The sequence below is a fragment of the Streptomyces sp. NPDC008317 genome (genome assembly GCF_042955955.1).
Taxonomy (GTDB): domain Bacteria; phylum Actinomycetota; class Actinomycetes; order Streptomycetales; family Streptomycetaceae; genus Actinacidiphila.
The window spans coordinates 171,155-282,338 of the sequence record NZ_JBIBFQ010000010.1 but is presented as its reverse complement, the minus strand read 5'-3'; the positions used below and the strand labels follow the sequence as shown (position 1 = coordinate 282,338).

103 protein-coding genes, 2 tRNA genes and 3 pseudogenes (1 of these 108 only partly in view) are annotated in these 111,184 nt (G+C 73.6%); 48 read left to right on the top strand and 60 right to left on the bottom strand.

Translation table 11 applies throughout. The features are described 5' to 3' along the window. Positions 1 to 23, bottom strand: partial view of a zinc-binding dehydrogenase gene (locus ACFY9V_RS29905; protein ID WP_391163739.1) — the 5' portion only. The gene continues 934 nt to the left of window position 1, outside the view; the window shows 23 of its 957 coding nt (coding positions 1-23); it begins with the start codon at positions 21 to 23; its stop codon lies off the left edge, out of view. Between the two features lie 58 nt (positions 24 to 81). Here ACFY9V_RS29905 and ACFY9V_RS29900 point away from each other — a divergent pair, with 58 nt between their 5' ends. Next, positions 82 to 711: a TetR family transcriptional regulator gene (locus ACFY9V_RS29900; protein ID WP_391163738.1), complete on the top strand. Its 630-nt coding sequence runs from the start codon at positions 82 to 84 to the stop codon at positions 709 to 711. Between the two features lie 131 nt (positions 712 to 842). Here ACFY9V_RS29900 and ACFY9V_RS29895 read toward each other — a convergent pair whose 3' ends face one another. Together ACFY9V_RS29895 and ACFY9V_RS29890 are read right to left on the bottom strand one after the other, a co-directional pair. Beyond that, entirely contained in the window at positions 843 to 1,235 is a 393-nt protein-coding gene (locus tag ACFY9V_RS29895; protein ID WP_391051392.1) for a hypothetical protein, read from the bottom strand. A gap of 365 nt (positions 1,236 to 1,600) precedes the next feature. Next, entirely contained in the window at positions 1,601 to 3,241 is a 1,641-nt protein-coding gene (locus ACFY9V_RS29890; RefSeq protein WP_355339413.1) for an ABC-F family ATP-binding cassette domain-containing protein, read from the bottom strand. 416 nt (positions 3,242 to 3,657) lie between these two features. Between ACFY9V_RS29890 and ACFY9V_RS29885 the strand changes: the two genes are divergently transcribed. From ACFY9V_RS29885 to ACFY9V_RS29860, 6 genes are all read left to right on the top strand, one after another. Next, entirely contained in the window at positions 3,658 to 4,623 is a 966-nt protein-coding gene (locus ACFY9V_RS29885) for an acyl-ACP desaturase (protein WP_355339410.1), read from the top strand. Positions 4,624 to 5,080: 457 nt separating this feature from the next. Next, a complete protein-coding gene (locus ACFY9V_RS29880; protein WP_391163736.1) occupies positions 5,081 to 5,896 on the top strand; it encodes a TIGR03084 family metal-binding protein in 816 nt (271 codons plus the stop codon). Further along, positions 5,893 to 7,482, top strand: coding sequence for a carboxyl transferase domain-containing protein (locus tag ACFY9V_RS29875; protein ID WP_391163735.1), 1,590 nt, complete (start codon positions 5,893 to 5,895; stop codon positions 7,480 to 7,482). Before ACFY9V_RS29880 ends, ACFY9V_RS29875 begins: the two co-directional genes overlap by 4 nt. Before the next feature lie 77 nt (positions 7,483 to 7,559). After that, the gene (locus tag ACFY9V_RS29870) at positions 7,560 to 9,581 is read left to right on the top strand and encodes a biotin carboxylase N-terminal domain-containing protein (protein ID WP_391163775.1); all 2,022 of its coding nucleotides are present in this window, start codon (positions 7,560 to 7,562) and stop codon (positions 9,579 to 9,581) included. Beyond that, complete coding sequence (locus ACFY9V_RS29865) at positions 9,578 to 10,768, top strand: acyl-CoA dehydrogenase family protein (protein ID WP_355339398.1); 1,191 nt, start codon at positions 9,578 to 9,580, stop codon at positions 10,766 to 10,768. Before ACFY9V_RS29870 ends, ACFY9V_RS29865 begins: the two co-directional genes overlap by 4 nt. A 125-nt stretch (positions 10,769 to 10,893) precedes the next feature. Then, on the top strand, positions 10,894 to 11,508 hold the full coding sequence (locus ACFY9V_RS29860; RefSeq protein ID WP_391163734.1) for a TetR family transcriptional regulator: 615 nt from the start codon (positions 10,894 to 10,896) through the stop codon (positions 11,506 to 11,508). 42 nt (positions 11,509 to 11,550) lie between these two features. Here the strand turns inward: ACFY9V_RS29860 and ACFY9V_RS29855 are convergent, their stop codons facing one another. After that, positions 11,551 to 12,144 carry a DUF1349 domain-containing protein gene (locus ACFY9V_RS29855; protein WP_391051378.1) on the bottom strand — a complete coding sequence of 198 codons (594 nt, stop codon included), beginning with the start codon at positions 12,142 to 12,144 and terminating at the stop codon, positions 11,551 to 11,553. Next, positions 12,122 to 13,057, bottom strand: a complete 936-nt coding sequence (locus ACFY9V_RS29850) for a GNAT family N-acetyltransferase (protein ID WP_391163733.1) — start codon at positions 13,055 to 13,057, stop codon at positions 12,122 to 12,124. The genes ACFY9V_RS29855 and ACFY9V_RS29850 overlap by 23 nt, the downstream gene beginning before the upstream one ends. Before the next feature lie 116 nt (positions 13,058 to 13,173). On the opposite strand from ACFY9V_RS29850, the gene ACFY9V_RS29845 reads away from it, so the two are divergent. Beyond that, positions 13,174 to 13,449 carry a DUF6343 family protein gene (locus ACFY9V_RS29845; protein WP_391163732.1) on the top strand — a complete coding sequence of 92 codons (276 nt, stop codon included), beginning with the start codon at positions 13,174 to 13,176 and terminating at the stop codon, positions 13,447 to 13,449. 81 nt (positions 13,450 to 13,530) lie between these two features. On the opposite strand, the gene ACFY9V_RS29840 is transcribed toward ACFY9V_RS29845, so the two are convergent. After that, positions 13,531 to 13,604 (bottom strand) — tRNA-Met (locus tag ACFY9V_RS29840). Positions 13,605 to 13,719: 115 nt separating this feature from the next. On the opposite strand from ACFY9V_RS29840, the gene ACFY9V_RS29835 reads away from it, so the two are divergent. Both ACFY9V_RS29835 and ACFY9V_RS29830 read left to right on the top strand, forming a co-directional pair. Further along, complete coding sequence (locus tag ACFY9V_RS29835; RefSeq protein ID WP_391051373.1) at positions 13,720 to 14,676, top strand: pseudouridine-5'-phosphate glycosidase; 957 nt, start codon at positions 13,720 to 13,722, stop codon at positions 14,674 to 14,676. 137 nt (positions 14,677 to 14,813) lie between these two features. Then, positions 14,814 to 15,707 carry a PfkB family carbohydrate kinase gene (locus ACFY9V_RS29830; RefSeq protein WP_391163774.1) on the top strand — a complete coding sequence of 298 codons (894 nt, stop codon included), beginning with the start codon at positions 14,814 to 14,816 and terminating at the stop codon, positions 15,705 to 15,707. Between the two features lie 58 nt (positions 15,708 to 15,765). Here ACFY9V_RS29830 and ACFY9V_RS29825 read toward each other — a convergent pair whose 3' ends face one another. Together ACFY9V_RS29825 and ACFY9V_RS29820 are read right to left on the bottom strand one after the other, a co-directional pair. Then, complete coding sequence (locus tag ACFY9V_RS29825) at positions 15,766 to 16,557, bottom strand: aminotransferase class IV (RefSeq protein ID WP_391163730.1); 792 nt, start codon at positions 16,555 to 16,557, stop codon at positions 15,766 to 15,768. 43 nt (positions 16,558 to 16,600) lie between these two features. Next, on the bottom strand, positions 16,601 to 17,011 hold the full coding sequence (locus ACFY9V_RS29820; protein ID WP_391051369.1) for a Rid family hydrolase: 411 nt from the start codon (positions 17,009 to 17,011) through the stop codon (positions 16,601 to 16,603). Positions 17,012 to 17,259: 248 nt separating this feature from the next. Here ACFY9V_RS29820 and ACFY9V_RS29815 point away from each other — a divergent pair, with 248 nt between their 5' ends. The 3 genes and pseudogenes from ACFY9V_RS29815 to ACFY9V_RS29805 all read left to right on the top strand — a co-directional run. Then, complete coding sequence (locus ACFY9V_RS29815; protein ID WP_391051367.1) at positions 17,260 to 19,458, top strand: SNF2-related protein; 2,199 nt, start codon at positions 17,260 to 17,262, stop codon at positions 19,456 to 19,458. A 321-nt stretch (positions 19,459 to 19,779) separates the two neighbouring features. Continuing rightward, positions 19,780 to 20,529, top strand: a pseudogene (locus tag ACFY9V_RS29810) (ATP-binding cassette domain-containing protein); the annotation flags it as partial. Then, positions 20,506 to 21,394: pseudogene (locus ACFY9V_RS29805) on the top strand (ATP-binding cassette domain-containing protein); the annotation flags it as partial. The pseudogenes ACFY9V_RS29810 and ACFY9V_RS29805, both read left to right, overlap by 24 nt. A gap of 301 nt (positions 21,395 to 21,695) precedes the next feature. On the opposite strand, the gene ACFY9V_RS29800 reads toward ACFY9V_RS29805, so the two are convergent. Further along, positions 21,696 to 22,577 carry an NAD-dependent epimerase/dehydratase family protein gene (locus tag ACFY9V_RS29800; protein ID WP_391163729.1) on the bottom strand — a complete coding sequence of 294 codons (882 nt, stop codon included), beginning with the start codon at positions 22,575 to 22,577 and terminating at the stop codon, positions 21,696 to 21,698. Between the two features lie 86 nt (positions 22,578 to 22,663). Between ACFY9V_RS29800 and ACFY9V_RS29795 the strand changes: the two genes are divergently transcribed. Then, positions 22,664 to 23,242 carry a TetR family transcriptional regulator gene (locus ACFY9V_RS29795; RefSeq protein ID WP_391163728.1) on the top strand — a complete coding sequence of 193 codons (579 nt, stop codon included), beginning with the start codon at positions 22,664 to 22,666 and terminating at the stop codon, positions 23,240 to 23,242. An 18-nt stretch (positions 23,243 to 23,260) separates the two neighbouring features. On the opposite strand, the gene ACFY9V_RS29790 is transcribed toward ACFY9V_RS29795, so the two are convergent. The 5 genes from ACFY9V_RS29790 to ACFY9V_RS29770 form a co-directional block, all read right to left on the bottom strand. Next, positions 23,261 to 23,965 carry a DUF4232 domain-containing protein gene (locus tag ACFY9V_RS29790; protein ID WP_391163727.1) on the bottom strand — a complete coding sequence of 235 codons (705 nt, stop codon included), beginning with the start codon at positions 23,963 to 23,965 and terminating at the stop codon, positions 23,261 to 23,263. A 212-nt stretch (positions 23,966 to 24,177) separates the two neighbouring features. After that, a complete protein-coding gene (locus ACFY9V_RS29785) occupies positions 24,178 to 25,191 on the bottom strand; it encodes a DUF5954 family protein (RefSeq protein WP_355339361.1) in 1,014 nt (337 codons plus the stop codon). Between the two features lie 136 nt (positions 25,192 to 25,327). Further along, positions 25,328 to 25,412, bottom strand: a tRNA-Leu gene (locus ACFY9V_RS29780). Between the two features lie 150 nt (positions 25,413 to 25,562). After that, complete coding sequence (locus ACFY9V_RS29775; RefSeq protein WP_355339358.1) at positions 25,563 to 26,228, bottom strand: NAD(P)H-binding protein; 666 nt, start codon at positions 26,226 to 26,228, stop codon at positions 25,563 to 25,565. A 122-nt stretch (positions 26,229 to 26,350) separates the two neighbouring features. Continuing rightward, complete coding sequence (locus ACFY9V_RS29770; protein WP_391119403.1) at positions 26,351 to 26,704, bottom strand: chorismate mutase; 354 nt, start codon at positions 26,702 to 26,704, stop codon at positions 26,351 to 26,353. Positions 26,705 to 26,781: 77 nt separating this feature from the next. Here ACFY9V_RS29770 and fdhD point away from each other — a divergent pair, with 77 nt between their 5' ends. Continuing rightward, positions 26,782 to 27,627, top strand: coding sequence for a formate dehydrogenase accessory sulfurtransferase FdhD (gene fdhD / locus ACFY9V_RS29765; RefSeq protein ID WP_391163725.1), 846 nt, complete (start codon positions 26,782 to 26,784; stop codon positions 27,625 to 27,627). A gap of 73 nt (positions 27,628 to 27,700) precedes the next feature. On the opposite strand, the gene ACFY9V_RS29760 is transcribed toward fdhD, so the two are convergent. Further along, positions 27,701 to 28,234, bottom strand: coding sequence for a DUF664 domain-containing protein (locus ACFY9V_RS29760; protein ID WP_391051352.1), 534 nt, complete (start codon positions 28,232 to 28,234; stop codon positions 27,701 to 27,703). A gap of 9 nt (positions 28,235 to 28,243) precedes the next feature. After that, a complete protein-coding gene (locus ACFY9V_RS29755) occupies positions 28,244 to 29,236 on the bottom strand; it encodes a bile acid:sodium symporter (RefSeq protein ID WP_391163772.1) in 993 nt (330 codons plus the stop codon). Between the two features lie 238 nt (positions 29,237 to 29,474). Here ACFY9V_RS29755 and ACFY9V_RS29750 point away from each other — a divergent pair, with 238 nt between their 5' ends. After that, positions 29,475 to 30,344: a LysR substrate-binding domain-containing protein gene (locus tag ACFY9V_RS29750; protein ID WP_391163724.1), complete on the top strand. Its 870-nt coding sequence runs from the start codon at positions 29,475 to 29,477 to the stop codon at positions 30,342 to 30,344. Positions 30,345 to 30,652: 308 nt separating this feature from the next. Beyond that, entirely contained in the window at positions 30,653 to 32,479 is a 1,827-nt protein-coding gene (locus ACFY9V_RS29745; protein ID WP_391163722.1) for an AMP-binding protein, read from the top strand. Between the two features lie 55 nt (positions 32,480 to 32,534). Here the strand turns inward: ACFY9V_RS29745 and ACFY9V_RS29740 are convergent, their stop codons facing one another. After that, positions 32,535 to 33,278, bottom strand: a complete 744-nt coding sequence (locus ACFY9V_RS29740; RefSeq protein WP_391163721.1) for an SLATT domain-containing protein — start codon at positions 33,276 to 33,278, stop codon at positions 32,535 to 32,537. 464 nt (positions 33,279 to 33,742) lie between these two features. Between ACFY9V_RS29740 and ACFY9V_RS29735 the strand changes: the two genes are divergently transcribed. Next, a complete protein-coding gene (locus tag ACFY9V_RS29735) occupies positions 33,743 to 34,474 on the top strand; it encodes a methyltransferase domain-containing protein (protein ID WP_391163720.1) in 732 nt (243 codons plus the stop codon). Between the two features lie 56 nt (positions 34,475 to 34,530). Here the strand turns inward: ACFY9V_RS29735 and ACFY9V_RS29730 are convergent, their stop codons facing one another. Further along, on the bottom strand, positions 34,531 to 35,253 hold the full coding sequence (locus ACFY9V_RS29730; protein WP_355339337.1) for a Clp protease N-terminal domain-containing protein: 723 nt from the start codon (positions 35,251 to 35,253) through the stop codon (positions 34,531 to 34,533). Between the two features lie 98 nt (positions 35,254 to 35,351). Here ACFY9V_RS29730 and ACFY9V_RS29725 point away from each other — a divergent pair, with 98 nt between their 5' ends. Next, entirely contained in the window at positions 35,352 to 35,933 is a 582-nt protein-coding gene (locus ACFY9V_RS29725) for a TetR family transcriptional regulator (protein ID WP_391163718.1), read from the top strand. 77 nt (positions 35,934 to 36,010) lie between these two features. Continuing rightward, entirely contained in the window at positions 36,011 to 36,775 is a 765-nt protein-coding gene (locus tag ACFY9V_RS29720) for an SDR family oxidoreductase (protein ID WP_355339331.1), read from the top strand. A gap of 22 nt (positions 36,776 to 36,797) precedes the next feature. Here ACFY9V_RS29720 and ACFY9V_RS29715 read toward each other — a convergent pair whose 3' ends face one another. Further along, positions 36,798 to 38,897 carry an alkaline phosphatase family protein gene (locus ACFY9V_RS29715; RefSeq protein ID WP_391163771.1) on the bottom strand — a complete coding sequence of 700 codons (2,100 nt, stop codon included), beginning with the start codon at positions 38,895 to 38,897 and terminating at the stop codon, positions 36,798 to 36,800. A 275-nt stretch (positions 38,898 to 39,172) separates the two neighbouring features. Here ACFY9V_RS29715 and ACFY9V_RS29710 point away from each other — a divergent pair, with 275 nt between their 5' ends. Beyond that, positions 39,173 to 39,979, top strand: coding sequence for an MBL fold metallo-hydrolase (locus ACFY9V_RS29710; RefSeq protein WP_391163716.1), 807 nt, complete (start codon positions 39,173 to 39,175; stop codon positions 39,977 to 39,979). Beyond that, positions 39,976 to 40,602 (top strand): VTT domain-containing protein, encoded by a 627-nt coding sequence (locus tag ACFY9V_RS29705; protein ID WP_391163714.1) that lies wholly within the window; start codon positions 39,976 to 39,978, stop codon positions 40,600 to 40,602. Before ACFY9V_RS29710 ends, ACFY9V_RS29705 begins: the two co-directional genes overlap by 4 nt. Positions 40,603 to 40,691: 89 nt before the next feature. Here ACFY9V_RS29705 and ACFY9V_RS29700 read toward each other — a convergent pair whose 3' ends face one another. From ACFY9V_RS29700 to ACFY9V_RS29690, 3 genes are all read right to left on the bottom strand, one after another. Further along, positions 40,692 to 41,708 carry an MBL fold metallo-hydrolase gene (locus tag ACFY9V_RS29700; RefSeq protein ID WP_355339322.1) on the bottom strand — a complete coding sequence of 339 codons (1,017 nt, stop codon included), beginning with the start codon at positions 41,706 to 41,708 and terminating at the stop codon, positions 40,692 to 40,694. 272 nt (positions 41,709 to 41,980) lie between these two features. Continuing rightward, the gene (locus tag ACFY9V_RS29695) at positions 41,981 to 43,276 is read right to left on the bottom strand and encodes an aminotransferase class I/II-fold pyridoxal phosphate-dependent enzyme (RefSeq protein WP_391163713.1); all 1,296 of its coding nucleotides are present in this window, start codon (positions 43,274 to 43,276) and stop codon (positions 41,981 to 41,983) included. A gap of 163 nt (positions 43,277 to 43,439) precedes the next feature. After that, entirely contained in the window at positions 43,440 to 44,066 is a 627-nt protein-coding gene (locus ACFY9V_RS29690) for an HAD-IA family hydrolase (RefSeq protein WP_391163770.1), read from the bottom strand. A 200-nt stretch (positions 44,067 to 44,266) separates the two neighbouring features. Between ACFY9V_RS29690 and ACFY9V_RS29685 the strand changes: the two genes are divergently transcribed. Continuing rightward, the gene (locus ACFY9V_RS29685) at positions 44,267 to 45,733 is read left to right on the top strand and encodes a phosphatase PAP2 family protein (protein WP_355339316.1); all 1,467 of its coding nucleotides are present in this window, start codon (positions 44,267 to 44,269) and stop codon (positions 45,731 to 45,733) included. 78 nt (positions 45,734 to 45,811) lie between these two features. On the opposite strand, the gene ACFY9V_RS29680 is transcribed toward ACFY9V_RS29685, so the two are convergent. Further along, positions 45,812 to 46,243 carry an SseB family protein gene (locus ACFY9V_RS29680; RefSeq protein WP_355339313.1) on the bottom strand — a complete coding sequence of 144 codons (432 nt, stop codon included), beginning with the start codon at positions 46,241 to 46,243 and terminating at the stop codon, positions 45,812 to 45,814. Positions 46,244 to 46,381: 138 nt separating this feature from the next. Here ACFY9V_RS29680 and ACFY9V_RS29675 point away from each other — a divergent pair, with 138 nt between their 5' ends. Beyond that, entirely contained in the window at positions 46,382 to 47,020 is a 639-nt protein-coding gene (locus tag ACFY9V_RS29675) for a GNAT family N-acetyltransferase (RefSeq protein ID WP_391051339.1), read from the top strand. Positions 47,021 to 47,125: 105 nt separating this feature from the next. Here the strand turns inward: ACFY9V_RS29675 and ACFY9V_RS29670 are convergent, their stop codons facing one another. Continuing rightward, positions 47,126 to 48,196, bottom strand: coding sequence for an RNA ligase (ATP) (locus ACFY9V_RS29670; protein ID WP_391163711.1), 1,071 nt, complete (start codon positions 48,194 to 48,196; stop codon positions 47,126 to 47,128). Positions 48,197 to 48,343: 147 nt separating this feature from the next. Between ACFY9V_RS29670 and ACFY9V_RS29665 the strand changes: the two genes are divergently transcribed. Continuing rightward, positions 48,344 to 49,339, top strand: coding sequence for a 2-dehydropantoate 2-reductase N-terminal domain-containing protein (locus ACFY9V_RS29665; protein WP_391163710.1), 996 nt, complete (start codon positions 48,344 to 48,346; stop codon positions 49,337 to 49,339). Between the two features lie 60 nt (positions 49,340 to 49,399). On the opposite strand, the gene ACFY9V_RS29660 is transcribed toward ACFY9V_RS29665, so the two are convergent. After that, positions 49,400 to 51,451 (bottom strand): DUF5107 domain-containing protein, encoded by a 2,052-nt coding sequence (locus ACFY9V_RS29660; RefSeq protein ID WP_391163709.1) that lies wholly within the window; start codon positions 51,449 to 51,451, stop codon positions 49,400 to 49,402. A 286-nt stretch (positions 51,452 to 51,737) separates the two neighbouring features. Here ACFY9V_RS29660 and ACFY9V_RS29655 point away from each other — a divergent pair, with 286 nt between their 5' ends. The 4 genes from ACFY9V_RS29655 to ACFY9V_RS29640 are packed head-to-tail and all read left to right on the top strand — an operon-like array spanning position 51,738 to position 54,847. Then, on the top strand, positions 51,738 to 52,538 hold the full coding sequence (locus ACFY9V_RS29655) for a maleylpyruvate isomerase family mycothiol-dependent enzyme (RefSeq protein WP_391051331.1): 801 nt from the start codon (positions 51,738 to 51,740) through the stop codon (positions 52,536 to 52,538). Between the two features lie 33 nt (positions 52,539 to 52,571). Beyond that, positions 52,572 to 53,291 (top strand): hypothetical protein, encoded by a 720-nt coding sequence (locus ACFY9V_RS29650; protein ID WP_391163708.1) that lies wholly within the window; start codon positions 52,572 to 52,574, stop codon positions 53,289 to 53,291. Between the two features lie 9 nt (positions 53,292 to 53,300). Then, positions 53,301 to 53,726, top strand: a complete 426-nt coding sequence (locus ACFY9V_RS29645) for an ankyrin repeat domain-containing protein (RefSeq protein ID WP_355339292.1) — start codon at positions 53,301 to 53,303, stop codon at positions 53,724 to 53,726. 5 nt (positions 53,727 to 53,731) lie between these two features. Further along, positions 53,732 to 54,847: an aminoglycoside phosphotransferase gene (locus tag ACFY9V_RS29640; protein WP_391163707.1), complete on the top strand. Its 1,116-nt coding sequence runs from the start codon at positions 53,732 to 53,734 to the stop codon at positions 54,845 to 54,847. A gap of 73 nt (positions 54,848 to 54,920) precedes the next feature. On the opposite strand, the gene alc is transcribed toward ACFY9V_RS29640, so the two are convergent. The 3 genes from alc to ACFY9V_RS29625 form a co-directional block, all read right to left on the bottom strand. Then, positions 54,921 to 56,150: an allantoicase gene (alc, locus tag ACFY9V_RS29635; protein WP_391163705.1), complete on the bottom strand. Its 1,230-nt coding sequence runs from the start codon at positions 56,148 to 56,150 to the stop codon at positions 54,921 to 54,923. A gap of 59 nt (positions 56,151 to 56,209) precedes the next feature. Beyond that, positions 56,210 to 57,133, bottom strand: coding sequence for a LysR substrate-binding domain-containing protein (locus ACFY9V_RS29630; protein ID WP_355339283.1), 924 nt, complete (start codon positions 57,131 to 57,133; stop codon positions 56,210 to 56,212). A gap of 125 nt (positions 57,134 to 57,258) precedes the next feature. Next, on the bottom strand, positions 57,259 to 58,311 hold the full coding sequence (locus ACFY9V_RS29625; protein ID WP_391163704.1) for a cupin domain-containing protein: 1,053 nt from the start codon (positions 58,309 to 58,311) through the stop codon (positions 57,259 to 57,261). Positions 58,312 to 58,695: 384 nt separating this feature from the next. Here ACFY9V_RS29625 and ACFY9V_RS29620 point away from each other — a divergent pair, with 384 nt between their 5' ends. Beyond that, the gene (locus ACFY9V_RS29620; RefSeq protein ID WP_391163703.1) at positions 58,696 to 59,190 is read left to right on the top strand and encodes an anthrone oxygenase family protein; all 495 of its coding nucleotides are present in this window, start codon (positions 58,696 to 58,698) and stop codon (positions 59,188 to 59,190) included. A gap of 251 nt (positions 59,191 to 59,441) precedes the next feature. On the opposite strand, the pseudogene ACFY9V_RS29615 reads toward ACFY9V_RS29620, so the two are convergent. Next, a pseudogene (locus tag ACFY9V_RS29615) lies at positions 59,442 to 59,945 on the bottom strand (ATP-binding protein); the annotation flags it as partial. A 92-nt stretch (positions 59,946 to 60,037) separates the two neighbouring features. Next, entirely contained in the window at positions 60,038 to 60,796 is a 759-nt protein-coding gene (locus tag ACFY9V_RS29610; protein WP_391163702.1) for a crotonase/enoyl-CoA hydratase family protein, read from the bottom strand. 148 nt (positions 60,797 to 60,944) lie between these two features. Here ACFY9V_RS29610 and ACFY9V_RS29605 point away from each other — a divergent pair, with 148 nt between their 5' ends. Continuing rightward, the gene (locus ACFY9V_RS29605) at positions 60,945 to 61,412 is read left to right on the top strand and encodes a hypothetical protein (protein ID WP_391163701.1); all 468 of its coding nucleotides are present in this window, start codon (positions 60,945 to 60,947) and stop codon (positions 61,410 to 61,412) included. 108 nt (positions 61,413 to 61,520) lie between these two features. Next, on the top strand, positions 61,521 to 62,471 hold the full coding sequence (locus ACFY9V_RS29600; RefSeq protein WP_391163700.1) for a hypothetical protein: 951 nt from the start codon (positions 61,521 to 61,523) through the stop codon (positions 62,469 to 62,471). Positions 62,472 to 62,518: 47 nt separating this feature from the next. On the opposite strand, the gene ACFY9V_RS29595 is transcribed toward ACFY9V_RS29600, so the two are convergent. After that, positions 62,519 to 63,154, bottom strand: a complete 636-nt coding sequence (locus tag ACFY9V_RS29595; protein ID WP_391163698.1) for a helix-turn-helix domain-containing protein — start codon at positions 63,152 to 63,154, stop codon at positions 62,519 to 62,521. Between the two features lie 79 nt (positions 63,155 to 63,233). Here ACFY9V_RS29595 and ACFY9V_RS29590 point away from each other — a divergent pair, with 79 nt between their 5' ends. The 3 genes from ACFY9V_RS29590 to ACFY9V_RS29580 all read left to right on the top strand — a co-directional run bounded on the left by ACFY9V_RS29590 (position 63,234) and on the right by ACFY9V_RS29580 (position 65,534). Further along, positions 63,234 to 63,947: an AzlC family ABC transporter permease gene (locus ACFY9V_RS29590; RefSeq protein ID WP_355339262.1), complete on the top strand. Its 714-nt coding sequence runs from the start codon at positions 63,234 to 63,236 to the stop codon at positions 63,945 to 63,947. Next, positions 63,944 to 64,267: an AzlD domain-containing protein gene (locus ACFY9V_RS29585; protein ID WP_355339259.1), complete on the top strand. Its 324-nt coding sequence runs from the start codon at positions 63,944 to 63,946 to the stop codon at positions 64,265 to 64,267. Before ACFY9V_RS29590 ends, ACFY9V_RS29585 begins: the two co-directional genes overlap by 4 nt. Positions 64,268 to 64,514: 247 nt before the next feature. After that, the gene (locus ACFY9V_RS29580) at positions 64,515 to 65,534 is read left to right on the top strand and encodes a Ca2+-dependent phosphoinositide-specific phospholipase C (protein WP_391163695.1); all 1,020 of its coding nucleotides are present in this window, start codon (positions 64,515 to 64,517) and stop codon (positions 65,532 to 65,534) included. Positions 65,535 to 65,637: 103 nt separating this feature from the next. Here ACFY9V_RS29580 and ACFY9V_RS29575 read toward each other — a convergent pair whose 3' ends face one another. Continuing rightward, a complete protein-coding gene (locus tag ACFY9V_RS29575; protein ID WP_391163693.1) occupies positions 65,638 to 66,621 on the bottom strand; it encodes an LLM class flavin-dependent oxidoreductase in 984 nt (327 codons plus the stop codon). 3 nt (positions 66,622 to 66,624) lie between these two features. Further along, positions 66,625 to 67,014, bottom strand: a complete 390-nt coding sequence (locus ACFY9V_RS29570; RefSeq protein WP_355339250.1) for a nuclear transport factor 2 family protein — start codon at positions 67,012 to 67,014, stop codon at positions 66,625 to 66,627. 284 nt (positions 67,015 to 67,298) lie between these two features. Here ACFY9V_RS29570 and ACFY9V_RS29565 point away from each other — a divergent pair, with 284 nt between their 5' ends. Next, on the top strand, positions 67,299 to 67,904 hold the full coding sequence (locus tag ACFY9V_RS29565) for a DUF4291 family protein (protein WP_391163691.1): 606 nt from the start codon (positions 67,299 to 67,301) through the stop codon (positions 67,902 to 67,904). Between the two features lie 171 nt (positions 67,905 to 68,075). On the opposite strand, the gene ACFY9V_RS29560 is transcribed toward ACFY9V_RS29565, so the two are convergent. From ACFY9V_RS29560 to ACFY9V_RS29515, 10 genes are all read right to left on the bottom strand, one after another. Then, complete coding sequence (locus ACFY9V_RS29560) at positions 68,076 to 68,876, bottom strand: L,D-transpeptidase family protein (protein ID WP_355339244.1); 801 nt, start codon at positions 68,874 to 68,876, stop codon at positions 68,076 to 68,078. A 216-nt stretch (positions 68,877 to 69,092) separates the two neighbouring features. Further along, entirely contained in the window at positions 69,093 to 69,680 is a 588-nt protein-coding gene (locus ACFY9V_RS29555) for a TetR family transcriptional regulator (RefSeq protein WP_391163689.1), read from the bottom strand. Positions 69,681 to 69,685: 5 nt separating this feature from the next. Beyond that, positions 69,686 to 70,048, bottom strand: a complete 363-nt coding sequence (locus ACFY9V_RS29550; RefSeq protein WP_391163687.1) for a DUF1304 family protein — start codon at positions 70,046 to 70,048, stop codon at positions 69,686 to 69,688. A 176-nt stretch (positions 70,049 to 70,224) separates the two neighbouring features. Beyond that, a complete protein-coding gene (locus ACFY9V_RS29545) occupies positions 70,225 to 70,911 on the bottom strand; it encodes an alpha/beta hydrolase (protein WP_355339237.1) in 687 nt (228 codons plus the stop codon). Positions 70,912 to 71,241: 330 nt separating this feature from the next. Beyond that, the gene (locus tag ACFY9V_RS29540; protein ID WP_391163684.1) at positions 71,242 to 72,276 is read right to left on the bottom strand and encodes a thaumatin family protein; all 1,035 of its coding nucleotides are present in this window, start codon (positions 72,274 to 72,276) and stop codon (positions 71,242 to 71,244) included. 169 nt (positions 72,277 to 72,445) lie between these two features. Further along, positions 72,446 to 73,174 (bottom strand): SRPBCC domain-containing protein, encoded by a 729-nt coding sequence (locus ACFY9V_RS29535; RefSeq protein WP_355339231.1) that lies wholly within the window; start codon positions 73,172 to 73,174, stop codon positions 72,446 to 72,448. A gap of 72 nt (positions 73,175 to 73,246) precedes the next feature. Continuing rightward, entirely contained in the window at positions 73,247 to 73,792 is a 546-nt protein-coding gene (locus tag ACFY9V_RS29530; RefSeq protein WP_391163682.1) for a dihydrofolate reductase family protein, read from the bottom strand. Then, on the bottom strand, positions 73,789 to 74,466 hold the full coding sequence (locus ACFY9V_RS29525) for a helix-turn-helix domain-containing protein (RefSeq protein WP_391163680.1): 678 nt from the start codon (positions 74,464 to 74,466) through the stop codon (positions 73,789 to 73,791). Before ACFY9V_RS29525 ends, ACFY9V_RS29530 begins: the two co-directional genes overlap by 4 nt. 245 nt (positions 74,467 to 74,711) lie before the next feature. Beyond that, positions 74,712 to 75,449 (bottom strand): Mut7-C RNAse domain-containing protein, encoded by a 738-nt coding sequence (locus ACFY9V_RS29520; protein WP_391163678.1) that lies wholly within the window; start codon positions 75,447 to 75,449, stop codon positions 74,712 to 74,714. Between the two features lie 112 nt (positions 75,450 to 75,561). After that, positions 75,562 to 76,374: an exodeoxyribonuclease III gene (locus ACFY9V_RS29515; RefSeq protein ID WP_391163676.1), complete on the bottom strand. Its 813-nt coding sequence runs from the start codon at positions 76,372 to 76,374 to the stop codon at positions 75,562 to 75,564. An 89-nt stretch (positions 76,375 to 76,463) separates the two neighbouring features. Between ACFY9V_RS29515 and ACFY9V_RS29510 the strand changes: the two genes are divergently transcribed. Continuing rightward, entirely contained in the window at positions 76,464 to 76,955 is a 492-nt protein-coding gene (locus ACFY9V_RS29510) for a GNAT family N-acetyltransferase (protein ID WP_391163674.1), read from the top strand. Between the two features lie 91 nt (positions 76,956 to 77,046). On the opposite strand, the gene ACFY9V_RS29505 is transcribed toward ACFY9V_RS29510, so the two are convergent. Both ACFY9V_RS29505 and ACFY9V_RS29500 read right to left on the bottom strand, forming a co-directional pair. Further along, entirely contained in the window at positions 77,047 to 77,304 is a 258-nt protein-coding gene (locus ACFY9V_RS29505; protein ID WP_391049575.1) for a lipopolysaccharide assembly protein LapA domain-containing protein, read from the bottom strand. Positions 77,305 to 77,372: 68 nt separating this feature from the next. After that, positions 77,373 to 78,314, bottom strand: coding sequence for a helix-turn-helix domain-containing protein (locus ACFY9V_RS29500; protein WP_391163672.1), 942 nt, complete (start codon positions 78,312 to 78,314; stop codon positions 77,373 to 77,375). A 373-nt stretch (positions 78,315 to 78,687) separates the two neighbouring features. On the opposite strand from ACFY9V_RS29500, the gene ACFY9V_RS29495 reads away from it, so the two are divergent. Together ACFY9V_RS29495 and ACFY9V_RS29490 are read left to right on the top strand one after the other, a co-directional pair. After that, entirely contained in the window at positions 78,688 to 80,091 is a 1,404-nt protein-coding gene (locus tag ACFY9V_RS29495; protein WP_391163670.1) for an MFS transporter, read from the top strand. Positions 80,092 to 80,274: 183 nt separating this feature from the next. Then, positions 80,275 to 80,850 carry a GNAT family protein gene (locus ACFY9V_RS29490; protein WP_355339208.1) on the top strand — a complete coding sequence of 192 codons (576 nt, stop codon included), beginning with the start codon at positions 80,275 to 80,277 and terminating at the stop codon, positions 80,848 to 80,850. Here the strand turns inward: ACFY9V_RS29490 and ACFY9V_RS29485 are convergent. After that, positions 80,819 to 82,069, bottom strand: coding sequence for a M14 family zinc carboxypeptidase (locus tag ACFY9V_RS29485; protein ID WP_391163668.1), 1,251 nt, complete (start codon positions 82,067 to 82,069; stop codon positions 80,819 to 80,821). The genes ACFY9V_RS29490 and ACFY9V_RS29485 overlap by 32 nt on opposite strands. A gap of 173 nt (positions 82,070 to 82,242) precedes the next feature. After that, on the bottom strand, positions 82,243 to 83,718 hold the full coding sequence (locus tag ACFY9V_RS29480) for a glycosyltransferase 87 family protein (RefSeq protein WP_391163665.1): 1,476 nt from the start codon (positions 83,716 to 83,718) through the stop codon (positions 82,243 to 82,245). A gap of 189 nt (positions 83,719 to 83,907) precedes the next feature. On the opposite strand from ACFY9V_RS29480, the gene ACFY9V_RS29475 reads away from it, so the two are divergent. The 3 genes from ACFY9V_RS29475 (at position 83,908) to ACFY9V_RS29465 (ending at position 86,090) form a co-directional block, all read left to right on the top strand. Further along, a complete protein-coding gene (locus tag ACFY9V_RS29475; RefSeq protein WP_391163663.1) occupies positions 83,908 to 85,065 on the top strand; it encodes a molybdopterin-dependent oxidoreductase in 1,158 nt (385 codons plus the stop codon). Further along, a complete protein-coding gene (locus tag ACFY9V_RS29470; protein ID WP_391163661.1) occupies positions 85,062 to 85,586 on the top strand; it encodes a hypothetical protein in 525 nt (174 codons plus the stop codon). Before ACFY9V_RS29475 ends, ACFY9V_RS29470 begins: the two co-directional genes overlap by 4 nt. Positions 85,587 to 85,652: 66 nt before the next feature. Next, positions 85,653 to 86,090: a hypothetical protein gene (locus tag ACFY9V_RS29465; protein WP_391163659.1), complete on the top strand. Its 438-nt coding sequence runs from the start codon at positions 85,653 to 85,655 to the stop codon at positions 86,088 to 86,090. A 47-nt stretch (positions 86,091 to 86,137) separates the two neighbouring features. On the opposite strand, the gene ACFY9V_RS29460 is transcribed toward ACFY9V_RS29465, so the two are convergent. The 3 genes from ACFY9V_RS29460 to ACFY9V_RS29450 are packed head-to-tail and all read right to left on the bottom strand — an operon-like array spanning position 86,138 to position 88,307. Continuing rightward, entirely contained in the window at positions 86,138 to 86,812 is a 675-nt protein-coding gene (locus ACFY9V_RS29460) for a class I SAM-dependent methyltransferase (protein ID WP_355339190.1), read from the bottom strand. Beyond that, entirely contained in the window at positions 86,809 to 87,504 is a 696-nt protein-coding gene (locus tag ACFY9V_RS29455) for a DUF2064 domain-containing protein (RefSeq protein ID WP_391163657.1), read from the bottom strand. Before ACFY9V_RS29455 ends, ACFY9V_RS29460 begins: the two co-directional genes overlap by 4 nt. Further along, positions 87,501 to 88,307 (bottom strand): glycosyltransferase, encoded by an 807-nt coding sequence (locus ACFY9V_RS29450; RefSeq protein ID WP_391163769.1) that lies wholly within the window; start codon positions 88,305 to 88,307, stop codon positions 87,501 to 87,503. The genes ACFY9V_RS29455 and ACFY9V_RS29450 overlap by 4 nt, the downstream gene beginning before the upstream one ends. Positions 88,308 to 88,602: 295 nt before the next feature. Here ACFY9V_RS29450 and ACFY9V_RS29445 point away from each other — a divergent pair, with 295 nt between their 5' ends. Together ACFY9V_RS29445 and ACFY9V_RS29440 are read left to right on the top strand one after the other, a co-directional pair. Further along, complete coding sequence (locus tag ACFY9V_RS29445; protein ID WP_391163655.1) at positions 88,603 to 89,415, top strand: response regulator; 813 nt, start codon at positions 88,603 to 88,605, stop codon at positions 89,413 to 89,415. Then, the gene (locus tag ACFY9V_RS29440) at positions 89,408 to 90,526 is read left to right on the top strand and encodes a HAMP domain-containing sensor histidine kinase (protein WP_355339181.1); all 1,119 of its coding nucleotides are present in this window, start codon (positions 89,408 to 89,410) and stop codon (positions 90,524 to 90,526) included. The genes ACFY9V_RS29445 and ACFY9V_RS29440 overlap by 8 nt, the downstream gene beginning before the upstream one ends. A gap of 136 nt (positions 90,527 to 90,662) precedes the next feature. Here the strand turns inward: ACFY9V_RS29440 and ACFY9V_RS29435 are convergent, their stop codons facing one another. The 7 genes from ACFY9V_RS29435 to ACFY9V_RS29405 form a co-directional block, all read right to left on the bottom strand. Continuing rightward, positions 90,663 to 91,718, bottom strand: coding sequence for an NAD-dependent epimerase/dehydratase family protein (locus tag ACFY9V_RS29435; protein WP_391163653.1), 1,056 nt, complete (start codon positions 91,716 to 91,718; stop codon positions 90,663 to 90,665). An 84-nt stretch (positions 91,719 to 91,802) separates the two neighbouring features. After that, positions 91,803 to 92,726 carry an LD-carboxypeptidase gene (locus ACFY9V_RS29430; protein WP_355339518.1) on the bottom strand — a complete coding sequence of 308 codons (924 nt, stop codon included), beginning with the start codon at positions 92,724 to 92,726 and terminating at the stop codon, positions 91,803 to 91,805. A gap of 107 nt (positions 92,727 to 92,833) precedes the next feature. Further along, the gene (locus ACFY9V_RS29425) at positions 92,834 to 94,828 is read right to left on the bottom strand and encodes an LpqB family beta-propeller domain-containing protein (protein WP_391163651.1); all 1,995 of its coding nucleotides are present in this window, start codon (positions 94,826 to 94,828) and stop codon (positions 92,834 to 92,836) included. Next, positions 94,825 to 96,195 carry a M20/M25/M40 family metallo-hydrolase gene (locus ACFY9V_RS29420; RefSeq protein ID WP_391163649.1) on the bottom strand — a complete coding sequence of 457 codons (1,371 nt, stop codon included), beginning with the start codon at positions 96,193 to 96,195 and terminating at the stop codon, positions 94,825 to 94,827. Before ACFY9V_RS29420 ends, ACFY9V_RS29425 begins: the two co-directional genes overlap by 4 nt. Next, on the bottom strand, positions 96,188 to 97,021 hold the full coding sequence (locus tag ACFY9V_RS29415; RefSeq protein WP_188281247.1) for a M55 family metallopeptidase: 834 nt from the start codon (positions 97,019 to 97,021) through the stop codon (positions 96,188 to 96,190). Before ACFY9V_RS29415 ends, ACFY9V_RS29420 begins: the two co-directional genes overlap by 8 nt. Before the next feature lie 97 nt (positions 97,022 to 97,118). Then, the gene (locus tag ACFY9V_RS29410; RefSeq protein ID WP_391163647.1) at positions 97,119 to 97,841 is read right to left on the bottom strand and encodes a methyltransferase domain-containing protein; all 723 of its coding nucleotides are present in this window, start codon (positions 97,839 to 97,841) and stop codon (positions 97,119 to 97,121) included. Positions 97,842 to 98,066: 225 nt separating this feature from the next. After that, positions 98,067 to 100,580, bottom strand: a complete 2,514-nt coding sequence (locus tag ACFY9V_RS29405; RefSeq protein ID WP_391163645.1) for a SpoIIE family protein phosphatase — start codon at positions 100,578 to 100,580, stop codon at positions 98,067 to 98,069. A 282-nt stretch (positions 100,581 to 100,862) separates the two neighbouring features. On the opposite strand from ACFY9V_RS29405, the gene ACFY9V_RS29400 reads away from it, so the two are divergent. Further along, entirely contained in the window at positions 100,863 to 102,569 is a 1,707-nt protein-coding gene (locus tag ACFY9V_RS29400; RefSeq protein ID WP_355339162.1) for an MFS transporter, read from the top strand. A gap of 218 nt (positions 102,570 to 102,787) precedes the next feature. On the opposite strand, the gene ACFY9V_RS29395 is transcribed toward ACFY9V_RS29400, so the two are convergent. After that, positions 102,788 to 105,277, bottom strand: coding sequence for a DHA2 family efflux MFS transporter permease subunit (locus tag ACFY9V_RS29395; RefSeq protein WP_391049549.1), 2,490 nt, complete (start codon positions 105,275 to 105,277; stop codon positions 102,788 to 102,790). Between the two features lie 274 nt (positions 105,278 to 105,551). Then, positions 105,552 to 105,998 (bottom strand): SRPBCC family protein, encoded by a 447-nt coding sequence (locus tag ACFY9V_RS29390; RefSeq protein ID WP_355339159.1) that lies wholly within the window; start codon positions 105,996 to 105,998, stop codon positions 105,552 to 105,554. A 144-nt stretch (positions 105,999 to 106,142) separates the two neighbouring features. On the opposite strand from ACFY9V_RS29390, the gene ACFY9V_RS29385 reads away from it, so the two are divergent. Next, the gene (locus ACFY9V_RS29385) at positions 106,143 to 107,210 is read left to right on the top strand and encodes an Rv2578c family radical SAM protein (protein ID WP_391163642.1); all 1,068 of its coding nucleotides are present in this window, start codon (positions 106,143 to 106,145) and stop codon (positions 107,208 to 107,210) included. A 30-nt stretch (positions 107,211 to 107,240) separates the two neighbouring features. Here the strand turns inward: ACFY9V_RS29385 and ACFY9V_RS29380 are convergent, their stop codons facing one another. Beyond that, positions 107,241 to 107,840, bottom strand: a complete 600-nt coding sequence (locus tag ACFY9V_RS29380; protein ID WP_391163767.1) for an adenylosuccinate lyase — start codon at positions 107,838 to 107,840, stop codon at positions 107,241 to 107,243. 273 nt (positions 107,841 to 108,113) lie between these two features. Here ACFY9V_RS29380 and ACFY9V_RS29375 point away from each other — a divergent pair, with 273 nt between their 5' ends. Together ACFY9V_RS29375 and ACFY9V_RS29370 are read left to right on the top strand one after the other, a co-directional pair. After that, complete coding sequence (locus ACFY9V_RS29375) at positions 108,114 to 109,952, top strand: 3-hydroxybutyryl-CoA dehydrogenase (protein WP_391163641.1); 1,839 nt, start codon at positions 108,114 to 108,116, stop codon at positions 109,950 to 109,952. Positions 109,953 to 110,118: 166 nt separating this feature from the next. Next, positions 110,119 to 110,910 carry a TetR family transcriptional regulator gene (locus ACFY9V_RS29370; RefSeq protein WP_355339147.1) on the top strand — a complete coding sequence of 264 codons (792 nt, stop codon included), beginning with the start codon at positions 110,119 to 110,121 and terminating at the stop codon, positions 110,908 to 110,910. The last annotated feature ends 274 nt before the right edge of the window (positions 110,911 to 111,184 follow it).

Sequence of the window (111,184 nt, the reverse complement as noted above, 5' to 3'; positions counted from 1 at the left end):
GGCTGATCGCTCTGTGCCTTCATGTGCGCCTGTCTCCTTGGGACCGAGGGAACACACCGAAACGGACTATGCTCCGTTTACATGAATGACCGTAACATAAACGGAGCGCGATCCGTTTTGGCGGACGCGGAGCCCCGCGCGCCACGGGCGGACGCGGCCCGCAACCGCGACCAGTTGCTCGCGGTGGCGACCCGCGTGTTCATGTCGGCCGACGCCGAGCCGTCGATGCGGGCGATCGCCCGCGAGGCCGGGGTCGGGATCGCCACGCTCTACCGGCACTTCCCGACCCGCGAGTCGCTGGTCGACGCGGTCTACCAGGACCAGGTCGTACGACTGACGACCGGTGCCCGCGAGCTGCTCGGTCAGCTGCCCCCGGCCGCGGCGATGCGGCGCTGGACGGACCTGTTCGGGGACTGGATCGCGACCAAGAACGGCATGCTCGACACGCTCCTCGCGATGATCGAGTCGGGCGAGATCACCCATGCGCGGACCCGGACCGAGCTGCTGACGGCCATCACGACGATGCTCGACGCGGGCAGTGCGGCGGGCGACCTCCGCTCCGATGTCACCGCCGAGGACATCGCCGCCGCCCTCATCGGCATCTTCACCGTGGCCCCCCGGCCCGGGCGCGAGGCCAAGGCCGGCCGCCTGCTGGACCTGCTGATGGACGGCCTGTCGCCCGCCGCCCGGCCGAGCCGCGCCGAAGACTGAGTCGGCGGCAGCCGTGTCGGCGTGCCGCGCCGAAGACCGACCGGGTCAACCGCGGCGGTGTGCCGCGCCGAAGGGATCGCGGGACCCGGGCCGGCCCCCACTGCCGACCCGGGGTCCCGCGATGGTGCCGATCACCGTACGTCGACGGTGATCTTCCACCCCGCGATGGCATGGCAGGACATGACACCGGGGGTGGCGCCGGGGCAGGCGCGCCGGAACCCGCTCAGTTCGGCGGTGCCCACCCGCGCGCCTCGGTAGACGCCGGGAGAGATCTCGGAGAGGGCGGCGCCCCGCTCGCCGGGCGGCCGGTCGCCGGGGGCGGTGGCGACCCGCAGGGTGCTGCCGACACTCAGGCAGACCTCGCGGCCTTCGGCCCCGCCGCCGGGCGTGACCGTGACGTCACCGCAGACCGGCCGGGTGCTGCTGTCGCTCGGATCGGGCGACCCGACACGTACGCCGCTCGCGCTTCCGCAACCGGCCACCAGCAGTACGGCGGCGGCAGCGGCGAATGTCCGAGCGCGCATCGTGTCCTCCTCCGGTGGCCGGTTCGGGGTCCGGTCATGGATGGGACGCAGCCGGACGCCACCGGGTTCCCTCCCGCCCGGAGGGTCCGGGGGCGCCGTCGGGAACGCGGCGCGGGCCGCCTCGGGAAATCGGGGCCCAGGGCGTGTCCGCAAAGTCTCGTCTGGCTGGCGGCGCCTGGCACGCACGCTCGCCGCGTTGTCGGGCTCATCCGAATAGGCCCACTATGAGGACGACCTCCCCCAGACTTCGTCCGGGGGTGCCCCCACCGCCATTGCCGATCGCACGCACCAGACACCGCCAGCCCCGCTCTCCGGGCGGACGACGCGACTTTACGGACACGCCCTGTGCGCGCTCGAAGGTTCGCTCAGCGCTCGGTGATGCGGCCGTCGGCGACCTCGACGCGGCGGGTCGTGTGCACGGCGTCCAGCATCCGCCGGTCGTGGGTGACCAGCAGCAGCGTGCCCTCGTACGCGGCCAGCGCCGCTTCGAGCTGTTCGATCGCGGGCAGGTCGAGATGGTTGGTCGGCTCGTCGAGGACCAGGAGATTGACGCCGCGGGCCTGGAGCAGCGCCAGCGCGGCGCGGGTGCGCTCGCCGGGCGAGAGGGTCGCGGCGGGGCGCAGCACATGGGCGGCCTTGAGGCCGAATTTGGCGAGAAGCGTACGGATCTCGGCCGGATCCATGTCGGGCGCCGGGGCGCGGAAGGCGTCGAGGAGCGGTTCCTGCCCGCGGAAGAGGCCGCGGGCCTGGTCGACCTCGCCGACCAGGACGCCGGGGCCGAGCGCGCTGTGGCCCTCGTCCAGCGGGAGGCGGCCGAGCAGCGCGGCGAGCAGGGTGGACTTGCCCGAGCCGTTGGCGCCGGTGATGGCCACCCGGTCGGCCCAGTCGATCTGGAGGTCGACCGGCCCGAAGGCGAAGTCGCCGCGGCGCACGCGGGCGCCGCGCAGGGTGGCCACCACGGCGCCCGAGCGGGGCGCGGCGGCGATCTCCATCCGCAGTTCCCACTCCTTGCGCGGCTCCTCGACCACGTCCAGGCGCTCGATCATCCGGTCGGTCTGCCGGGCCTTGGCGGCCTGCTTCTCACTGCCCTCGGCGCGCGCCTTGCGGGCGATCTTGTCGTGGTCGGGCGCCTTGCGCATGGCGTTCCTGACGCCCTTGTCCATCCAGCCGCGCTGCATGCGCGCCCGTGCTTCGAGTCCGGCCTTGGTGTCGGCGTACTCGTCGTACTCCTCGCGGGCGTGCCGCCGGGCCGTCTCGCGTTCCTCCAGATAGGCGGTGTAGCCGCCGCCGAAGGTGCTGACCTGCTGCTGGGCGAGGTCCAGCTCCACCACGCGGGTGACGGTGCGGGTGAGGAATTCGCGGTCGTGGCTGACCAGGACCGTACCGGCGCGCAGGCCGCCGACAAATTTCTCCAGCCGTTCCAGGCCGTCGAGGTCGAGGTCGTTGGTGGGCTCGTCCAGCAGGAAGACGTCGTAGCGGCTGAGCAGCAGCGAGGCGAGTCCCGCGCGGGCGGCCTGGCCGCCGGAGAGCGAGAACATTGGCTGGTCCAGGTCGACGCCGAGGCCGAGCGAGGCAGCGGCCTCCTCGGCGCGTTCGTCCAGGTCGGCGCCGCCGAGCGCCAGCCAGCGGTCGAGTCCGGTCGCGTACGCGTCGTCGGCGCCCGGAGCCTCGTCCACCAGCGCCTGGGTGGCGGCGTCCAGGGCCGCCTGGGCGGCGGTGACCCCGGTGCGGCGGCTCAGGAACTCCCGCACGCTCTCCCCGCCCGGCAGCCGCTCGGGCTCCTGCGGCAGATGCCCGACGGTGGCGGTGGCCGGGCTGAGCCGCAGCGTCCCGTCCTCGGGTGTGTCGAGCCCGGCGAGCAGCCGCAGCAGCGTGGACTTGCCCGCGCCGTTGGCGCCGACCAGACCGATGACGTCGCCGGGGGCGACGATCAGGTCCAGGCCGGAGAACAGGACACGGTCGCCGTGTCCGGCGGCGAGATTCTTGGCGACGAGAGTGGCACTCATAAGAGGGCGGAGTTTATCGGGTGCGACGGGAGGCGGGCGAAGGGCTTTCACGGCGGGCGGCGGAGGCTTGCCCTCCGGTCGGCGGAGGGCGTGCCTCCGGTCGGGCCAAGGGCTGTCGCCGGGTCTCGCCGCGCCGCCGGGTCCGGCTCGACGCGAGGTGGGTGGCCGGTGCAGCCATATTGGCTGGTTGCCTTCTTACGCCGCCTTAACCTACGGTTGCGTAACTTACGTAGGCGTAGGTGCGAATCTCCGCTGCACCCGCAGGCCGTGCGTAGGTGCCCGTGGATCCGTCCGCGGCGCCGTACGACCGACCGATCGCATGTCGCGTACGTACGTCCGTACGATCCGTACAGCCCGTGCGGGTCCCGTACACCCCCGTCCCATGTCCGTCCCCTCTCCCGTCCCCAGGAGCCCCCGTGACCTTGACCTCGCCCGACCGTGCCCAACCCGACGTCTGGAGCGACGCGACGCTGCTCTACGCGCTGGAGGAGGTCGTCGAGCGGGAGCTCAACCGGCACCTCGGCGTGGCCAAGGAGTGGATGCCCCACGAGTACGTGCCGTGGAGCGACGGCCGCAATTTCGACGGAATAATGGGGGGCGAAGCCTGGGCCCCCGAGCAGTCCAAGGTCACGGACGTCGGCCGGATCTCCCTCGTGGTCAATCTGCTCACCGAGGACAATCTGCCCAGCTACCACCACGAGATCGCGACACTCTTCGGCCGTGACGGCGCCTGGGGCACCTGGGTGCACCGCTGGACCGCCGAGGAGGGCCGGCACGCGATCGTCATGCGCGACTACCTGCTGACCAGCCGCGCCGTCGACCCGGTCGAGCTGGAACGGTTCCGCATGCAGCACATGTCGGAGGGCTTCGAGCACGACCACCGGCACAGCATGGTCCACTCCGTGGCGTACGTCGCCTTCCAGGAGCTGGCCACCCGCGTCTCGCACCGCAACACCGGACACCAGTCGGGTGACCCCGTGTGCGACCGGATGCTCGCCAGGATCGCCACCGACGAGAACCTGCACATGGTCTTCTACCGGAATCTCCTGGCCGCCGCCCTCGAGCTCGCCCCCGACCTCGCCATGCGGGCCATCCGTGACGTCGTCGTCGAATTCCGCATGCCGGGACACGGCATGCCCGGCTTCGAGCGGGCCGCCGCCCGCATGGCCATCGGCGGCATCTACAACCTCCGCATCCACCACGACGACGTCCTCCAGCCCGTCCTGCGCCACCTCAAGGTCCTCGAGATCTCCGGTCTCGGCCCCGAGGGCCTCCAGGCCCAGCAGGAGCTCGGCCTCTTCATGGGCGGCCTCAACGAGCAGGCCACCCGCTTCGACGAGCGCCGCGAAGCCCTTCTCGCCCGCCGCGCCGCCCGCGCCTAATCCCCTTCGGGCCGCGCCCCTACGACGTCCACCTCCCGAAGGTGGGCGCTCTGGGGGCGCGGCCCCGCGCGATTTTCTTACCGAGGTCGGCACGCCCGGTCTTTTCAGGGGCGCGGGGAACTGCGCGACCAGCCACGACGGTGGCACGGCCTGAAAACCGGCCCCAGCGGGGCAGTTGCTGTCAGTTTTCGGGCCCCAGGCCCGGCGGGGGCCGGTCGCGCAGTTCCTCGCGCCCCCTGACGGGACCCGGCTCCCGAGAGCCGTGCGGGCCCTAGGCGGCACGCCCGGTCTTTTCAGGGGCGCGGGGAACTGCGCGCTCAGCCACGACGGTGGCGCGGCCTGAAAACCGGCCCCAGCGGGGCACCGGCTGTCGCAGGGACACCGACCTGGTGGGGGCGGGAAACAATCATGCACGCATGCTTGATTGTTGCGGGCCCCGCCTGCCACCCTCATGGCCATGGCCGATCCGCAGTCCGTCCGTACCGTCCTGGCCGATCTGAGAGCGGAGAGCGACGCGCTCGACGACGTGGTGGCCGGGCTGGAGCCCGAGCAGTGGGCGACGCCGACACCGGCCGAAGGCTGGACCGTTGCGCACCAGATCGCGCATCTGGCCTGGACTGACGCCCAGGCGCTGCTGGCGGTCAAGGACGCGGAGGCGTTCGCCCGCGAGGTCGGCGACGCGGCGGCGCGGCTGGACGCGTACGTGGAGGACGGCGCCCGGGAGGGCGCGATGCTGCCGCCGCCGGAGCTGCTGGAGAAGTGGCGGTCGGGCAGAGCCCGGCTCTGGGCGACCCTGACCGGCGAACCGCCGGGCAGCCGCTTCCCCTGGTACGGACCGCCGATGAGCACGGCGTCGATGGCGACGGGCCGCCTGATGGAGACATGGGCCCACGGCGAGGACATCGCCGACGCGCTCGGCGTCGAGCGCCCACCGACTCACCGCCTGTGGCACGTCGCCCGAATCGCCTTCAGGGCACGGGACTTCGCCTTCGCGGTGCACGGCCGCACCCCGCCCGGCACGGAATTCCGACTCGAACTGACGGCGCCCGACGGCGCCTTGTGGACCTTCGGCCCGGACGACGCCGAGCAGCGCGTGACCGGCCCCGCACTGGACTTCTGCCTGCTGGCGGTGCGGCGCAGGCACCGCGACGACGTGGCGGTACGGGCCCAAGGCCCGGACGCGGACGCGTGGTTGTCGATCGTGCAGGCATTCGCGGGCCCGCCGGGCAAGGGACGGCCGCCGCGCGGCGGCGCGGAGGGGAGCACGTCATGACGCAGGTCGACATACGCGGAGCGGACTTCGCCGAGCGGCGGGCCGCGATGCTGGAACGGCTGGCCGAGGTCGAGGCGGGGCACGCCGCCGCGCTGGCCGGTGGCGGCGAGAAGTACCAGGAGCGGCACCGGAATCGCGGCAAGCTGCTGGCACGGGAGCGGATCGAGCTGCTGCTCGACCCGGACACACCGTTCCTCGAACTGTCCCCGCTGGCCGGCTGGGGCAGCGACTTCGCGGTGGGCGCCTCCCTCGTGACCGGCATCGGCGTGGTCGAGGGCGTGGAGTGCCTGATCACGGCCAACGACCCGACGGTGCGCGGCGGCGCCAGCAACCCGTGGACGCTGAAGAAGGCGCTGCGGGCGAACGAGATCGCCTTCGCCAACCGCCTGCCGGTGATCAGCCTGGTGGAGTCGGGCGGCGCAGACCTGCCCAGCCAGAAGGAGATCTTCATCCCCGGCGGCGCCCTCTTCCGGGACCTGACGCGGCTGTCGGCGGCCGGAATCCCCACGGTGGCCGTGGTGTTCGGCAATTCGACGGCGGGCGGCGCGTACATCCCGGGCATGTCCGACCACGTCATCATGGTCAAGGAGCGGTCCAAGGTCTTCCTCGGCGGGCCGCCCCTGGTGAAGATGGCGACCGGCGAGGAGAGCGACGACGAATCGCTCGGCGGCGCCGACATGCACGCCCGGCGCTCCGGCCTCGCCGACTACTTCGCACTGGACGAGCCGGACGCGCTGCGTACCGCCCGGCGCGTCGTCGCCCGCCTCAACTGGCGTAAATCCGGGCCCGATCCGCGTCCCGACCCGCTGCCCCCCGCGTACGACGAGGAGGAGCTGCTGGGCATCGTGCCCGGCGATCTGCGCACCCCCTTCGACCCCCGCGAGGTCATCGCGCGGATCACGGACGCCTCGGCCTTCGACGAGTTCAAGCCGCTCTACGGGCCGAGCCTGGCCACCGGCTGGGCGGAGGTGCACGGCTATCCGGTCGGAATCCTCGCCAACGCGCGGGGCGTGCTGTTCAGCGAGGAGTCGCAGAAGGCGGCGCAGTTCATCCAACTCGCCAACCAGCGCGACATTCCGCTGCTCTTCCTGCACAACACCACCGGCTACATGGTGGGCCGCGAGTACGAGCAGGGCGGCATCATCAAGCACGGCGCGATGATGATCAACGCGGTCGCCAACTCGCGCGTCCCGCACATATCGGTGCTGATCGGGGCGAGTTACGGCGCCGGGCACTACGGGATGTGCGGCCGGGCCTTCGATCCGAGGTTCCTCTTCGCGTGGCCGAGCGCCAAGTCCGCGGTGATGGGTCCCGCGCAGCTCGCCGGGGTGCTGTCCATCGTGGCCCGGCAGTCGGCGGCGGCGAAGGGCCGTCCCTACGACGAGGAGGGCGACGCCGCGCTGCGGGCGATGGTGGAGCAGCAGATCGAGGCCGAGTCGCTGCCGATGTTCCTGTCGGGACGGCTCTACGACGACGGCGTGATCGACCCGCGCGACACCCGTACGGTGCTCGGCCTGTGCCTGTCCGCCGTCCATGGCGCGCCGATCGAGGGCGCCAGGGGCGGCTTCGGCGTCTTCCGGATGTGAGGGGTCCCTTTCCGATGACCGATTCGAGCAGCGCTTCGCCGAGCGGGGACTTCACCGCTGACGGGCAGTCACCTCCGATGCGCCACAAGGACATCGGCTCCGTGCTGGTGGCCAACCGGGGCGAGATCGCGCGCCGTGTCTTCCGTACCTGCCGCACGCTCGGCATCGCCACGGTGGCGGTGTACGCGGACGCCGACGCGGACGCGGCACACGTCGCGGAGGCCGACGCGGCGGTACGGCTGCCGGGGAACGCGCCCGCCGACACGTATCTGCGGGCCGATCTGCTGATCGCGGCGGCGCTCGCGGCGGGCGCGGACGCCGTGCATCCCGGCTATGGATTCCTGTCGGAGAACGCGGAGTTCGCGCGTGCGGTGGAGGCGGCGGGGCTGGTGTGGATCGGTCCGCCACCGGACGCGGTCGAGGCGATGGGGTCCAAGACGCGGGCCAAGGAGTTGATGGCCGCGGCGGGCGTACCGCTGTTCTCCGCGCTCGATCCGGCGCGGGTCACGGCCGCGGACCTGCCGCTGCTGGTGAAGGCGTCCGCGGGCGGCGGCGGTCGCGGCATGCGGGTCGTACGCGAACTGGACGCGCTGGAGAGCGAGTTGGCCGCCGCGAGGTCGGAGGCCGCAGCCGCCTTCGGTGACGGCGAGGTGTTCGTCGAGCCGTACGCGGAGGGGGCCAGGCACGTCGAGGTGCAGGTGCTGGCCGACGCGCACGGCACGGTGTGGGTGCTGGGCGAGCGCGACTGTTCGCTCCAGCGGCGGCACCAGAAGGTGATCGAGGAGACCCCGGCCCCGGGTCTGGGCGACGAGGTGCGCCGTACGCTGCACGAGTCCGCCGCCCGCGCGGCGCGCTCGATCGGCTACACGGGCGCGGGCACCGTGGAGTTCCTGGTCGCGCGGGACGGGCGTCCGTACTTCCTGGAGATGAACACCCGTCTCCAGGTGGAGCATCCGGTCACCGAGTGCGTCACCGGGCTCGACCTCGTCGCGCTCCAGATCCGTGTCGCCGAGGGGGCCGCGCTGCCGCCCTCGCCCCCGCGGCCGCACGGCCACGCGGTGGAGGCCAGGCTCTACGCGGAGGACCCGGCCCGCGGCTGGCAGCCGCAGCCGGGCGCGCTGCATCTGTTCGAACTGCCGGGCGTGGACGCCGAATTCGCCGTGACGCCGGGGCTCGACGCGGGGTTGCGGCTGGACGCGGGGGTGAGCGGCGGCGAGACGATCGGCGTCCACTACGACCCGATGCTCGCCAAGGTGATCGCCTGGGCGCCGACCCGCGCCGAGGCCGTACGCCGTCTCGCGTACGCGTTGGAGCGGGCCCGGCTGCACGGCCCCGTCACCAACCGCGACCTGCTCGTACGGGTGCTGCGGCACCCGGACTTCGCCGCCGCGCGGCTGGACACCGGCTTCCTGGAGCGCCGCCTGGACGCGCTCATCGGGGCGTCGGGGGCGACCACGGACGCGCCGGGGCCGGCCGACGGGGACGGCGGCCCCGTGCGGTTCGCGGCGCTGGCCGCCGCGCTCGCCGACGCGGCCGGGCGTACGTCGGCGCGCGGGCCGGTGCCGGTCCGGCTCGGCGGGTGGCGGAACGTTCCGTCGCAGCCGCAGGTGAAACGCTTCCGCAGCGAGCCGGACGGCCGGGAGTACGAGGTCGGTTACCGGCTCGGCCGCGCCGGTCTGGAGGCGACCGGCGCCGACGGTATCCGGCTGGTGTCGGCGTCGGCCCGGCGTGTCGTCCTCGACATCGACGGTGTGCGGCGGGTGTTCGACGTCGCCGCTTACGCCGAACGGGTGTTCGTCGATTCCCCGTTCGTGTCATGCGCTCTGACCGCTCTGCCCCGCTTCACCGCCCCGGAGGATCTGACGCCGCGGGGTTCGCTGCTTGCGCCGATGCCCGGCACGGTCATCCGGATAGGTGAATTCTCACCGGGCGACCGGGTCGAAAAAGGCCGCCCGCTGCTCTGGCTCGAAGCGATGAAGATGGAACACGTGATCGCCGCTCCCGCCACCGGGACACTCACGGAGCTCACCGCCGAGGTCGGCCGACAGGTCGACGTCGGCGCCGTACTCGCCGTCGTCAAGGAGGAAACCACGCCATGAGCACCGTTCAGGGAACCTTCGACAGCGCCTTGCTGGAAAGCGACGAGCGGCGCGCCCTGCGCAAGGCCGTCGGGGACCTCGCCCGCCGCTACGGTCGCGAATATTTCTCGGCCACCGTACGTGCGGGCAAGCACACCGACGAGTTGTGGCAGGAGGCGGGCGGCCTCGGATACCTCGGGGTCAACCTGCCTGAGGAGTACGGCGGCGGGGGCGGCGGTCTGGCGGAACTGTCCATCGTGCTGGAGGAGTTGGGGGCGGCTGGCTGCCCGCTGCTGCTGCTCGTCGTCTCCCCCGCGATCTGCGGCACGGTCATCGCCCGCTTCGGCACCGACGAGCAGAAGCGGCGCTGGCTGCCCGGGATCGCCGACGGCTCGCTGCGGATGGCCTTCGGCATCACCGAACCGGACGCCGGGTCCAACTCGCACCGCATCACCACCACCGCGCGGCGCGACCCCGACACCGGCGGGTGGCGGCTGACCGGCCGGAAGGTCTTCATATCCGGTGTCGACATCGCCGACGCCACACTGATCGTCGGCCGCACCGAGGACGCCCGCACCGGCAAGCTCAAGCCCTGCCTGTTCATCGTGGACCGGGAGACACCGGGCTTCGAATTCCGGCAGATCGAGATGGAGTTGGCCGCGCCCGAGAAGCAGTTCCAGCTCTTCCTCGACGATGTCGCGCTACCTGCGGAAGCGCTCGTCGGCGACGAGGACGCCGGCCTGCTCCAGCTCTTCGCGGGGCTCAACCCGGAGCGGATCATGACCGCCGCCTTCTCCATCGGGATGGGCCGCTACGCCCTGGACAAGGCGGTCGAGTACGCCAAGTCCCGGCAGGTGTGGCAGGCTCCCATCGGCTCCCACCAGGCGATAGCGCACCCGCTCGCCCAGGCCCACATCGAGCTGGAACTGGCCCGGTTGATGATGCAGAAGGCCGCCTACCTCTACGACGCGGGCGACGACATGGGCGCGGGCGAGGCCGCGAACATGGCGAAGTACGCGGCGGCCGAAGCAGGCGCCAAGGCCGTCGACCAGGCCGTGCACACCCTCGGCGGCAACGGCCTCACCGCCGAGTACGGTCTCGCCTCGCTGCTGACCGCGTCCCGTGTCGGCCGGATAGCCCCGGTCAGCCGGGAGATGATCCTCAACTTCGTCTCGCACCACACACTGGGACTGCCGAAGTCCTACTGACGACACACCGCCGAGGAGGCGCCCGTGACCACCGCACCACTACGCACCCGCGCCGCAGCGCCCTTCCGCGCGGTCGCGCGGACCACGGAGGGCGCCGCCGCCCGCACCGAACGGCCGGACCCGTCATGGACCTGGTGACCGACCGCTCCCCCAAACAGGACCGCAGCCGCGCCACCCGTCGGCGGATACTGGAGGCCGCCGTCTCGTGCCTCGCCGAGCACGGCTGGTCGGGCAGCACCGTCGCCGTGGTGTGCGCCCGCGCCGGTGTCTCCAGAGGGGCGGCCCAGCACCACTTCCGCACCCGCGAGGAGCTGTTCACCGCGGCCATCGGGCACATGGCCGAGGAGTGGGTCGCCGCCGTCAGAGAGCGCGCCCTGGCCCTCCCCCGCGCGGGCCAGGACCGCACCTACGCCGTCGTCGACATGCTCGTCGCGGTCCACACCGGCCCGCTGTTCCGGGCCGCTCTCCACCTGTGGGTGGCCGCCTCCGACGAGGAACAGCTCCGCCCCGGCGTCGCCGCGCTGGAGTCCCGGATCGGCCGCGAGGCCCACCGCCTGGCGGTCGAATTCCTCGGCGCCGACGAATCCCTGCCCGGCGTCAGGGAGACCGTCCAGGCCACCCTCGACATGGCCCGCGGCCTCGGCCTCGCCAACCTCCTCAGCGACGACTCCGCCCGCCGCGCGGGAATCGTCCGCCAGTGGTCCCGCGTCCTCGACACGGTCCTGCGCGAACAGCCCTAGCGGCGGCCGGAGTCGGCGCTCGGCCTGCGGGTGAGGGCGGGATCAGTGCAGGGAGGCGTCGGCGGGTCCGGAGGAGAGGCGGGTGAAGTGGACGCGCAGGCCGGGGCGTTGGGGTGCGCAGCAGAACAGGCCCGCGCGGGCGTCGGCGGCGGGGTCGAGCCAGGCCAGGCGGATGGTGCGCCAGGGGTCGTCGGCGCGGCGGGCGCGGACGGTCACGGCGTCGCCCGAGCGGCTGACCCGGACGGTCACCTCCTGGCCCGCCCAGTCCGGGACCGGGGCGAGGGACCAGTCGGAGGTGCCGTGGGTGACGACGGCGCCGACCTGGGGCGAACCGTCGGAGATCTCGACGCCCGCCTTGATCCAGGACTCGGCGTCGACGCGCACCAGGACACCGGCCTGGTCGTACAGCTCGGTGAAGTCGGCGACGAAGGTGACCTCGATGGCGGTGCCGGACGGGAAGGGGGTGAGCAGCGCGTGGCCGTCGTCGCGGACGAAGCCGTAGCTGGTGGTGCGCCAGAAGTCGCTGCCCTCGTTGGCGGTGACGTGCAGACCGGTGCTGTCGGCGACGGCCTCGGCGGGCGGGTTGAGCCAGGTCGCGTCGGACCAGGGGATGTCATGGTCGATCGGAGAGGTCACGGAAGTACCGCCATTCGTTGCCACAGGGTCGATAGCCGAGCCACCGGTTGACGGCCAGCATCGCGGCGTTGCCGTCGTCGTTGCTGGTGAACGCCTCGGTGTAGCCCGCGGCGCGGGCTCGGTGCAGGGAGTGGGCCTTGGCGGCCTTGGCCAGTCCGCGGCCCCGGAAGGCCCGGCGGGTGCCGGTGCCCCCCGACCAGTAGCGGTCGTGGCCGTCGGTCTGGACGTTGACGACCGCGGCGACCACACCGTCCACGACGGCGACCGTCGTCAGGTCGTGGTCGTAGTCGGACCGGTCCCAGGAGGTGGCGCGCCAGTCCGCGTAGCCGGGGACGCCGGTGGCGACATCGCCCGGCTCGTCCTCGATGGTCTCGGCGTCGGCCTCGTAGACCGGGCGCGGGTCGGCGGCGTAGTCCGACGCGGGGCGCAGCAGCACGCCGGGCGGCAGCGGGGGCACGCCGGGCAGCGGCGCGCCGGGGGTGAGGTCGAGGCGGAGGAAGCTCGCGGACCGGCCACGCCGGTAGCCGTGCCGGGCGGCGAAGGCGTGCGCCGAGGGCTCGTCGATCGCCCACGCGTAGACGGTGCTCGCCCCGAGGCCGGCGACATGGGACTCGGCGGCGGCCAGCAGGGCGCCGCCGATGCCCCGGCCGCGCTCCCCCGCGCGCACGTTCAGATTGACGAAGGCCATTCCGGGGGTGTCGTTGTCCGCGAAGAGCCCGGCTCTCGCACTGCCGACGATCCGGCCGTCGCCGGTCTCCGCGACGAGCATCAGGAAACGTGTTTTCTCGGGTGCGTCGGTGACCTGCGCGTGCACGGTCCGCGCGGTCGTCACCATGTACGGGACGGTCTCGCGGCCCACGGCGGCGACGGCTTCGGCGTCCGCCGGACCGTACTGTCTGATGATCACCGTCACGGCCCGCACCCTACGCGGCGCCGCCGCGTACCGCCCCCGAATTTCCGGCCCACCTGGGCAGAGGCTCCCGCCGGGCCCGTCCGAGGTGGATGCTGGAGGTGAGGGAGATGGCACGGATGCGCAGAAGCGGATACGAACCCGTCCAGGCGCGCAGCCCGCTGCGGCTGCGGCTGGGGCTCGCGCTGTGCGGCGTGGTCTGGGGCACCGCGGCGGCCGTGGGCTTCGCGCTCGCCGGTCTGCCGGTCTGGGCCGCGGTGCTGGCCGCCGTCGCGCTGCTGGCCGCGATCGACGCCGTCCTGGTCGTCCGCCGCATGCGGCAGGGTTCGCGCTACCAGCCGGGCCGCACGACCCCGCCGTACCGCCCGGCGGCGCCGCACGCGGGAAAGCACTGAGGACCGGTCCGGCGACCGCGGGCGCGGGCCCGGGACAAGCGAAAGGGCCCGGCACCTGAGTGCCGGACCCTTCCTCTTCAGTAGCGGGGACAGGATTTGAACCTGCGACCTCTGGGTTATGAGCCCAGCGAGCTACCGAGCTGCTCCACCCCGCGTCGATGAACACCACCCTACGGGGTGCCGGCGCTCACACCAAATCGATGCGATGGCCGCCGCGCGCACAGGGCGCCGGGAGGTTTGGCGGGGGCGCCGCCGCGCCAGGTAGGGATCATGAGCACATCTGGATCAGGACCGAACACGGCAGCGAACGCAATCCCGGCCGTCACCCTCTCCGACGAGGTGCGGGACGCCGTCGCGAGCGGCGCGCCCGTGGTGGCGCTGGAGTCGACGATCATCGCGCACGGCCTGCCGCGGCCGCGCAATTTGGGGGTGGCACGCGAGCTGGAGGAGATCGTCCGGGAGCAGGGCGCGGTGCCCGCGACCGTGGCGGTACTCGACGGGGTGCCGCGGGTGGGGCTCACCAAGGAGCAAGTGGAGCGGGTCGCCGAGGACGCGTCGCTGCGCAAGCTGGGGTTCCGGGACCTGGCGCCCGCGCTGGCGGCGGGTGCGAGCGGGGCGACGACCGTGTCGGGGACGGCGTTCCTGGCCGCGCGGGCCGGAATCCGGGTGTTCGGTACGGGCGGCCTCGGCGGGGTGCACCGCGACTGGGTGACCGTGCAGGACGAGTCGGCCGACCTGGGGCTGCTGGCCAGGACGCGGATCACGGTGGTGTGCGCGGGCGTGAAGTCGATCCTGGACGTGCCCGCCACGCTCCAGCGGCTGGAGACCCTGGGCATCGGCGTACTCGGCTTCGGCACCGACCGCTTCCCCGGTTTCTACCTCAGCGACTCCGGTGAGCCCGTGGACTGGACGGTCGAGTCCGCGCGGCAGGTCGCGGACGTGATGGCCGCGCAGGACGCACTGGGCGGGCACGACTCGGCGCTGATCGTCGCCAATCCCGTGCCGCGGGAGCTTCAGCTCGACCCGGAGCTGCACGACCGGGTGCTGGCGGACGCGCTCGCCGCCGCCGAGGCCGGGGGTGTCACGGGACAGGCGATCACGCCGTTCCTGCTGGGCTACCTCACCGAGCACACCGGCGGCGCGTCCCTGGAGTCCAACCTCGCGGCCGTACGCGGCAATGTCCGGCTCGCGGCCGGGATCGCGGTGCGCTGGTCGCAGCGCGCATGACCGGCGACAGCGCCGGACCGGGCGACGGGACGGGCGACGGCACGGGACCGGCGGACGACATAAGACGGTCGGACGGCACGGGACGGTCGGATGGCGCGAGGCCGTCCGACAGCGCCGGACGCGCCGCCGTGGAACCGGTGCCTCCCGGACTCCTCGTCGTCGGCGATGTCGTCACCGACGTGGTGGCGCGGCACGCGCGGCCCCTCGCCGCCGACACCGACACCGCCGCCCGGATCGCGGTGCGGCCGGGCGGCGCGGGGGCCAACGTGGCCTGCTGGGCGGCCGGTCGGGGCGCGCGGGTGCGGCTGCTGGCCCGCGCGGGCGCCGACTCCGCCGACTGGCACCGCGCCGCGCTGGAGGCCGCGGGCGTGGAGCCGGTGCTGCGGGTCGACGACGAGGCGCCGACGGCCGTGGTGATCGCCCTGGTCGACGCGGCGGCCGAACGGACCCTGGTCACCGACAGCGGCGCCGCCTTCCGGCTCGGCCCCGCCGACTGGGACGACGCGCTGCTGGACGGCATGGGGCACGTCCACCTCTCCGGCTATCTCTACTTCTCCGAGTGGGGACGCGAGTTGGCGGCCGTGGTCACCGAGGCGGCGCGCGCCCGGTCGCTGCCGGTGAGCGTCGATCCGGCCTCCGCCGGTTTCCTGCGCGAGGCCGGCGTGGCCCGTTTCCTGGCCGACGTGGCAGGTACGGATCTGCTGCTGCCCAACGACGCGGAGGCGGCGCTGCTGTCCGGTGCGCCCGAACCGGCCCGCGCGGCGGCCGAGTTGAGCGCGGCGCGCGGCGGCGGCACGGTCGTGGTCACCCTCGGCGCGGGCGGCGCGCTGGCCGCCGTGAACGGCGAGGTGACGGTACGGGTGCCCTGCGTCCCGGCCGTCGCGGTGGACACCACGGGCGCCGGAGACGCCTTCACCGGCGGCCTGTTGGCCGCCCGTCTCGCGGGCGCGGACCTCGCCGCGTCGCTCGCGGCGGGCTGCCGCACCGGAGCGGAGGCGGTGACCGTGGTCGGCGGGCGGCCGGAGACGTAATGGGGGGCCGTCGGACCGCGCCCCCGCCGTCACGTCGCGGACCGCCCGACCGGCGCCGTCAGATGGCGTCCCACGGCGCGGACTCGTACAACTCCCCCACCCGCGTCAGGAGTTCGGACCGCGTGGGCAGCGGCACGCCGTCGATCTCCGAAATGACCGCCGTGCCACGCGAGTTGGCCAGGAAGGCGCCGTCGTACGACCCCACGTCGGTGAGCCGCAGCGGGCGGCGGTCCTGCGGGACACCGGCCCGTACGAGTTCACGCTCCAGGATCTGGAGGGTGATGCCGCGCAGATGCGGGGCGGCGTCCGGCCAGACGACGGTGTCGCCGTCGATGAAGCCGACGTTGGTGATGGCGCCCTCGGCGATCTCGCCGCCGGGACCGGCCAACAGCGCCTCGTCGTACCCCTCGGCGGCCACCTGGCGGCCGAAGTACGCCTGCCCGAAGCCGCCGACGTGCTTGAGGTGGGCGGCCGGGCGCTGGTAGGGCACCGACTTGAGGCGCTTGAGGCCGGGTTCGACACCGGCGGGCGGGCGGACGGCGACCATGACGGCGACCGGCTCGTCGGCGCCCTCCACCGGCTGGAAGACGTTGACCCGCACGGAGGCGTCCGCGCGCCCCGACCCGGCCAGCGCGTGCCGCACGTGCGCCCGTACGCGCTCGCCGTCCAGGCCCGCGCCGAACAGCTCCCGCGTTGCGGCGTCGAGGCGTTCGACGTGGAACGCCAGGCCGCGCACCTTTCCGCCGCGTACCTGCATCGCCGTGAAGTGGCCGTAGCCGCCGAGCGCGGGCGCGATGGCCTCCACCGTCGCGGCCCGGCCGTCGATCTCGATGAACGGTGATTGCGTCATGACCTCACCCTAGGCACGCCCGCCCTTCCGGCACACAGGCCCGTCAGCCAGCCAGCGCGGCCGTCAGGTCCAGCTCGACCAACTGCGCGGTGAAGCCGAGCTGTGCCACCCCGAGCAGGGTGCTCGCGGTGTCGAAGGCGCCGCCCAGCGGCGAGGCGTTCAGCGCGTCCCACACCGTGGACAGCGTCTCGCGGTCGTCGCTCACCACGTAGATGACCGAGCGCACGACGTCGCCCGGCCCGGCGCCGACGGCTTCGAGCGCCGTCAGGGCGTTGGCGGCCACCTGGCGGGCCTGGGCGGCGTAGTCGCCGCGGCCGACGATCCGGCCCTCGGCGTCGAGCGGGCACTGACCGGCGAGGTAGGCGGTCCGCCCGGCCTCGACGACGGTGATGTGGTGGTAGCCGGGGGTCTGGTGGAGGGCGGGAGGATTGACGCGGGTGATGTGGGCGCTCATGGGTGGTGAGTCTGCCGGGGCGCGGGGGCCCGGGCCCACCCGTTTTCGGCTCCCGGACCGCGCGGGCGGCTCGGGCGGTCCGGAAGTCCGGGCAGCCCGGCCACCGGAGATTTGGCCGGGGGCCGTCGCGGTGTCGGTGGGGGGTGGAATCATGTGCCGCAGCGGACGGGCCCGGCATCCGTGGTGACACGCGCATCGGCCGCATCGGGACCGGCATCGGAATCGGAATCGGCGGGAGACGGGGAGCCATGGACGCGGACGGGGGTGTCGGACAGGAAGAGGCGGGTGCGCGGCAGGCGCCGGTCGGCAAGCAGGCGCGGAAGGTGTCCGGCCAGGCCGCGAAGCTCGTCGCCTCGGCTCGTACGGTCACCGCGGACCACACACGGGTGCGCGCCGACGTGCAGGCCGCGCTGGTCCCGCTGCGGGAGGTACGGGTCCGCCGCGAGCTGGACGGCATCCCGGTCGCCCGGCTCAAGGACGTCACCGAGGGCAGGCTGCGCCTCGGCGCCATGGAACAGGCCGGGTACGACACGGTCGGCAAGGTCTACGGCGCCCGGTCGTACGAGCTGCGGCAGGTCCCCGGCGTGGGCGCGCAGAGCGCCGACCAGGCCATAGCGGCGGCGCGCCAGATCGCGTCCGCGGCCGAGGAGCACGTGGCCGTCCGTATCGATCCGGCCGACCGGGACGACCCGGACACCACCGCCCTGGTGATGGCGCTCAACCGGCTGGTCAACGCGGGTCCCGAGATTCCGCGGGCCGTGGAGACCGCCGCGCGCGTGGACGCCGAGCTGACACCGCTGCTGGCCGCCGCCCGCCCGGCGGGCGCCCGGCTGCGGATGCTGCTGGCGGGCAGGCTCGGGCGGCTGCGCGCGCAGGACGCCGTGCGGCGGATCGAGGAGCTGCTGGCGGAGCACACCGCCGACGGCACCGGGCTGCTGCTGACCCAGGCGAGCACCGACCTGCTGCGCCCGGCGGCGCCCGCCGCCGAGGCGTGGCTGGACTTCGAGGTCAGGCCGTCGGAGTACACCGTCCTGCTCGCGGAGATCGCCGAACTCGCCCCGGACATCGACGCGGCGGAAGGCTTCCTGCCGTCGTCGGTCTCCGAGCGGGTGCGCGGACAGCGTCTTGACGACACGCACCGCCGGGTGTCGCTGCGCGGCTACCAGGCGTTCGGCGCGCGCTTCGCGCTGGCCCAGCGGCGGGTGATCATCGGCGACGAGATGGGCCTGGGCAAGACCATCCAGGCCATCGCGGCCCTGGCCCACCTGCGGGCGGAGGGCCGTACGCACTTCCTCGTCGTCTGCCCGGCGAGCGTGCTGGTCAACTGGTCGCGGGAGATCGAGTCGCGCAGCGCCCTGGACGCGTACCGGCTGCACGGCCCGTACCGGAAAGCGGCGTTGGCGGACTGGGTGCGGGACGGCGGCGTGGCCGTCACCACGTACGACGCGCTGAGTTCGCTGGACGTGCCCGAGGGGGTGCCGCTGGGGATGCTCGTCGTGGACGAGGCGCACTACGTGAAGAACCCGGACACGCGCAGGTCGCGGACCGTCGCGCTGTGGACGGCCAGGACCGACCGCGTGCTGTTCCTGACCGGCACCCCGATGGAGAACCGCGTCGAGGAATTCCGCAGTCTGGTGCACCACCTCCAGCCCGACCTGCTCCCCCACATCCGGCACAGCGACGCGGTCGCGGGCTCGCAGGCGTTCCGCAGGGCCGTCGCCCCGGCCTATCTGCGCCGCAATCAGCAGGACGTGCTCACCGAACTGCCGGAGCTGGCGCAGTCCGACGAGTGGGAGGAGTTCAGCCGTACGGATCTGGCCGCCTACCGGACGGCGGTCGCGGAGGGGAACTTCATGGCGATGCGGCGCGCCGCCTACGCGGCGCCCCATCGTTCGGCGAAGCTCCAGCGGCTGCGCGAACTGGTGAAGGAGGCCGAGGAGAACGAGCTGAAGGTCGTCGTCTTCTCCTTCTTCCGCGATGTGCTGACCACCGTGCACGACGCGCTCGGCCCGGCCGCCTTCGGCCCGCTGACCGGCGCGGTCGCCGCCACCGAGCGCCAGGAAATGGTCGACGCCTTCGCGGCGGTGCCCGGCCACGCGGTGCTGCTCAGCCAGATCCAGGCGGGCGGCACCGGGCTGAACATGCAGGCCGCCTCGGTGGTGATCCTCTGCGAGCCGCAGGTCAAGCCGACCCTGGAGGCCCAGGCCATCGGGCGCGCCCACCGCATGGGCCAGATCCGCCACGTGCGCGTGCACCGGCTGCTGATCGCCGACAGCGTCGACCAGCGCATGCTCGACATCCTCGGCACCAAGCAGGTGCTCTTCGACGCCTACGCGCGCCGCAGCGACCTCGCGGAGTCGACTCCCGACGCGGTCGACATCTCGGAGCAGTCGCTCGCGCGGCGGATCGTGGAGGAGGAGCAGATGAGGCTGTCCCTCACCAAGTGACGGGGGCGCGCGGCGCGGCGCCGTAGAGGGCGCCCGAGGAAGCCGGGGGCCGAGGGGGGGGCGAGCGTCGCCGGGAGGCCGAGCCCGCCGGGTGCCGGGAGGCGCGGGGGGCCGGGAGGCGCGGGGGCCGGGGGGCCGGGGGCCGTAAATCGGGTTCGTCGTGCCGGACCTCTGCGGTACCGTGATCAGGTCCTGTTGTCTCCGATAGAGGTGGACGTTGCGCATCTGAGGTCCGCGATCATCGCGCGGTACGGCCTTCGCTTCGCCGTATACGCGTCACGTGGCAGTCGGCGTTCCCGCCGCGCCGTGACGTCCGCGCAGATGCGACCTCGGTGCCCCGGGCCGTCCGTCACCTCACGGAGGCCCGCACCCTCCCGCTGTCCGGCCAGGTCGCCGCGTGGTGCTCGCATACGAAGCCCCCCATCCACCGCGCTTTCGACTGCGAGACCCACCATGGCCCATCCCACCGCCACCCCGCCCGGCGCGTCCCTGACCTGCTCGGGGCTGTCCTTCCAGTGGCCGGACGGCACGCCCGTGTTCGACGGCCTGTCCCTGACCATCGGCCGCGGCCGGACCGGGCTCGTCGGCGCCAACGGCACCGGCAAGTCCACGCTGCTGCGGCTGCTCTCCGGCGAACTGCGCCCCGCGCGGGGCTCGGTGAGCGTCGGCGGCACCCTCGCCTGCCTGCCGCAGAACATCACACTCGACACCGGCCTCCGCGTCGACCAGGCGCTCGGCATCGCGGAGCGGCGGGCCGCCCTGCGCGCGATCGAGGCCGGTGACGTGGACGAGGAGCACTTCGAGACGGTCGGCGACGACTGGGATGTCGAGGAGCGGGCGCTGGCGACGCTCGGCACGCTCGGTCTCGGCGGCATCGGCCTCGACCGGGCCGTCGGCGAGATGTCCGGCGGCGAGACCGTACTGCTGCGGCTGGCCGCGCTCCTGCTGGAGCGCCCCGATGTGCTGCTGCTCGACGAGCCCACCAACAATCTGGACCTGGTGGCCAGGCGGCGGCTCTACGAGGCCGTCGACTCCTGGCGCTCCGGCGTGCTGGTCGTGGTCAGCCACGACCGTGAACTGCTGGAGCGCGTAGACCGGATCGCCGAACTGCGGACGGGTTCCGTGAACTGGTACGGCGGCGGCTGGTCGGCGTACCAGGAGGCACTGGCCGCGCAACAGGAGGCGGCCGGACGGACGTTGCGGGCCGCGGAGGCCGATGTACGGCGGCAGAAGCGGGAGTTGGAGGAGGCGCAGATCAAGGTGGCCCGGCGCCAGAAGCAGGACAAGAAGCTGGACGCGCAGCGGCGGGCGCCGCGGATCGTCGCGGGCGAGAAGAAGCGGTCGGCGCAGGAGTCGGCGGGCAGGCTCCGCGGCGTGCACGAGGACCGGCTCGACGAGGCGCGCGAGCGGCGCGAGGAGGCCGCGGACGCGGTCCGTGACGACGCCGAGATCCGGGTCGACCTCCCCCACACCGCCGTGCCCGCCGGCCGTACGGTCCTGAGCCTGCGCGCGCTGCGCCCCCGGTACGGCCGGCTGCTCGACGGCACCTTCGAGCTACGCGGCCCCGAGCGCGTCGCGCTGGTCGGACGCAACGGGGCGGGGAAGACCACGCTGCTGCGCACCCTCGCCGGTGAGCTGGCGCCGCTGTCCGGCGAGGCGGTCGGACACGTACCGCTGCGGTTCCTGCCGCAGCGACTCGACGTGCTGGACGAGGAGTTGAGCGTCGCGGCGAATGTGGCCCGGCGGGCGCCCGGCGTCACCGACAACCACATCCGTTCCCAGCTCGCGCGGTTCCTCTTCAAGGGCGCGCGGGCCGAGCAGCGCGCGGGCACCCTCTCCGGCGGCGAACGCTTCCGCGCCGCGCTCGCCGCGACGATGCTCGCCGCTCCCGCGCCCCAACTCCTCATGCTGGACGAGCCCACCAACAACCTCGACCTGGCCAGCCTGCGTCAACTCACCGGCGCCCTGGACTCCTTCGAGGGCGCCCTGCTCGTCGCCAGCCACGATCTGCCGTTCCTGGAGTCGATCGGTGTGACGCGCTGGCTCCTCGTCACGGACGAGCTCCAGGAGACCACCGCGGAGGAGGTCCGGGGACTGCTCGGAGCGGCCGAGGCGTAGGGACGGGCATCAACCGGGACGAGACCCGCAAACCCCGAGCCCGGAAACCCTGAGGCTGCCGAGGTCGCTGAGTGCCTTGGCGTACCTCGGACCGGGAAGCCGACCGGGTCGCCGCCCGCTCAGGGCTGGATGTTCTCCAGGTCCTCCAGGAGACCGGGGTGCTTCGGCTCCCAGCCGAGCACCTTGCGGGTGTGGGCGCTGGACGAGGGCTGGTCGGCCGCGAAGATCGGGCCGAGAGTGCCGTACGTCTGGGCGGGCACGGACTCGACCGGCAGGTTCAGCCGGCGGCCGATGACCGCGGCGATGTCCCGGACCTGATCGCCCTCGTCGGCCACGGCGTGCCAGGCGGTCCCGGCCTCCGCGCCTTCCAGCGCGAGCCGGAAGAGCACCGCCGCGTCGAGCGCGTGCACGGCGGGCCAGCGCTGGGTGCCGTCGCCCGGGTAGCCGGAGACGCCGCTCTGGCGCGCGATGTGGGTCAGCAGACCGGCGAAGCCGCCCGCGCCCTCGTTGTGGACCGTACGCGGCAGGCGCACGGCCGAACTCCTGACCCCGCGCGAGGCCAGGTCCAGGACCGCCGTGACCGCCCGACCGCGACCGCCGACGGGTCCCTCGGTCGGCACCGGGTCGCTCTCGACGGAGGCGCGGCCCGGCACGTAGGGCGTGCCGGAGGCGGTGACGAAGGGGCGGTCGCTGCCGACCAGCGCCTCGCCGAGGGCCGCGAGGGCGGCGGTCTCCTCGGCGACCGCGTTCGCGACCGCTTCGGCGCTGCTGAAGTCGTTGGCGAACGCCAGGTGGACCACCCCGTCGGCGCGCCCGGCGCCGGTACGCAGGGCGTCCAGGTCGGCGAGGTCTCCCCTGATCGCCTCGGCCCCGGCCGCCTCCGCGGCTCGCGCGGACGCGTCGGAACGGGTGAGTGCGAGGACGGTGTGGCCGTTGCCGAGCAGTTCGGCGACGACGGCGGAGCCGATCAGACCGGTGCCGCCGGTGACGAAGACGCGCATGGAAACACTCCCACAAGTGACGGGACTCTTGTCCCATCACCGTAACAGACTGATGGGACAAGAGTCCCGTCAGATAGGATGACCTCATGAGTCGGTGGGAACCAGGGGCGCGCGAACGCCTTGTCGTGGCCGCCGTCGACCTGTTCACCGAGCAGGGGTACGACGCCACGACCGTCACGCAGATCGCCGAGCGTGCCGGGGTCACCAAGAGCACCTTCTTCCGGCACTTCCCCGACAAGCGCGAGCTGCTGGTCGCGGGGCAGGAGACGCTGAGCCGGCTGCTGGCCGAGGGAATCGCCGAGGCGCCCGCGGACGCCAGCCCGCTGGAGGCGGTCGCCGCCGGTCTCGCGCGCGCCTCGACCGCGATGGGCCCCATGAACCGCGACTTCGCCCCCCGCCTCAAGGCGGCCGTCGCCGCCAGCGCCGAGCTCCAGGAACGTGACGCGCTCAAGAGCGTCAGCCTCGCCAACGCGATGACCAGCGCCCTGGCGGCGCGCGGGATTCCCGGTCCGACCGCCGCCCTCGCGGGCGAACTCGGCCTCCTCGCCTTCAAGCGGGGTTACGCGGTCTGGTCCGAGGGCGACCGCGACGCCGGGGACGACCTGGGCGGGCACCTCGTCACGGCCCTCGATGAGCTGCGCGCGGCGAGCGCGTCGCTGGGCTGAACCGGAGACAGAATACGGTCACTTGCCCGCGCCGACCGCATTCATGTGGATCTGAGCGGTCTGGACGTTCTCGTCGGGGTTGTCGAGCGGGATGTTGATGGTCGCGCCGACGCTCGTGGAGTGGGTCTCGTTGGGCGGCGTGACGGTCATCGTGGTGAAGGTGTAGCCGCTGCCGCCGCTGCTGTTGAACGGGTAGTACAGGACGGCTTCGGTGCGCTCGCCGGGAGCCAGCGTGACGGTAGGCACCTCGCTGCCGGGGCGGCGGGCGACGTTCACGGTGTCCGTGCCGCTCTTCAGGTCGATGCCCGCGAAGCCGTGCATCGTGCAGGAGCCGGAGCCGGTGTTCTTGAAGTGGATCAGCTCCATGCCCTCGCCCGAGATGCCGTGCTCGGCCGAGATGGCCAGGTTCGAGGTCTTGCACATGGCGCCGGCCGCCGACCCGGCGTTCGAGGAGCCGCCGTTCGACGAGCCGCCGTTCGACGACCCGGAGCCTCCGGTCGTACCGCCGGAACCGCCGCTGGAACCGCTGCTGGAGCCGTCACCGGAACCACCGGAGGAGCTGTCCTGGCCGGGCGCGGCACTGGGCGACGACGTGGCGCCGGGGGCACTGGGCGACGCCGTCGTACCGGAGGCGCTGGAGTCGTCGGGGCCACAGGCCGTGAGCGACATTCCGGCGGCCACGACGACGAGGGCGAGAACCGAGAGCCTCTTGCTGCTGCGCATTGCTACTCCGTAAGTCGGGTGCCGGCCCGCCCGTCGCGGACCTTCTGCGCTGATGGAGGCACCCGGCAGGGGCGGCGGTTGCGCGGGGAATCCCACCGGGACGCCCCCGTGACACGCGAGAAGCATGATCAAGACAGACGGAATGCGGTCGTCGCATCCGTCACACGAATCCCCGGCGGCCCGGTGGGCACGTCGCCGCACCGGGCCGGTGGTCACTCGTCGTAGGTGATGTTCCCGTGCTCGTCCATCGTGGGGTGGATCTTCGACGGGCCGTACGGGTCGACGTCGGAGGGGCGGGGCGGCTCGGGGCCGTCGGCGCCGACCCGGATCAGCCGCGCGACGCGGGCCACAGAGAACTGCCGGCCGCCGACCTCGAGTTCGTTCGCCCGGCCGGCGGCGCGGAACTCCTCGGCGGCGCGGGCGTAGTCGGCCTCCTCGTCCGCGTCCAGCTCGTACATCCGGGGCCACATGGTGGTCAGCGCGTCGGCCAGGGCCCGGCGGGCGGCGTGCGGGGTGGCCAGGATGTTGATGGCCGGCTCCCAGCCGACGTCCGTCCGCTCGACCACCCGGAACGCCGCCGGGAGCAGGACGACTCCCGGATGCGTCCGCAGCGCGGACCGTGAGTCGGCCCGTACGTCGGCGGGGTAGCGGAGGCTGCGGTAGTGCAGGTCGCGCAGCGCGAGGCGTTCGGCGCTCGCCATCACCCCGGTCGCGGCGGCGTGGTCGATGACGACGTCGCCGTCCAGCTCGGGGTCCGCGGCGCGGTCGTCCCAGTCCAGGACCGCGGGATCGGGGTCGGTGGGGCGCGGCGGCTCGACCTTGCCGTCGTGGGTGTAGAAGAACTCGTCGCCGCGGACGACCCGGTAGCGGGTCCCGGCCACGGTCAGCTCGTCGAGGGGTTCCGACTCCAGGCGGTCGACCGCCGACAGCAGTTCCCGGCGCAGCGCCGGGTCGTCGGTGTCCTCCTTGGCCCGGAACCAGAGGCGGGAGTTGAGGGCGTCGCGCGACGCCTGGGGGAAGCCGTCCGTCATGGGGGTCAGCAACCGCCATCCGACGTCGCCCGGTGCGCACGCCGCCAGGGCGAAGAGCGGGCCGCGGACGATGTAGTGCCCGTACCGCTGCGCGGCGTCTCTGCGGTCTGCCTCGGCGGCCAATTCGACGGGGTGGCCGCCTAGTTGGACGTTCATGATCAGGTTCTCTGACGCTGTGGGTTCGTCCCCGCTCATGGAGCCATTGTCCCCACACCCGAGCGGCGGCTGTCAGCGAATTGCCTGATACCGCACACCACACGTACGCGACATCGTTGTCAGCAGAGGGCTGAAAAAGGCCGCCCGAAGGCGGCCTTGTCAGGAAAACCATGGGTGTCCGAGGGGGGACTTGAACCCCCACGCCCGATAAAGGGCACTAGCACCTCAAGCTAGCGCGTCTGCCATTCCGCCACCCGGACGGGGTGTGCAACCGCGACCCGCGGGGTCGTGGTGACGGGGTCAACGATACCAAGGATTCGGAGTGCTTCTCACCTGGGATTGCGGCGGGCGGTCCGGCCGGGTGCGGGGCCCGGACGGACGCTGCGGAGCAGGTGGGGGCGGGTGGGGGCTCAGGTGGCGATGCCGATGGCCTGCTTGACGGTGGCGGGGTCGGAGAGGGCGTGGAGCATGAAGTGGGCGACGTCGGCACGGGAGGCGAGGGCGCCGCCCCGGAGGTTCTGGTCGACGGCGGTGCGGTAGGTGGTGGAGAGCGGCTTGTCGGTGAGACGGGGCGGACGGACGGAGGTCCAGTCGAGGCCGCTGTCGCGGAGGATGTCCTCCATGAGGGCGAGGTCGGCGAAGTGCTTGCCCAGGAAGAGCTTGCCCATGGGGGCGCCGACATAGCGCATGAGGGGGCCCTCGCCCGGGTCGTGCTTGGGCGGGTTCGGACGGCCGGGCGACGGGGTGGTGGAGACCGGCGCGGCGCTGACGACGACGATCCGGCGGGCGCCGGTGGCCTGCATGGCCTCGACGATGGCGCGGGTGCCGACCGAGGTGATGCCGGTCTGGGCCCGTGAGCTGGGACCGAACGCGGACAGGACGCCGTCGGCGCCCTCGACCGCGCCGCGCAGCGCGTCGGCGTCGGGGTGGGTGAGGTCGGCGGTGACGGAGTGGACGTCCCGGGTGAGTCGCGCCGGATTGCGGACGACGGCCGTCACGTCGTGTCCCGCGTCGACCGCCTGATCGACCAGGAGCCGGCCGATCCCCCCGGTCGCCGCGAAGATCGTGAGCTTCATGTGGTGGCTCCCTGTGTGTGCGTGTGCTGTGCCAGGTTCAACGCGGCGCCCCACCACCGGGTTTCGGGGTGCGGGCGCCGGGCACTTGACGCACGGTCAGGAGCGGCCGTTCACGGGGCCGGTCAGGAACCGTTGTTCGGGGCCTGCTTCGGACGGGCGGCGATGGCACGGTGGTGCCGTACGACCTCGTCGATGATGAAGTTGAGGAACTTCTCGGCGAAGGCCGGATCGAGCTTGGCGTCCTCCGCGAGGCGGCGCAGCCGGGCGATCTGGTCGGCCTCGCGGGCCGGGTCGGCGGCCGGGAGGTGGTGGGCGGCCTTCAGCTCACCGACCTGCTGGGTGCACTTGAAGCGCTCGGCGAGCAGGTGCACCAGCGCCGCGTCCAGGTTGTCGATGCTGCCGCGCAGGGCGCGGAGTCTTTCCAACGCCTCCTCGTCGCTCACCAGTGAGTGCTCGGCGGTCGGCTGGTCGCTCATCTCGGTCTGCCATCCTGGTCGGTCCGTGGTGCTCGGCGGCGAGTTCCCGATCACCCTACCTATGTCACTCTTGAGGCATGGGACGGGTCACCGAGCGGCGCCGCGTACTGCGGATCAGGGACGGCGTGGCGGGGCACCGCGCGGACACGCTGGTGGCCGAGGAGCCGCTGGAGATCCGGCTGAACGGCAAGCCGCTCGCCATCACGATGCGCACACCCGGCGACGACTTCGCGCTGGCCACCGGCTTCCTGGTCAGCGAGGGCGTGCTCGCCGCGGCCGACGACGTCAGGTCGGTGGTGTACTGCGCGGGCGCCACCGCGGACGGCGTGAACACGTACAACGTCGTGGACGTCCAGCTCGCGCCCGGTGTCCCGCTTCCGGACATCTCGCTGGAGCGGAACGTTTATACGACGTCGTCCTGCGGGCTGTGCGGCAAGGCCAGCCTGGACGCGGTGCGTACGGCGACGCGGCTGCCGATCACCGATCCGGACTCCCCCAGGCTCACCCCGGCGCTGCTGTCCTCGCTGCCCGACCGGCTGCGCGCCGCGCAGGCCGTGTTCGACCGCACCGGCGGGCTGCACGCCGCCGCCCTCTTCGACGAGCACGGCGAGCTGCTGGACGCGCGGGAGGACGTGGGGCGGCACAATGCGGTGGACAAGCTGGTCGGCCGGGCGCTGCGCGAGGGCCGGCTGCCGCTGGCGGGACACATCCTCATGGTCTCGGGCCGCGCCTCGTTCGAACTGGCGCAGAAGGCCGTGATGGCGGGCATCCCCGTACTGGCCGCCGTCTCCGCCCCCTCCTCGCTCGCCGTCGATCTGGCCGCGGAGTCCGGTCTCACCCTCGTCGGCTTCCTGCGCGGCAACTCCATGAACGTGTACGCGGGCGAGTCCCGTATCGTGCTCGCGGCGGAGCACACCGGGTGACCTGGTCATCGGGTCACCGGGTCACCGGGTCATCAGGTCACCGGCTCATCGGGTGATCCGCTGAACAGGGCCGTCAGCGGCCGACGTCCCCGTCGTACCGCTCGCGGATGATGTCGGCGTGGCCAGCGTGCCGCGCCGTCTCCTCGATCATGTGGACCAGCACCCAGCGCAGGGACGGCGCCGGGGTCTCGCGCAGGGAGCGGGCGCCGGGGCGTTCGAGGTCGGCGCAGGCGGCGACGGTCTCGTTGCTGCGCAGGGCGGCGGCGCGGTAGGCGGCGATCAGGTCGGCGCCGCTCTCGTCGTCGGACGGCGGGATCTCGTCGTCCCGCAGCGGGAGGTCGGCGCCCTCGTAGGCCCAGACGAACCAGTTGAACTCGACGGCCGTGAGGTGCTTGACCAGGCCGAGGAGGCTGGTGCCCGAGGTGACGCCCGGCGCCTTCGCGACCTCGTCCGGCACGCCTTCCGCCTTGGCGACGACGGCCTCCCGCAGATAGTCGAGGAAGCTCAGCAGCGTCGTCGGCTCATCCGCGTTCAGCCCCGGCGGGCGCAGGTCGCCGCGGAGCGGCGGCGGGTCCGGCTGGTCGCGTGGCGTCGTCGTCCTGGTCATCGCGCCACGCTACCTCCGGGTCCGGCCGGCGTGCCCAGCGTTTACCTCCGGGTCCGGCCGGCGTGCCCAGCGTTTCGCGATCACCGCGCAGACCATGAGCTGCATCTGGTGGAAGAGCATCAGCGGCAGTACGGCGAGCCCGGCGCCGGACCCGAACAGCACGGTGGCCATGGGCAGTCCGGACGCCAGGCTCTTCTTGGACCCGGCGAAGACGATGGTGATCCGGTCGGCCCGGTCGAAGCCGAGGCGGCGCGCGCCGAAGGAGGTGAGGCCGAGCATCAGGGCGAGCAGCACCGCCTCCAGGACGAGCAGTTCCGCCAGCCGCGGCACCGGGACCTTGTGCCAGATGCCCTCGGCCATGCCCGCGCTGAAGGCGGTGTAGACGACCAGCAGGATCGACCCGCGGTCGACGTAGCCGAGCACCTTGCGGTGCCGGATGAGGAAGCCGTTGATCCAGCGGCGCAGCACCTGCCCGGCGACGAAGGGCGCGAGCAGTTGGAGGGAGATGTCGAGCAGCGCGTGCGCGTCGACGCCGGAGTCGCCGCCGATGAGGGCCGCGGCCAGCAGCGGGGTGAGGACGATCCCGGCGAGGCTGGAGAAGGACCCGGCGCAGATGGCGGCGGCGACGTTGCCGCGGGCGATCGAGGTGAACGCGATCGAGGACTGGATGGTGGACGGCAGCAGGCACAGGAAGAGGAAGCCGGGGTAGAGCTGCGGCGCCAGGACGTACGGGACCAGGCCGCGGGCGGCCAGGCCCAGCAGCGGGAAGGCGACGAAGGTGGCGGCGAGCACGGTGAGGTGCAGCCGCCAGTGGCGCAGCCCGGTCAGCGCCTCGCCCGTGGACAGCCGGGCGCCGTAGAGGAAGAAGAGCAGCGCGACCGCGCCGTTGCTCGCACGGCTCGCGGTGTGCGCGGCGGTCCCGGTCGCGGGCAGCAGCGCGGCGAAGGCGACGGTGGCGAGCAGGGCCGCGATGTACGGGTCGACGGGCAGCCGCTTGAGCAGCCCCGACCGCTTCGGGGCCCGCGGCGCGGTGTCCGTCGCGGCGGCCCGCGGCGCGGTATCTGTCACGGCCTGCGGCGCGGTGTCCGTCCCGGCGGCCTGCGGCGCGGTGTCTGGCGGGTCCTGCGGCGCGGTATCTGATGGCACCGCTCCAGCATCGTCGGGGCGTCGGCGATCGGGAAGCCCGGTTGCCGTACTCACTGTCATCACGGAACGCGATTGCCGGACTAGACTTGCGGGCATGTTCGATCCCGTGCAGCTGCGGACCTTCCTCGCCGTGGCGCAGACGCTGAGCTTCACGCAGGCCGCGCAGCGCCTGGGGCTGCGGCAGTCCACGGTGAGCCAGCATGTGCGGCGCCTGGAGGAGGCGGCGGGCTGCCGGCTCTTCGCCCGCGACACCCACGGCGTGGAGCTGACCGAGGACGGCGAGGCCATGCTCGGCTTCGCCCGGACGATCCTGGAGGCGAACGAGCGCGCGGCCGGTTTCTTCACCGGCACCCGGCTGCGCGGACGGCTGCGCTTCGGCGTCTCGGAGGACTTCGTGCTGACCCGGCTGCCGGAGATCCTGGAGGGCTTCAGGCGCGAGCACCCCGAGGTCGACCTGGAGCTGACCGTCGAACTGTCCGGCACCCTCCACCAGTGGCTCGACGCGGGACGGCTCGACCTGTGCCTGGCCAAGCGGCAGGGGCCGAACGGCCCCGGACGGCTCGTGTGGCGCGACAAGCTGGTGTGGATCGGCGGCGAGCGGCTGCGCCTGGACCCGGACCGTCCGGTGCCGCTGATCGCCTTCCCCCCGCCCGGCATCACCCGCGCCCGCGCGCTGGAGGTGCTGGAGCGCGACGGGCGGGCCTGGCGGGTGGCGTGCACCAGCGCCTCGCTCAGCGGTCTGGTCGCGGCGGCCCGCGCGGGCCTCGGCGTGATGGCGCACGCGCAGGGGCTGGTGCCCGCCGGGCTGGTACGGCTGCCCGCCCGGTCCGGGCTGCCGGAACTGGGCGCGGTGGACTTCGTCCTGCTGCACGGGCGGCGGCAGGCCCGCGCCCAGGACGCGGCCGACGCGCTGGCCGCGGCGATCCTCGCGGGCGGCGACCGGCTGCACAAGCCGCTGTCCTGACCAGGCGCGGGGCGGATGACGCGGGGCCGAACGACGCGGAGCCGCGGGCGGGGCCGGACGCGGGGCGCACGTGGCCCCTGGGACAGTGGAGCGCCAGTGACCGGTCGGCGCAGATTTGGTGGAGATAAAAGTACGGCGGCGGAAGCATCGGAAACGGCCGCGTGGGCACGACTCCCTTGTGAGACGCGGTCATACGCCCGTCACCAGCACAGATGTCCGATAACACGGCCCTGCCACGGCCCTCCCGCCCGTGCGGCGGATCGGATAGCTTACGGGCCCCGCACTGTGCGGTATGAGGAGAGCACCCGTTGCGCGAGTTCACCGTCCCCCCCATGGCCACGACGCCACAGGCCGGAGGTTTGGCGGATGCCGTGTTCGGCAACGCACGGCAGGCCCCCGACAAGGTGGTGTTCGGTCGCGCGGACGAGGACGGCGTCTGGCAGGACGTGACGACGAGCGAATTCCGCGACCAGGTGCTCGCGGTGGCCAAGGGGCTGCTGGCCGAGGGCGTACGGTTCGGCGACCGGGTCGCGATCATGTCCCGTACCCGGTACGAGTGGACGCTGTTCGACTTCGCGCTGTGGGCGATCGGCGCCCAGTCCGTACCGGTCTATCCGACCTCCTCCTCCGAGCAGGTGCGGTGGATGCTGCACGACTCGGGCGCGGTGGCGGCGGTCGTGGAGCACGAGGACCACGCCATGACGATCGGCGCGGCCGTGGACGAACTGCCCGCGCTGACCCGGCTGTGGCAGCTCGACTCCGACTGCGTGAGCGAACTGTCGGAGGCCGGGCGGCAGATCGGCGACGAGGTCGTGGAGCGGCACCGTCTCGCCGTCACGCCCGACGCCGTCGCCACCGTCATCTACACCTCGGGCACCACCGGGCGGCCCAAGGGCTGTGTCCTCACGCACGCAAACTTCATGGCGGAGACCGAGAACGTGGTGGCCCGCTGGGAGCCGGTCTTCCGGAGCAAGCCGGGCGAGGAGCCGTCCACACTGCTCTTCCTGCCGCTGGCGCACGTCTTCGGCCGCATGGTGGAGGTCGCCGCGGTACGGCACCGGATCCGCCTCGGCCACCAGCCGAGCATGACGGCCGCCGAACTCATCCCGAGCCTCGCCGCCTTCCGGCCGACGTTCGTCCTGGCCGTGCCGTACGTCTTCGAGAAGGTCTACCAGGGCGCGCGCCGCAAGGCGGAGGCGGGCGGCAGGCTCGGGCCGTTCGAGAAGGCGGTCGACGTCGCGGTGCGGTACGCGGAGGCGGTGGAGGCGCGGGCCTTCGGCACCGGCCCAGGTCCGAGCACGGGCCTGCGGATGCAGCACCAGCTCTACGAGAAGCTGGTCTACAGCAAGGTCCGCGACGCGCTCGGCGGCCGGGTGCGGCACGGGATCTCGGGCGGCTCGGCGATGGACCGGCGGCTCGGCCTGTTCTTCTCCGGCGCGGGCGTCACGATCTACGAGGGCTACGGCCTGACCGAGACGACGGCCGCCGCGACCGCGAACCCGCCGGAGCAGACGCGTTTCGGCACCGTCGGCCAGCCGGTGCCCGGCACCACCGTGGCCATCGCCGACGACGGCGAGATCTGGCTGAGCGGCGGCCAGGTCTTCCACGGCTACCTCAACAACGCCAAGGCCACCGAGGAAGTGCTGCGGGACGGCTGGCTCGCCACCGGGGATCTGGGCGCGCTCGACGAGGACGGTTATCTGACGATCACCGGCCGCAAGAAGGAGATCCTGGTGACCAGCGGCGGCAAGAGCGTGTCGCCGGTCGCGCTGGAGGAGCGGGTCCGGGCGCACCCGCTGGTCGCGCAGTGCGTGGCCGTGGGCAACAACCGGCCCTTCGTCGCCGCGCTGATCACCTACGACCGGGAGGCCGTCGAGCACTGGCTGCGGATGCGCGGCAAGCCGAATCTGCCCGCCACCGAGCTGGTGCACGACCCGGACCTGGAGGCGGAGATCCGGCGGGCCGTGGTCGCCGCGAACACCCTTGTCTCGCAGTCCGAGTCGATCCGCACCTTCCGCATCCTGGCGGCGCCGTTCTCGGAGGAGCGCGGCACCTTGACGCCGTCGCTGAAGCTGAAGCGGCGGGCGATAGAGAACGTGTACGCGCGGGAGATCGAGGCGCTCTACCGGGGCTGAGGCGGGAGCCCGGCCCGCCGTGCCTGCGTCAGGGAGCCCACGTCAGGGGCTGAACCTACGCCAGGGGCTGCCGGTCGCCGGACGCGGCCGGTCCCCCGGATGCGGCCGGTCCGCCTGGTGCGGCCGGTACCGCCGCGCCTGACAGGCCGCCGTCCGCCTCGTTGAGCTGCCGGATGCGCGCGCTCAGGTCCGTACGCCAGTCGACGGTCTCCGACTCGACGTGGCCGCGCACCGTCGTGACGAGCCGGGCGATGAGGGCCAACTGGCGCTCGACCTCGGCCGGTTCGAGCGGCCCCGAGGTACGGGCGGCGGCTCCTCCCGGCCCGGCCCGCAGCACGTCGGCGGCCCATTCGAGGCGTACGGCGTTCAGCTCGCCGCGGAGCGCGTGGGCGACGGTGATGTCCCGCATCCAGCCCGCGGACAGCCCGAAGAAGTGGTCGAAGCCCTTGCAGCCCGCGGCGAGGGCGAGCAGGACGTATCCCCAGCCCTGCCCGGAGCCGCCGCTCGCCGCGGTGGCCAGCGGCACGGCCGTACCGGCCACCGCGAGGGCGATGGCCAGCGCCTGGAGCGTGCGGGAGGCGGTGCGCTTGCGCCGCTTGTCGCGCTGGTACCAGTCGATGGCGTCCTGCGCCTCCTGCTCGGCCCAGGCGCGCAGCCGCGCCAGCGCCTCGCGCTGCCCGTCCGCTCCTTCGACCGCGATGTCCGGGAAGGGCCTGCCGCCCAGATCGCGGGCCTGCCGTTGCCGCCGCCCGGTCCCGGACGCGCCCGTCGGCGTACCGCCGCCGTCCAGCTCAGTCATCCGGCGAGGTTATCGGCTGCCGCGCCGCCGTCACGTCCGGTCGCGGTAACGCGCCGTTTCTCAGGGCGGGTTCACCGCCGAGCCGTGGGATTCCGCACCCACAAGCCCCGCAGGGCCCCCACCGAGCCCGAGGGGCGCCGTGTGACGCGTATACGGAAACGTGCGGCGCGCTGACGGGACGTGGGGCCGAAGGGCGTGCGCGAGCCATCGCGGTGTCCGGTTCCCGCCGCGCCCGTCCGCGCCGTGCGGGGGACGGGCGGTCGGCGGCACCTGCGGTGCGCTGGAGCGCGCCGCGCTCGGGCCGGTCGGGCCCGGCCGCGCGGAACCGGTGAATCCGGACAACGGCACCCGCCTCGGGCCGGATCCGGACCCTTCGGCCAGACGTAACACTGGCCTCACCACGTAACCGGCGCGCAAGGTCCCGGGTGAACCCCTGTTCACCTGGGGCCTCTAGCATTTCGCACATGCTGGACTACGACGTGGAGGCGGCGCGTTACGACGCCACGCGCGGCGGTGTGCCGCGGGCCCGGTCAGCGGCCCGCGCGATCCTCGCCCTGGTGCCCGAACGCGCGGGCACACTGCTGGACATCGGCTGCGGTACGGGTCTGGTCACCGGGCTGCTCGACCGGCCGGGACTGCGGGTGTTCGGCGTCGACTCCTCCGAGGGCATGGCCCAGGTGGCCGCCGAGCGCCTCGGCGCGTCGGTGGTGCTGGGCAACTGCCATCGGCTGCCCTTCGCCGACGCGTCCTTGGACGCGGTGAGCGCGGTGTGGCTGCTGCACCTGCTGCCGGACGCGCCCGCGGTGGTCGCCGAGTGCGCCCGCGTACTGCGGCCCGGCGGGGTGTTCGTGACGACGGTCGACAAGGACTCGGGCCACGACATGAACAGCGACGTGGACGAACTGCTGGCGCCGTACCGGGTGCGGAAGGCGTACGACGCGGCCCCGCGGATCCTGGCCGTCGCCTCGGAGCACGGGCTGCGCAGGGCGGGCGAGGCGCGCTTCACCGGCCACGGGCAGGGCCGCTCCCCCGAGCGGACCGCCGGGGATCTGGAGCGCGGCTACTACGCGTCGGCGCTGGCGCTGGACGACGAGCAGGCCGGCGCGCTGGTGCGGCGGCTGGCGCTGCTTCCCGGCCAGCAGGTGCCGCGCCCCGACCCGGTGTACCGGCTGCTGGCGCTGCGCAAGGAGAGCTGAGGGGCGACGCCGGACCGGCCGGGGAGGGCCGGGCCGGCGCCGGGCGGCCGTGCCGGTCACTCCTTGGCGAGGTCGGCCAGGCTCGCGAGGGTCCACGCCTCCGCCGCCTCGTGCGTGACGCCGAGGCCGGCGAGCGCTCTGGCGGCGGGTTCCTGGTCGTCGCTGAGGACGCCGAGCAGGATGTGTTCGGTGCCGATGTAGTTGTGGCCGAGCCGCAGGGCCTCGCGCAGCGCCAGGTGGAGGGTCTTCTTGGCGGCGGGGCTGACCGGGAGGTTGCCCTTGAGGGGCTCTTCCTCGGTGCCGGGGGTGGAAACGGCGGCGCGGACGGCTTCCGCGCTGACGCCGAGGGCGCCGAAGCACAGGGCGGCGAGGCCGTGGGGCTCGTCCAGCAGGCCGAGGACCAGGTGCTCGGGTGCCACGGCGCTGTGCCTGGCGCCGCGGGCCTCCTCCTGTCCGGCGGCGACGGTCTTGCGGGCGCGCGCGGTGAAGCGGTTGAAGCCCGCCTCCACGCTCAGATACTCCAGGTCCTCGGGGACCTTGGGCACGAACCGCTTCTGCGCGGCCTGCTTGCTCACCCCCATGTGCTGGCCGATGTCGGTCCAGGAGGCGCCCGCCCTGCGGGCCTGGTCCACGAAGTGGCCGATGAGGTGGTCGGCGATTTCGCCGACGTGGGTGGCGACGGCCACCGCGTGCTGGAGGTCTTCGAGCGGTTCGCTGCCGGGGTGCTGTTCCTTGACGTAGTCGATGAGGTCGTCGAGTCGTACCGGGTGTTGGGTCATGCGTCAACTCTAGGTTGACGATTCCTCGATCGTCAACCTTCAGTTGACGATTGGCTCTTTCTTGACCGACCGTTCTCATTGACCCTAGGGTCATCGGCATGGCGAGGAGCAAGGAATTCGACCCGGACACGGCGCTCCAGGCGGCACTTGAGCTGTTCTGGCGGCGCGGTTACGAGGCCACGTCGATGGCCGACCTCGTCGAGGCGCTGGGCATCGCGCGGGCGAGCGTCTACGCCACCTTCGGCAGCAAGCACGAGCTGTATCTGCTGGCGCTGCGCCGCTACGGCGAGCTGTGCGATCCGCGGCTGCTGGAGGAGTTGTCACAGCCGGGGCCCGCGCTGCCGGGGGTACGGGCGGTGGTGACCCGCTTCGCCGAGGAGTCCGCGCGCGACGAACTGCGGCGCGGCTGCTTCATGACCAACACCGCGGTGGAACTGGCCCCGCACGACCGGGCCGCGGCCCGCCGGGTGGAGGCGAGCTGGGACCTGCTGGAGGCCGGGCTGACCTCGGCGCTGCTGCGGGCCCGCGCCCAGGGCGAGCTGCCCGCCGGGCGGGACCCGCGGGCGCTGGCCCGCATGCTCCTGGTGCTGCTCCAGGGGATCCGCGTGGTCGGCAAGGCCGGCGGCGACCCGGAACGCCCGCGCGACGCCGCGGCGCAGGCGCTGGCCCTGCTCGACTGAACGGACGGGTCCGAGCCCCCTTTTCGCGACCGATCGTTCTCATTCCCGTAGGCACCCAAGGCATCTGGAGAGCCGTCATGTCCGACACCTTCACCGGCAGGGCCGTCCTCGTCACCGGCGGCGGCAGCGGTATCGGGCGGGCCGTCGCGCTCGCCTTCGCCCGTGCGGGCGCCCGCGTCGCCGTCGCCGGGCGGAGTGAGCGGACCCTTGAGGAGACGGTCGCCCTCATCGCGGCCGAGGGTGTCGGCGAGGCCGCCGCCGTACCCGCCGACATCACCGTCGCGCCGGACGTCGAGCGCCTGGTCGACGCCGTGACGGCCCGCTTCGGCGGCCTCGACGTGGCCGTGAACAACGTCGGCGTCATCACCCCTCCCGCCCCGGTCGCCGACATATCCGAGGCCGACTGGCGGCACAGCCTCGACACCAACCTGACCGGGCTGTGGCTCTCCATGAAGTACGAGATCGGCTACATGCGGGCGCACGGCGGCGGCGCCGTCGTCAACGTCGCCTCCAACATCGGCGCCCACCGCCGCGTTCCCGGCCTCGGCGCGTACACCGCGGCCAAGGCCGCCGTCAGCGCCCTCACCCGCGCCGCCGCCCTCGACCACATCGGCGACGGCGTCCGGATCAACGCCGTCAGCCCCGGCGCCGTCGACACCCCCATGTCCTCGCGCCCCGGCGAGACCCCCGCCGCCAAGGCCGCCCGCCTGCGCGCCCAGATCCCCCTCGGCCGCGCGTCCAGCGTCGCCGAGATCGCCGCCGCCGTCCTCCACCTCGCCTCCCCCGCGGCCACCTCCACCGTGGGCACCGACCTGGTCATCGACGGCGGCGCCACGGCCTGACCGGCGGCGGCGTCAGGTCGGTTCACGCCGTCGTCGCGCGGGTCGGTTCCTCACGAACCGGTTCCTGGTGGATGGGTTCCTGGTGGGTGGGTTCCTGGTGGATGGGCTCCTCGCGGGATCGCTCCTCGCCGGGCCGCTTCTCCTGGGATGAGGCGGGGCGCGGCGGGGTGAGCCATGTGCGCAGCAGGGAGTGCAGGGCCTCGGCTCCGACGAGGGGGGCGGGCGGCACGGGGAGTTCGACGGGGGTCAGGAGGAAGGGGTGGCTCTGCGGGCCGCCCAGGCCCCCGTGGGAACCGGCCTGTTCCTCGAAGGCGTGCACGGCTCCGGAGCGCGGATCGCAGGCGGAGTTGACCATGAGGTCGGCGATGTGGGGGAAGCCGTCCGCCCGCAGCACGGCGTCCGCGGCGCCCTCGCCGAAGGGCGCGAGCGGGTCGTCGCCCTTGATCCGCCCGGTGGCCAGCTCGCGCTGCGAGCCGTCGGGGCCCAGCACGAGCGGACCGCGCTCGGCGCTGTGCACGAGCACGAAGCCGATACCGGGGTGCCCGGTGAGCGCGTCGAGGAGCGCGGGCGAGCGGCGGTCGATCTCCTCCAGCGTGGCCCGCCCCTCGATCTCGGGGAAGGCGACGAGCCCGAGGTTGCCCGAGGCCAGCACGACCGGCTGCGACGCGGGCCCCGCGCACTCGGCCTCCTCCTGCGCCCGCCGCTCCTGCTCGGGGCGGCGCAGCGCGGTGCGGGCCGCCGCCCGCGCCTCGGCGCCGCGCGCCGCCCGCCGCCTGGCCTGCCGTTCGGTCCCGGCCAGCCCGCAACCGGCCCGCACCAGTTCGCGGAAGGTCACCCCGTACGCGCTCTCGAAGGTCTCGCCCTCGCTCTGCCCGTGGTCGGACAGCAGGACGATGCGGTACGGCCGGGGCGCGTACCGCGAGGCGTCGGCGATCAGCGCCACCGAGCGGTCGAGCCGGCCCAGCACCTTGCGCGCGTCCTTGCTGCGCGGGCCCGAGTGGTGGGCGACCTCGTCGTACGCCACGAGGTCCGCGTAGACGGCGGTCCTTCCGGCCAGCATGTCGCCGATGACGGCGGCCACGGCCACGTCCCGTTCCACGACGGTGGCGAAGGCGCGCAGCAGCGGGTAGAGGCCGCCGCGCTTGATCCGGGGCCGGTCCCTGCGCAGCCGCGACGCCGTCGACTCCCCGATCTCGCGGCACACCTCGGCGCTGAACGACCAGGCGGTGCGCACCGCGTTCGCCGGGTCGGAGAAGTAGGCGAAGTAGCCGGATCTGGAGCGGCTGAACTTGTCGCGGCGGGCCGCCACCGACATCACCAGCGCGGACTGTTCCGCGCCGCCGGTGAACAGATTGCCGCGGCTGGCGCCGTCCTCGGCGAGCAGGCCGCGAAAGCCGGTACGGGCCACCGCGCGGCGCTCCAGTTCCGCGGCGCTGGAGGGCCGGTTGCAGACCATCAGCTGGCCGGTCTCCTTCTCGAACCAGCGGAAGGCGGGCACGTCGTGGTTCGTGCCGTGCAGGATGGCGAGCTGGCTCGCGCCGGTCTGGCTGCTCCAGTCGGTGCGCCACGGGGTGAGCCGGTGGGTGGTGCCGAGCCAGCCGGCCAGGGTCGGCATCGCGGGCGGCGCGGCGGTGAGGGCGTCGCGCAGCACGTCGTGGCCCACGCCGTCGAGTTGCAGGAAGACCGTGCCGGGCGTGGTCGGCAGCGGCGGGTCGCTCGCGCGGGTTCTGCGGCCCGCGAGCCGGGCGAGCCTGCGGCCGTACGCGGCGTCGTCCCGTACCGCGAGGGCGGTGCTGGTGGCGGAGGACGTCGCGGACATCACGGCGGCGATCACCACGGCGGTGGCCGGGGCGACCTGGCCGCGGCCGTCGGGGGTGAAGCGCAGGGCGACGAGCAGCAGCGAGCCGTTGAGGAAGAAGACCAGGGCGCCGAGCACGAGCGCGGGCACCAGCAGCAGGGCGCGGACCAGCAGCGGCCACACGAGCGCGCTCAGTACGCCGAAGGCGCCCGCGCCGATCGCCGAGGTCACCGCGATCTGGGTGGGGCTGTCGCCGTTGGGAGCCTCGAGGCGGAAGTCGGGGAGCACCCAGGCGAGTACGGCCAGGGTCGCGCTGGAGACCATCCACACAGCGAGCACCCGGCCGACGGCCCTCACCACGCTCCGGCCGACGGCCCGTTCCCGTCTCTTCGCAGGCTGCGGCACACCTCCACAGTGCCATACCGCCCGCCGCGTCCCGGCGCCCCGTCGGGCCGCGCGCCGGGCCCGGCCCTCGGCAGGGCATACGCTCGGGCCTGCGAGGGTGTGCGCGGGCACGGTACGAGTCCCCTGACCGGGGAGGTGCGACGCGTGTGTGCGATACGGGCGCCCTGGACGGATGCCGGGAAAGGACGGGCGCGGTGGCGGTGGAGATCACGTGGTGGGGCCATGCCACGGTGACCGTGCGGGACTCCGGGGTACGGGTGCTCACCGACCCGCTGTTCACCCGGCGGCTCGCCCATCTGCGCAGGCGGCGCGGCGCCGTACCGCCCGCGTCGGCGACCGCGGCCGACGCCGTACTCATCTCTCATCTGCACGCCGACCACCTGCACCTGGACTCGGTGCGGCGGCTGGCGACGGGCACCACCGTGGTCCTGCCGCGCGGCGCGGTCGCCGCGGTGCCGGGGCTGCGGCGGCTGCGTGACCGGCTGCGGCTGGTGGAGGTCGGCGCGGGCGACTCGCTCCTGGTACGCGGCGCGGACGGCGGGGAGCTGACGGTCAGGGCGGTGCCCGCCGCGCACGACGGACGGCGGCTGCCGTACGGGCCTGAGCGCTCCCCCGCGCTCGGCTATGTGATGGAGGGGGCCGCGCGCACGTACTTCGCCGGGGACACCGGGCTGTTCGACGGGCTGGCCGACGCGGTCGGCCCCTGCGACGTGGCGCTGCTGCCGGTCGGCGGCTGGGGCCCCTTCCTCGGGCACGGGCATCTGGACGCGGCGCGGGCCGCGCGGGTGCTGGCCGATCTGGCGCCGCGAGCCGCGGTGCCGGTGCACTACGGCACATTCTGGCCGATCGGCATGGACGCGGTACGGCCGCACGAATTCCACACGCCCGGCGAGGAGTTCGTGCGGATCGCCGCCCGGCTGGCCCCGCGGGTGTCGGTGCACCGGCTCGACCACGGGCAGTCGGTGCTGGTCGAGGACGCCGGGCGGGAGAGCCGCGGGTGATCGGTTTCCTGGCGTCGGCCGCCGCCAATTCCCCCGCGTCCGAGACCACGCAGCAGGCCATAGGTTATCCGTCGCTGTTTTTGCTGGTGTCGCTCGGCTCGCTGGTGCCGGTGGTGCCGACCGGCGCGGTGGTCTCCAGCGCGGCCGTCGTCGCCTTCCACCAGTCGCAACCCCCGCTCGCGCTGCTCGGGGTGTTCCTCGTGTCGTCCTTCGCCGCCTTCCTCGGGGACGTGGCGCTGTACTGGCTCGGCCTGCGCGGGGTGCGGTCCCGCAACGGCTCGCGCTGGCTGCACCGGCTCCAGGACCGGGTGGACAACACGACGCTGGAGAAGGCGCAGAACCGGCTGGACGCGCACGGCGCGGCCGTCCTGGTGCTGTCCCGGCTGATCCCGGCGGGCCGTATCCCGGTGATGGTGGCGTGCCTGCTGGGCGAGATGTCGCTGCGGCGGTTCGTCCGCGGCGACATCCCGGCCTGTCTGGTGTGGGCGGCGGCGTATCAACTGGTCGGCATCCTGGGCGGGTCGCTGTTCCCCGAGCCGTGGCAGGGGGTGGCGCTCGCGGTGGGGCTGACGTTCGCCTTCGCGGCGGGGCCCATGGTCGTGCGGCGGCTGCGCCGCAAGTAGGCCGCGCGCCGCAAGCGGGGGCGGCCCGTCCCGCGATCAGGCCGCCGGGCTTGCCCTCACGGCGTGCCGTGCCTCGGCGTGGCGTGCCCTCACGGCGTGCCGGACAGCACCCGTGAGCCGCCGATCGGCAGGTCCCACAGGTCGTCGCGGGGGCGGCCGGTCGCGGCCCACGCGGCGTGCAGCCGGGTGAGCGGTTCCAGCGGCGGCTCGGCGGAGAGCAGGAACGTCGCCCAGTGCATGGGCGCCATCGCGGTCGCGCCCACGTCGAGGCAGGCGCGTACGGCCTCTTCCGGGTCGGTGTGCACGGTGCTGAGCATCCAGCGCGGCGAGTAGGCGCCGATCGGCAGCAGCGCGAGGTCGATGCCGGGGTGGGCGCGGCCGATCTCGCGGAACCAGTGGCCGTAGCCGGTGTCCCCGGCGAAGTAGACGCGCCGCCCCGAGCCGTCGGTCAGCACCCAGCCGCCCCACAGCGAGCGGCAGGTGTCGGTGAGCGTGCGCTTGCTCCAGTGGTGCGCGGGGACGAAGTCGAAGCGGACACCGCCCAGTTCCGCCGCCTCCCACCAGTCGAGTTCGGTGACCCGCGTGAAGCCTCGGCGGCGGCACCAGGCGGCCAGGCCCGCGGGCACGAACAGCGCGGTGTCGCGCGGCAGCCGCTTCAGCGTCGGCGCGTCGAGGTGGTCGTAGTGGTTGTGGCTGATGACGACGGCGTCCACGGGGGGCAGCGTCTCCCAGGGCACGCCCACCGGGGTGACTCTGGCCGGGGTGCCGGGGATCCGGCGGGACCACACGGGGTCGGTGAGCACGGTCAGCCCGCCGATGCCGATCACCCAGCTCGCGTGTCCCACCCAGGTGAGGCTGACCGTGCCCGCCGTCGTCGCGGGCAGCGGTCCCTGCTCGACCGGCAGCGACGGCACCTGCGCGAGCGCGGCGGCCGGCGGGCGCATGCTGCGTTCCCGTACCGAGCGCAGGACGTCGCGCAGCCCCGGCAGCGGGTCCGTCAGCCGGTCGGCGAACGACTTGGGCCAGGTCCTCAACTCGCCCAGCGGACGCGGACCGGCGAGGGTGCTCTCGCTCTCGGCGAGGGTGCGCTCGCTCTGATCGGTCATCGGGACTCCCATCCGTCACGGTCTCGGCGCCGTCGGCGACACTCGCCGGGCAACAGCGGGCCGGGGCGGCGGCCCCGGCGGTTCGAGCCGGGGCGGCGGCCCCGGCGGTTCCGGCCGGGCCGGGAAGCCCGACGGGACCGGCAGGACCCGTGGCCGCGGCACAGGGTGTGGGGAGGGTGGGCGAGGCGCGTGTGGCCCGCCCGGCCGTCCCGAACACCGCTCGCACCCACCGGATCCCCGATCATCGTTCATCGACCTACCCAAAAAATAGGTCAGGTCCCACGCCCCCGCGATCCGGTGTCCGCCGATTCGCCGATGTCGGCGGATTCACCGATGCCCGCGGATTCGCCGATGCCCGCGCATTCACCGACCGCCCCGCCCGCGGGGCCCGACCCGCCCTCCGGGTACCCGGTGGCGTGGCCGCTGACGGCGACGGCCAACGCGGCCAGCGCGGCGACGACATGCGGGACGGCGAGCGGGTCGGGCGCGGCCAGCGCGACCCGCCGCTCGTCCTCGGTGGCGCCGTGCAGGTGCCCCGTGCTGATCCGCACGCGCGGCTCGTCCGGGTCGTCGCCGAAGCGGTGGCCGCCGAGTACGGGGTAGCCGAGGGCCACGGTCAGCCGCTCCTCCAGCGCGGCGGCGTCCAGGCCGGGCGCGGGCAGCGTCGGATAGAGCTGGAAACCGGCGCGCGGCGGACGGCAGGTCGCCCCCGCGCCGGTGATCGCGCGGAAGGCGGCAGCGGCGGTACGCGCGTGCAGCCGGTTGGCCGCGGCGGTGCGGTCGGTGACCTCCGCGGGCTCGGTGAGGACGTATCCGGTGGCGGCGGCGACCGGCGCGGGCAGCACGGCGCGCAGCGCGGCGAGTACGTCGAGGGCCCGCTCCCGCCAGGCCGCGCCGTGGGCGGTGGCGGGGAAGCGGGCGAGCGCGGCGGGCACCGCGGCCGGGACCAGCGTGGCGCCCAGGTCGGCCAGGACGACGGTGTGGTCGGGCAGCATCTCGGCCGGGCTGAGCAGCACCGTGTCGCGGTGGTGGAGCGTGTCGGAGTACGTCTCGTCGGAGACGATCAGCAGCCCCGCCTCCGCCGCGGCCTCGCACGTCTCGTGCAGCAGCTCGGGCGCGGTGACGGTGCCGGTCGGGTCGTCGGCGGCGGACAGCACCAGCAGCCGCGGGTCGGCGCCGGCGGCGCGCGCCCGCCGTACGGTCTCCAGCAGCGCGAAGGGGTCGGGCACGCCGCCCTCGGGCGGGGTGGGCGCGGTGTGCACCCGACGGCCGAGCAGCCGGGCCACCGGGGCCTGCCACGCGGGGGCGGGGCGGGCCAGCACCGGGTCGCCGTCGACGGCGGCGAGCAGCGCGAAGAGCAGCGGCTCCGCGCCGGGCGCGGCGAGCACGTGGTCCGCGCGGCAGGGCAGGCCGCGCCGGGCCCAGTAGCCGCAGGCGGCGTCGAGCAGCCGCGGGCCGCCGCCCGGGACCTCGGCGCCGGGCCGGGCGTCGGCGGTCCGTTCCCGCCAGTACGCGGGCAGCGGCAGTCCCGAGTCGGGTCGCAGGTCGTACCGCGGGCCGAGCCGCATCCGGTTACCTCCGCTGTGTAGGTGGGCACCCCTGGGGCCCACTTTCTCCCGCGGCGGCGCGGTCCGCATCCGACGCAACGGCGCGGTCCGCATCCGACGGAACGGCCGGTGGGGCGGCCGACGGCCGAGCGCGCGGGTGAGGAGGAGGAGGCGCGACCCGCGTTCAGCGCAGCAGCAGTGCGGGCAGGTCGCGCATGTCGTCGAAGACCGTCGTGCCGGGGCCTTCGAGCCAGCCCGCGGGGGTGAGTCCGCCGCAGTAGCCGTACGCGCGCATGCCCGCCGCGCGGGCGGCGGCCACCCCGTACCGGCTGTCCTCGACGACCACGCAGCGCGCGGGCTCGACGCCGAGGCTGCGGGCCGCGTGCAGGAAGAGGTCGGGGGCGGGCTTGCCGTGCTCGACCTCGCTCGCGCTGAAGATCCGGCCCTCGAAACGCTCGTAGAGCCCGGTGAGGCCAAGCGTGTGGCGCAGTCCCTCGTGGCTGGTGCTCGACGCGACGCAGCTCGGCAGGGTGAGCGCGTCCAGGGCCTGCGTGATGCCGTCGACCTCGGTCAGGTCGGCGTCGAACGCCTCCTGGTAGAGGTGCCGGTAGGGGGCGTCCCAGTCCTCGGGCAGGGAGCGGCCCAGGCGTTTCTCGATGGCGGTGGTCATGTCGCGGTAGGAGCGGCCCACGAACCGTTCCACGATCTCGGCCTCGCTCAGCGGCCAGCCGACCGCGGCGAGCACGAACGCGTCCACCTTCACCGCGATCTTCTCGCTGTCGACCAGCACACCGTCGCAGTCGAAGATCACGAGTTCCGGCTCTGGCCAAGGGGTGTGCGGGTGAGCTTCGTTCACCCGGTGAGACTACAGCGGCGGCGCCGGTGGACGGCGGACACGGGGGCGGCGGCGCGGGTGCGGTACCGGCGGATACGCGGGCGGCCGTCCGTGACGGAACGGCAACGGCCTTGATCAGGCGGTGTGCCGCGGCCAGGCGTGGGTAACCGGCCCGCATGACGTATCCCTGGAAGAACTGGGACAAGGCGCTGTTCGCCGAGGTGGCGGAGCGCCACTGGCCGGGCGCGGAGCCGGTGCTGCCCCGGCTGAGCAGTGCCGCGAACCACGGCCGGCTGTGGTTCGCCGTCGCCGCGGGCGTCGCGGCCACCGGCGGCAGGACCGGACGCCGGGCGGCGGCGCGCGGACTGGGCTCGCTGGCGCTGGCGTCGCTGACGGTCAACACCGCGGGCAAGGGCGCGGTACGGCGGTCGCGGCCGATACTCGACACCGTCCCGGTCATACGGCGGCTGCACCGCCAGCCGATCACCTCGTCGTTCCCCTCGGGCCACGCGGCCTCGGCCGCCGCCTTCGCCGCGGGCATGGCGATCGAGTCGCCGCGCTGGGGCCTGGTGATCGCGCCGCTCGCCGCGAGCGTGGCCTTCTCACGGATCTACACCGGAGTGCACTATCCGAGTGACGTGGTGGCGGGCGCGGCCCTGGGCCTTGGCGCCGCCGCCGTCGTACGCGCCCTGGTGCCGCCCGCTCCGGGAAAGCCGGAGCCGGGCGCCGACGCGCAGGTGCCGTCGCTGCCCGAGGGCCGCGGGCTGCACGTGGTGGTGAACTCCGCGTCGGGGCCGCCGCCGCTGCTGTCGGCGCCCGTAGACCGGATCGCCGCCGCGCTGCCCGAGGCGTCGGTCGGTGAGTGCACCGAGGACGACGACCTGCTGGAGATGCTGGAGAAGGCGGCGCGCACGGCCGTGGAGCAGGGCGGCGCGCTCGGGGTGTGCGGCGGTGACGGCACGGTGTGCCTGGCCACGGCCGTCGCCCTGCGCCACCGGCTGCCGCTGGCGGTCTTCCCCGGCGGCACCCGTAACCACTTCGCGCTCGACCTCGGCCTGGAGACCGTCGAGGACACCGCGAAGGCGGTCGCGGCGGGCCGGGCGGCCAATGTGGACGTGGCCCGGCACACCAGCCTGGACTCGCCGTACAGCGAGTCGGCGCCCTTCCTCAACACCTTCAGCATCGGGTCGTACCCGGAGCTGGTACGGGTACGGGAGCGCTGGTCGCGGCGGGTGGGGAGCTGGCCCGCCAGTGTGCTGGCCGCCGTGCACGTCCTGCGGACCTGCGAGCCGGTGGACATCGAGGTGAACGGACGGCCGCGCTCGGTGTGGCTGATCTTCGCGGGGAACTGCCGCTACTCCAGCGTCGGGCTCGCCCCGGTGCGCCGCCGCGACCTCAACGACGGCGTGCTGGACGTGCGCATCGTGGACGGCGGGCCCTTCGCCCGTACCCGGCTGCTGGGCGCGGCCCTCACCGGGGTGCTGACCCGGTCGCCGGTGTACACGTCGGCGACCGTACGGCGGCTGCGGCTGCGGCTGCCCGGCGAGGGCGTCCACCTCGCCTACGACGGTGAGGTGGCACCCGCGCCCGGTGAGCTGCTGCTCGACAAGGTGCCCGGCGGGCTGGTGGTGTACCGGGGCTGACCGGGGGCGCGGGGCGTGCCGGGGCCTGCTCGGAGCCGCCTCAGGCGGCTGGGGCGGGGTTGACGACGCGGGCGGCGGTCAGTTCTGGCCGCCGACCAGCCCGGCCAGGGCGCGGACGCCTTCGCCCGAGATGCTCAGCGAGTCGGGGCTGCCGGTGTCGATGGACAGGATCAGTTCGTCGGAGGGCCAGGCGCCGCTGAGCACGGCGAGCTGGACCAGCCGGTAGCGACTGGTCGTCGGCAGCGCTTCGGCCATCCGGGTCTCGGAGGTGAAGACGGGCACGAGCTGGCGGCCGTCCTCCTGTTCGTACACCGGGAGCTGGATCTGCCGGGGAGGCTCGCCGCCGTTGGGGTCCTCGTCCACGCCCGGCACCGGCAGCAGGACTTCGCTGACCGCGAGCGTGCTGAGGGCGACGACGTTCTCGCTGCCGTGGGCGATCTCGCGCAGCGCGCGCTGCGCCGGGGGCAGGCCGCTGTCCGGGTCGAGGCCGTCGGGGGTGATGTCGGTCATCGCTTCTGGTTCCTCTCGCCGCTTCTGGCGTCAACGGTGCTCGGATCCCCCGCACGTACCCGGCTGAGCCGAGAGCATGCGGTCCACGAGGTGAAATCGCGTTGCCAGGACCCGCTGGCCGCTGGTTACGGTGCGTCCATGGTTGCCAGAACCCCCGCTCACACGGTGCTCGAAGGCCGTTTCGTCCGCCTCGAACCGCTCGCTCCCGGCCATGTGCCCGATCTGTTCGCCGCGGGCGGCGGTGACGAGGAGGTGTGGCGCTGGCTGCCGGTGGAGCCGCCGCGCACCGAGGACGAGCTGCGCGATCTCGCGGTACGGGTCGCCGCCGACGCGGAGGCCGCGGGCGGTCTCGCCTTCGCCGTCGTGGAGCGGGCGGGCGGCCGGGCCGTCGGCTGGACGACGTACCACGACGTGAGCGCCAGGGACGAGCGGCTGGAGATCGGCTGGACCTGGTACGGCCGCGCCCATTGGCGGACCCCGGTCAACACCGAGGCCAAGCTGCTGCTGATGGGCCATGCCTTCGAGGAGCTGGGCATGGGGCGGATCTGCTGGAAGACGGATCATCTCAACATCAGGTCGCAGCGGGCCATCGCGCGGCTCGGCGCGGTCCGCGAGGGGGTCTGGCGCCGCCACCGGCTGCGCTCGGACGGTGTGACGTGGCGCGACAGCGTCTTCTTCTCGATGCTGGCCGAGGAGTGGCCGGAGGCGAAGCGGCGGTTGCGGGCGCGGCTGGAGGGCGGCGCGGAGGCGGGGGCCGGACGGGTCGGGGCGGGCTGACGGTCCGGGGTGGGCCGACCGTGGGCCGACGCTGTTCGGGGAAGCGCGTCGGCCCACGGTCGGCGGCTGGCGGTCACGCGGTCGGCGGTCTCGCGGGGGCCGGTCTCACTCGTACTCCGTGCCGCCTTTGCGGGTCAGGTAGGCGTCGCTGACGACCTTGGCGATGGCCCGGCCGCCGAGCACGTCGCTGTAGCGGTCGTCGGCCGTGCGCACCACGACGCCCTCGCGCAGGTGCAGGCCGCGGCCGGAGACCGTCTCCGTGCCCTGGGCCAGCGCCAGCACCGCCTCCTGGTCGAAGGGGCCCTCGAACAGCTTGGGCACCAGCGGCACTTCGCCCGCCAGCAGCGCGAAGGCGTCCAGCCAGCGCACCCGCCCGCCGATGTCCGCGCACACGTCGAACGCCGCGTAACCGGGCGCGCCCTGCGCGCGGGCGTCGGCGCCGTAGCCGAGATCCTGCACACCGCTGCCGTACACCTCGCCGTAGACGCCGATCCGGTCGGCGCCCAGCCGCTCGGCGAGCCGGGCCGCGACGGCGGGCAGGCCGTGGCCGAGGACGGCGCGCCAGTAGAGATTGCGGTCGGTCTCGGTGAGGGCGAGGCGCTGTCCGCCGAGGCCCTTGGACGTGACGTGCACGGCGCCGCTGTCCGCGTAGTAGGTGAGGCAGCAGGCCGTGCCGTGCAGCTTCTCGGTGACGGTGACCGGGTCGCCCGGCGCGAAGATGTCCGGATAGCGCTTGAGGTTCTCGATGTCGATCCAGGGCAGCAGGTCGGGCGCCGACTCCACGTCGCCGCTCATCGACACCGGCACCGGAGGCACCCATTTGACGATGCCGAGCCGTTCGGCGAAGTCCGCTCCCCCGGCGGCGGCCCGCTCCAGGTCCGTACCGTCGAGCGCGGCCGGGCGGCAGACGATGCCCTGCGACAGCTCGCCGCGCAGCCGGACCGCCCTGACGCGGTTCGCGGCGCTTCCGGCCAGCCTGCCGGTCAGGCCCAGCTCCGTGATCAACGGCTCGGGCAGCACGGCCTGTTCGGGGATGTAGACGGCGAAGTCGCCGCTGCGGTAGGCACCTTTGGCGACCACGGCGCGGTAGAGGCCGACCTGCGCCAGTTCGAGCGCGTCGGCGTTGGGGTGGTCGAGGATGGTGAGCCGCTCCGCGGTCACGCGCAATGTGGACATGACGGTCCCCCCGTATGTGGTGGTCGGATGGTGGTGGTCGGGTGTTCTCCCCGACGATCACTGTGGCGGGGGGCGCGGGCGCCCGGCCACCGGTTTTCGGCGCGGTGCGGTGGAGGGACCGGGGCGGGCGTGTGCGAGTCTCTCGGTGTGCGATACATCATCATCGGAGCGGGAGCGGTCGGCGGCACGATCGGCGGGCGGCTGTTCGACGGCGGTCACGAGGTCGTCCTGGTGGCGCGCGGCGGGCATCTCGACGCGCTGCGCGAGCGGGGGCTGCGGCTCGAACTGCCGGACCGCACGCTGACGTTGCCCGTGCCCGTCGCGGACGGGCCGGAGGCGCTGCGGGCGCGGCCCGACGACGTGCTGGTGCTGGGCGTCAAGACGCAGGACACGGCGTCGGTGCTGACGCGGTGGGACGGGTACGGGGTCGGGTCGGACGGTGCCGGTCCCGCCGTGGTGTGCGCGCAGAACGGGGTCGAGAACGAGCGGCTGGCGCTGCGCCGCTTCCCGAACGTGCACGGGATGTGCGTCTGGCTGCCGGCCTCCCACCTGGAGCCGGGTGTCGTGCAGGCGCCGGGTGCGCCGCTGTCCGGGATTCTGACCTTGGGCCGCTATCCGTCGGGCGCGGACGACACGACGCGGCGGATCGCCGCCGACCTTGAGGGCTCGGGCTTCGCGGCGCCGGTCTCGCAGGACGTGATGGCGTGGAAGTACGGCAAATTGCTCTCGAATCTGGGCAACTCCCTGGAGGCGGTGTCCGGTCCGATCGGTGAGGGGCCGCTGTTCGAGGTGTATCAACGGGCCCGCGCGGAAGGAGTCGCGGTGCTGGACGCGGCCGGTGTCACGCACGTCAGCCAGGAGGAGCAGGCCCGCGTGCGCGGCGACCGGGTGGAGCTGCTGCCCGTCAACGGCGGTGAGCGCGGCGGCGGTTCGTCCTGGCAGAGCCTCACCCGGGGCACCGGCTCCATCGAGGCCGACTACCTCAACGGCGAGATCGTGCTGCTGGGCCGCCGCTTCGGCGTGCCGACGCCCGTCAACGAGGCGCTGCGCCGTACCGCCAACTCCTTTGCCCGCGACGGCCGCCGCCCCGGTGACCTGACGGCGGACGAGACGGCGGCGCTGGTCGCCGCGAGCCGGGCGTAGGCGGCGCGACGGCCAACGGACGTCGGCCGCAGTGGCTGTGCGCCCGGGACCGCCCGCTCCCTACGGCACCGTCTCCGGCCGCATCCGGAAGTCGTACGCGGCGGGCAGCGGGTGTTCCGCCCGCGCGCGGGTCCTGATGTCGTCGGTGACGGGGCCGTCGCCCGCGACAAGGCGCTCGGCTATGGCGTACCAGGTGTCGGTCAGCGCCTCGGCGCCCTCGTACAGATCCTCCACGACGAAGCCCTCGTCGAACAGCGCGCGGGCCTCGGCGACTTGGCCGCGGGCGAGCGCGGTCTGCGCGCGCAGCAGCCGAAGCCGCCCGCAGTCGGGGCCGTGCCGGTCGCCCTCCGGGGCCTGGTCCGGATCGGCGAGGACGCGTTCGGCGTCGGCGGCGCGGCCCGCGGCGAGCAGGACGGGCACGGCCTCGACGATCAGGGCGCGCCGGACGTCCGGGCGGTCCGGGAGCGCGGTGAACGTCTCGCGCAGGCTGTCGTACGCGGCCAGGTAGCGGTCGGCGGCGCGGTCGGTCTGGCCCGCGTCGGCCTCGGCGACGGCCAGGGCGCGCAGGCCCCACGGCGAGGGGTGGGCGGCGACCGACCGTTCCCAACTGCGCACGGCCTGCGCGCGGTCGCCCGCGGCCCACTGGGCGATGCCGAGGTAGTAGTCGCGGAACCACTCGTTGCCGGGATAGGTGTCGGCGGACTCCAGCAGTTCGCGCCACTCCGGGGAGACGAGCGCGGGTCCCGGCGGCGCGTCGGCGGCGGGTCTCGGGAAGATCCCGGCGAGCAGCAGTTCCAGCCAGGGCTTCTGCGGGTCGCCGAGCGTGGTGGCGGGGAACGGGGTGCCGGGCAGGTGGAAGTGGCCGCGCTCGCTTTCGAGGGCGCCCCAGCCGGAGCCGGTGGCGAGCAGGTCCTTGGGGTCGGTGTCGGCGTGCGCCAGCCACGCGGTGTAGGCGGCGTCGACGGTGGCGCGCGGGAGTGCGGCCTCGAGTCGTCCCCCGGCCTCGGCGCGCGCGGCGGACCAGTCGTCGCCGTGCACGAGCGCGGGGTCGGCGGCGAGCGGTCCGTACGCCTCCAGCCAGGAGAATTCCGAATCCGCGGCCATGGGGATGTGTTCGAGCTGTGTCCTGGCGAGACCTGCCTGGATCTCCAGGTAGCCGCCGGTGCCGGGCTCGGTCAGCCACTCCTGCCAGCGCCGCCCGCCGCGGCCGTGGCCCCACAGGAAGAGCTTGCGTCCGCGCAGCAGGTCGGTGGAGGTCTGGACGAGGCCGTGTCCTTCGCCGTCGAGCGCGGTGATCCAGCGGCGGTCGGTGTCGGCCACGTCGAAGAAATAGTCGGCGGCGTGCTCGGAGCGGGTGGTGTACGTGATGTCGGTGGCGCCCTCGGGCGCGGGGACCGGCACATGGCTGAGGGTGCGGCTGTAGCCGAAGTGCCAGGCGGCGTCGGCGGGGGCGAGCACCCGGGTGCGGTCGGTCTCGGGAACGGCGATGTTGGACCACCAGTAGGCGGGCACGGTGCGCTCGTGCGGATTGCGGACCCGGATGCCGACGTAGAGGAAGTCGGAGTCGGCGGGCAGCCACATGTCGATCTGGAAGGGCAGGTCGCGCAGCCGCTCCCACTCCCACAGGCGCAGCATCTCGCCGCCGTCCGGGGCGGGGACGCGGGCGGCGTGCAGCGGGGCGCAGGTGTGGGCGGCGTGGCCGGTGGCGCCGAGATTCCACTCCACGCCGCCGGAGAACCAGGCACCGGCCAGCGCGAACGCGGCGGGCTGGAACACCGGGTTGCGGTAGAGCAGTTCACGTCCGGTCGCCTTGTGGACCAGCGAGTACAGCCTGCCGCCGAGGCCGGGCAGCACGGTGGCGCGGATGCGGTCGTTCTCGATGACGAGTGCGTCGAGGGCGGCCGGGGCGCGGTCCCGGCCGTAGCCGTCGAGGACGCGAACCGGCAGCACCGAGCGCAGCGGCGCGTAGCCGAGCTGCCTGGCCATGTCGGCGGGCAGTCCCTCGCGGTCCTTGAGGTCCAGCCGGTGCAGCTCGTCGAGCGGGCGCAATGCGGGCAGCGGGTTCTCCGGGCCGAGGGCCGCGGCCGGAATGCTCACAGCGGTACGCCGCACGGTCGTAGGCAAGGCCACCTCTTCTGGCACACGTGGCCGCCTTCGGTCGCGGCGGCCGTCTGATGACCATGGAACAGGTTTCCCGTCGCGGTGAACAGAGCCCGCCGTGGTCAGGGTTGGGCAAAACCTGTGGAATCGGTCAGAAATCCGGCCATAAATTCGGCCGCGGGACCGGCCGGGCGCGGCCTTCTCGATCTTCCGCGCACCGCACCGGACAGGGAGCCCGCGGGCTGTCCCGGCCGCCGGACCGGGGGCATTGTCGGTGGTCGCTGCTACAACGGTGGCCATGACGACTTCGCGCTCCTCGCAGACGCCGGCCTCGCCCGAACTCCGGTTCACCGACTGGCTCGAACTCATCGAGGAGCGGTCCGCGGTCCTGCGCGAGGCCGCGCGGGCCGCACCCGTCGAGGCCCGGATTCCGGGCTGCCCCGACTGGACCGTCCGGGATCTGCTGACGCATGTCGGCCAGGTGCAGCGCTTCTGGGCGGCGACGGTCGCCGCGGGCCCCGCCGTCCGGCCGCCGTCGGACGGGGTGCTCGGCGACCGCATGCCGGGGGACGACCTGCCGTCCTGGTCGGCGGCCTCGACGGTGCTGCTGCTCGACGCCCTGCGGGCGGCCGGTCCCGACACCGGCTGTTGGACCTGGTGGGCGGAGTCGGGCAACGCGGCAACCTCGGGCTCCGTCGCCCGCCACCAGGTCCAGGAGGCGGCCGTCCACGCCCGCGACGCGCAGGAGGCCGCGGGGGTCACCGAACCGCTGCCGCCCGCCCTCGCCGCCGACGCCCTGGATGAATTCCTGCACGTCGGCTTCGGCTCGATGGACGGCTGGCCGCACGCACCGGCCCGTGTCGCGCTGGTCGCCGACGAGGGCCCGGCCTGGACCCTGATCCTCGACACCACCGGTGCCTCGGCGGTCCGCGGCGGACCCGGCGACGGCCCGGAGCCCGGTGCCACCCTCTCCGGCCCCGCCAGCGATCTGCTGCTGGCGCTGTACCGCAGGGCCCCCTGGGACGGGGCCGACGCGCTGCGGCTGACCGGAGACCCCGCGCTGGTACGGCAGTTGGTGGTCTGGCCGCCGCTCGGCTGACCACGTACCGTCCTGCGTGAGGGAGTGATGCGCATGTCTGGTCGCGGGATACGAGCGTCCGGTGTGGCGTTAGGGGTGATCGCCCTGCTGTCCGCCTGCTCCTCGGGCGGTTCCACGCACCGCCCCGTCGTCACCGACTCCGCCCGCGTCACCATCGAGGCACCGCCCCCGGTCGGCAGCATCGAGCACCCCCGCCCGGTGGCGTGCGTCGAAGCCGTGCGCTCGCCCGGCGGCTCCGCCACCGAGGTGACCACGGGCAACAGCCCCGCGAGATCCACTGGTTCGACCACCATCGCACCCACCTCCCCTTCCTCTACTTCCTCTTCTTCCGATGCTTCCGCTTCGTCTTCCGCCGCACCGGCCACCGCGAAGAACGATGTAACGGTGGGTCCCCTCACCTGGACCGGTCTGCGCGCCCTGGCGGACGGCGACCAGACCGGCCACGGCTACCACAACTCCGACGGCTGGCATTACAAGGTCGCCGCCTCCATACGGACCGGGTCGACGGTCACCTTGACCATCGGCGCCGAGCAGCGGGCCAAGGCCGGACTGGAGTACGGCCGTGCCTTCGGGTCCACCCCGGCCCCCGCGATCACCTTCGACGCCTGCCCGGCCCAGCCCGTCGTCTTCATCGGCGGCTTCTTCGTCGCCGGTGACGGCCACGCCTGCGTCCCGGTGGACGTCCAGGTCGGCCAGGGCGCGCCGCGACGCGTGGTGATCTCCTTCTTCAACGGACAGTGCCCCGCTGCGTAGGCTGGGATCATGACCGAGCCGACGCCCGATCCCGCCGCCGAGAGCGAGCCCGCTCACGACCCCGAGCTGCTTCAGCTCGCCGCCCAGGTCTTCGACCTCGCCCGGCAGGGCGACACCGACAAACTGGCCGCCTACATCGACGCGGGAGTCCCCGCGAATCTCACCAACGACCGCGGTGACACCCTGCTGATGCTCGCCGCCTACCACGGTCACGGGCAGACCGTGCGGGCGCTGCTGGCCCGCGGCGCGGAGCCGGACCGTGCCAACGACCGGGGCCAGACCCCGTTGGCCGGCGCCGTCTTCAAGGGCGAGCAGGACGTCATCACCGCCCTGGTCGACGGCGGCGCCGACCCGGCCGCGGGCGTGCCGTCCGCGGTCGACACGGCCCGGATGTTCGGCAAGGACGAGTTGCTGAAGCTCTTCGGCGCCCAGTGACCCCCGTGACGCTCGTCCCCTCCTGCGTGGCCTCGGCCCTCGGCGGTGCGGCACCCACCTGGTCCTACACCGAGCTCACCCACAATCAGGACAACCAGGCCACCGACGGCATCTGGCGGGTGACCGGCCCCGACGGCAGCGCGGTCCTCAAGGTGTGCGTCCCCAAGGGCTCGGGCAGTTGGCAGACCAGCCCCGAGCCGCGGCACTGGAACCACTGGCGCCGTGAGCCGCTCGCCTACCGCGACGGCCTGACCGCGACCGTCTTCGCCGACGCCGGGATCGACGGCCCCCGCCTGCTCGCCGCGGACGAGCGGGCGGACGGCTCCTTCGCCCTGTGGCTGGAGGACGTCACCGGGGTGCCCGGCTCACAGTGGCCGGTGGAGCGCCTGGCCGCCTTCGCCCATGGCCTCGGTTTCGCACAGGCCCGCTGGACCGGGCGGCTCCCTGCGGAGCCCTGGCTCTCCCGGGGCTGGCTCCGCCAGTACGTGGAGAGCAAGTCCCTGCCCGCTGAACTCCCCTGGGACCTGCCCGACGCCGCCGCCGTCTGGCCCGCCGCCCTGCGCACCGGCCTGCGCCGTATGTGGGAGCAGCGCGACACCCTGCTCGCCGCCGCCGAGTCCGGCCCCCGCACCCTGTGCCACCTGGATGTCTGGCCGCTCAACCTGATCGCCCAGGACGACTCCCCCGCGCACTCCCCCGGCGCCCCGGCCGCCCGACCGGCCGGCGGCCGTACCGTCCTGCTCGACTGGGCCTTCGTCGGGGAAGGCGCCGTGGGCGAGGACATCGCCAACCTCATCCCGGACTGCGTCGCCGACGGCCTGATACCAGGGGAGTTGCTGCCGGAGATCTCCGCCGCCGTCATCGAGGGCTATCTGGCCGGTGCCCGCGATGCCGGGGCCGCCCTGGGCGAGGACGAGCTGCGCCGCTCGGTGGCCGCCGCGGGCGCCGCCAAATACTGCTGGCTCGCCCCTTTGATGCTCACCCGCCTCGCCGTCGGCGGCCGGGTCGGCTCCGCCGCCTACGACGTGGACTACGACCCCCTGGCCGTACTCCGCCGCAGGACCGACCTCTTCGAGCACCTGGTCTCCTGGTCGGAACAGATCCTCAGCCCCGCCCGCTGAGGACCCTCCCGCAGAAGACCCTGACGAACGGGACCCCCTCCCCCACGGGGGCCTGTCCGATGTCGGCCTCGCGCTAGCTGATGGCTTCCGTCCGCTCGGCCAGGCTGGTCGCGCCGCGCTCGGTCAGCGAGCCGTGCAGCCGCAGCCGGGATATGCCGCCGTCGGGGAAGATCTCGATCCGGACGTGGGTGGCCGGTATCGGGTTGACCAGGAAGCGGTGCACGCTGTCCGGCTGGAGCTTGACCCGCGGCAGCAGCGGGATCCACTCGCCGTCCTCCCCGTCGCGGACCGACAGCGTCGCCCAGCCCGCCGCGTTGCCCTTGAGATAGGCCGTGTCGATCTCGATGGCGCGGATCACGCCCTGGTCCACGAGCCGGTACTGGATCCAGTCGTTCCCGGTGTCACGGCGGCGGCGGGTCTCCCAGCCGTCGTCCATCTTCCGGGAGCGGCCGGGCAGGATGGTGTGCTCGGGCGGGGAGTAGAAGCGGTCGGAGGCGTCCTCCACTGTGCCGCCGTTCTCCAGCGCCACCAGGTCGAAGGTGCCCAGTTCGGCCAGCCACCCCGGGTCGGGCGCCACCTCGCCGTAGACCCGCAGCCGGGCGATCCCCCCGTCGGGGTGCTGCCGCAGGCGCAGGTGGGTGAAGCGCCGCTCCACATGCACCGCGAACGCGTTCTCCGCGTGCCCGCCGACCGCCGTGCGCGGGACCAGCTCGGTCCACTCCACCGCCGGGTCGAGCAGATCCTCGGGCGCCGCCGACATCGAGTGCGCGGTGGCCTCCACCGACACCGCCTGCGGGTAATTGCCCCGGAAGTGCGCGGTGTCGATCACCAGGCCGCGGATCACGCCCGGCGCCCCCAGCCGTATCAGCGCCCAGTCGTGGTCGGCCGGATCGGGGTGCGGGACCTGCGCGGACGCCCCCCGCCTGCGCCGCGTCTCCCAGCCGTCCATGATCTTGCCCTTGTGCCCGAAGCGCTCGGGGTCGAAGACCGCGGGCCCGGCCACCAGCAGATTCTCCCGCTCGGCGAAGAACTCGTCATTGGCGGCGACCACCCCCGCGCCCAGCCTGCGGTCGGCCAGGTCCGCGAGTCCCGCGAAGGGAAGCTCCACGCGGCGGTAGTCCGCGAAGGGGTTGCCGCCGCCGTAAGGAAGCGCGTCACCCGTGAAGGAGGTCAGGTCCGTGAAAGTGCCGGCCCCGGTTCCGGCCGCCGCGCCTGCCGCCGCTCCCCCAGCCGTTCCCCCCGCCGGTGCCGTCCCCGGCGCCGATCCCGCTGCCGTCGTCTCATGCGTCTCTGTCGTCGTCATGTCTCTACTCTCGGCCGACCCGACCCTTCACGTCCATCGAAACTTACTGAAGCCATTGTTCAGTCCAACTGCATGGTCGGGTCCAGCTCCGCGGCCCGCCGCAGCGCCCCCAGCGTCCGCCGCAGCAGCGGGGCGTCCTGCGAGCCGCCGCGCACCGCGCCCACGATCCGGCGCCGCGGCCGGTCCACGTCCAGCGGCCGTACCGCCAAGTCCTGGGTCAGGGCGCCGGACGCGGACATCCGCGGCACCAGCGCGATCCCCATTCCGGCCGCGACCAGGGCGAAGATCGCGGGCCAGTCGGCGGCGGCGTGCGCCTGCTCCGGCACGAATCCGGCCTCGGCGCAGGCCGCCAGGGTGATCTCGCGCCACGGTCCGCGACTGCCGAAGATCCACGGGTCCTCGGCGAGCTGGGCCAGTCGCAGCCCCGGCGCGGCGGCCAGCGGATGCGTCGCGGGCAGCGCGATGTCCAGCGGGTCGGTGAGCAGCGGGGCGATCACGAAGCGCGTGTCGCGGGCCGTCGGCGCGTCCACAGCCAGCGACAACGCGAGATCCACGTCTCCGGCGGCCAGCTCCTCGTACACCTCGGCGGCCTCCGCCTCGCGCACCGACAAGGTGATGCCGGGCGCGTCGCGGCGCAGCAGCCGGGCGGCGGGCACCACCAGGCGCGTGATGGACGTGGCGATGGCGCCGACCTTCACGACGCCGACCTCGCCCTGTGCGTACCCGTCGAGCTCGGCGCCCGCGCGTTCGAGCTGCGCGAAGACGACCTCGGCGTGTCTGAGCAGGACGTGCGCGGCGCCGGTCAGCCGTACGCCGCGACCGCGCGCCTCCAACACCGGCGTGCCGATCTGCTTGGAGAGCGCGGCCAGTTGCTGCGAGACGGCCGACGGGGTCATCCGCAGCGCGCCCGCGGCGGCCGTGACCGTACCGGTGTCGCGCAGCGCGCGGAGGATTTGCAGCTTGCGGAGATCCCAGTCCTTCATGCAGCCAGCCTAAACAATTCCGGCCCGATACCCCGGCTCAAACCGAACGGTGCGCGGGACGCAGGATTCGTACGAGGCGCCCGTACGCCCCCCCCCCGAAGGCCCCCTTGAGTCCGCCGGACGGATCAGGACGCCGCGCTCCCCTCCGCCACCACACCCTCGCGGTGCTGCTGCGGGCTGATGCCGCGGACGCGCTTGAAGGCGGCGCTGAGCGCGAAGGGGCTGCCGTATCCCACCTTGCGGGCCACGGCGCCAATGGTGGCGTCCGGCTCGCGCAGCAGGTCGGCGGCGAGGGAGAGCCGCCAGTTGGTCAGGTACGACATGGGCGGTTCGCCGACGAGATCGGTGAAGCGGCGGCCGAGGGCGGCGCGGGAGACGCCGGTCCTGGCGGCCAGCGCCGCGACCGTCCACGGGTGCGCGGGGTCGTCGTGCAGCAGGCGCAGCGCGGGGCCGACGACCGGGTCGCTCTGGGCGACGTACCAGGCGGGCGCGCCGGCCTCCGGGCGGGAGAACCAGGCGCGCAGCACCGCGATCAGCAGCAGGTCGAGGAGCCGGTCGAGGACGACCTCCTGCCCCGGCTCGTCCCTGACGATCTCCTCGCAGAGCAGTGCGGGCAGCGGGCTGGCCCAGGCGTCGCCCGGCATGACCAGGACGTGCGGCAGGGCGGAGAGCAGCCGCTGGCTGATCTCGCCGCGCATCTGATACGTCCCGGTGATCATCACCACGGAGTCCTCGGCGGTCCCGGCACCCCTCTGACCTGCGCCGACGCCGACGGCTCCCGACACGGACCGCACCGGTCCCGCCGCGCCGACCGTACCCACCGCCTCGGGCGGCACATCACCCCACGTCCTGACCCCCAGGTCCATCTCCTCGCACAACTCGACGCCCTGCGGGGTCGCGGAGACCTGTCCGGGATGGATGACGATCTGCGGCTCGGTGGCCGGCGCGTCCGCGACCGTGTACGGCTCCGGGCCCCGGATCACCGCGATGTCACCGGGGCACAGCCGTACGGGGTCGCCCTTGTCCGGCACCACCCAGCCGTCGCCGCGCACCATCAGGGCCAGCGTCAGCGGCGCCCGGTCCTCGATCCGCAGCGACCAGGGCGGGGTGAGGATCGACCGCAGCAGGAAGGCGCCTCGGGCCCGCGGCCCGTCCAGCAGATTCGCCAGTGCGTCCATGCGCCCAGCCTAGGACTGGACGCCCGCGCATGGGGGTGAGCTTTTCGACGATGGTCCCGCCGCCCTCGCCGCCGTTTCACTGAGGCCATGACACCGAACGCGCATACCGCGCCCCGCGACCGGACACCTCAGCGGGCACCTCGACAGCCACCTCAGCAGCCACCTCAACAGGCTCCGCACCAGCAGCATTACGCGGCGTGGCCGTACGGTACGCCGCCGCCTCAGCCGATGTCCGGCGGCGGCGCGGCGGACCCGGAGCGGCAGCCGCGCCGGGAGCGGCCGCTCCCGCAGGACCGCTCCGGTCGGGACCGCCAACCCGCCTACCAGCGCCCCGAGTCGGGCCGGAATCCGACCGCTCGTCCCCGAGGACCCAGAGGAGTTGCCATGTCCGGCGACATCCGCAGTCTCGTGCTGCTCGCCGCCACGCTCGCCACCGGCCTGATGGCGGGCCTGTACTTCGCCTTCTCCGTCGCCGTCATGCCGGGCCTCGCCGCCTCCGACGACCGGACGTTCGTGGAGGCCATGCAACGCGTCAACGTGGCCATACTCAACGGCTGGTTCAGCCTCGCCTTCGGCGGCGCCCTGGTCCTGGGCGGGATCGCGGCGGCGCTGCACTGGCGCGGCGACGGACGGCCCGCGCTGCCGTGGATCATCGCCGGGGTGGCCCTCTACGCCGCCTCGCTCGTCGTCACCATGGGCTTCAACGTCCCGCTCAACGACAAGCTCGCCGCGGCGGGCGACCCGTCGAAGATCCGCGATCTCGCCGCCGTCCGGGAGCAGTTCGAGTCCGCCTGGCTGCGCTGGAACGTCGCCCGCGTCCTGACCACGACCGCCGCGCTCGGCTGCCTCGCCTGGGCCCTGCGGCTGGGCCGGGGATGACCCCCGCCGGGCCGACGGGCGAACGGCACGCGGCTTCGCGGCCGTTACGCCCTAAGGCGTGTCCGGCGGATCATGGGCGGTCCAGGCGGCGTGTGGTGTTCCCCCGGCCTCCGTCCGGGGGCCCTTGAGCGCAAGGCGCCGGGGTGGCCTCAAAGCGGAGCTATTCGGGTGTTCCGGCGACGCGGCGGGCGTGCGTGCCAGGCGCCGTCAGCCAGAGGCGACTTCACGGACACGCCCTGGGCGGTCACCGCGGCCGCGATCCGCCGCGCCACCTCGTCGGGGGCGACGTCCGCCGTCTCGACGATCTCGGCCTCCTCGCGCAGCCAGGGGAGGGCGTCGGCGTACGGGGCGACGTGGTCGTGCCGCCAGCGTCGGATGCCGGTGCCCTCGGGGTCGTTGTCGATCCGCGCGGCGAGCGTCAACGGGTCGGCGTGCAGCACGAAGTGCCGCAGCGGAATGCCGGACTTCGCGAACCCGTCCCGCAGTTCGGTCCAGTACGCCCGCACCAGCACCGACTGCGGTACGACCAGCGTCCCGCCGACGTAACCGAGGATCTGCGCGGCCGTCTCGACCACGAGGGCGCGCCACGGCGGATGGTCCTGGAAGTCGGCGACGGGGACCGAGTCGAGGACGGGGCGCAGCACGGAGCCGACCGTCTCGGAGTCGAAGATCCGCGCGTCGGGGAGGAGTTCGGTGAGCAGCCGGGACGTCGTGGTCTTGCCGACGCCGAAGGTGCCGTTGAGCCAGACGATCATGCCCGCGAGCACAACGGGCACGTGGGCGGCCGTCCGGGGACCCGGACAGGACTACGGGGCCGGCACGTACGGCCGACAGCGGGCGTACGGCGTCAGGTGAACGATCCGTGGCGGCCCTCGCCGGAGGCGAAGCGGGAGGCGCCCGCCGCCGCCTCGGTCAGGGAGGTCCGGCCGTGCGCCAACTCCACGGCCAGGGCGGCCTCTTCGGGCAGAGCTTCCTGCTCCAGCAGGGAGAGCCGGTCCTCGCGCAGGCAAGTCTGAGGGAAGGCGGCGATCTCGGCCGCGAGTCGCTCGGCGGCGGCGCGGGCGGTGCCGGGCGGGACGACACGGTCGACGAGGCCGATGGCGAGGGCTTCCGCCGCGTCGACCGGACGGCCGGTGAGGACGAGGTCCATCGCCCGGCCCGCGCCGATCAGCCGGGGCAGCCGTACGGTGCCGCCGTCGATCAGTGGCACGCCCCAGCGGCGGCAGAAGACGCCGAACACGGCGTCCTCCTCGGCGACGCGGAGGTCGCACCAGAGCGCGAGTTCGAGACCGCCCGCGACGGCGTGCCCGGAGACGGCGGCGATCACCGGTTTCCCGAGCCGCATACGGGTCGGCCCCATCGGGCCGTCGCCGTCGTCGGCGACCGTGTTGCCGCGTGCGGTGCCGATCGCCTTGAGGTCGGCGCCCGCGCAGAAGGTGCCGCCCTCGCCCCAGAGGACGGCGACGGCCGCCTCATCGTCCGCGTCGAAGGCGCGGAAGGCGTCCGCGAGCGCGGCGGCCGTGGGCCCGTCCACCGCGTTGCGCGCCTCCGGCCTGGACAACACCACGGTGGTGACGGCACCTTCGCGCTCGCTGCGTACGGACATCTCTCGCGCCTTCCGGTCGGCCGTCTGCGTGTCTACGTGGTTACGTGGTTACGTGTCGCGGGCATCGCACATGGACCGTGTACCCGCAGCGTTAACACGCGGGCACCCGCCTGAGCAAGACACCCCCTGGGGGTATATCGTCAACCGGGTGACAGCGGACGGCGACGGTACGGCACACGCGCACCGGCCGCGTACGCCCCGGCTGTTGGCGGTGTGCGCGGTCCTCCTCGGGCTGTTCTTCATGCACGGCGCACCGGCTTCCGCGAGCGAGGGCTGCCACGGCGTGCCCATGGCCATGAACATGGGCACGGACATGGGTATCGCGCGGATGTCCGCTACCGCACCCGTCGCCGCCACCACCCACTCGACTCCGCAGGTACGGCCGCAGACCCCCGCCCCCCACGTCGCCAAGACCGGCTCCGGCGGTACGTGTTGGGCCACGCCCGTACGCGCGCGGGCACGGCTCACCGGCTGGGCGCAGGTCGCCTCCGCCGTACCGCCCTTGCTGGGGGCGGGGTTGGCCGCCTCCGGCACCGCGCCGTCTCGGGACCGGCGGCGCGCTCCGCCGCCGGGCGGGCGGGCGATATTGCTGCGGGTGTGCGTCGCGCGGACGTGAAGGGACCCGCCGCGCCGGGGAGTTCCCGGTGCGGCGTCGCGCCCTCACATCCGTCCGCATCGCATCCATATGCGCGCCGTTTTCCGCGCGCTCACCCGAAAGAGCATCATGCGAACACTCCGGCCCGCTCTCCTCGCGGCCACCGCCGCGACCTGCGCTCTGCTGCTCGGCCTGACCGCCTGCGGCGGCGGCTCCTCCACGACCACCGGCCAGGCGCACGGCCACGCCCCGGCGTCGTCACCCGAGTCGCCCACGTCGCCCACCGCGTCCACGCCCTCCACGAACGGCATGAACGGCATGGACGGCATGGACGGCATGGACGGCATGGACGCCCCAGCCTCCGCCAACGGCCTGTCCGCCGACCGCGACGGCTACCGCCTCGTCTCCCCCGACGCGCGGCTGCCTTCCGGCGCGCCCGCCACGTACCGCTTCTCCGTCACCGCGCCCGACGGCAGGCCGTTGACCGCCTTCGCGCTCGACCAGACGCAGCGGATGCACTTCTACGCGGTCCGGTCCGATCTCACCGGCTTCCAGCACGTGCATCCGGGGATGGCGAAGGACGGCACCTGGACGGCGCGGCTGGCGGCGCTCACACCCGGCGCGTGGCGGTTCTTCGCGTCCTTCACGCCGGACGCGGGCCCCGGCAAGGGGACGGACGTCGTCCTGAGCCGTACGGTCACGGTCCCCGGCACCGCCTCGTCGCCCGTGCCGCTGCCCGCGCCCAAGACCAGCGCCACGGTGGACGGTTACACGGTGACGGTGAAGGGCGACATCATGTCGGGCATGGCGCATCCGCTGGCCGTGACCGTGACCAGGAACGGCCGCCCGGTGACCGATCTCCAGCCGTACCTGGGGACGTACGCGCACCTGACGGCGTTCCACGCCGGTGATCTGGCGTTCGCGCAACTGCATCCGACGACGGCCGTGAACGGCGATCACGGCGGCCCCGAACTGGCCTTCCACGCCGAGCTTCCGACGGCGGGAGACTGGCGGCTGTTCCTCCAGTTCCGCACGCAAGGCACCCTGCACACGGCCGCGTTGACGCTCCGCGCGGGCTGACGCACCGCCACCACGGGCGCTGCGCACGGAGTTGACTCAGGGCGGCGTCAGTGGTGTTCCTGGACGAGCACCGCGAGGGTGTCCGGCTCCAACGCGCGGAAGATGTGCGACTCGTCGCCCGGATAGGCGATGTAGTCGCCGGGGTGGAGTTCGACGGGATCATCCGTGAGGCCGACCAGCGCGCGGCCGGTACTGAGCACCACGTGCTCGATCATGCCGGGCGCGTGCGGGTCGGACTCGCGGGCGGTGCCGGGCTGTACGGACACCAGGTAGATGTCGCGGCGCGCGTGCGGCGGGCAGGAGGCGAGGAGCGTGGCCACGTAATCCGCGCGCTCGGCGGCGAAGGCGACGCCCTCGCCCGCGCGGACGACGCGGACGCGGGGGCGGGGCGGGTCGACGAGCTGGGCGAAGGCCACGTTCAGGGTGACGCTCAGCGCCCACAGGGTCTCGACGCTGGGGTTGCCGGTGCCCGATTCGAGCTGGGAGAGCGTGGATTTCGCGATGCCCGCGCGGCGGGCGACCTCGGCGAGGGACAGGCCCGCGCGGCGGCGCTCGCGCTGGAGGGATTCCGCGATGGCCGCCAGCGGCGCCCGCCCGCTCTGCCGCTCCCGTCCACCCTCGTCCGCGCCGCGTCCCGGCTCCCCCGACTCTCCTGACGCGTGCGCCCCCTTGTCCGTCGCCATCGCCGCACCCTTCGTTCGCCAAACAAGTCCACTCGTTCGCCTTGACGAACGATCCTCACTTCGTTCATTATAGGCGGCGATGCGTTCGATATGGCGAACTCCGGAGAAGGACCTGGTGCGGGACATCGCCCTGGTCTGCGTCGCCGATGCCGTCGTCGGGGTGTCGTTCGGCGCCATCGCCGTGGGGCTCGGCCTGCCGGTGTGGCTGCCGATGCTCCTGTCGGTGGTGGTCTTCGCGGGCGCGTCGCAGTTCATGTTCATCGGCATCGTCGCGGCGGGCGGCAATCCGGTGGCGGCGGTCGTCGCGGGCCTGCTCGTGAACGCGCGGCACGTACCGTTCGGCTTCGCGGTCGGCGACGTCTTCGGCACCGGGCCGCTCCGCCGCATCGCGGGCAGCCATCTGATGGCGGACGAGACCGTGGCCTTCACCCTCGCCCAGCGCGAACCCGAACGGCGGCGGGCGGCGTACTGGGCGTGCGGCATCGGCCTGTTCGTCTGCTGGAACGCCGGTGTCGTCCTGGGAGCTCTGGGCGGCGGCGCGGTCGGCGACACCGACGCCTTCGGGCTGGACGCGGCCTTCCCAGCCGTGCTGCTGGCCCTGGTACTGCCGTCCCTCGGCGACTCCGCGACGCGCAGGGCAGCGCTGGCCGGAGTGGCGATCGCACTCGCCGCGACGCCGTATCTGCCCGCCGGACTGCCGGTGTTGCTCGCCTTGGCCGGGGTCGGAGCGGCGCGGGCGGGCGGTCGTCGCGAGGAGCCGGACCCCGCCGTGCGGACCGGAGCGGGACGATGAGTACGGGGACGAGCCTGCTGCTCGCCACCGTCGCCCTGGGCGCGGGCACCTTCGCCTTCCGTTTCGCCGGGCCCGTGCTGCGCGCCCGCGTCACCCTCTCGCCGCGCCTGGAACGGCTGATGGCGCTCTGCGTCGTCGTGCTGCTCGCCGCCCTGGTCGCCACCTCCAGCCTCACCGAGGGCCACGGCTTCGCCGGAGCCGCCCGCCCGGCCGGGGTCGCCGTCGGCGGTCTGTGCGCGTGGCGCCGGGCACCCTTCCTCGTGGTGGTGCTCGCCGCCGCGGCCACCACGGCGGCGCTGCGACTGCTGGGCGCGAGCTGAAAACAGTACAGACGGGACGCGGGCCCCACAACCCACCGAAGCGCCCCTGACGTGGCGTCAATTCCGTTGCAGATCGTCTCGATTCGTAGCTGACAGCCGGATTCCAGATCGTGTTACGTGACATGTCTCCGTCGATTCACGCTCGGCAGTCACCGTCCGGACGGAGAGACACCCCCCCACTGGAGGACACGTGACCGGTCCGCTGTCCCGACGAGTTTCCCTACGACTGCGCACGGCGCTGCTCGGCGTGCTCACCACATGCCTGGCGTTCACCGTCGCCGGAGCCGGAGGCGGCGCATCCGCGTCCGCCGCTGACACCGGCTCCCTGCCGTTCTCGGGCGCCACGACGTCCGGCCTGCACAACACCTACGACCCCGCCGCCTTCCCGTACCTCGCCCAGGCGTTGGACACAGGCACGTCGCTGATCGAACTGGACGTGTGGGACGACTTCTTCACCCAGGAGTGGAAGGTCAGCCACTCCAGCCTGACCAGCAACGGCAACAACTGCGTGGACGCGTCCTCGCCGTCGCAGCTCTACACGGGCGGCGCGAACAAGGACCTGGAGAGCTGCCTGGACGACGTACGCGTCTGGCTCGGCGCGCACCCCGGCCACGCGCCGCTGATGATCAAGCTGGAGATGAAGGCGGGCTTCCAGGCCAACCTCGGCATGAGCCCTGCCAAGTTGGACCAGTCGATCAGCGCGCACCTCGGCAGCCTGGTGTTCAAGCCGTCCGACCTGCTGGCCAAGCCCGGCGGCGGCAGCTACGGCACGCTCGACGAGGCCGCCCAGGCGGGCAACTGGCCGACGCGGCAGCAACTCGCGGGCAAGGTGATCCTGGAGATCATCCCCGGCACCGTCGAGGAGAACAACCCGACCGACACGCTGTGGACGGACGTCGAGTACGCGAGCTACCTCAAGGGGCACGTCTCGACCGCCCAGGTCTTCCCGACCGTGCACAACGTGCAGTCGGGCGACCCGCGTTCGCGCTACTCCGACGCCTCGCTGCGCCCGTGGTTCGTGATCTTCGACGGTGACGCCTCGGCGTTCCTCAACGTCGACACGAATTGGTACGACGCGCGCCATTACCTGCTCGTGATGACCGACTCGCAGAATGTCGCGCCCGCCCTGGACGACGCGAATCCGTCCCCGGCCGACGCGCAGGCGCGGATCGCCCAACTCGCCGCGGCTCACGCGACGATCGCCTCGAACGACTGGAAGGGGCTTCCCCAGATCCAGTCGCTCGTCCTGCCGCGCGGCAACGGCTGACGGTCCTGGTTCCAGGGCCGACCGCGGCCGCGCAGCACGGCACCCCACGGCGACCGCCGGCCGTGGGGTGCCGTTCCTTCTCCGCCTGCCTTTCCCGTCCCGCTCAGACGGGGACGGCGCCGCCGAACGCGGGCGCCCGGTAGGTGTCGAGGCGGGCGGCCTTCGGCCCGGCCGCCTCCTCCCGGTGCAGGCCGCGGACCGCGGGCAGCGCCGCCGCCAGCGTCCGCGTCGACGCCTCCGTCCACGGGCCGCCGGGCACCAGCACCACGTGCCCGATGCCCAGACCGGCGAAGTGGCGGCAGTGCGCGACGAGTTCATCCGCCGACTCCTGCGGCCGCAGCCTGACGCTGACGGATGTGTCGATGTCGCCGAGCGGGCGGCCGATCTTGCGGCAGTGCACGGCGAGGATGTCGAGCTTGCGGCGGATGGTGGCGCCGCCGTTGGGCACGTCGAGCAGATTGCAGGCGTCGGCGTACCGCGCGACCAGCGGCAGCATCCGTGCCTCGCCGTTTCCGCCGATCAGCACCGGCGGGTGCGGGCCGCTGAGCGGCAGCGGACTGGGGTACGGCCTGGCCAGGTCGCAGTGCGCGCCGCGGAAGGGGCTGTCGTCGCCCGACCACATCCGGTGCGCGAGCCGCAGCACGTCCTCGATCCGCTCGAAGCGTTCGGGGGCGCCGGGCGCGGGCGGGCCCAGCGCGGCGGCCTGGTGGTCGGCGTATCCGGCGCCGATGCCGAGCCAGGCCCGGCCGCCGGACAGGACGTCGAGCGTCGTGACCGCCGTGATCAGCGGGCCGGCCGCGTCGTTGCCGACCGGGCTCGCCATGGCGCCGAGCCGCACCCGTTCACTGCGCGACGCGAGGAGTCCCAGCGTCGTGTACGCCTCCAGGACCGCCTCGTCCGGTGAGCGCGTCGGGTCGGTCCGCGTCGGGTCGGTCCGCGTCGGGTCCGTCCGCGTCAGATGGTCCGTGACCCACACCGTGTCGAGCCCGATCTCGTCGGCGGTGGCGACGACCCGCTCCAACTGCCGTGCGGAGCCGCGCGGTCCCTCGGGCCAGGCGTCGTGGGCGACACTGATACTGATCCGCATCGTCTACGCCTCCGGTCCCGGGCGGTCGCCGGTCGGACTGAGGTGGAGCGCGGCCAACCGCCATACGCCGTCGGTCTCGACGATCGTCTGCGTCACCCGGAAGTACCCGTCCGCGTCCCGCCCGTCGAAGATGCTCTGCTGGCCCTGCACCCCGGTGGCGACGGCCGCCCGCCCGTACTGACGGATCGTCACCTCGGCCCAGGTGAAGGCGTCGTGGACGAGCGCGCCGGAGGCGTAGCGGTCGAGCCACTGCTTCTTGTCGAGGACGAAGCCGCGCGGTCCCACCGCGCTGAAGTCGTCGGTCAGCAGCGCGTCCAGCGCGGTCACGTCGCCGCGCCGTTCCGCCTCGGTCCATCGGCGCGCGAAGTCCGTCAGCTCCTGCTCGTCTTCCATGGCCGTGCCTCCTCGCGAGCGGGTGCGAAAGCCCCGGCGGAGGCCGGACTCCCGGCCACCCGTGTGCCGGTCCGGGGTGCCTCACCAGACTCCCGCGTACGCCGCCGCGCCGCATCGCCCGGCGGTATGCCTCTGCCGTACTCCCCCGGTCAACCCGCCCCGCTCCCACCCGTACTCCCCGGGGAGTAACGCCCCGCCCTCGCCCTCCCCTCACCCCCTTCGCCGGGCGTCCCCGCCCCACAATTCGCTGGCCACCCCCACCGCCGCGACGGCACTGTGTCCCCATGCGAGAACCCGCCCGGCGCGTCCGCGCCCTCCACACCCCCACCACGATCACCGTCTACCAGGCCTACGCTCCCGCGATCGGCCTCCCCGCCGCCCGCGACGGCCGCTTCCCCGCCTCCTGGAGCCGGGACCGCATGACGTGGATCAAGCCGTCGTTCCTGTGGATGATGTACCGCTGCGGTTGGGGCGCCAAGGCGGGGCAGGAGACGGTGCTCGCGGTGGAGATCACCCGTGACGGATTCGAGTGGGCGCTTCGGCACGCGTGTCTGTCCCACTACTCCCCCGACGTGCACGCCGACCGGGACGCGTGGCGTCGGCAGCTCAAGCGCGCTCCCGCGCGGGTGCAGTGGGACCCCGAACGGGACGTGCGGCTGCGGCCGTTGCCGTACCGGTCGCTGCAACTCGGGCTGTCGGGCGAGGCGGTGCGGGAGTACGCGGACACGTGGATCGTGGGGATCAGGGATGTGACGCCGCTGGCGCGGGAGGTGCACCGCTTGGTCGGGGCCGGGGACGTCGAGGGGGCGGAGCGGCTGGTGCCGGAGGAGCGGGCGTATGACGTCGTGGGCGGGCTGCCGGAGCGGGTGGGCGGGAGTTCGGGTGTCTGACCCGTGGGCGGCGGTGGGCGGGGCCCGGGGCGAGGGTGCCGCCCTGTGGGTCTTCTCGGTCGTGTTCGGGCGGGTCACCGTCGGCATGGTGGCGCAATTCGCGGTGCGCTGGCGGGCGTGCGGATGCGCGGCCTCGGCGATCCGTCAGCGGGCGCGGAGACCGGGAGAGGACTACGCCGACAGCGAGGCGTGGTCGCCCATCACGATCACCGGGTGGTCGGCCGGGACGAGCGTGTGCAGGAGGTCGACCATGTGCGCCGCGGAGACGCTGACGCAGCCGTGCGTCGGGCCGCCGTGGTCGACGTGGACCCAGATGCCGCCGCCGCGGTTGGCACCGAGCGGCTGGGTGCCGTCGAGCGGGGACGTACCGGGCACGCGGTTGTAGTCGATGGCGATGACGTAGTCGAAGGCGGCGTCCAGCGGCTCGCCGTCGAAGCCGACGCCGCCCGCGCGGAAGGCGGACGAGTGGTGGTAGGGCAGCTTGGCGCCCGGATCGGCGTCGAAGCCGCCCGCGTCGCTGAGGGTGAACACGCCGATAGGGCTGTGCAGATCGCCCGAGTGGTGCTTGTCGGTCCAGCCGCGCAGGGCGTTGTGCGCGGGCCAGGCCGCGCCCGCGCTCCAGTGGCCGTCGGCGGTACGGGACCACAGGGTGACGGTGGAGTCGGCGGAGTTCTTGGCCTTGCCCGAGGCCACCAGCACCTGCCGGGTGGCGGCGGGGATCGCGGAGCGGGTCTTGGGGCCGAGGCCCGGGATCACGGTGGGCGCCTCGTCCTTGACGCTCAGGGTGCCGGGGCCCGCGGCCTTGGCGGACGCGCCGGGCACCGCGGCCTGACCGTGCCCGGAGCCGCCGTTCCTGCCGCTGTCCGCGGCGGCGGAACCCGCGCCGTGCCGGTCCATCACCACATATCCGGCGCCGACGACCGCCAGCACGACGAACGCGGCGGCGCCGATCCCGGCCCTCCGTCGCAGCACATGTTTCCGACGCCGGTGGCGGTTTCGGCCACGGCCTTCTGTGGAGCGGCTCTCAGCGAAGGAGCCCGCGGGAGCGGAAGTCATCCCGGCGATCCTCGCAAACTCAGACCCATATGCACCACCCAGGGTGACCTCTCGCCCGATTTGCCCCGCATATCCCCCACCGTCCGCACCCGCCGCGCACACCGTACGCCCTGACCGGGCGTCAGCGAAGGATCAGCGGACGGCGCGGTGGATCGCGACCAGCAGCCGCCACACGTGAGCGGCGAAGGCGTCCGGCGAAAGGTCCAGACGGCCGTGCAGCCAGTCGGCGAGCAGGCCGGTGAACACGGCCGCGGTGGCGGAGGCGGCGAGCGCGGGCGACGGGGCGCCCGCGCGGGTGCGGTCGGCGAACGAACGAGCGCGGAGTTCGTCGTGGAGGAGCGCGCCGAGCGGGCCGCCGCCGCCTTCCGCGATCAGACCGCGGTAGAGGTCGGCCCGCCCGGCCACGACGGCGAGGAATTCGGCCAGCGGGGCGGGCGGCGCGTCGGGCCCCGGCGGCGCGGTCCAGGCGTGCAGCGCGTCGGCCGCTTCCCGTACGACGTCGGCGCAGGAGTCGACCGCGAGCGCCTGGAGACCGTCGTAGTGCAGATACAGGGTCGCCCGGCCGACCCCCGCGCGGCGCGCCACCGCCGACAGGCTGACCTGGTCCAGCGGGCGCTGCGCGCACTCGTCGAGCAGCGCGGCCCGCAGCCGGGCGCGGGTCCTGAGCGTACGGGGATCGGACGTCGCGCGCCCCCCGCTCACCTCACCCGTAGCGATCACACCCCTCATCCAGCCACAAGCACCGCCGCCAGCGCCACGACCGCGGGCGCGAACTGCACAAAGAGAATCTTGCGGGACGCGGTCGCCGCGCCGTACGCACCCGCCAGGATCACACAGCACAGGAAGAACACCCGGGCCTGGAAGCCCACCGGGTCGGAGGCGATCAGGCCCCAGACGAGTCCGGCGGCCAGGAAGCCGTTGTAGAGGCCCTGGTTGGCGGCGAGCGGCGCGGTGATCCTGGCGCCCTCGTCGTCGAGCCCGTGCAGCGCACGGCCGCGCGGACCGCGCCACAGGAACATCTCCAGCACGAGCGCGTACACATGGAAGGCGGCGACCCCGCCGACCAGGATTCCCGCGACGACCTTCACGACCGTGCACCACGCCTTCCGTTGACCGGACTTACCGCTCTCCGACTTCCTGGACAACTGTACAGGAAGTCGGAAACCCCTCTCCCTGCCGGGAAGCCCGCCGGGCAGTGGCCTCTGCGCCAGGAAGTCCCCGAGGCCGGGGGGAAGTCACCGTTACGCGGTCGGCCGCACGCGGCTCACACGTCCCGCACCAGCGCCTGCGCCAGCTCGCGCGGTCGGCTCAGCGCGAGCAGATGCCCGCCGGGCAGTTCCTCGACGTCCACGCCGATCCGCTCCTTGCCCAGCCGCCGCTGGAATTCCAGCGGGAAGAAGCGGTCCTGCGCGCCCTGGAGGAAGCGGGTCGGCACATCGGGCCACGCCGTCAGCGGCCACGGCTGCGTGAAGACCCGTTCCGGCGCGCCGCCCGACGGGGCGGAGTTCATGGCCTCCTCGGTGATCTCCCGCGGCACGTCGTGGAAGAAGTCGACGCGCACGTCGAACGCGGTGTCGCGTCCCTCCTCCCGCGCGTACGCCTCGCGGGCGGCCTGCTGGCCGGTGTGGTCCCACCACTCCCCCGCCGTCTCGCCGGGCAGCGGCACCATCGCGTTGAGGAGTACGAGCCGGTCGGCGCGCAGCCGCTCGCAGGCCAGCGGCGCGGAGAATCCGGCGAGCGACAGCGCCACGAGGACCAGCGGCCGGGCCAGCCGGTCGACGTCGCCGCACGCCGCCACGATCGCGTCCGCGTAGGCGTCGAGGTCGGCGGCGCTGTCCTCGGGCAGGTCGAGCGTCACCGCCTCGTGCCCGCGGGCGCGCAGTTCCGGTACGAGCCGGTGCCAGCCCCAGGCGCGGCCGTCCGCGCCGGGGACGAGTACGAAAGTCGCCATCGTTCACGCCTGCTTTCGTCGGGGCGCGCCCGGGACACGGGCCCGCTGCTCCCCATAGGACCGCGGGCGCGGCCGAAACTCATCGCGGATCGGCGGCGGCCGTCCCCGGTCGGCCGGGCCGACGACGGCGGTTTCCGCGCCGCCCGCGTCGTCGTCCCGGCGCCGGTCACGGCCGCCGCCCTTCCCGCCCCCGACTCCGCCCTGACATACGGCGTCGGTACGTCCTCCCCGACCGGCCGGTCGGGCCCTTCGGGTGCCTCACGGGCTCACCGGCTCAGCGGCTCACCGCATCAGCGCATCACCGCCTCAGCGGCTCACCGGCTCAGCGGCTCAGCGGCTCAGCCCGAAAGTGATCCGGTACCCGGCCTCGCCCCGGCTGGTGAAGGTGCTGGTCGCGTCGTCGTCCACATACGAGTACGCGAACGGCTCGGCCTTCTTGAACACGTCCGCGTACCTCACCGGCCACTGGTCGGGCAGGCACATCGAGCGCGGCGCCCACGTGCCGCGGCAGCAGTACTGGTCGGTGTCGAAGACCCCGCAGGGCGACTCGCAACCGACCACCCGGCCACCGGACGTCACCTGGAGGGCGGCCGGACAGTCCACGGCGTGGGTGCAGCCCGCGGCCGAGCAGCCGTTCGCCGAGATCGGGTCCTTCGTCGTACCGCCGACGAGGTTGATGTACATCGGGAGGTTGGAGCCGTCGACGAGGCTGACGTCGTAGAAGTCCATCCCGTCCCACGAGTTGAGGTTGAACTCCGCCAGTGTCGCCGGGATCACCCCGTAACCGGGGCACTGGAAGCGGCCGTCGCAGTCGCCGGTCTCGCAGTGGCCGCGGCCCGAGGCGTCGAAGGAGCAGCCGGTACGGCCCCAGAAGCGGCCGTTCCAGTGGTCGGGCACGCGGACGCCGAGGGTCTGCCCAGGGCGCAGGACCCAGCCGGTGGTGGTGAGCGCGGGCCGGGCGGTCTGCTCGCCCGAGGCGAGCCAGATCGTCTGGTCCACGTCGTTGACGAAGGTGAACACCCGGGTGCCGGAACGCGGTGGGAGCTTCGCACCGGCGGGCGGCGCGGCGGTGCGCGTCGCGGTCGGCCGCGGGGGCTGCCGGGAAGCGGTCGGCTTCGGCTTCTTGGCGGCGGTCGTCGCGGAGGGGGTGACGGTCGGTGTCACGGACGGCGCGGCCGTGGTCGTGACCTGCCCCGCCGATACGGGCGCGGCGCCCGCCGTGGCCGAGGTGTCGGCCGAACCGCCGCCAGGCCGTTGGCCGGAGACCACCCAGACCGCCACGCACAGGGCCGCGACGGCCAGCGCCACCGCCGCCGACACGGCACCGCGCCGTGATCGTCCGCCGTGCCGAGCTCTGCGTCCCATCGCTTCCTCCGCGCCGTGGCCGCCGTCAATACCGTTGATGCCTGTGGCCAGCGCATCCCGTACGTCCCGCACATGCCGACTCACCGGCGATCAGGAGACGGCCGGGGAGCGGCGGGGATAACGGATTTCCGGTACGGCGAAGGCCCGACTCCGGCCGCGGGAGGGGGCGTTACGCGTAGACCCCGGCGAGCCAGCGCGTCCAGTCCGCGCCGATCCGCTCGGCGTCGGCGCCCGGCGCGAAGTCGTGCACGCTCACGCCGACCGTCGCGCCGAAGTGGTTGCGGCCGAAGAAGCGGTACATCGCCTGGTCGGTGCGGAGCCCGATGAAGTACGGGTTGCGGAAGTCGAGCACGGCCTCCACCCGTCCCGCGCCCGGCAGTTCGACCTGTACGGTCGCGCCCTCGGCCGCGTCGTCCGCCAGCCCGAGCGCGCGGGCCGCCGTCTCGAAGGCGTCGGGCGCGCCGGACGCCTTCGGGCCTTCCGCGCCGCCGAAGACGGCGATGCGGCCGGTGAAGTACCGCAGGTACTCCCGCAGGGTGTGCATGTAGAAGTCGGTGTGCTTATTCGCGCCGTCGTACTGGTTGTCCCAGTCCTCGACGAGGATGCCGCTGTGCACGTACCGCACCCATGAACCGCCGCCCTCGCGGGGCTCGATGAGGTGGTCGACCTGGTTGAAGGTCTGCACCGAGATGCCCTCGGCGTCCTCGGTGCGCCCGGTCAGCCGGTGCGGCGGGTCCCACGCGACCACGGTCCCGCCGAACGGCGCCGCGCCGCCCTCCTTGGGCTCGTACTCCATGGGCCACAACCAGCCCCCGGTACCGGTGGTGATGGCGTCCCAGACCTGCGACGGGCTGGCGTCGACCTCGAATTCACGGACGATCTCGAAGTGCTTGGACATGGTTGTTCAGAGCTCCTTGCTCCAGGGGATACGTGGATGGGGGCCGTGCGGGTGCGGGAGGGCGGACGGGCCCTACGCCTTCCGCGGCGCGTAGACGACGTGGTGGACGCCGGACGCGAACATCTCGGAGGAGACGACGGTGAACGGGGTCTGCGGCAGGCCGTCCTGGAACAGCCGCTTGCCGCGGCCGACCACGATCGGGTGCACCAGCAGGTCGAACTCGTCCACCAGGCCCTGCCCGAGCAGCAACTGCACGAGCGTCGCGCTGCCCATCACGGTGATGTTCGCGCCGTCCCGCTGCTTCAGCTCGCGGACGGCGGCGGCCGGATCTCCGCTGAGGACGGTGGAGTTGTTCCATTCGGCCTTCTCCAGCGTGCTGGAGACGACGAATTTGGCGATGCCGTTCATGTGGTCGCCGCCGGGCTGGCCGGCCATCGCGGGCCAAGCGGCGGCGAAGCCGTCGTAGGTGGTGCGGCCGAGCAACAGGGCATCGGACGCGTCCATTTGGGCGGACACGGCACCGGCCATGTCGTCGTCGAAGTACGACCCGTGCCACTCGTGGGGCGCCTCCATGACTCCGTCGGCGGACAGGAACTCACTGACGACAAGCTTCCTCATGACGCTTCCTCAGGGGGTGTGGTGGGCCGGCCGACGGCCGGTTCGACAGCGGAGGCATCGGCGCCACCGCTCGTGACGGCGGGGGCCTCGGGGGTCTTCACCGTGGGGTGCAGGGCGACGACGATCCGGTGCGGACGCCCGCCCTCGGCCTCCTCGTCGTGGTACTTGGCGACCAGCGCGGCGATGCCGCGGGTCAGTTCGTCCACGAACGCCGCGCGGTCCGCCGCCGAGCCGAAGCGGACCTCGCCGTCGAGCGCGAAGGTCGCGATCCGCTGCCGTGCCCGGTCCGCGCCCGTGATCAGCGTGCCGACGTCCCGCACCAGCCGGGCGGCGACAGCCAGCAGCCAGCGCGCCGAGAGCTGGTCGCGGAAGCGGGCCGGATCGGGCTGCACGGCGGCCAGCGCCATCGGCGAGATCACGTACGAGGCCGCGGTCGCCCGCATCAGCCGCTCGGTGACATTGCCCTTCTTGCGCTCGCCCGACAGCTCGACCAGGCCGTGCTTCTCCAACGCCTTGAGGTGGTAGTTCACCTTCTGCCGCGGCAGCCCCACCCTCGCCGCGAGCATCGTCGCCGATGCCGGGCCAGCCGCCAGCTCGGCCAGCAGCCGGGACCGTATCGGGTCCAGCGACGTCGCCGCCGCTTCGGGGTTCTCGATCACGCTCACGTCCAACATGGCTTCAGCGTCTCACCGAAAACTTTTTTTGTCCAGACGCATTCTCTTGTCGGTGGGCAAGCGGCCTTCGGCGCGGGTATCGGTCGGGCTGATGCAGGCACTGGCCGGTCCCATGGGGGCAGGGCACTGCCCGGTCCCATGGGAGGCGCCGGACGGTCCCACCAGCGGCTCCGGCGCGCGGTGAAGGTCCGCGCGGTGCCGGTCCGCGCGGGGTCAGTGCCGCGCGGGATCAGTGCCGGGTGGGGTCAGTGCCGGGTGGGGGCGGCGTCGCGGAGTGCTTCGGCGACGACGGCTTCGAGGCGGGTGTGGTGGGCGCCGCGCCAGTAGACGCGGCCGCAGGAGGCGCACGCGGCGAAGACGTCGTAGGAGCGTTCGGTGCCGCCCTCCAGGCGGTCGCGGACGGACTCCTTGTCGGCGGGGGTCAGCAGGCCGTTGCAGGCGACGCAGCGGGTCCAGGGCGCGAGGTCGGGCGCGAACCGCTGGAGGATGTCGCGCAGTTGGTCGGCCGGGCGGTCGCTGTAGACGTACGCGCCCGCCCACAGTTCGCGGCGGCGCAGCAAGCCCCGGTCGCGCGTGAGCATGACCCTGCGGTCGCTCGCCGAGAGCGCGGCGAGCGCCGGGTCGCCGATGTCCTCGTTCTCGTACGCCGCGTCGACCCCGAGCAGCCGCAACCGCCGCGCCAGCGTGCCGAGATGGACGTCGAGCAGAAAGCGCAGCGGCGCGCCCGGCACCTCCTGCGGCCGTACGACCGCGTGGACCCGTACCGCCTCGCCCGGCGCCGGGACGTGCGCGTTCGGGACCGCGCGGCCGTCGACGGACAGCCCGCCGACCTCGGTGAGCGGCACGCCCAGCGACTCCACGACGTGCCCGAGCGACGACGTGCCGTCGGTGACCACGGTGCAGGGTTCCTCGCGGCGCCGGTCGGCGGCCACGAAGAGGTGCAGCTCAGCCGGGATACTGACGGTGATGTGCGGTCCGTTCACGGACTCAGCATGCCATCGCCCACCGGGCCCGGCCACGGAGTTCCGCGCCGCTCGTCAGTGACTTGGAGACGGTGGAGCCGGGGGTGTGACGCGCGCGCCGCGCCGCCGTGGCCTAGATGTCGTAGGTGACCGTCACCGGGGCGTGGTCGCTCCAGCGCTGGTCGTAGCTCGCGGCGCGCTCGACGACGGCGGTGGTGGCCGCGGCGGCGAGGGCTTCGGTGGCGACCTGGAGGTCGATGCGCCAGCCGGTGTTGTTGTCGAACGCCTGGCCGCGCATGGACCACCAGGAGTAGGGGCCCTCGACGTCGGGGTGGAGGCGGCGGACGACGTCGGTCCAGCCCGCGGGGCCGAAGAGTTCGGTCAGCCAGGCGCGTTCCTCGGGGAGGAAGCCGGCGGATTTGCGGTTGCCGCGCCAGTTCTTCAGATCCGCTTCCTGGTGCGCGATGTTCCAGTCGCCGCAGACCAGGGCATGGGTGCCGGTTTCGGCGGCGTGGTCGCGGAGCGCGCCGAGGTGGACGGCGAAGTCCTTCATGAAGCGCTCCTTCTCCGCCTGGCGCTCGGTGCCGACCTCGCCGGAGGGGAGGTAGAGGCTGCCGACGGTCAGACCGGGTCCGGTGCCGGGCAGGTCGACCTCCAGGTAGCGGCCGGCGGCGGCGAATTCGGTGGCGCCGAAGCCGACGCGGACGGCGCTGGGCTCCTCGCGGGTGTACAGCGAGACACCGGCCCGGCCCTTGGCGGAGGAGGGCGCGTGGAAGGCGTGCCAGCCCGCCGGGTCGCGCAGCTCGACGGTGAGCTGGTCGGGCTCCGCGCGGACCTCCTGGAGGCAGACCACGTCGGCTTCGGTCTCCTCCAGCCAGGTCAGGAAGCCTTTCTTGGCGGCGGCGCGGAGTCCGTTGACGTTCACGGTGGTGACGGTGGTCGACATGCGCTGGACGATACCGGGGCTGGTCGGCGGGACCGCTTCGGTATCCCCCGTCCGCACGTGCGTACGACCGCGCACGTACGATATCGGGCGTGGAGATCAGAACGACGCGTTACGACCACCCCGACGCGGTGAAGCTCAACGACCTGGTGCAGCAGGAGTACGTGGAGCGGTACGGCGACGGGGACTCGACCTTCATGGACGCGGCCCATTTCGACCCGCCGCGCGGGCTGTACCTGCTGGCCTACGACGAGGACGGGCACGCCGTGGCCAGTGGCGGCTGGCGCGCCCAGGACGACTCGCCCGACGGGCACGCGGACGGCGACGCGGAGATCAAGCGGATGTTCGTGGTGGCGCGGGCGCGCGGGCGCGGTCTCGCCCGCGCGATCCTGGCCGAGCTGGAGCGGACGGCCGCGGCGGCGGGCAGGACCCGGATGGTGCTGGAGACCGGTCAGCGGCAGCCGGAGGCCATCGCGCTGTACCGCTCGTGCGGCTACCTGCCGGTGCCGAAATTCGGCTACTACCGGCACGACGAGCTGAGCGTGTGCCTCGGCAAGCCGCTGGTCACGCCGCCGGGCCCGTAAGCCGCCGGTCCAAACCGCCGGTCCAAGCCGCTGATCGCACCGCACCCGCGCGTACCCCACGGATCGCGGCGCCCCGCACGAGGTCCCGGCGTCAGCGCCCGCCCCTGTTGCGGCCGCCGCGCCGCAGGTACATCCCGGCCAGCGCGCCGACGATGAAGCAGCCGAGCAGCGCCATCCACAGCGGCATCGTGACCTCGGGGATCAGCAGCCGGATCTTGACGTCGCGGGTGTTCTCGAAGATGAAGATCAGGGCGAGGACCGCGAGCACGGCCACGGTCACCCGGCCCGGGGTCACCAGCGAACCGAACCTGCTGTCGCTCGGCGGCTTCTCGGTGCTCACCACGCTCACCTGCTCCCGGTTCGGCGCTGTCCCCTTGCGTTCATGATCGGTGCGGGGGCGCCGGGGCGGGCTGCGGACTACTCCGAACGGGTGAGCGCGTCCGATGTGTGCGCCTGTGCGCTCACCTGCGTGCTCGCGTACGGGCTCCCCTGTGTGCTCGCCTGGGCGCTCGCCGCCAGCAGGCGCAGCGCCGCCTCGTCCGGGGTGCCGGGCGCCGCGCTGAACAGCAGCAGCCGGTGGCCCGAGCCGTCGCCGGTCCGCAGCATCTCGAAGGCGAGGTCGAAGCGGCCCACCACTGGGTGGTGGAAGGTCTTGGTGCCGGTGGTGCAGTTGCTGACCGGGTGGCGGGACCACAGGGCGGCGAATTCCGGACTCTTCATGGACAGCTCGCCGACGAGTTCGGCGAATCCGCGGTCGTCGGCCGCCTCGCCCACCGCCAGCCGCAGGGAGGCGACGGCGCGCCGGGCCTCCTCGTCCCAGTGCGGGTGCAGTTCCCTGGTGTGCGGGTCGAGGAAGAGCATCCGCTGGGCGTTGGGGCGGTCGGCCGGGCGGTCGGGCGCGTCGGGGTCGAGGTGGCCCGCGGTGAGGGCGTGGCCGAGCGCGTTCCAGGCCAGGACGTCGTAGCGGCGGCCCATCACGACGGCGGGCACCGCGTCCATGGCGGCGATGAGCTGCCGCGTGGCGGGCCGTACGGTCTCGGCCCGCTGCGGGGCGCGGCGTCCCGCGCGGCCGGGGCGCGCGAGGTGGCGCAGGTGGGCGCGCTCGTCGTCGGTGAGCCGCAGCGCGGTGGCGAGCGCGTCGAGCACGGCCTGCGAGGCGTTGGCGCTCTGGCCCTGTTCGAGCCGTGTGTAGTACGCGACGCTGACGCCCGCGAGCTGGGCCAGTTCCTCGCGACGCAGGCCCGGTACGCGGCGCCGGGCACCGTACGGGACGACGCCGACGTCCTCGGGGCGCAGCCGCGCCCGCCGGGTGCGGAGGAATTCGCCCAGTGCGGAGGGGGTGCGCGCGGTGCCGTCCATGCGTCCAGTCTGCCCCGGCGCCCGGCGCGGAGCCTGACCCTGCCGGTGGTAGGCACCGCCGAGGTACGTACGGCCCGCGTAGGCACCGCCCGCGTACGAAGAACGGGGGTCTGGGTACGGGCCGCGCCGCCGACGAGCCTTCCGTGGTGACCGCACCACCGCTATGGAGGGCCGCAGGATGACGCCACCGACACCGACACCAGCACCCACACCTACACCCGCACCCACGCCGGCATCCGCACCGGCACCCGCACCCACACCGGCATCCGCATCCGCACCGACGACGGGTGCGGGCCGCGCGGCCGGGACGGGGAGAGCGCGGACGGACGGGGCCGGGGCACCGGACACCGCCCCGAGGTCCGGCCCGCCGCCGATGAGCGCGCGGCAGCGCTGGACGCTGATGCTGCTGCTGGGCGCGCAGTTCATGATCGCGGTGGACTTCTCGATCCTGAACGTGGCGCTGCCGGTGGTCGGCCGCGGTCTCGGCTTCTCGCTGGCGAATCTCCAGTGGATCGCGACGGCGTTCGCGCTGGCCGCCGCCGGATTCACGCTGCTGTTCGGCCGGGTCGCGGACCTGTTCGGGCAGCGCCGGGTGTTCCTGGCCGGGATGGCGGTGCTCGGGGTGTCGTCGCTGGCGGGCGGGCTGGCGACGGATCCGGCGATGCTGCTGGCGGCGCGGGTCGCCCAGGGGCTCGCGACAGCGGCCGTGACCCCGGCCGGGATGGCGCTGCTGACCACGTCGTTCCCGCAGGGGCCGCTGCGGGACCGGGCGCTCGGTCTGAACGGGGCGCTGATGTCGGCCGGTTTCACGGCGGGCGCGGTGCTCGGCGGGGTGCTGACCGACCTGCTGAGCTGGCGCTGGGCGTTCTTCGTCAATGTGCCGGTGGCCGCCGTGGTGCTGCTCGCGGCGCCCGCGCTGATCGCCGAGAGCCGCCCCGCCGCGCGGCCCCGGCTCGACGTGCCCGGCGCGGTGACCGTCACCGGCGGGCTGCTCGCCGTCGTCTACGGCTTCACGTCGGCGGGCGAGCGCGGCTGGCTCTCCCCGGTGACGCTGACCGCCCTGCCGGTGGGCGCGGCGCTGCTGGCCGCCTTCGTCGCGGTGGAGCGGCGGGCCCCGGCGCCGCTGGTGCCGGTACGGTTCCTGCGCCGCCGGTCGGTGGTGTGGGGGAACGCGGCCGGGCTGATCGCCTTCGTGACGGAGACGTCGCTGGTCTTCCTGATGACGCTCTACCTCCAGAAGGTGCTGGGGTTCTCGGCGCTCGCGACCGGTCTCGCCTTCGGTGTGCTGGGGGCGGGCACCGTCGTGGGCGGGGTGCTCGGGGCGCGGGTGATCGGCCGGATCGGCACGCGGCCGACGCTGATCGTCGGCGGCGGGGTCCAGGCGGTCGCCACCGCGTCGCTGGTGCCGCTCGGGGAGGGCCGCGGATGGCTGGGGCTCCTGCTGGCGGCGACCTTCGTCGGCGGTGTCGGCAACATGCTGGCGATCGTCGGCTTCATGGTCACCGCGACGTCCGGGCTGCCGGACGAGGAGCAGGGTCTGGCCACCGGCCTCGCCACGATGACGCAGCAGATCGGCATCACGCTGGGCATCCCGGTGATGAGCGCGGTCGTCACCGCCCGCGCGGGCGCGGCCTCGTCGGCGGCGCCGCACGTACTCCTCGGCGGGATCTCGCTCGCCGTACTGGTCAACGCGGCCCTGGTGGCGGCGGGTGCGGTGGCCTCCGCGCTGTTCCTGCGGTCGCCGAAGGGGCGTGAACCCGTCCGCGCGCGGGGGTGACGGGGAGGGCGGGGCGCGGGGGCGCGCGGGGACACGGACGGGTGGCGGGGCACGGGGGCACGGGCAGAAACGGGTGACGGGGCACGGGGGCGGCGAAGGGTGACCAGGGCCGGCCGCGGGCCCCTGCCCCGTACGTCCGTCATGGACTCGCCCGCCGCGCCCCCTGCTGGCAGCATCGGACGCATGGACCACAGGCACCGCTCGGACCGCAGGGACGTCCTCACCGACCTCAGGGAACCGCCGGTGCTCGGGGCGGGCGACTACACCTTGCGCCCGTGGTCGATGGCCGACCTGCACACGGTGCGCGAGGCGTCGACGGACCCGCTGATTCCGCTGATCACGACCGTGCCGCCGGTCTACAGCGACGCCGAGGGGATCGCCTTCGTCGAGCGGCAGTGGGGACGGCCGGCGGCGGGCCGCTACCCGATGGTGATCGCGCGGGCGTCCGACGGGTGCGCGGTCGGCAACGTGGGGCTCGACATCATCAGCGCGGACCGCGCCACGGTCGGCTACTGGGTGCTCGCCTCGGCGCGCCGCGCGGGCGCCGCAGGTTCGGCGCTGAAGGCGATCACCGAGTGGGGCCTGCACGAACTGGGCATCGCACGGCTCGACTTGTACGCCGAGCCGTGGAACACCGGCTCGCTGCGCACCGCGGAGAGCGCCGGTTACCAGCGCGAGGGGCTGCTGCGCGACTGGGCGCGCGTCGGCGGGGAGTTGAAGGACGTGGTCATGTACGCAGCTCTTCGTACACCGCGATGACGCTGCGCGCCTGCTGCTCGACCTGGTCGGCGATCGGCACCCAGCGCGGCCGGTAGGCGCTCTCGTACGCCGCGCACCACTCGTCCACCAGGCGCGTGACGCGGGGGACGTCGGCGACGCGGCGGAGCATCGCGGCGGCGCGCAGCGGGACGCGCTGCGCGTAGACCTCGATGCTGGTGACGCGCGCGGTGGTCATCGGCGGTAGCGGGAGCGCGCCGGGCGGGCGCACGGCGGGGTCCCAGTCGGCGGACAGCCGGGGGCCGATGCCGACGAGTTCCTTGACGGTGCGCAGCATCGGGGAGTCCGCGCCGACCAGGCGCGGGTCGAGGTGGTCCAGGACCCGGGCGACGCGGGGCAGGTCGCGGCGGAGTGCCGCGCCCGCGACGCGCAGCGCGTGGTCGGGCGCGGGGTGCGGGGAGATGTCGGCGGTACGGTCGCAGGCCCACATGGGCACTTCGACGACGGCGGTGACACCGTCGTAGCGGCGGGCGTGCGCCCAGGTGGAGTTGGCGCCGTCGCCGACGGTCGCGGGGTCGCCGTCCGGCGGCATCACATAGACGCCGGGTCCCGGGCTCGGCCACTGGAAGGCGTCGGAGGACCCGCTCTCCAGCGGGATGTCCAGCTCGGCGGCCGACTTGCCGATCCGCGCGGGCACGCCGGGGATGTCGCTGGTGAGCTGCACGAAGCTGCCGCCCACGTCGATGCCGTGCAGCGAGCACTGCAACACCGGTCGCAGCGCGTCCAGTACGCCGAGCAGCGCGCGGGTCTCGGGGAGCGACGCGTCGGGGGCTCCCGGCGGCGGCAGCCATTCGGGCTGTTCCGCCGCGCACGGCCGGAAGAAGTGCTCGTAGTGGCCGCGCAGGGTGTAAGGCCCGCGCAGCCAGGGCTCGTTGAGCACCGCGCCGTCCGGGTCGATGCAGAGCAGGAAGTGCCAGGCGGTGCCGTCGCCGTGGCCGCCCTCGCGCTCGGCGGCGAGCTGGTACGCGAGCCGGAGCACCGTGGCACCGCCGACCGCCGCCTCGTTGGCGTGCGGTCCCGCCACCACGAGCGCGTTCCGCTCGCTCCCGCCCTCCGCCTGATCCACCGTCAGCATGAGCAGGGGCCGCCCGGCCCGCGACCGGCCGACCGCCCGCAGTCGGCACAGTCTCGGATATCGCAACGTCAACAGCCGTGCGCCCTGGATGACTTCGGCCGTCGTCGGATAGTGCTCTCTCGCCACCGCATTCCCCCAGAAGCCGAAGCGCGTACTGGCTGCGACTGCGTGACGACGTCGGGTACAGCCCCCACATGACCCCGTCCACCACGGCCGTCGGGCGGCTTCGGTGACGGCGGCACAGAGCGTGCGCGTATCGCGGGTGCCGAAGGGGCCACTGCTGAACGGCCGGGCAAGCACTAAGTACGACACGGCGGCGGCAGGGTGTCAACGGTGCTACCGCAGGTGTTCCGGCGCACAACGGCGCCCGTGACGATGATCAGTGCGGCGGCTCCGTACGCGGTTGCCTGGAGCACGTTTCCATGGGCACCGGCGCCCATCGCGTTCCCGGTGTAGAGGGCGAGTCCGGCCAGCGGTACGGCCAGCCACTCCCAGCGGCCGTCGAGCGCGACGAGGGCGACGACCGACAGCGCGTACCAGTAGTAGGAGGGTGAGGTCAGCAGCAGCGCGGTGCCGGTCACGAGCAGGGCCCCGCTCCACGGCCGGTTCCGGTCCCCACGCCGCAGTACGTACACCACCACCGCGAGGACGGCCGCGATCGCGGCCGGGCCCGCCGCACCGTCCGGCAGCACCAGCCGCAGCAGGGCGAAGCGCCGTACGCTGCCCGGCTCGTATCCCTCCTCCTGGAGGTACCCGGGCAGGTAGCCGAGCACCCCGCCGCCGGACGCGACGACGTACGGCAGATAGGCGAGAACGATTACGGCGACGGCGGGGAGCAGGACGCGGAGCGCCTCGCGCGGGGTGCGGCGGGCGAGCGCGCCGGGCACGGCGAGGCCGGGCAGCAGCTTCACCGCGACGGCGGCGCCCAGCAGCGCGCCGCGGCGCACGGGCCGCGCGGTCGCGCCGAGCGCGAGGACGGTCAGGAGCACGCCGAGGGTGTCGATGTGCGCGTCGTTGACAGCCGCCACGGGCACGATCGGGCACCACGCCCACAGGGCGGCGCGGCGGGGGTCGGCGTCGCGCCGCCGCAGCGCCAGGAGCAGCGCGCCCGTGGTCGCCGCGGCCAGCAGCGCGCCGCCGGCCTGCATCGGCTTGTACCGGGTGCCCGGCGGCGACAGCGCGTGCACGGCGAGGAACCAGCCCTCGGCGACGGGCGGGTAAATGGTGTGCACGGAGGGCCGGTTGATCCGCGTGCAGTCACCGGCGGTGGTGGGGATCTGCGTCCAGTCCGCGCAGTGGCCGTCGGCCTGGCGGGGGAAGAGCCATGGCTCCCGCAGCCGTTCGAGCTCCGGCGCGTTCGGCGGGTACGCGTACGGCGAGACACCCGACGCCTGCACCGCGCCGTCCCACGCGTAGCGGTACATGTCGTTGCTGGTGCGGGGGGCCGTGGCCAGGCCGGTCAGGGCGAGAGCGACGCCTCCGGCGGCGACGAGGACGGTCGCGGCGCGGCGCGGCACCTTGCGGAGCACGAGGAGGGCCGCCGCGAACAGGGCCCACGCGGCGGCGTACCAGTACGGCAGGCGGTCCGGACGGCCTTCGGTGCCGCCGACGGCGAGGGTCGCCGCGACGACGGCGACGAGCGCGGTGAGGAGCAGGGCGACGAGAGCGGTCGCCGGTCGGCCGCGGCGCGGGGGCGCGGTGTCGGCGCCGCTTGGGCGGGTGGTGCCGGCGGCGGCCCGGCGGGGGGCGGCGAGGAGCGAGGTACGGATTCCCACAGGTCACACGCTCGCATCCGGTCGTGGCGAGCGGGAGCCGAACCGCTGCGACGTACGCGTTCCGTAAGGAGTCGCGCGCTCCTGCGGGGGCCTCGGCGGGGGTGAGATGGCCTCATGACCGATACACCTCCTCCACCTCCCGCACGGCCCGCCCCGCGGGCCCCGAAGCCTCACGCTCGGCCCGCGGGGGTGCTGTTTCCGGCGTGGGCGCGGGTGGGGCCGCTGCGGGAGGGCGCGTTCAGGGGGCGGCTGCACGACGCGCGTACGGCGGTGTCGCTGGGGCGGGTGCTGGGGGCGGCGCTGGTCGTCTGCTTCGTGACCGGGCTGGTCAGCCACTACTTGCAGCAGCCGCCGAGCTGGGCGGTGAACCACCTTCCCAGCCGCCCGAGTTGGGGCTACCGGCTGACCCAGGGCACGCATGTGGCGACCGGCATCGCCGCGATCCCGCTGGTGCTGGCGAAGCTGTGGACGGTCTATCCGCGGCTGTTCGCCTGGCCGCCGCTGCGATCCGTACTGCACGGCCTCGAGCGGCTGTCGATCCTGGTCCTGGTCGCGGCGACGCTGCTGCAACTGGTCACCGGCCTGCTCAACACCGTGCAGTGGTACCCCTGGCCGTGGAATTTCCGTCCGGCCCACTGGGCGCTGGCGTGGGTCGTGGTGGGCGCGCTGGCGCTGCACATCGCGGTGAAGGCGCCGGAGATCGCGGCGCACTGGTGGCGCCGCTCACCGGGCACGCTGCGGCTGCCCGCCGCCGACGGCCGGGACCGGCGGGCCTTCCTGGCCACGGTGGGCGCGGCGGTCGGCGCCGTGACGGTGACGACCGTCGGGCAGAGCCTCACCCCGCTCAAGGACCTCGACCTGCTGGCCCCGCGCCACCCCGACCACGGCCCGCAGCACCTGCCGGTGAACCGTACGGCCGCCGCCGCGGGCATCACGGCGGCGCGCCTGGCCGACTGGCGTCTGTCCGTACGCGGCCCGCGCCCGTACGAACTGACGCTGCCTCAACTGCGCGCGCTGCCACAGCGTTCCGTGGTGCTGCCGATCGCCTGCGTCGAGGGCTGGAGCAAGAACGCGCACTGGTCGGGCATCCGGATCCGCGACCTCCTGGACCGCGCGGGCGCTCCGTACCACGCGCGGGTCCGCGTCGTCTCGCTCCAACAGCACGGCGCCTACGCCGTGATGGAGATGGGCGACCTCTACGCCCGGGACCCGCTGACCCTGTTGGCGCTGTCCCTGAACGGCGACGTCCTCTCCCCCGACCACGGCTTCCCCGCCCGGATCATCGCCCCCAACCGGCCGGGCGTCCTCCAGACCAAATGGGTCACCCGTCTCGAGGTGCTGACATGAGACGCCCCACCGCCGTACGCCCGGCGACCCTCCTGCGGTACGGCGTCGGCGCCGTCGGCCTCGCCGGTATGGCCTTCGGCGCGACGCTGCTTCTGACGGACCCTCATATCTCGGACTGGCCCGCGGTGGTGGAGTGGCTCGTGGGCGCCGTCGTGCTCCACGACGGTGTCCTGGTCCCCGCCGTCCTCGCTCTCGGCGCCCTGGCCGCGACCCGCCCCGGCCTCCGTCCGCGGTGGCCCTTCGTCGTCGCGGGCAGCCTCGTCCTGATCGCCCTGCCCGTGCTCCTGCGCCCGCGCCCGACCGCCAACCCGTCCGTCCTCCCCCTGGACTATCCGCGCGGCCTCGCGATCGCGGTGGGTACGGTCCTGGCCCTCGCCCTGTGCGGGGCGGTCGGCCGCCGGGGGTGGGCGCGGCGGCGCGAACTGGGGCGGAGGGTACGCGGTGCGGGTCCACGGCTGAGAGCGGCCGGGAGGGCGGGGGTGGCCGCGGTGGGACGCACGGCGCGCGGGCGGCGCCGCTGACCTCGTGTTCCGGCCCCGGGACCGCGCCTTCGAGCGGCCCGGCCCCGGGGAGTCCAGGATGGGGGCATGACGGTATTCCCCGATGTCCCCGGCGTCTGGCACGGACGGTCCGGTTTCCGGCTCATGCCCACCGACCCCTTCCACGAGGCCCCCGCCGGCGCCCGGGTCGTCCTCGGCGCCGCCGGTCACCTGGCCTGCGTCACCTACACCTGGCAGCACCCGGACGACGGACCGCAGGACGGCATGCTCACCGTCGGCGCGACCGACGAGAACACCCGGCTCACCGCGCTGTGGGCGGACTCCTGGCACCAGCAGCCTGCCCCGCTGCTGATGCACGGCACGCCCGGACCGCACGGCATCGACGTCGAGGGCGAGTACGCCGAGGGGTGGATCTGGCGCATCGCGGTCGACGCGGGTGAGCCCGGCACGCTGCGGATCCGTATGGACAACGACATCCCGTCCGGCCGCTACCGGGTCATGGAGGCCACGCTGACGCCGAGTTGACGTACCGGGCTCCGTGTCGGGACGCCGCTGCGCGAGCCGTCACCCTCCTACCGCACGCTGACCAGAGCGGCGAAGCGGCGGCCCGACGTCGACCACTCCTCCGCCACCGACCAGCCGGTGGCGCGCGCGGCGGCGCGCAGCGCGAGGGGGCCCAGGCGGGCCCACGGGAAGTCGCGGCCCTGCCGTCCGTGGGCGTCCTCGACGCGTACGGTCACCCGCTCGTCCACTTCGTGCGGCGCGGCCTCGGCGAGCAACCGGCCCCCGGGGGCGAGGAGTTCACGGACGCGCGCGAGGAGGGTGTGCGGGTCGCCGCCGATGCCGATGTTGCCGTCGGCGAGCAGCGCGGTGCCCCAACGGCCCTCCGCGGGAAGGCGGTCGAAGACCGAGCGGCACAGGACCGCGCCGCCCGCGCCCTTGGTGCGGGCCACGGCGGCGGGGCTCACGTCGAGCCCGAGGACCGGCACCCCGTACCCGGCGACGGCGGCCACCAGCCGCCCGGGACCGCAGCCGATGTCCAGCACCGGGCCACGGCAACGGCGCAGCATCGTACGGTCGGCGGCGTCCGGCGGCGCGCACCAGCGCTCGACCTCGAGCGGCAGCAGCCAGCCGTCCTCCCGCCGCAGGAACAGCGGCCCGCGCCCGCTGACCAGGGCGCGCGCGTACGGATCGCCGCCCCAGGTGGTCGCGGTGGCGGACCGCGCGACGGGTACGGAGGTGGTCACCGGGCGGCACCAGCGGGGGCTGGAGCGGCGGGCGCGGCGGCGGTGGCGGCGGGACGGCTCATGGGGGCGAGGCGGCGCCAGGCCGCGGCGAAGTGCGTGGCCGGTGCCAGGGCGGCGACGTCGGCGGCGTCGGACGGGGTGTCGACGTCCCGCAGCAAGGGGAGGTCGTGGACGCGGAGTCCGGCGGAGGTGAGGCGGGCACGCTGGACGGCGCCCGTGTGCGGGGTGGACATGGGGACGCCGAGGAGGAGGTCGGGGCGGGCGGGTTCGGCGAGGCCGAGCGCCCAGAAGCCGCCGTCGGCGGCGGGTCCGAAGACGGCGTCGCGGGTGTCCCACGCGTCCGGCCGCAGCGCGGACTCCAGCAGGGCGGCGGTGAGTTGGGGGGTGTCCATGCCGACCAGCAGCGCGGGTCCCTTGCACAGGGCGAAGGCCCCGGCCAGCCGTTCGTCCAGGCCGCTGCCGGTCTGCGGTGCGACCTCGTAGCCGTCCGGCAGCCACGGTCCCGCAGCGCCGTCCAGGACCAACACCCGTCGGCTCACGGGGAGTTCGAGGCCCGCGGCCAGAGTGTCCCGGAGCGCCGCCTCGGCCAGGACGGCGGCCTCGGCGGCCGTGCAGTACGGCGTCAGACGGGTCTTGACGCGCCCGGCCACCGGCGACTTGGCGATCACCAGCAGCGTCGTCGCGGCCTTCATCGGGCACCCGCCGTAACCGTCGAGTCGGTGCCCGCGGTGGCGTGACCGGCCGACTCGCTGCCGACCGTCGCGTTCCCGGCCATCTCGGTACCGGCTCTCCCGTCACCGGCCATCTCGGTACCGGCTCTCCCGTCACCGGCCATCTCGCCACCGGCTCTCCCGTCACCGGCTCTTTCGTTCAGCACCGCCGTCATGTCGCGGACCGCGTGCCAGGTGCCGCGCCAGGTGCCGGTGACCTTGGAGCGGCCGGTGCGCGGCGCGTACGGGACGGGGGTCTCGCGAATCCGCCAGTCCGCGTCGGCGGCGCGGACCACCATCTGGAGCGGGTAGCCGGAGCGGCGGTCGGTGAGGGCGAGCGCGAGCAGGTCCTCGCGGCGGGCGGCCCGCATCGGGCCGAGGTCGTGCAGGCGCAGACCGGTGCGGCGGCGCAGCAGCCGGGCGAGCTGGAGGTTGGCCAGCCGGGCGTGCGGCGGCCAGGCGCGGAAGGTGGTGGGGCGGCGGCGGCCGAGCACCAGGTCGGCGGCGCCGTCCAGCACCGGCCCCGCAACGGTCGGCAGCAGCGCCGGGTCGAGGGAGCCGTCGCAGTCGCAGAAGCAGACGACGTCGGCGGTCGCGGCGAGCAGTCCGGCGTGGCAGGCGGCGCCGAAGCCGCGTACGGGCGCGTGCACGACGTACGCGCCGTGTTCCGCCGCGATCCGGGCGGAGCCGTCCGTGGAGCCGTTGTCCACGACGATCGCGCGCCAGCCGGGCGGGACGCGGTCCAGCACCCAGGGCAGGGCGGCGGCCTCGTCGAGGCACGGCAGGACGACGTCCGCGACGGCGGGGGGACGGGGGCCGGGGCGGGAGCCGGCACGGACATCGGGGCGGGCGTCCGGGCGGAGGTCGGCCGGGACGGCGGACCGGACGTCACCGGGGACGCCGGGGACGCCGGGGACGCCGGGGACGCCGGCCACGGTGGGCGATGGCTTGGTCACACGGATCACCCTACGGAGACGCAAGGGACATAACGGACCCGCGATCCTTACGAAACACGGACGGCACCGCTCCCCGGCCTCCGGCCCGGCGTCACTGTCCGTGGCGGGTGTCAGACTCGACAGCATGACCAGCCCCACCGTGCCCGCCGCCCCGGCCCCGCGCCGCCGGGTCCTCGTCGTGGACGACGACCCGACCGTCGCCGAGGTCGTCGCGGGCTACCTCGACCGGGCGGGCTTCGCCGTCGAGCGCGTCGCCGACGGCCCCTCCGCCGTCGCCCGCGCCGCCGCCCTCCGGCCCGATCTGGTCGTCCTCGACCTCATGCTGCCCGGCATGGACGGCCTCGAGGTCTGCCGCCGTATCCGCGAGAACGGACCCGTGCCGGTCGTCATGCTCACCGCCCGTGGCGACGAGGACGACCGCATCCTCGGGCTCGAAGTCGGCGCGGACGACTACGTGACCAAGCCGTTCAGCCCTCGCGAGCTGGTGCTCCGCGTCGAGTCCGTCCTGCGCCGCGCGGGCAGCCCGCCCGACCCCGCCTCCGCCCCCGGCGCGTGGCTGCGCTCCGGCTCCCTCGCCCTCGACCCGGCCGCCCGCCGCGCCACCCGCCACGGCGCCGAACTCCCCCTCACCATCCGCGAATTCGACCTCCTCGCCTTCTTCCTCCACCACCCGGGCCGCGTCCTCGGCCGCGAGGAACTCATGCGCCGCGTCTGGGGCTGGGAATTCGGCGACCTCTCCACCGTGACCGTCCACGTCCGCCGCCTCCGCGAGAAGATCGAGGCCGACCCCGCCCGGCCCCGCCTGATCACCACCGTCTGGGGCGTCGGCTACCGCTTCGACCCGTCCGACGACCCGGCGGACGACCCCACGGACGACCCGGTGGGCGACCGGGACATGGGCGCGGCCCCGGCATCGGGCGGGGGACACGATGCGTGACGTGGTGCTCATCGCCGCCTACGCGGCGGCCGGGGCGGGGGCGGCCGGGGTGCTCGGAGCGGTCGCGCTGCGGCTGCTGCGGCACCGGTCGGTGGCGTTGTCGCTCGCCGTGGTCGCCGTCGTGACGGTGGCGGCGATGCTCGCGGGGACGCTGTCGGTGGCGTGGGCGATGTTCCTGTCGCAGCACGACCTGGGTGTGGTCACAACGGTGTGCGGGATGGCGGCCGTGGTGTCGCTGGGCGTCACGCTGCTGTTGGGGCGGCGGGTCGTGGCGGGCAGCCGCGCGCTGGCCGCCGCCACGCGGGCCTTCGGCGACGGCGACGCCTTCGCCGCTCCCGCGCACGCGCCCACGGCCGAACTCGCCGAACTCGGCCGCGAGTTGGCCGTCACCAGCGCCAAGCTGGCCGACTCGCGCCAGCGCGAGCGCGCCCTTGAGGCGTCGCGCCGCGAGCTGGTCGCGTGGATCTCGCACGACCTGCGGACGCCGCTCGCCGGGCTGCGGGCGATGACCGAGGCGCTGGAGGACGGCATAGCGGAGGACCCGGCCCGCTACCACAAGCAGATACGGGCCGAGGTCGACCGGCTCAGCGGCATGGTCGGCGACCTCTTCGAACTCTCCCGCATCCAGGCGGGCGTTCTCGCCCTCTCCCCCACCCGCATGTCGATGTACGACCTCGTCGGCGACGCCATAGCGGGTGCCAATCCGCTGGCGCGCGAGCACGGTGTACGGCTGGTCGGCGACGGGGTCGAGCCGGTGCCGGTGGAGGTCGACGGCCGTGAGATGACGCGGGTCCTGGCCAACCTCCTGGCCAACGCCATCCACCGCACCCCCGCGGACGGCACCGTCGCCGTTTCCGCTCGGCGCGACGCCGCTTCCGGCTCCGTCGTGCTCTCCGTCACCGACGGCTGCGGCGGCATCCCCGCCGATGACCTTCCCCGCGTCTTCGACACCGGGTGGCGCGGGACCGGGGCGCGGACGCCTCCGGCGGGGGCGGGGCTCGGGCTCGCCATCGTCCGTGGCATCGTCGAGGCCCACCATGGGCGTGCCGCCGTGCACAACGTCCCCGGCGGCTGCCGCTTCGACGTCGTCCTCCCCGCCGCCCCCCTCTAACGGGCGGCACCCCGTGCCTTCAGGGGCAGGGGGCAAGTCGGTCGTCCCCGGACCGCCGGCCGGTGGTGGGTTGCTCGCGCAGTTCCCGCGCGCTCGGGGGCGCAGCCGCCTGCGGGGTGGGGGGGTTCCTGGCCGGCTAGGCCGACGGGCGTTGGGGGGCGTGGGCGAAATCGGTGACGCCCTGGGTGAAGGGGACGCGGGGGGACCAGGCGAGTTCGTGGTGGGCGCGGGCCGCGGAGGCCGTGACGTGGCGGACGTCGCCGAGCCGGTACGCCCCGGTGACGCGGGGCGCGGGCCCCCCGGTGACGGCGGACAGCACGGTGGCCATCTCGCCGACGGTCCGCGGCGTCCCGGTGGCGATGTTGTAGGGGCGCAGGCCGCCGGGCGGCCGGTCGCCGAGCCGGGCGAGGGCGGCGACATTGGCGGCGGCCACATCGGCGACGTGGATGAAGTCCCGGCGTTGGCGGCCGTCTTCGAAGACGGCGGGGGCCTCGCCGCGGGCGAGGGCGGAGCGGAAGAGGGCGGCGACACCGGCGTAGGGGGTGTCACGGGGCATGCCGGGCCCGTAGACGTTGTGGTAGCGCAGGGAGACGGCCCGGCCGTCGGCGGCGCGGGCCCAGGCGGCGGCGAGGTGTTCCTGGGCGAGCTTGGTGGCGGCGTAGACGTTGCGGGGGTCGGCGGGCGCGTCCTCGTCGACGAGGCCGGGCGCGAGCGGTTCGCCGCAGCGGGGGCACGGCGGTTCGAAGCGGCCCGCGTCGAGATCGGCGACCCGCCGCGGCCCCGGCCGTACGACGCCGTGCCGCGCGCACTCGTAACGTCCTTCGCCGTAGACGACCATCGACCCGGCGAGGACGAGCGACCGTACGCCCGCGTCGGCCATGGCGGCGAGCAGCACGGCGGTGCCGAGGTCGTTGCAGCTCACGTAGTCGGGGGCGTCGGCGAAGTCCTTGCCGAGGCCGACCATGGCGGCCTGGTGGCAGACCGCGTCGGCGCCGCGCAGGGCCTCCTCGACGGCGGCCCGGTCGCGGACGTCGCCGTGCCGCCATTCGACGCCGTCGGGCACGGGCGGCGGGGCCCGGTGGGCGGCGGGCAGCAGCGCGTCGAGGACCCGTACCCGGTGTCCGGCGGTGCGCAGCGCGGTGACGATGTGCGAGCCGATGAAGCCCGCGCCTCCCGTGACAAGTACCAGCATGGGCCCGACCGTACGGTCCCGGCCGGGCCGATGGACCGGGCCCGGCCGGGGCGTCAGCGCTCCGTAAGAACTCCCCGCGCCGCCTCACACCAGCGCGGGCACCTCGTACGTGAGCGTCGCCGCGTCCGCGTCCAGCACCGCGGGCACCCCGAGCGGCACGGTCAGCGTGGACTCGCAGTGGCCGAAGCCGAATTCCTCGACGATCGGTACGCCGAGGCCGCCGAGGAGGTCGGTCATCAGGGACCGGACGGCGGGGTACGGGCCGCAGTCCTGCCAGGAGCCGAGGACGATTCCGGCGACGCCGTCGAGCCAGCCGGAGCGCAGGAGTTGGGTGAGGATGCGGTCGAGTCGGTACGGCTCCTCGCCGATGTCCTCCAGGACGAGGATGCCGCCCGCGGCGGACGGGCGGGAGTACGGGGTGCCGAGGTCGGAGGCGAGCAGGCTGACGCAGCCGCCGAGGGTGACCCCGGCCGCGCGGCCCGGTACGAGGGTGCGGGCGGTCGGGGAGGTGGGCGTCAGGGTCTCGTCGGGCGTGAAGAGGGTGCGCCGCAGGTGGTCCTGGGTGGGGCCGTCCTTGAGGAAGGTCTCGGTCGCCGCCATCGGGCCGTGCAGCGTGGCCAGGCCGAGCCGGGTCGCGAACGCCTCGTGGAGCGCGGTGATGTCGCTGTAGCCGATGAACGCCTTGGGCGTGGCCGCGCCCATGGCGTCCCAGTCGAGCAGGTCGACCATGCGCTGCGCGCCGTAGCCGCCGCGGGCGCACAGCACGGCAGCCAACGACGGGTCGCACCACGCCTGTTGGAGGTCGTCGGCGCGGGCCCGGTCGGTGCCCGCGAGGTAGCCGGAGGGGTGGTCGTCCAGGACGTGCGGTGCCACGACGGGGTCGAGGTCCCAGCTCCGCAGGATGTCGAGGCCCGCGTCGAGGCGTTCGCGCGGTACGGGGCCGCTGGGCGCCACGACGCCGATCCGGTCGCCGGGCGCCAGCCGCCGGGGGCGGATCAGCGCGGGCACCGGCCCGCCGACCGGGCCGGCCGCCTGCCGCGGTCCGCCCCCGGAGCCCCGTCCGGCAGAGGCGTCGGCGGCGGAAGCGGAGGAGGCGGCAGCCGTAGAACTCTCCGTCATGTGTGCAGCTCCAGCGGCGCGACGCCCTCCGGCGTGAAGCCGAAGACCTGCCCGTAGAGGGCGAGTTCGGCCTCCAGGCAGGTAACCATGGTGTCCAGGCGGCGGAAGCCGTGGCTCTCGCCCTCGAAGGTCAGATACGCGTGCGGGATGCCGCGTCCGGCGACGGCCTCCAGGAACCGCTCGCACTGCACGGGCGGGCAGATCACGTCGTCCAGGCCCTGGAGCAGCAGGAACGGCACGTCTATCCGGTCGCCGTGGTGGACGGGCGAGCGGTCGCGGTAGCGCTCGGGCACCTCGTCGAGCGGCCCGATCAGCGACTCCAGGTACTCCGACTCGAAGTCGTGCGTCTCCCCGCCCTCCCGCGACCAGCCGCGCAGGTCGAGGATCGGGTAGATGACGGTGCCGCAGGCGTAGGTGTCGGTGGTGGTCAGGGCCGCCGCGCTGGTCCAGCCGCCGGCGCTGCCGCCGCGGATGGCCAGCCGCGCGGGGTCGGCGACGCCTTCGGCGACCAGCCCCTCGGCGACGGCGGCGCAGTCCTCGACGTCCACCACGCCCCACTGTTCGCGCAGCCGGTTGCGGTAGGCGCGGCCGTAACCGGTGGAGCCGCCGTAGTTGACCTCGGCGACGCCGATGCCGCGGGAGGTGAAGTAGGCGATCTCCAGGTCGAGGACCATCGCGGCGCGGCTGGTGGGTCCGCCGTGCACCCAGATGACGTAGGGCGCGGGTCCCTCGGCGGTGACCAGCGGATTGCGCGGCGGGTAGACCTGCGCGTGCACCTCGCGGCCGCCGGGGCCGGTGAAGGTCCTGGCCAGGGCGTCGGGCACGTAGGCGGGGTCGACCGTGTCGTGGTGCGCGCTGCCGATGACGCGGGTGCGGCCGGTCTTGACGTCCAGCTCGACCAGTTCGTACGAGGTGCGGGCGCTGCCCGCGACGCCGATGACGCGGCTGCCGGACGCGGCGAGGGTCGCATTCCACTCGGTCCAGAGCCCGGGGGCGTCGGTGACCTCGCCGGTGGCGGGGTCGAGCAGGCCGAGCCGCAGGGCGCCGACGCCGTGCAGGACGGCGATCAGGCCGTCGTCGAGCGGTGCGAACCAGTGGTGGCCGAGTTTCCACAGCGCGTTGCCGAATTCCTCCTGGCGTGCGCAGAGGTTGACGGCTTCGCCGGTGGCCGGGTCGACGCGGTGCAGATTCCACCAGCCGGTGCGGTCGGTGGCGGCGAGCAGGGTGCCGTCGGCCGCCCAGCCGACCTGGGTGACCGATTCCTCGGGGCCGCCGATCAGGGTGCGGGCGGCGGTGAAGGTGCCGTCGGCGGTGACGTCGGCGATCCGCAGTTCGGTGCCGTCCCAGGGCATCAGCGGGTGGTCCCAGGCGGTCCAGGCGGCCCGCGTGCCGTCGGGCGACAGGCGCGGTCCCGTGACGAACCGGTGCGTGGCGGGGGCGAGTTCGCGTACGGCCGCGCGGTCGTCGGCGGCGGAGCCGTCGAGCGGTACGGCGGCGGGCACGCGGCGTACGTCGGTGGGCTTGTCGCCGGTGAACTCCTCCAGGACTCCCCAGACCTCACCGCGCTCGCGGTGCAGTGTCAGGTCGGCCCAGCGCAGTCCGCCGCCGACGGCGCCGACCGGGGTCAGCGGGCGCGGCGGGGTCTGCGGCTCGTCGGGGCGGAAGGCGTAGAGCCGCTGGTCGGCGAAGTTGGCGAAGACCACCAGCGGGGCGCCGTCCACGACGGCGCCCGCCCAGGGGGTGCCGCCGTATTCGATGACGCGGCTGCGGACGTTCCACGGCGCGGGCAGCGGGCATTCCTCGGTGCCGTCGGGCCTGCGGCGGATCAGCGCGCGGCGGCCCCCTTCGGCGGGGCGGGGCGCGGTCCACCAGACGTCGTCGCCGACGATGCCGACGAATTCGGGGCTGCCGTCGTGTGCGGCGGCCGTGGTGGCGTCGACGGGTGAGGGCCAGGCGCCGTGCGGGGTGGTGCTCCCGGTGGTCGTGGTCACGCTCCGGCCTCCGTTCCCGTGGCGCGCAGGAAGCGGTCGAGGACGTGGACGCCGAAGTGCAGCGCGTCGACGGGCACCCGCTCGTCCACGCCGTGGAAGAGCGCCTGGTAGTCGAAGCCTGGGGGCAGCCGCAGCGGTGAGAAGCCGTAGCCGGTGATGCCGAGCCGGGAGAACTGCTTGGCGTCGGTGCCGCCGGACATGCAGTAGGGCACGACGTGCGCCTGCGGGTCGAAGTGTTCCAGCGACTCGCGCATCGCGGCGTAGGTCGGGGAGTCGACCGGGGCCTGGAGCGGGATCTCGCGGTGGTGGAACTCCCAGTCGACGTCGGGTCCTGTGAGCCGGTCCATCGTGGCGGCGAACTCGTCCTCGGCGCCGGGCAGCATGCGTCCGTCGACGTAGGCGGTGGCGGAGCCGGGGATCACGTTGACCTTGTAACCGGCTTGCAGCATCGTCGGGTTGGCGCTGTTGCGGACGGTGGGCCTGACCAGGTCGGCCGCCGCGCCGAGCCGTTCGAGGAGGGTGTCGACATCGCCCAGGGCGGCCTGGTCGGCGGGGACGCCGTAGAGCGCGGCCAGTTCGGTGAGCGCGGCGGTGACGGTGGCGGTGAGGCGGACGGGCCAGTCGTACTCGCCGATCCGGGCGATGGCGCCGGCCAGTCGGCTGACCGCGTTGTCCCGGTTGACCTTGGAGCCGTGGCCCGCCTTGCCGTGTGCGGTGAGCTTGAGCCAGGCGGTGCCGCGCTCGCCCGCGGCGACGGGATAGATCCGCAGGTCGTCGCTGGCGTGGAAGGTGAAGGCGCCGGATTCGCTGATGCCTTCGGTGCAGCCCTCGAAGAAGTCGGCGTGCTTCTCGGTGAGGAAGCCGGAGCCGTAGGAGGCGCTGTCCTCCTCGTCGGCGGTGAAGGCGAGCACGATGTCGCGGGTGGGGCGGTGTCCGGTACGGGCCCAGGCGCGGACGGTGGCGAGCACCATCGCGTCCATGTTCTTCATGTCGATGGCGCCGCGGCCCCAGACGACGCCGTCCCTGATCTCGCCGGAGAAGGGGTGCACGGTCCAGTCGGCGGCCTCGGCGGGCACGACGTCCAGGTGGCCGTGGACGAGCAGCGCGTCGGCGGCCGGGTCGCTGCCCGCGATCCGGGCGAGCACGTTGGCGCGGCCGGGCGCGGATTCCACGATCTGCGCTGCGATCCCGGCGTCGGAGAGCTGCTGGGCGACGTATTCGGCGGCGGGCCGTTCGTTGCCGTCGCCGCCGCCGCGGTTGGTGGTGTCGATCCTGATGAGGTCGGACGTGAAGGTCACGACCTCGTCGAGTGCCCGCGCGTCCACGGCGTCGTGCCGGACGTCTCGCTCGGCGGTCCGCTCAGCCATACTGCTCCTCCACCGCTTGCGACACGAGTGTGGTGACCGCCTTGAAGGCCCTGATGCCCTCGTACATCGTGGGCAGCGTGTAGGCGACACGCCGCTCCCCCGTCCGCTCCACGCCGGGCACCACGGTGGCGGCCCCGGCCAGGTGGACGGCGTCGAATTCCAGCTCGACGGTGAAGGGCCCGGCCTGCGCGGGCTCGTGGCGCACGGCCAGCGCGGCGGCGTCCTTGGCGGCGGCCCTGATGTCGGCGGCGGTGCGCGCGGGCGGGCGGCAGACGGCCGCGTAACGCGACACGTAGTCCTTCACCGCGACGGTACGGGCCTGCGGCGCGTACCCCTCGGCGTCGATCCCGGTCCTGTCGTCGCCGGTCACCAGCACCACGGGGACGCCGTACTCGGCGACGACCAGCGCGTTGAGCCTGCCCTCGCTGGCGGCGACGCCGTTGACCCACACGCCGGTGATGGAGTTGGCGAGGTAGGTGTGGGCGAGGACGCCCTCGGTCCCGGCGCCGGTGTGGTAGCCGACGAAGGCGATGCCGTCCACGTCTCCGTGCTGGACGCCCTCGACCATGGACAGGTCCTTGTGGCGGCCGGTGAGCATCTGGGCGCGCTCGTCCAGCTTCTCCAGCAGGAGATTGCGCATGGTCCAGTGCGCCTCGTTGACCAGCACCTCGTCCGCGCCGCCGTCGTAGAAGCCCGCGACGGCGGCGTTGACGTCGGAGGTGAACATATGGCGGCAGCGCTGCCACTGCTCGCTGCCGGGCAGCACGTCGGCGGGCCAGGTGACACCCGTCGCGCCTTCCATGTCCGCCGAGATCAGGATCTTCATGTTGCGTCACGTTACGCGGCGGCCGGAGGGCGCACCAGGGCCGGGCCCAGCCTGTGGATAACTTCAGTGGTCCAGACCAGTGAAGCGGGTGGGGGAATCAGCCGGTACGGCCCGCCACCAGCCATTTCGACGGTATCTCTATGCGTGTCCCGTCCACCCTGAACTCCGTTGTCACCAGGGGCTGTTCACCGTCGGCCAGCACTTCGAGCCCGGCGGCCCGGAAGAATCCGGGCAGCGCCGCGTCCGACACCTCGCCGGGCGCGATGCCGTGCGCGAAGATCGCCCCGAGCTTCTGCGGCGGGCCGGCGGGCCCCTGCGCGAGCCCCATCAGCACCGGCTTGGCCGCCTCCGCCAGCTCCAGTGCGAAGGCCCGGCCGCGGTGCCCGGTGAGCACCGCTATGCCGTCCGCCAGCCGCCCGCGGTCCTCCGGCTCGCACTGGTGCAGCACCCCGCGCATGTAGACGTTGGCGTCGCCGATCTCCTCGTGCAGCCGCTCCACCGCGTCGGTGTCCACCGCGTCCAGCCGCTGGTACTCCGCCGCCCCGTGCGGATCGTCGCGCCTGGCCCGGTCGATCGCCTCCCGCGAGAGGTCCACGCCGACCACCCGGTCGTACCGCTCGGCCAGGAAGCGGGTCTGCGTCCCGTTCCCGCAGCCGAGGTCCACCACCGGAAGGCCGGGGTCGAAGTACGCCCGGAAGTGCGGGTAGTGCTGTTCCGCCGCGAGCTCGGGGTCGCAGTCCCAGAAGACTCCGCCGGGCTCGTGGGGCGCGTCCTGCCAGAAACTCTCCCACGCCTGCTCATACCCGCTGGACACGTTCACGCGTACTCACCACTCCCCAGGACCGCGATCGTAGAAAAAGGCACAGGCGCGGCCGCCGACCGTGCCCGCATCAGGAGCTACCGGACCGTCACTTCGGAGTCAACGGCCCGGGCGGAATCGACGGCGCCGACGTCATCGACGCCACGGACGGAACCGAAGCCTCGGACGGAATCCACGGCAGCGGCGTATTGAACGCCTCGGACGGAACCGACCGCGCCGGCGGGATCAGCGGCTCCGGCCCGGCAGCGGCTGCTCGAACCAGACGGACTTGCCCTGCGCGAAGCGGCTGGTCCCCCACTCGCGGGCGAGCCTGCTGACGATCCGCATGCCGCGCCCGCCCTCGTCGTCGGGCCCGGCGCTCAGCAGGACGGGGACCGCGTGGTCGTCGTCGGTCACCTCGCACAGCAGCGCGCCCGCGCGGACGAGCCGCAGCCCGATCCGCCGGGTGTGCGCGTGCCGCACCGCGTTGGTGACCACCTCGCCGACCAGCAGCTCCGCCGTCTCCGACATCTCCGCCAGGTCCCAGCCGAGCAGCGTCTCGCGGACCAGGCCGCGGGCCCGCGCCACCTCGCGCGGCTCCGGCTCCAGCTCCCAGGTCATCACGTCGTGCCGCGGGATGCCGTTGAGCCGGGCCATCAGCAGCGCCACGTCGTCCTTGCGACCGCCGCGCGGGTTGAGCGCGCGGATGATCGTGTCGCAGGCGTCGTCCATCGACGCGGCCGGGTGCGCGGCGCTCTCGCACAGCGCGGCCAGACCGGTGCCGATGTCCTGGCCGCGCACCTCCACCAGGCCGTCGGTGCACAGGATGAGCCGGTCGCCGGGCGCGACCGGCACCCGTACCGTCTCGAACGGCACCCCGCCGACTCCCAGCGGCGCGCCCGTGGGCACGTCGAGCAGCTCGCTGCGGCCGTCGACGGCGCGGACCAGCACCGGCGGGATGTGTCCCGCGTTGGCGATCAGCAGATCGGACTCGACCGGGTCGTAGACCGCGTAGAGGCAGGTCGCCAGATACTGCTCGCCGAGCCGCTGCGCCAGGTCGTCCAGATTGCGCAGCAGTTGGGCCGGTGGCATGTCGAGCCCGGCCATGGTCTGCACGGCGGTACGGAACTGGCCCATCATCGCGGCCGAGTTCAGCCCGTGGCCCATCACGTCGCCGACCACCAGCGCCAGCCGCGAGCCGGGCAGCTTGATGCTGTCGAACCAGTCGCCGCCGACCCGGCCCAGCCGCTCGCCCGGCAGGTAGCGGGTCGCCACGTCACACCCCGGCATCCGCGGCGCGATGTGCGGCAGCATGCTGTCCTGGAGGGTGTCGGCGACATTCTCCTGATACGTGTACATGCGCGCGTTGTCGAGGACGAGCCCGGCGCGGGCGGCCAGTTCCGCGCCCGTCACGCGGTCCATGTCGTTGAACACCGCCCGCTCGCGGTGGCGCAGCAGGATCATGAAGCCCAGCACCACATCGCGCGCCTTCAGCGGGACGACGAGCATCGAGCGGTTGTTGATCAGCGGGCTGATGTCGCGCTTGGGGAACTGCGCGGCGATCGCGTTGCCCATCGGCTCGCTGATCCGCGGCACGAGCACCGGGTCGCCGGTGGTCATGCACTGGAAGAACGGCGTCTGCGCGGGGAAGGGCATGGACTCGCCGACCGGCACCACGTCGTCCCAGCGGCCCGGTTCGTCGGTGTGCTCGACCGCCACGCGGTACCACATGGTGGTGACGTCGGGCGGCCCGTCGGGGAAGCCCTCACCCGCCAGCACCTGCTCGCGCAGATATGTGCCCGCAACATCAGTGAAGCGCGGCACGACGGCCGCGCTGACTTCCTGAATGGTCCTGGCCAGATCGAGCGAGGTGCCGATCCGGCCGCTCACCTCGTTGAGGAATTCGAGGTGTTCGCGGACCGCCGCGTATTCGAGGTCGGGCGCCAACTCGTCGGCCGGGACGGCCCGCGGGTCGGCCGCCGCGGCGGCCTCGGCGGCGCGCCGTCTGGCCTGCCGCTCGGCCCGGCGCGGCACGCCCCAGTCCGGGGTGACCGGCACCCGGTCGTGCTGGCTTATCTCCAGCACCGGATAGCCCAGTTCCAGCACCTGCGCCACGATCCGCCCGCTCTCCAGCGGATTCATGCTCGGCAGGATCTCGGGCAGTTGCCTGGCGAGCTGGTCGGAACCGGGGAATTCGGTGTGCAGCGCGAAGCCGGGCGCTATCCGCTCCGAGCAGTCCGCCGCCCCCGACCTGTCGGTCTCCGCCGCGTCGGGGTCGGTCATCGCGGAGGGCGTCCCGGCAGCGGCGGAGGAACCGGCCGCGGAAGAGGCGTCGGTGGCCAGCACGAGCAGCCGCTCGGGGCCCGGACCGACCAGCGGGTAGGCCCACCACAGCACGTCCAGGGGGACGCGCCCGTCCCCGTCGGCGTCCGTGCGCCGCACGCAGTCGTACAACCGGGCGCGACCCGCCGTCGGGTAGGAGCTGGCACCGGCCAGCGAGGACTCCAGGTCGGGCCCGGTGACGTCGTACGGGTACGCGGTGCCCGCCGTGCCGCCGCCCGGGGCTGCGTCCGGGGGCACGTCGAGTGCGCCGCCCACCGGTAAGAGGTCGAGCGCGTTCCGCCCGACGGCCTCTTCCCGTGTCCAGCCGAACAGCCGGCGCGCACCCGTACTCCAGTGCGACACCAGCCCGGCGGCGTCCACGACGATCACCGCGAGCGGGATACGTCCGGACGGCTCCGGCGGTTGACGGCGGTCCATGGTTCGTCGGGCTCCTTCCCTCGGCCCCGCGGTCCGGGGCCGGAGTGCGGTGGGAACCGCCCCGGCACAAGATCTACGATGCCGTTAACCACGGTACGACCGGTCCGGGTGCCAGGGGAGGGAAAGTACGAATCCGGGCGCACGCCCGCGCGCGAGCAACCAAACTGCCCGTGCTAGCGTCCAAACCCTCTGTTCGAACTCTCTCACGTCGGTGGAGTTCGACCCCCTCGCCGGAAGGGATGCCGGCCGGGGCGCACCGCATCCGCGACTGGAAGAGGCCACGTGACCACCTGGCAGCCTGCGCGCTGGACCGCCATGAGGGGACCGGGGGCCCTTTTCCGGCGGGTCGACCTGCGCAATCCTGTCGTGGCCGCCACGGTGCTCGCCGCGGTCCTGCATGTGATCTGGGCCTATTTCCTGGCCAAGGACTCCGGCGACATGGCCGCGCAGTACGCCTGGACGGACTTCATAAGGGCCCACCCCTCCGCCTCGTACAACCTGTCCTGGTACGGCGGCATGCACCCCGCGTCGTACAGCATTCTGTCGCCGTACATCATGGCCGGGCTCGGGGTGCGGACCACCGCCGTGATCGCGGGCACCTTGTCCACGACGGCGGCGACGCTACTGCTGATCCGGGCCCGGATCAAGCGCCCGATGCTGCCCGCGCTGTGGACGGCGTTCGCTCTTTGGGGTGACGTGCTCTCCGGGCGGGTCACCTTCGCGCTGGGCGTCCTCTTCGGTCTGATCGCCACGCTGCTGCTGTTCCCCACCGACCCGCCGGTAGGCGCGCGCCGCACCCCGCGGGTGCTGACCGCCACGCTGATGGGCGCGCTGGCAACCATGTGCAGCCCGGTCGCGGGGCTCTTCATCCTGGTGGTCGCGGCGGCGCTGTTCCTCACCGGGCGCCGCAAGGACGCGTATGTGATGGCGGTCTGCCCGCCCCTGGTGGTCGGCGCGACCTCGCTGCTCTTCCCCTTCTACGGGGTGCAGCCCTTCAAGTGGTTCTTCGCCATCATCCCCTTCGCCACGGCCGTGGCGATCGCCCTGGTGGTGCCGCGCGAATGGCGCGTCGTACGCGTCGGGAGCTGGATCTACGCGGCCGGTGTCGCGCTGACGTACGTCATCCCGTCGCCGATCGGCAGCAATGTGGAGCGGCTGGCCCTGCTGTTCGGCGGCACCGTGCTGCTGATCGTGGCCATGGCGTGGACCAGGGGCGGCCGGATGGCGCTGATGCTCTACCTGGCCTTCCTGGGCGTCGCGGGCTGGCAGATCTCCAAGCCCGTGGTGGACCTGGTGAACACCTCGGCGCCCTCGTCCACGGTCGAGCACGCGGCGCCGCTGATCGCGCAGCTCACCAAGGTGCGCGCGGACAAGGGCCGGGTCGAGGTCGTACCGCTGCGCTCGCACTGGGAGGCGTCGGGCCTGGCCCCGCACGTCAACCTGGCGCGCGGCTGGAACCGGCAGGCGGACGTCGAGCGCAATCCGCTCTTCTACGACGGCACGCTGACCGCGGAGACCTACCGGCAGTGGCTCCAGCGCTGGAGCGTCGGTTACGTGGTGCTGCCGTCGGACACCCCGGACGGCGCGGCGGTGGCCGAGGCGAAGATCGTGGCGGCGGGCCAGAGCTGGCTGACGCCGGTCTGGCACGACGACTACTGGAAGCTCTACAGGGTCGCGAACGCCGATCCGCTGGCCGATCCGCCCGCGATCGTGGACGAGGCGAGTCCGGCCGAGCTGACCGTGACGATGCCGACCAGCGGCTCGGTGATCCTGCGCATCCCGTGGTCGCCGGTGCTGGGCATCGAGGGCGCCAACGACAACAAGCACGGCTGTCTCATCCAGGACGGCGACTGGACGCGGCTGTACGCGCCCTCGCCCGGCACGTACCGGATCGGCGGCACGTACGCGCTGATCCGCGGCACGCAGTGCAACAAGAACGACGTGGACGGCAGCGGCAGGCCGGACGGCGCGGCACCGGCCGGGCGCTGACCGGCAGGCTGTCCGACCTGAACGGCCCGCTGTCCGACCGGCCGACCGGCGCCCGACGGCCGCGGTGACCGGGAACGCCAACGGGCAGTGACCCTCACTCTTGTGGAGTAAGGGTCACTGCCCGTTCCGTACGGCGGTGGATACGGCCGCGCGTCCACGGCGGGTACGGCGGCGGCGCTGTCCTCGTCGGCGTGACCGACGTATCCGCCGGACAGGCCCTAGTCGGCGTGTCCGAGCTGGAGGTCCCGCTCGGTCCTGCCGCCGCCCGCGACCTGGAGGACGGTGGCGACCGGCGGGTAACCGGCGGCGATCACCGTGTACTCACCGGCGGCGAGGTCCACGAACCGGAAGTGCCCGTCGGGGCCGGTGGTGACCGAGTCCACGACATTGCCCGCCGCGTCCAGCAGCGTGACCCGCGCGTCCTCGACCAGCCGCCCGCCGGGGGCGCGTACGGTCCCGCGCAGCACCGCGCCGCCCGCCAGCTCCACGTCCTGCCGGGTCTCCCGCGACGCCTGCACCGACACCGGCAGCGCGGCGGGCCTGAAGGCGGGCGCGCTGGCCGCCAGCGTGTACTCGCCCGCCACCAACTCGCTCAGGACGTAGGCGCCTTCGCGTCCGCTGCGGGAGGTCGCCACGACGTCGCCGCGGATGTCGGTCAGGGTCACGATGGCGTCCCTGACCGGGGTGCCGTCCGCGGTGCGCACGGCGCCCGCCAGACGTCCGGCGCCGCCGAGCACCACGTCGAGTTCGACCGGGCGGTCGGCGACGGTGATGCTGACGGCCTGCGGCTGGTGGCCGCCCGCGGCGGCGATCAGCACATAGCTGCCGCTGCCCGGGGTGCTCAGCGCGTACCGGCCGTCCTCGGTGGTCGCGCCGCGGCCGATCTGCCGTCCCGTGACGTCGATCAGGGTGAGCGCGGCGCGGCCGACGGAACTGCCGTCGGAGTGCTGGACGGTGCCGCACACGGGCACACCGCCCGCGTAGCTCTTGCGGGCGCCCGGCACGGCCGAGTCGGTCACGGTGAAGCCGGGCGCGCCGTCGGCGCCGGTGAGGGTGTCGGTGGCGGTGTCGCCGTCGTACGTGGTCGTCGGGGAAGCGGGGCCGTGCTGGGTCACCAGGGGTTTCTCCTTGAGGAGGAAGGCGAAGAGGAAGCCGAGCGCGAGCACCGGCACCAGGTAGAGGAAGATCCGCGGCATGGCCTCGGCGTACGCGTTGACGTACCCGTCGCGCACAGCCGCGGGGAGTGTGCGGACCAGTTGGGGGGTGACCGACTGGGCGTCGGGCAGGTGGGCGCCCTTGGGGAGTTCGACCGCGAGGCGCTTGGCGAGGCGGTCGGCGAAGAGCGTGCCGAAGACGGCCGCGCCGACCGAACCGCCGATCTGCCGGAAGTAGTTGTTGGCGCTGGTGGCCGCGCCGATGTCGGTGGGGCGCACCGAATTCTGCACGGCGAGCACCAGCACGGGCAGCATCAGGCCGATGCCGAGACCGAGTACGGCCATGTAGACGCTGTACTCGGCCTGCGGGGTGTCGGCGTCCATCAGCGACAGCAGATACATGCCGGCCGTCGACAGGGCGCCGCCGATGATCGGGAAGATCTTGTAGCGCCCTGTCCTGCTGATCAACTGCCCGCCGACGATGGAGGCGAGGACGACGCCCATCATCATCGGCAGCATGAGGAGCCCCGATCCGGTGGCGCTCGCGCCGTCGACCATCTGGAGGAAGGTCGGCAGATAGCTGGCCGCGCCGAACAGGGCGACGCCGACGATCCCGCCGATCAGGGCGGTGGTGTTGAAGACCCCGTCGCGGAACAGCCGCAAGGGGATGACCGGTTCCGCGGCGAACCGCTCGACGAGCACGAAGAGCAGCGCGCTGACCACGGCGCCCGCGCCGAGGCCGAGGATCTCCCGGGACTGCCAGCCGTACTTGGAGCCGCCCCAGGTGGTGACGAGCACCAGGCAGGTGGAGCCGACGGCCAGCAGCAGGGCGCCGAGCACGTCGAGGCGGGGCCGGACGGCGGGCTTGGGGAGTTTCAGCACGAGGCTGATCACGACGAGGGTGACCAGGCCGAAGGGCACGTTGATGGAGAAGCACCAGCGCCAGGAGGCGTGGTCGGTGAAGAAGCCGCCGAGCAGCGGTCCCGCGACCGACGCGAGGCCGAAGGCGGCGCCGATCAGGCCCATGTAGCGCCCGCGTTCCCGCGGCGGCACGATGTCGGCCATGATCGCCTGCACGCCGATCATCAGTCCGCCGCCGCCGATGCCCTGGATGGCGCGGAAGGCGATGAGTTCGTCCATGGTGCGCGACCATGCCGCCAGCGCGGAGCCGATGACGAAGGTCATGATCGCGAACTGAAAGACGATCTTGCGGCCGAAGAGGTCGCCGAGCTTGCCGTAGATCGGCAGTCCGATGGTGGACGCCAGCAGATAGGCGGTGACGACCCAGGACATCTTGTCGAGGCCGTGCAGCTCGCCGACGATCTTCGGCAGGGCGGTGGCCACGATCATCTGGTCGAGCGCGGCCAGCAGCAGCGCCAGCATCAGGCCGACGAAGACCAGCCGGACCCGGCGCGGTGTGAGGTCGACCGCGGCGCCGTTGCCGCCGGGCGGTCCCGAGGCGCCGCCCGCCTCCTCGGCCGCGCCCCCGGTCCCCTCCCCCGGCCGTTCGTCGTCCACGGCCGCCGGACGCTCGATCAGCGTGCTGCCACCCACTGCCACTCCCCTCGTCGCGCCTGCCTGGCCACCGTTTCCCGCATTAAGCGACAACGACGAGCAAGCGCGACGATTCTCAGGAAGTACGCGAAACCACCCGTATCAGTGAACGATCGCGAAACCAGCGGCACCGTAAGGGACTTCACTCCCCCGCGTGCACTCCCCTCACTTCACTCCACTCGGCCCCATTCCGCTCGGCCCATTCCGCTCGGCCCATTCCGCTCGGCCCCATTCCGCTCGGCCCATTCCGCTCGGCCCCATCCCGCTCGGCGCCTCACTTCTTCTCGACGTCGGCGGCCAGCGAGGCGAGCAGCGCGTCGTAGATACGGCCGAGGCCCTTGGGCGCGAAGGTGCGCTCGAAGAAGCCGCCGACGCCGCTCGCGCCCTGCCAGGTGGTGACGACGACGACCTTGCTGCGGCCCTCGCCCGACGGGGTGACCGTCCAGGTGTTCACGAGCGTCGAATTGCGGTCGGTCTCGACCAGCGTGTCCGCGGCGGGCGCGGAGACGTCGAAGAGGCAGTCGCGGATCCGCTTGCTGGTGGCCTGGAGCTTCCAGTGGACGACGGTGCCCGCGCCGTGGCCGCCCTCCCGGACCTCGTACTCGCTGAACTGCTCAGGGAGCACCCGGCCGCGGGTGCCCGCGTAGTCGGCGACGGCGGCGTACACCCGCTCCGGCTCCGCGTCGACGATCCGCTCCGTGGTGGCCTCGACCAGCGCCATGACTTCTCCTCAGGTCCGTGCCAGGTCGCGCGCCTTCCCGGCGCGCCGCACAAGCCAACCACACGCGCTTATCGAATCTGTGTTCTATTGTGGATGGACGGGCGACCGGAGACGGCCGGCCGGAGACAACCGGAGGAGGGCGCGATGCGCTGGGACCATCTGAGCGGCGACGACGCGGCGGCCGGTGGCGCGCCGGCGCTGTTCGGCGCCGACGCGGTCACCCGGACCTTCGACACGCCGGGCTTCCGCGGCATCACCTTCCACGAGATACGGGCGAAGTCGATCATCAACCGGGTGCCGGGGGCGTCCCGCATGCCCTTCGAGTGGACGGTCAACCCGTACCGCGGGTGCAGCCACGCCTGCGTGTACTGCTTCGCGCGCAAGACGCACAGCTATCTCGATCTCGACACCGGGATCGACTTCGACTCGCAGATCGTGGTGAAGACCAACGCGCCGGAGCTGCTGCGCCGGGAGCTGGCGTCGGCGCGCTGGCAGGGCCAGCACATCGCGATGGGCACGAACGTGGACTGCTACCAGCGCGCGGAGGGCCGGTATCAGTTGATGCCCGGCATCATCGCCGCGCTGCGCGACCGCGCCAACCCCTTCTCGATCCTCACCAAGGGCTCGCTGATCCTCCGCGACCTGGAACTGCTGCGGCAGGCCGCCAGCGTCACCGATGTGTCCATCGCGCTGTCGGTCGGCTTCACCGACGGCGAGCTGTGGCGCAGCGTGGAACCGGGTACGCCTTCCCCCGAGACCCGGCTGGCGGTCTGCCGCACCCTGCGGGCGAACGGGCTGCCGCCCACCGTGCTGATGGCGCCCGTCCTGCCCTTCCTCAGCGACTCCCCCGAGCAGTTGCGGGCCACCGTCCGCGCCATCGCCTCGGCGGGCGCCGCATCGATCACGCCCCTGGTCCTCCATCTGCGGCCGGGCGCCCGCGAGTGGTACATGGCGTGGCTCGGCCGGCACCACCCGCATCTCGTACGGCGCTACGAGACGATGTACGCGGGCGGCGCGTACGCCCCGACGTGGTACCAGCGCCGGGTCACCCGCCAAGTCCACGAATTCGCCACGGAGTTCGGCTGCGGGCCCGCGCATAGCGAGGGCACGCGGCGCTTCCGGAAGCCGGGCGAGCCGGAGGCGGGTGTGTCCGGCGACCAGGTGCCGGCGGCACGGCCCGCCGCGGAGAACACCCAGCTCACGCTGCTATGACCTCGCGCGGTTCCGGACAGGCGTCAGGCCCTAGGCGTCGGACAGCGCCGCGCGGGCGGCCGGGGCCAGTGGCGGGTGGGCGGTCGCGGCGCGCAGCGCGTGCCGGGCGGCGGGGGGCGCCTGCCGCGGGCACAGTGCGCCCAGGCCCTCCACGCAGGCCAGCGCGATGCGTTCGTGGGGCGCGGGGGCCGGCCGGGCGAGCAGCCGCTCCAGGGTGGTGGTGAGCGCCGGTACGGCCTCGGGCGCCCGCATTCGGACCAGGAGGCGGATGGCGGGCAGCGCGTACGCGACCCGCAGTTCGTTGGTGGCCAGCGCGGCGGCGGCCCGCCCGGTCCGCGGGTCCGCCAGCCGCGCCAGCGCCTCGGCGGCGCGGCTCGCCCGCGACTCGTCCCGGTAGTTCAGCAACAACGCCAGCGTCTCGAACGCCCGCCGGTCTCCCGCTTCCGCCAACTCCACGGCGGCCGCCTCCCTCACCTCCAACGGTTCACCCACAGCGGTGAGCTTGCGAGCGAGGCGTTCACGGGTCTCGACGTCCATCTCCCCACTGTAGGAGCCGAGTTGCCCGTTACCGCCCCGGCGGGGCGGATCGGTCGTTCGCGGACCACCGGCCGGTGGGGGCGGGGCGCTCAGATGGGGGCGGCGCAGATCACATGGGCACAGGACTGGCGGGGAAGTTACTCGCCGGTTACGCTCGGGGGACGTGCACGGTGGTCGGTGACGCAGCCGCCGTGGACGGGAACACTCGTCGGTTCGGCATCATCGCGGCGCGGCCCCGGGACAGGGCTCGCCTATCTCTTCGCGCGGGCACGCACCCCTGCACTTCCGGCCCGCGACTCCACCTCACTCCTTCAGCCGTGTGCGCGCGTGGCGCGCTCCGGTCTCCCCAGCGTCTGGAGTCACGCGATGGACCGTCCGTCCACACCCTCATCGTCAGCGACCGCATCCTCACCCCCCGCCGCGAGCGCGGCGCCCCTGGCGACCGTCGCGGTCGTGGGCCTGGGCACCATGGGCACCGGCATCGCCGAGGTCATGGCCCGCGCCGGTCACGAGGTGATCGGCATCGACATCGACCAGAGCGCGGCGCGCCGCGCGGTCACGGCGCTGGAGCGTTCCACGGCGCGCGCCGTGGAGCGCGGCCGGAGCACCGAGGCGGAGCGCGGCGACGCGCTGGCCCGCTTCCGTACGTTCCCCGATCTGCGGGCCGCCGCCGAGGCGGATCTGGTGATCGAGGTGGTCGACGAGCGCTACGACATCAAGCGCGAGGTCTTCACCGAGCTTGACCGGCTGGCCAAGCCGGACGCGATCCTGGCGACCGGCACGAACGCCCTGTCGGTGACCCGGCTGGCGGCCGAGACCTCCCGCCCCGACCGGGTGCTGGGGCTGCACTTCTTCGCGCCCGCGCCCGCCATGAAGCTGGTCGAGGTCGTGTCGACGGTCCTGACGTCGCCGGAGACCACGGCGGCCGTCACCGCCCTCGTGCGGAGCCTCGGCAAGGAGCCGGTGCCGGTCGGCGACCGGCCGGGCTTCATCGCCGACGGCCTGCTGTTCGGCTATCTCAACCAGGCGGCGGCGATGTACGAGGCGCGGTACGCCACCCGCGAGGACATCGACGCGGCGATGCGGCTGGGCTGCGGGCTGCCGATGGGCCCGCTGGCGCTGCTCGACCTGATCGGCGTCGACACCGCCACGACCGTCCTCGAGGCGATGTACGAGGCGTCCCACGACCGGCTGCACGCCCCCGCGCCGGTGCTCAAGCAGCTCACGGCGGCCGGGCTGCGGGGCCGTAAGTCGGGCCGGGGTTTCTACAGCTACCAGGCGCCGGGCAGCGCGGTCGTGGTGCCGGACGCGGAGACTCCGGGCGCCGGGGACACCCGGCCGGCCGGGCGGCCGGTGCGCGCGGTGGGCGTCGCGGGGTCCGGCACGATGGCGACCGGTATCGCCGAGGTCTTCGCGAAGGCGGGCTTCGACGTCGTGGTGGCCGCCCGTACCCAGGAGAAGGCGGAATCGGCGGTGGCGCGGCTGGCGAAGTCGCTGGACCGCTCGGTCACCAAGGGCCGGCTGACCCAGGAGCAGCGGGACGCGGCGGTGGCGCGGGTGTCGCCGTCCGGTTCGTACGACTCCTTCGCCGACGCCGACCTGGTGGTGGAGGCGGTGGCGGAGGATCTGGCGGTCAAGCAGCAGCTCTTCCAGACGCTCGACAAGGTCTGCAAGCCGGGCGCGGTGCTGGCCACCACCACCTCGTCGCTGCCGGTGGTCGCGGTCGCGCGGGCCACCGGACGCCCGCAGGACGTCGTCGGGATGCACTTCTTCAACCCGGCGCCCGCGATGAAGCTGGTCGAGGTCGTGCACACGGTGCTGACCGCGGCCGACGTGCGGGCGACGGTGCACCAGGTGTGCGGCGCGGTCCGCAAGCACGCGGTGGACTGCGGCGACCGGGCCGGTTTCATCGTGAACGCGCTGCTGTTCCCGTACCTCAACAACGCGGTGAAGATGGTCCAGGACCACTACGCGAGCGTGGACGACATCGACGCGGCGATGAAGCTCGGCGGCGGCTATCCGATGGGCCCGTTCGAGCTGCTCGACGTGGTGGGCCTGGACGTGTCGCTGGCGATCGAGCAGGTGCTGCACGAGGAGTTCCGCGATCCGGGCCTGGCGCCCGCGCCGCTGCTGGAACACCTGGTGTCCGCGGGCTGCCTGGGCCGTAAGACCGGCCGCGGCTTCCGCGAGTATGCCCGGCGCTGAGGCGCGCCCCGGCAGCGGAACAGGGCACGGCACCGAGCGCCGCGCCGACACCGGCGGCGCGCCGTCCGGCGGGCGTGAGCGCAGGTCGGACCGCGGTCGTCCGGCGGACTGGGGACGTTTCCCCCCGGCCGCCGGACGGGGGGCCGCGCCGTGTTACGTTCCCCACATGTCCCAGCCCGCGAAGTCCGACCCACCTGAGACCGCGAACGGCCGCCGCGCCGCGGCCCAGCGCCACCGGGTGCGCCAGGACCTCGCGTCGGCGGCCATGCACCTGTTCGCCGAGCGGGGTTACGAGGCCACGACGGTCGACGACATCGCGGCGACGGCCGGGGTGGCGCGCCGTACGTTCTTCCGGCACTTCCGCTCCAAGGAAGAGGCGATCTTCCCGGACCACGACGACACGCTGGTACGGGTGCAGGCGGTGCTGGACTCCGCGGAGCCGTACGAGCACCCGTTGGACACGGTGTGCCGGGGCATCACCGAGGTGCTGCGGATGTACGCGTACATGCCGGAGGTGTCGGTCGAGCGGTACCGGCTGACCCGCGAGGTGCCGACGCTGCGGGAGCGCGAGATCGCCTCGGTGGCCCGGTACGAGCGGCTGTTCACCCGCTATCTGCTGGGCCACTTCGACGAGGGCGCGCACCGGGACGGCGACGACGACCCGCTGCTGGCCGAGGTGGCCGCCTCCGCGGTGGTCGCGGCGCACAATCACGTCCTGCGGCGCTGGCTGCGCAATGACGGCAAGGGCGATGTGGAGGCGCAGCTCAACCACGCCTTCGACGTCATCAAGGCCACCTTCGGCAGCGGCATCGGCGCGGGCCGGATACCGTCGCGGGTCGCGGTGGAGCCTGCGGCGACCGTGTCGCGGCAGGGTGAGGTGGTGGTCGCGGTCGCCCGCACCGACGCCTCCCCGGCCGAGATCCTGCGGACGATAGAGCAGGCCCTGCGCCGCGCCTGAGCGCCCCGGGTGCCGTCGGCGCCCGCCCGGCGCCCGAGCGCCCGCCCCACCGCACCCGCAACCACGGCAGCGGCCGACCGGAACCCCGGTCGGCCGCTGCCGCTCGTTTGTGGCGTCCCGGTGACACGTGAGACAAATTTTTGGCACGCAGTGTCTTTACGACTGGCACTGCGTGCCATACCGTGACGGTAGTCCGGGCGGCCGGCGTACGGATATCCCCCGTACGCCGACTGTCCCCAAGGCCCGGACCCGCCTGCGTCACAGGTATCCCCGC

Excerpts from the sequence above, each read along its gene's own strand:
- ACFY9V_RS29695 (WP_391163713.1), bottom strand. The coding sequence starts at position 43,276 with ATGCGGCTCGGCCCGCGGTACGACCTGCGACCCGACTCGGGACTGCCG.
- ACFY9V_RS29725 (WP_391163718.1), top strand. The coding sequence starts at position 35,352 with ATGGCGAGGAGCAAGGAATTCGACCCGGACACGGCGCTCCAGGCGGCA.
- ACFY9V_RS29585 (WP_355339259.1), top strand. The coding sequence starts at position 63,944 with ATGAGTACGGGGACGAGCCTGCTGCTCGCCACCGTCGCCCTGGGCGCG.
- ACFY9V_RS29540 (WP_391163684.1), bottom strand. The coding sequence starts at position 72,276 with ATGGGACGCAGAGCTCGGCACGGCGGACGATCACGGCGCGGTGCCGTG.
- ACFY9V_RS29730 (WP_355339337.1), bottom strand. The coding sequence starts at position 35,253 with ATGACCCAACACCCGGTACGACTCGACGACCTCATCGACTACGTCAAG.
- ACFY9V_RS29490 (WP_355339208.1), top strand. The coding sequence starts at position 80,275 with ATGGACCACAGGCACCGCTCGGACCGCAGGGACGTCCTCACCGACCTC.
- ACFY9V_RS29865 (WP_355339398.1), top strand. The coding sequence starts at position 9,578 with ATGAGCACCGTTCAGGGAACCTTCGACAGCGCCTTGCTGGAAAGCGAC.
- ACFY9V_RS29545 (WP_355339237.1), bottom strand. The coding sequence starts at position 70,911 with ATGGCGACTTTCGTACTCGTCCCCGGCGCGGACGGCCGCGCCTGGGGC.
- ACFY9V_RS29385 (WP_391163642.1), top strand. The coding sequence starts at position 106,143 with ATGCGCTGGGACCATCTGAGCGGCGACGACGCGGCGGCCGGTGGCGCG.
- ACFY9V_RS29790 (WP_391163727.1), bottom strand. The coding sequence starts at position 23,965 with ATGCGCAGCAGCAAGAGGCTCTCGGTTCTCGCCCTCGTCGTCGTGGCC.
- ACFY9V_RS29455 (WP_391163657.1), bottom strand. The coding sequence starts at position 87,504 with ATGAAGGCCGCGACGACGCTGCTGGTGATCGCCAAGTCGCCGGTGGCC.
- ACFY9V_RS29570 (WP_355339250.1), bottom strand. The coding sequence starts at position 67,014 with ATGGAAGACGAGCAGGAGCTGACGGACTTCGCGCGCCGATGGACCGAG.
- ACFY9V_RS29670 (WP_391163711.1), bottom strand. The coding sequence starts at position 48,196 with ATGTCCACATTGCGCGTGACCGCGGAGCGGCTCACCATCCTCGACCAC.
- ACFY9V_RS29870 (WP_391163775.1), top strand. The coding sequence starts at position 7,560 with ATGCGCCACAAGGACATCGGCTCCGTGCTGGTGGCCAACCGGGGCGAG.
- ACFY9V_RS29795 (WP_391163728.1), top strand. The coding sequence starts at position 22,664 with ATGAGTCGGTGGGAACCAGGGGCGCGCGAACGCCTTGTCGTGGCCGCC.
- ACFY9V_RS29815 (WP_391051367.1), top strand. The coding sequence starts at position 17,260 with ATGGACGCGGACGGGGGTGTCGGACAGGAAGAGGCGGGTGCGCGGCAG.
- ACFY9V_RS29575 (WP_391163693.1), bottom strand. The coding sequence starts at position 66,621 with ATGCGGATCAGTATCAGTGTCGCCCACGACGCCTGGCCCGAGGGACCG.
- ACFY9V_RS29595 (WP_391163698.1), bottom strand. The coding sequence starts at position 63,154 with ATGGCGACGGACAAGGGGGCGCACGCGTCAGGAGAGTCGGGGGAGCCG.
- ACFY9V_RS29890 (WP_355339413.1), bottom strand. The coding sequence starts at position 3,241 with ATGAGTGCCACTCTCGTCGCCAAGAATCTCGCCGCCGGACACGGCGAC.
- ACFY9V_RS29620 (WP_391163703.1), top strand. The coding sequence starts at position 58,696 with ATGTCCGGCGACATCCGCAGTCTCGTGCTGCTCGCCGCCACGCTCGCC.
- ACFY9V_RS29500 (WP_391163672.1), bottom strand. The coding sequence starts at position 78,314 with ATGGACGGCACCGCGCGCACCCCCTCCGCACTGGGCGAATTCCTCCGC.
- ACFY9V_RS29470 (WP_391163661.1), top strand. The coding sequence starts at position 85,062 with ATGAGACGCCCCACCGCCGTACGCCCGGCGACCCTCCTGCGGTACGGC.
- fdhD (WP_391163725.1), top strand. The coding sequence starts at position 26,782 with ATGGGACGGGTCACCGAGCGGCGCCGCGTACTGCGGATCAGGGACGGC.
- ACFY9V_RS29530 (WP_391163682.1), bottom strand. The coding sequence starts at position 73,792 with ATGAGGAAGCTTGTCGTCAGTGAGTTCCTGTCCGCCGACGGAGTCATG.
- ACFY9V_RS29835 (WP_391051373.1), top strand. The coding sequence starts at position 13,720 with ATGAGCACATCTGGATCAGGACCGAACACGGCAGCGAACGCAATCCCG.
- ACFY9V_RS29820 (WP_391051369.1), bottom strand. The coding sequence starts at position 17,011 with ATGAGCGCCCACATCACCCGCGTCAATCCTCCCGCCCTCCACCAGACC.
- ACFY9V_RS29775 (WP_355339358.1), bottom strand. The coding sequence starts at position 26,228 with ATGAAGCTCACGATCTTCGCGGCGACCGGGGGGATCGGCCGGCTCCTG.
- ACFY9V_RS29735 (WP_391163720.1), top strand. The coding sequence starts at position 33,743 with ATGCTGGACTACGACGTGGAGGCGGCGCGTTACGACGCCACGCGCGGC.
- ACFY9V_RS29715 (WP_391163771.1), bottom strand. The coding sequence starts at position 38,897 with ATGGTCTCCAGCGCGACCCTGGCCGTACTCGCCTGGGTGCTCCCCGAC.
- ACFY9V_RS29860 (WP_391163734.1), top strand. The coding sequence starts at position 10,894 with ATGGACCTGGTGACCGACCGCTCCCCCAAACAGGACCGCAGCCGCGCC.
- ACFY9V_RS29525 (WP_391163680.1), bottom strand. The coding sequence starts at position 74,466 with ATGTTGGACGTGAGCGTGATCGAGAACCCCGAAGCGGCGGCGACGTCG.
- ACFY9V_RS29435 (WP_391163653.1), bottom strand. The coding sequence starts at position 91,718 with ATGCTGGTACTTGTCACGGGAGGCGCGGGCTTCATCGGCTCGCACATC.
- ACFY9V_RS29370 (WP_355339147.1), top strand. The coding sequence starts at position 110,119 with ATGTCCCAGCCCGCGAAGTCCGACCCACCTGAGACCGCGAACGGCCGC.
- ACFY9V_RS29600 (WP_391163700.1), top strand. The coding sequence starts at position 61,521 with ATGCGAACACTCCGGCCCGCTCTCCTCGCGGCCACCGCCGCGACCTGC.
- ACFY9V_RS29880 (WP_391163736.1), top strand. The coding sequence starts at position 5,081 with ATGGCCGATCCGCAGTCCGTCCGTACCGTCCTGGCCGATCTGAGAGCG.
- ACFY9V_RS29420 (WP_391163649.1), bottom strand. The coding sequence starts at position 96,195 with ATGGCTGAGCGGACCGCCGAGCGAGACGTCCGGCACGACGCCGTGGAC.
- ACFY9V_RS29630 (WP_355339283.1), bottom strand. The coding sequence starts at position 57,133 with ATGAAGGACTGGGATCTCCGCAAGCTGCAAATCCTCCGCGCGCTGCGC.
- ACFY9V_RS29760 (WP_391051352.1), bottom strand. The coding sequence starts at position 28,234 with ATGACCAGGACGACGACGCCACGCGACCAGCCGGACCCGCCGCCGCTC.
- ACFY9V_RS29515 (WP_391163676.1), bottom strand. The coding sequence starts at position 76,374 with ATGTCGACCACCGTCACCACCGTGAACGTCAACGGACTCCGCGCCGCC.
- ACFY9V_RS29875 (WP_391163735.1), top strand. The coding sequence starts at position 5,893 with ATGACGCAGGTCGACATACGCGGAGCGGACTTCGCCGAGCGGCGGGCC.
- ACFY9V_RS29785 (WP_355339361.1), bottom strand. The coding sequence starts at position 25,191 with ATGAGCGGGGACGAACCCACAGCGTCAGAGAACCTGATCATGAACGTC.
- ACFY9V_RS29750 (WP_391163724.1), top strand. The coding sequence starts at position 29,475 with ATGTTCGATCCCGTGCAGCTGCGGACCTTCCTCGCCGTGGCGCAGACG.
- ACFY9V_RS29405 (WP_391163645.1), bottom strand. The coding sequence starts at position 100,580 with ATGGACCGCCGTCAACCGCCGGAGCCGTCCGGACGTATCCCGCTCGCG.
- ACFY9V_RS29770 (WP_391119403.1), bottom strand. The coding sequence starts at position 26,704 with ATGAGCGACCAGCCGACCGCCGAGCACTCACTGGTGAGCGACGAGGAG.
- ACFY9V_RS29800 (WP_391163729.1), bottom strand. The coding sequence starts at position 22,577 with ATGCGCGTCTTCGTCACCGGCGGCACCGGTCTGATCGGCTCCGCCGTC.
- ACFY9V_RS29495 (WP_391163670.1), top strand. The coding sequence starts at position 78,688 with ATGAGCGCGCGGCAGCGCTGGACGCTGATGCTGCTGCTGGGCGCGCAG.
- ACFY9V_RS29900 (WP_391163738.1), top strand. The coding sequence starts at position 82 with ATGAATGACCGTAACATAAACGGAGCGCGATCCGTTTTGGCGGACGCG.
- ACFY9V_RS29590 (WP_355339262.1), top strand. The coding sequence starts at position 63,234 with ATGCGTTCGATATGGCGAACTCCGGAGAAGGACCTGGTGCGGGACATC.
- ACFY9V_RS29655 (WP_391051331.1), top strand. The coding sequence starts at position 51,738 with ATGACGACTTCGCGCTCCTCGCAGACGCCGGCCTCGCCCGAACTCCGG.
- ACFY9V_RS29440 (WP_355339181.1), top strand. The coding sequence starts at position 89,408 with ATGCGTGACGTGGTGCTCATCGCCGCCTACGCGGCGGCCGGGGCGGGG.
- ACFY9V_RS29700 (WP_355339322.1), bottom strand. The coding sequence starts at position 41,708 with ATGACCGATCAGAGCGAGCGCACCCTCGCCGAGAGCGAGAGCACCCTC.
- ACFY9V_RS29675 (WP_391051339.1), top strand. The coding sequence starts at position 46,382 with ATGGTTGCCAGAACCCCCGCTCACACGGTGCTCGAAGGCCGTTTCGTC.
- ACFY9V_RS29465 (WP_391163659.1), top strand. The coding sequence starts at position 85,653 with ATGACGGTATTCCCCGATGTCCCCGGCGTCTGGCACGGACGGTCCGGT.
- ACFY9V_RS29375 (WP_391163641.1), top strand. The coding sequence starts at position 108,114 with ATGGACCGTCCGTCCACACCCTCATCGTCAGCGACCGCATCCTCACCC.
- ACFY9V_RS29825 (WP_391163730.1), bottom strand. The coding sequence starts at position 16,557 with ATGACGCAATCACCGTTCATCGAGATCGACGGCCGGGCCGCGACGGTG.
- ACFY9V_RS29415 (WP_188281247.1), bottom strand. The coding sequence starts at position 97,021 with ATGAAGATCCTGATCTCGGCGGACATGGAAGGCGCGACGGGTGTCACC.
- ACFY9V_RS29720 (WP_355339331.1), top strand. The coding sequence starts at position 36,011 with ATGTCCGACACCTTCACCGGCAGGGCCGTCCTCGTCACCGGCGGCGGC.
- ACFY9V_RS29650 (WP_391163708.1), top strand. The coding sequence starts at position 52,572 with ATGTCTGGTCGCGGGATACGAGCGTCCGGTGTGGCGTTAGGGGTGATC.
- alc (WP_391163705.1), bottom strand. The coding sequence starts at position 56,150 with ATGACGACGACAGAGACGCATGAGACGACGGCAGCGGGATCGGCGCCG.
- ACFY9V_RS29625 (WP_391163704.1), bottom strand. The coding sequence starts at position 58,311 with ATGGACGCACTGGCGAATCTGCTGGACGGGCCGCGGGCCCGAGGCGCC.
- ACFY9V_RS29445 (WP_391163655.1), top strand. The coding sequence starts at position 88,603 with ATGACCAGCCCCACCGTGCCCGCCGCCCCGGCCCCGCGCCGCCGGGTC.
- ACFY9V_RS29535 (WP_355339231.1), bottom strand. The coding sequence starts at position 73,174 with ATGTCCAAGCACTTCGAGATCGTCCGTGAATTCGAGGTCGACGCCAGC.
- ACFY9V_RS29645 (WP_355339292.1), top strand. The coding sequence starts at position 53,301 with ATGACCGAGCCGACGCCCGATCCCGCCGCCGAGAGCGAGCCCGCTCAC.
- ACFY9V_RS29680 (WP_355339313.1), bottom strand. The coding sequence starts at position 46,243 with ATGACCGACATCACCCCCGACGGCCTCGACCCGGACAGCGGCCTGCCC.
- ACFY9V_RS29845 (WP_391163732.1), top strand. The coding sequence starts at position 13,174 with ATGCGCAGAAGCGGATACGAACCCGTCCAGGCGCGCAGCCCGCTGCGG.
- ACFY9V_RS29565 (WP_391163691.1), top strand. The coding sequence starts at position 67,299 with ATGCGAGAACCCGCCCGGCGCGTCCGCGCCCTCCACACCCCCACCACG.
- ACFY9V_RS29895 (WP_391051392.1), bottom strand. The coding sequence starts at position 1,235 with ATGCGCGCTCGGACATTCGCCGCTGCCGCCGCCGTACTGCTGGTGGCC.
- ACFY9V_RS29740 (WP_391163721.1), bottom strand. The coding sequence starts at position 33,278 with ATGACTGAGCTGGACGGCGGCGGTACGCCGACGGGCGCGTCCGGGACC.
- ACFY9V_RS29685 (WP_355339316.1), top strand. The coding sequence starts at position 44,267 with ATGACGTATCCCTGGAAGAACTGGGACAAGGCGCTGTTCGCCGAGGTG.
- ACFY9V_RS29610 (WP_391163702.1), bottom strand. The coding sequence starts at position 60,796 with ATGTCCGTACGCAGCGAGCGCGAAGGTGCCGTCACCACCGTGGTGTTG.
- ACFY9V_RS29390 (WP_355339159.1), bottom strand. The coding sequence starts at position 105,998 with ATGGCGCTGGTCGAGGCCACCACGGAGCGGATCGTCGACGCGGAGCCG.